Origin of the sequence: Paenilisteria riparia FSL S10-1204, from assembly GCF_000525995.1 — a bacterium.
Lineage (GTDB): Bacteria > Bacillota > Bacilli > Lactobacillales > Listeriaceae > Listeria_A > Listeria_A riparia.
In genome coordinates, this window is sequence record NZ_AODL01000006.1 from 1 (window position 1) to 115,343 (window position 115,343).

Annotated in this window: 100 protein-coding genes and 11 pseudogenes (1 of these 111 running past the window's edge); 16 read left to right on the forward strand and 95 right to left on the reverse strand. The window is 40.9% G+C overall.

The annotated features are described in order from the left end of the window. Positions 1-26: 26 nt before the first annotated feature. From PRIP_RS03760 to PRIP_RS03785, 6 genes are all read left to right on the forward strand, one after another. Complete coding sequence (locus tag PRIP_RS03760; protein WP_036099595.1) at positions 27-1,139, forward strand: GntR family transcriptional regulator; 1,113 nt, start codon at positions 27-29, stop codon at positions 1,137-1,139. A gap of 156 nt (positions 1,140-1,295) precedes the next feature. After that, positions 1,296-2,594 carry a glycoside hydrolase family 125 protein gene (locus PRIP_RS03765; protein ID WP_036099596.1) on the forward strand — a complete coding sequence of 433 codons (1,299 nt, stop codon included), beginning with the start codon at positions 1,296-1,298 and terminating at the stop codon, positions 2,592-2,594. Positions 2,595-2,610: 16 nt separating this feature from the next. Beyond that, positions 2,611-3,501, forward strand: a complete 891-nt coding sequence (locus PRIP_RS03770; RefSeq protein WP_036099598.1) for a carbohydrate ABC transporter permease — start codon at positions 2,611-2,613, stop codon at positions 3,499-3,501. Positions 3,502-3,512: 11 nt separating this feature from the next. Next, complete coding sequence (locus tag PRIP_RS03775) at positions 3,513-4,388, forward strand: carbohydrate ABC transporter permease (protein WP_036099599.1); 876 nt, start codon at positions 3,513-3,515, stop codon at positions 4,386-4,388. 21 nt (positions 4,389-4,409) lie between these two features. Continuing rightward, positions 4,410-5,678: an ABC transporter substrate-binding protein gene (locus PRIP_RS03780; RefSeq protein ID WP_036099600.1), complete on the forward strand. Its 1,269-nt coding sequence runs from the start codon at positions 4,410-4,412 to the stop codon at positions 5,676-5,678. Further along, positions 5,678-6,706, forward strand: a complete 1,029-nt coding sequence (locus PRIP_RS03785; RefSeq protein ID WP_036099801.1) for a glycoside hydrolase family 76 protein — start codon at positions 5,678-5,680, stop codon at positions 6,704-6,706. Before PRIP_RS03780 ends, PRIP_RS03785 begins: the two co-directional genes overlap by 1 nt. An 82-nt stretch (positions 6,707-6,788) precedes the next feature. On the opposite strand, the gene PRIP_RS03790 is transcribed toward PRIP_RS03785, so the two are convergent. The 20 genes from PRIP_RS03790 to PRIP_RS03875 all read right to left on the reverse strand — a co-directional run bounded on the left by PRIP_RS03790 (position 6,789) and on the right by PRIP_RS03875 (position 26,810). Further along, positions 6,789-6,974, reverse strand: a complete 186-nt coding sequence (locus PRIP_RS03790; protein ID WP_036099602.1) for a hypothetical protein — start codon at positions 6,972-6,974, stop codon at positions 6,789-6,791. Positions 6,975-7,010: 36 nt separating this feature from the next. Next, positions 7,011-8,207: an MFS transporter gene (locus PRIP_RS03795; RefSeq protein WP_036099604.1), complete on the reverse strand. Its 1,197-nt coding sequence runs from the start codon at positions 8,205-8,207 to the stop codon at positions 7,011-7,013. Positions 8,208-8,359: 152 nt separating this feature from the next. Continuing rightward, positions 8,360-9,316: a thioredoxin-disulfide reductase gene (trxB, locus tag PRIP_RS03800; RefSeq protein WP_036099606.1), complete on the reverse strand. Its 957-nt coding sequence runs from the start codon at positions 9,314-9,316 to the stop codon at positions 8,360-8,362. Positions 9,317-9,375: 59 nt separating this feature from the next. Further along, a complete protein-coding gene (locus tag PRIP_RS03805; RefSeq protein WP_052008705.1) occupies positions 9,376-10,698 on the reverse strand; it encodes a hypothetical protein in 1,323 nt (440 codons plus the stop codon). Between the two features lie 19 nt (positions 10,699-10,717). After that, entirely contained in the window at positions 10,718-10,861 is a 144-nt protein-coding gene (locus PRIP_RS17095) for a hypothetical protein (RefSeq protein ID WP_159101512.1), read from the reverse strand. Positions 10,862-10,971: 110 nt separating this feature from the next. Continuing rightward, complete coding sequence (locus tag PRIP_RS03810) at positions 10,972-11,457, reverse strand: acyltransferase (RefSeq protein ID WP_036099608.1); 486 nt, start codon at positions 11,455-11,457, stop codon at positions 10,972-10,974. Continuing rightward, complete coding sequence (ppaX, locus tag PRIP_RS03815) at positions 11,457-12,107, reverse strand: pyrophosphatase PpaX (RefSeq protein WP_036099610.1); 651 nt, start codon at positions 12,105-12,107, stop codon at positions 11,457-11,459. Before ppaX ends, PRIP_RS03810 begins: the two co-directional genes overlap by 1 nt. A gap of 24 nt (positions 12,108-12,131) precedes the next feature. Next, a complete protein-coding gene (gene lgt / locus PRIP_RS03820) occupies positions 12,132-12,965 on the reverse strand; it encodes a prolipoprotein diacylglyceryl transferase (protein WP_036099612.1) in 834 nt (277 codons plus the stop codon). Positions 12,966-13,004: 39 nt separating this feature from the next. Continuing rightward, the gene (gene hprK, locus PRIP_RS03825; protein ID WP_036099615.1) at positions 13,005-13,943 is read right to left on the reverse strand and encodes an HPr(Ser) kinase/phosphatase; all 939 of its coding nucleotides are present in this window, start codon (positions 13,941-13,943) and stop codon (positions 13,005-13,007) included. 193 nt (positions 13,944-14,136) lie between these two features. Continuing rightward, positions 14,137-14,490 (reverse strand): phage holin family protein, encoded by a 354-nt coding sequence (locus PRIP_RS03830; protein ID WP_036087388.1) that lies wholly within the window; start codon positions 14,488-14,490, stop codon positions 14,137-14,139. 9 nt (positions 14,491-14,499) lie between these two features. Then, positions 14,500-14,688, reverse strand: a complete 189-nt coding sequence (locus tag PRIP_RS03835; protein WP_036099616.1) for a PspC domain-containing protein — start codon at positions 14,686-14,688, stop codon at positions 14,500-14,502. A gap of 11 nt (positions 14,689-14,699) precedes the next feature. Next, a complete protein-coding gene (locus tag PRIP_RS03840) occupies positions 14,700-15,971 on the reverse strand; it encodes a PspC domain-containing protein (RefSeq protein ID WP_036099617.1) in 1,272 nt (423 codons plus the stop codon). A gap of 80 nt (positions 15,972-16,051) precedes the next feature. Next, positions 16,052-17,275, reverse strand: coding sequence for a DUF4097 family beta strand repeat-containing protein (locus tag PRIP_RS03845; RefSeq protein WP_036099618.1), 1,224 nt, complete (start codon positions 17,273-17,275; stop codon positions 16,052-16,054). Between the two features lie 504 nt (positions 17,276-17,779). After that, positions 17,780-20,647, reverse strand: coding sequence for an excinuclease ABC subunit UvrA (gene uvrA, locus PRIP_RS03850; RefSeq protein ID WP_036099619.1), 2,868 nt, complete (start codon positions 20,645-20,647; stop codon positions 17,780-17,782). Positions 20,648-20,653: 6 nt separating this feature from the next. Next, entirely contained in the window at positions 20,654-22,630 is a 1,977-nt protein-coding gene (gene uvrB / locus PRIP_RS03855; protein WP_036099620.1) for an excinuclease ABC subunit UvrB, read from the reverse strand. 318 nt (positions 22,631-22,948) lie between these two features. After that, entirely contained in the window at positions 22,949-23,191 is a 243-nt protein-coding gene (locus PRIP_RS16615; protein ID WP_077912894.1) for a CsbA family protein, read from the reverse strand. A gap of 18 nt (positions 23,192-23,209) precedes the next feature. Further along, a complete protein-coding gene (locus tag PRIP_RS03860; protein ID WP_036087377.1) occupies positions 23,210-23,860 on the reverse strand; it encodes an HD domain-containing protein in 651 nt (216 codons plus the stop codon). A gap of 16 nt (positions 23,861-23,876) precedes the next feature. Further along, positions 23,877-24,257 carry a hypothetical protein gene (locus PRIP_RS03865; protein WP_036099621.1) on the reverse strand — a complete coding sequence of 127 codons (381 nt, stop codon included), beginning with the start codon at positions 24,255-24,257 and terminating at the stop codon, positions 23,877-23,879. 132 nt (positions 24,258-24,389) lie between these two features. Further along, complete coding sequence (locus PRIP_RS03870) at positions 24,390-26,483, reverse strand: heavy metal translocating P-type ATPase (RefSeq protein WP_036099623.1); 2,094 nt, start codon at positions 26,481-26,483, stop codon at positions 24,390-24,392. A gap of 21 nt (positions 26,484-26,504) precedes the next feature. Further along, positions 26,505-26,810 (reverse strand): ArsR/SmtB family transcription factor, encoded by a 306-nt coding sequence (locus tag PRIP_RS03875; RefSeq protein WP_036099625.1) that lies wholly within the window; start codon positions 26,808-26,810, stop codon positions 26,505-26,507. 245 nt (positions 26,811-27,055) lie between these two features. Here PRIP_RS03875 and PRIP_RS03880 point away from each other — a divergent pair, with 245 nt between their 5' ends. Next, entirely contained in the window at positions 27,056-27,451 is a 396-nt protein-coding gene (locus PRIP_RS03880; protein ID WP_036099626.1) for a helix-turn-helix domain-containing protein, read from the forward strand. A gap of 49 nt (positions 27,452-27,500) precedes the next feature. Here PRIP_RS03880 and phoU read toward each other — a convergent pair whose 3' ends face one another. The 22 genes and pseudogenes from phoU to PRIP_RS03990 all read right to left on the reverse strand — a co-directional run bounded on the left by phoU (position 27,501) and on the right by PRIP_RS03990 (position 52,888). Then, positions 27,501-28,160: a phosphate signaling complex protein PhoU gene (gene phoU, locus PRIP_RS03885; RefSeq protein WP_036099628.1), complete on the reverse strand. Its 660-nt coding sequence runs from the start codon at positions 28,158-28,160 to the stop codon at positions 27,501-27,503. A gap of 12 nt (positions 28,161-28,172) precedes the next feature. Then, positions 28,173-28,943 (reverse strand): phosphate ABC transporter ATP-binding protein PstB, encoded by a 771-nt coding sequence (gene pstB, locus PRIP_RS03890; protein WP_036099629.1) that lies wholly within the window; start codon positions 28,941-28,943, stop codon positions 28,173-28,175. 29 nt (positions 28,944-28,972) lie between these two features. Further along, positions 28,973-29,770, reverse strand: a complete 798-nt coding sequence (gene pstB, locus PRIP_RS03895) for a phosphate ABC transporter ATP-binding protein PstB (protein WP_036087566.1) — start codon at positions 29,768-29,770, stop codon at positions 28,973-28,975. A 46-nt stretch (positions 29,771-29,816) separates the two neighbouring features. Further along, complete coding sequence (gene pstA / locus PRIP_RS03900; RefSeq protein WP_036099631.1) at positions 29,817-30,701, reverse strand: phosphate ABC transporter permease PstA; 885 nt, start codon at positions 30,699-30,701, stop codon at positions 29,817-29,819. Beyond that, positions 30,698-31,618 (reverse strand): phosphate ABC transporter permease subunit PstC, encoded by a 921-nt coding sequence (pstC, locus tag PRIP_RS03905; protein WP_036099632.1) that lies wholly within the window; start codon positions 31,616-31,618, stop codon positions 30,698-30,700. Before pstC ends, pstA begins: the two co-directional genes overlap by 4 nt. Before the next feature lie 94 nt (positions 31,619-31,712). Continuing rightward, on the reverse strand, positions 31,713-32,624 hold the full coding sequence (locus PRIP_RS03910; RefSeq protein ID WP_036099633.1) for a phosphate ABC transporter substrate-binding protein: 912 nt from the start codon (positions 32,622-32,624) through the stop codon (positions 31,713-31,715). Positions 32,625-32,844: 220 nt separating this feature from the next. Further along, a pseudogene (gene pnpS, locus PRIP_RS03915) lies at positions 32,845-34,618 on the reverse strand (two-component system histidine kinase PnpS). Then, the gene (locus tag PRIP_RS03920) at positions 34,615-35,328 is read right to left on the reverse strand and encodes a response regulator transcription factor (protein ID WP_149023750.1); all 714 of its coding nucleotides are present in this window, start codon (positions 35,326-35,328) and stop codon (positions 34,615-34,617) included. The pseudogene pnpS and the gene PRIP_RS03920 overlap by 4 nt, the downstream one beginning before the upstream one ends. A gap of 137 nt (positions 35,329-35,465) precedes the next feature. Next, entirely contained in the window at positions 35,466-36,641 is a 1,176-nt protein-coding gene (locus PRIP_RS03925) for a PDZ domain-containing protein (RefSeq protein ID WP_036099637.1), read from the reverse strand. Between the two features lie 15 nt (positions 36,642-36,656). After that, the gene (gene cls / locus PRIP_RS03930) at positions 36,657-38,108 is read right to left on the reverse strand and encodes a cardiolipin synthase (RefSeq protein ID WP_036099638.1); all 1,452 of its coding nucleotides are present in this window, start codon (positions 38,106-38,108) and stop codon (positions 36,657-36,659) included. Between the two features lie 183 nt (positions 38,109-38,291). After that, positions 38,292-39,656 carry a murein hydrolase activator EnvC family protein gene (locus PRIP_RS03935; protein WP_036099640.1) on the reverse strand — a complete coding sequence of 455 codons (1,365 nt, stop codon included), beginning with the start codon at positions 39,654-39,656 and terminating at the stop codon, positions 38,292-38,294. Between the two features lie 119 nt (positions 39,657-39,775). Then, the gene (locus PRIP_RS03940; RefSeq protein ID WP_036099642.1) at positions 39,776-41,098 is read right to left on the reverse strand and encodes a C40 family peptidase; all 1,323 of its coding nucleotides are present in this window, start codon (positions 41,096-41,098) and stop codon (positions 39,776-39,778) included. A 104-nt stretch (positions 41,099-41,202) separates the two neighbouring features. Then, positions 41,203-42,090, reverse strand: a complete 888-nt coding sequence (ftsX, locus tag PRIP_RS03945; RefSeq protein WP_036087353.1) for a permease-like cell division protein FtsX — start codon at positions 42,088-42,090, stop codon at positions 41,203-41,205. Then, on the reverse strand, positions 42,080-42,766 hold the full coding sequence (ftsE, locus tag PRIP_RS03950) for a cell division ATP-binding protein FtsE (protein WP_036099643.1): 687 nt from the start codon (positions 42,764-42,766) through the stop codon (positions 42,080-42,082). Before ftsE ends, ftsX begins: the two co-directional genes overlap by 11 nt. A gap of 579 nt (positions 42,767-43,345) precedes the next feature. After that, positions 43,346-44,216 (reverse strand): annotated as a pseudogene (locus tag PRIP_RS03955) (YitT family protein). Positions 44,217-44,226: 10 nt separating this feature from the next. After that, positions 44,227-45,330, reverse strand: a pseudogene (gene prfB / locus PRIP_RS03960) (peptide chain release factor 2). 132 nt (positions 45,331-45,462) lie between these two features. Beyond that, a complete protein-coding gene (secA, locus tag PRIP_RS03965) occupies positions 45,463-47,976 on the reverse strand; it encodes a preprotein translocase subunit SecA (protein ID WP_036099646.1) in 2,514 nt (837 codons plus the stop codon). Between the two features lie 333 nt (positions 47,977-48,309). Then, a complete protein-coding gene (hpf, locus tag PRIP_RS03970; protein ID WP_036099648.1) occupies positions 48,310-48,873 on the reverse strand; it encodes a ribosome hibernation-promoting factor, HPF/YfiA family in 564 nt (187 codons plus the stop codon). Between the two features lie 212 nt (positions 48,874-49,085). Beyond that, entirely contained in the window at positions 49,086-49,766 is a 681-nt protein-coding gene (locus PRIP_RS03975; protein WP_036099649.1) for a ComF family protein, read from the reverse strand. Continuing rightward, positions 49,759-51,036: an ATP-dependent helicase ComFA gene (locus PRIP_RS03980; RefSeq protein ID WP_052008716.1), complete on the reverse strand. Its 1,278-nt coding sequence runs from the start codon at positions 51,034-51,036 to the stop codon at positions 49,759-49,761. The genes PRIP_RS03975 and PRIP_RS03980 overlap by 8 nt, the downstream gene beginning before the upstream one ends. Before the next feature lie 293 nt (positions 51,037-51,329). Further along, complete coding sequence (locus tag PRIP_RS03985; RefSeq protein ID WP_036099651.1) at positions 51,330-52,181, reverse strand: DegV family protein; 852 nt, start codon at positions 52,179-52,181, stop codon at positions 51,330-51,332. A 20-nt stretch (positions 52,182-52,201) separates the two neighbouring features. Then, on the reverse strand, positions 52,202-52,888 hold the full coding sequence (locus PRIP_RS03990; protein WP_036099652.1) for a response regulator transcription factor: 687 nt from the start codon (positions 52,886-52,888) through the stop codon (positions 52,202-52,204). Between the two features lie 383 nt (positions 52,889-53,271). Between PRIP_RS03990 and PRIP_RS03995 the strand changes: the two genes are divergently transcribed. From PRIP_RS03995 to PRIP_RS04005, 3 genes are all read left to right on the forward strand, one after another. After that, positions 53,272-53,907, forward strand: coding sequence for a YigZ family protein (locus PRIP_RS03995; protein WP_036099653.1), 636 nt, complete (start codon positions 53,272-53,274; stop codon positions 53,905-53,907). After that, the gene (locus PRIP_RS04000) at positions 53,908-54,450 is read left to right on the forward strand and encodes a GNAT family N-acetyltransferase (RefSeq protein WP_036099655.1); all 543 of its coding nucleotides are present in this window, start codon (positions 53,908-53,910) and stop codon (positions 54,448-54,450) included. A gap of 256 nt (positions 54,451-54,706) precedes the next feature. Continuing rightward, positions 54,707-55,756, forward strand: a complete 1,050-nt coding sequence (locus PRIP_RS04005; RefSeq protein WP_036099656.1) for an LCP family protein — start codon at positions 54,707-54,709, stop codon at positions 55,754-55,756. Positions 55,757-55,811: 55 nt separating this feature from the next. Here the strand turns inward: PRIP_RS04005 and PRIP_RS04010 are convergent, their stop codons facing one another. The 29 genes and pseudogenes from PRIP_RS04010 to PRIP_RS04150 all read right to left on the reverse strand — a co-directional run bounded on the left by PRIP_RS04010 (position 55,812) and on the right by PRIP_RS04150 (position 83,522). Continuing rightward, complete coding sequence (locus tag PRIP_RS04010; RefSeq protein ID WP_420912108.1) at positions 55,812-56,846, reverse strand: glycosyltransferase family 4 protein; 1,035 nt, start codon at positions 56,844-56,846, stop codon at positions 55,812-55,814. Positions 56,847-56,868: 22 nt separating this feature from the next. Continuing rightward, positions 56,869-57,994 (reverse strand): annotated as a pseudogene (menC, locus tag PRIP_RS04015) (o-succinylbenzoate synthase). Positions 57,995-58,003: 9 nt separating this feature from the next. After that, positions 58,004-58,736 (reverse strand): annotated as a pseudogene (locus tag PRIP_RS04020) (WecB/TagA/CpsF family glycosyltransferase). A gap of 150 nt (positions 58,737-58,886) precedes the next feature. Next, the gene (locus PRIP_RS04025) at positions 58,887-59,720 is read right to left on the reverse strand and encodes a LysM peptidoglycan-binding and 3D domain-containing protein (RefSeq protein ID WP_036099661.1); all 834 of its coding nucleotides are present in this window, start codon (positions 59,718-59,720) and stop codon (positions 58,887-58,889) included. Positions 59,721-60,122: 402 nt separating this feature from the next. After that, a complete protein-coding gene (locus PRIP_RS04030; protein WP_036099662.1) occupies positions 60,123-60,491 on the reverse strand; it encodes a single-stranded DNA-binding protein in 369 nt (122 codons plus the stop codon). Between the two features lie 283 nt (positions 60,492-60,774). Beyond that, positions 60,775-61,208 (reverse strand): annotated as a pseudogene (gene fabZ, locus PRIP_RS04035) (3-hydroxyacyl-ACP dehydratase FabZ). A gap of 37 nt (positions 61,209-61,245) precedes the next feature. Further along, on the reverse strand, positions 61,246-62,238 hold the full coding sequence (gene mreB, locus PRIP_RS04040) for a rod shape-determining protein MreB (protein ID WP_036099663.1): 993 nt from the start codon (positions 62,236-62,238) through the stop codon (positions 61,246-61,248). A gap of 112 nt (positions 62,239-62,350) precedes the next feature. Continuing rightward, positions 62,351-63,676, reverse strand: coding sequence for a UDP-N-acetylglucosamine 1-carboxyvinyltransferase (gene murA, locus PRIP_RS04045; protein WP_052008706.1), 1,326 nt, complete (start codon positions 63,674-63,676; stop codon positions 62,351-62,353). Between the two features lie 182 nt (positions 63,677-63,858). Then, the gene (locus PRIP_RS04050; RefSeq protein WP_036099665.1) at positions 63,859-64,098 is read right to left on the reverse strand and encodes a DUF1146 family protein; all 240 of its coding nucleotides are present in this window, start codon (positions 64,096-64,098) and stop codon (positions 63,859-63,861) included. 161 nt (positions 64,099-64,259) lie between these two features. Next, a complete protein-coding gene (locus PRIP_RS04055; protein ID WP_036099666.1) occupies positions 64,260-64,664 on the reverse strand; it encodes a F0F1 ATP synthase subunit epsilon in 405 nt (134 codons plus the stop codon). Positions 64,665-64,685: 21 nt separating this feature from the next. Further along, complete coding sequence (gene atpD, locus PRIP_RS04060) at positions 64,686-66,104, reverse strand: F0F1 ATP synthase subunit beta (RefSeq protein ID WP_036099669.1); 1,419 nt, start codon at positions 66,102-66,104, stop codon at positions 64,686-64,688. A 70-nt stretch (positions 66,105-66,174) separates the two neighbouring features. After that, on the reverse strand, positions 66,175-67,038 hold the full coding sequence (locus tag PRIP_RS04065) for a F0F1 ATP synthase subunit gamma (RefSeq protein WP_036087324.1): 864 nt from the start codon (positions 67,036-67,038) through the stop codon (positions 66,175-66,177). Positions 67,039-67,081: 43 nt separating this feature from the next. Beyond that, positions 67,082-68,593 carry a F0F1 ATP synthase subunit alpha gene (atpA, locus tag PRIP_RS04070; protein ID WP_036099671.1) on the reverse strand — a complete coding sequence of 504 codons (1,512 nt, stop codon included), beginning with the start codon at positions 68,591-68,593 and terminating at the stop codon, positions 67,082-67,084. Between the two features lie 29 nt (positions 68,594-68,622). Beyond that, positions 68,623-69,163: pseudogene (locus PRIP_RS04075) on the reverse strand (F0F1 ATP synthase subunit delta). Then, positions 69,160-69,696, reverse strand: coding sequence for a F0F1 ATP synthase subunit B (gene atpF / locus PRIP_RS04080; protein ID WP_420912106.1), 537 nt, complete (start codon positions 69,694-69,696; stop codon positions 69,160-69,162). The pseudogene PRIP_RS04075 and the gene atpF overlap by 4 nt, the downstream one beginning before the upstream one ends. Positions 69,697-69,767: 71 nt before the next feature. Further along, positions 69,768-69,986, reverse strand: coding sequence for a F0F1 ATP synthase subunit C (gene atpE / locus PRIP_RS04085; RefSeq protein WP_036065649.1), 219 nt, complete (start codon positions 69,984-69,986; stop codon positions 69,768-69,770). A 102-nt stretch (positions 69,987-70,088) separates the two neighbouring features. Continuing rightward, the gene (gene atpB, locus PRIP_RS04090; RefSeq protein WP_036099674.1) at positions 70,089-70,805 is read right to left on the reverse strand and encodes a F0F1 ATP synthase subunit A; all 717 of its coding nucleotides are present in this window, start codon (positions 70,803-70,805) and stop codon (positions 70,089-70,091) included. Positions 70,806-70,826: 21 nt separating this feature from the next. Beyond that, positions 70,827-71,210, reverse strand: a complete 384-nt coding sequence (locus tag PRIP_RS04095) for an ATP synthase subunit I (protein WP_036065646.1) — start codon at positions 71,208-71,210, stop codon at positions 70,827-70,829. 808 nt (positions 71,211-72,018) lie between these two features. Continuing rightward, positions 72,019-73,149 carry a non-hydrolyzing UDP-N-acetylglucosamine 2-epimerase gene (wecB, locus tag PRIP_RS04100; protein WP_052008707.1) on the reverse strand — a complete coding sequence of 377 codons (1,131 nt, stop codon included), beginning with the start codon at positions 73,147-73,149 and terminating at the stop codon, positions 72,019-72,021. A 59-nt stretch (positions 73,150-73,208) separates the two neighbouring features. Then, a complete protein-coding gene (gene upp, locus PRIP_RS04105; RefSeq protein WP_036099675.1) occupies positions 73,209-73,838 on the reverse strand; it encodes a uracil phosphoribosyltransferase in 630 nt (209 codons plus the stop codon). Positions 73,839-73,978: 140 nt separating this feature from the next. Further along, positions 73,979-75,220 carry a serine hydroxymethyltransferase gene (gene glyA, locus PRIP_RS04110; RefSeq protein WP_036099677.1) on the reverse strand — a complete coding sequence of 414 codons (1,242 nt, stop codon included), beginning with the start codon at positions 75,218-75,220 and terminating at the stop codon, positions 73,979-73,981. 388 nt (positions 75,221-75,608) lie between these two features. Continuing rightward, complete coding sequence (locus PRIP_RS04115; RefSeq protein ID WP_036099679.1) at positions 75,609-76,010, reverse strand: low molecular weight protein arginine phosphatase; 402 nt, start codon at positions 76,008-76,010, stop codon at positions 75,609-75,611. A gap of 2 nt (positions 76,011-76,012) precedes the next feature. Then, complete coding sequence (locus tag PRIP_RS04120) at positions 76,013-77,059, reverse strand: L-threonylcarbamoyladenylate synthase (RefSeq protein ID WP_036099680.1); 1,047 nt, start codon at positions 77,057-77,059, stop codon at positions 76,013-76,015. A gap of 304 nt (positions 77,060-77,363) precedes the next feature. Next, the gene (gene prmC, locus PRIP_RS04125; protein ID WP_036099681.1) at positions 77,364-78,218 is read right to left on the reverse strand and encodes a peptide chain release factor N(5)-glutamine methyltransferase; all 855 of its coding nucleotides are present in this window, start codon (positions 78,216-78,218) and stop codon (positions 77,364-77,366) included. Position 78,219: 1 nt separating this feature from the next. Further along, positions 78,220-79,296 (reverse strand): peptide chain release factor 1, encoded by a 1,077-nt coding sequence (gene prfA, locus PRIP_RS04130; protein WP_036099684.1) that lies wholly within the window; start codon positions 79,294-79,296, stop codon positions 78,220-78,222. Positions 79,297-79,316: 20 nt separating this feature from the next. After that, complete coding sequence (locus PRIP_RS04135; RefSeq protein WP_036099686.1) at positions 79,317-79,889, reverse strand: thymidine kinase; 573 nt, start codon at positions 79,887-79,889, stop codon at positions 79,317-79,319. A 418-nt stretch (positions 79,890-80,307) separates the two neighbouring features. Continuing rightward, positions 80,308-81,173: pseudogene (thrB, locus tag PRIP_RS04140) on the reverse strand (homoserine kinase). Next, positions 81,173-82,232: pseudogene (gene thrC, locus PRIP_RS04145) on the reverse strand (threonine synthase). Before thrC ends, thrB begins: the two co-directional pseudogenes overlap by 1 nt. Positions 82,233-82,235: 3 nt before the next feature. Beyond that, entirely contained in the window at positions 82,236-83,522 is a 1,287-nt protein-coding gene (locus PRIP_RS04150; RefSeq protein WP_036099687.1) for a homoserine dehydrogenase, read from the reverse strand. 227 nt (positions 83,523-83,749) lie between these two features. On the opposite strand from PRIP_RS04150, the gene PRIP_RS04155 reads away from it, so the two are divergent. Both PRIP_RS04155 and PRIP_RS04160 read left to right on the forward strand, forming a co-directional pair. Next, entirely contained in the window at positions 83,750-84,181 is a 432-nt protein-coding gene (locus PRIP_RS04155; protein ID WP_036099689.1) for a MarR family winged helix-turn-helix transcriptional regulator, read from the forward strand. A 15-nt stretch (positions 84,182-84,196) separates the two neighbouring features. Next, positions 84,197-85,571: pseudogene (locus PRIP_RS04160) on the forward strand (MATE family efflux transporter). A 23-nt stretch (positions 85,572-85,594) separates the two neighbouring features. On the opposite strand, the gene gorA reads toward PRIP_RS04160, so the two are convergent. The 7 genes from gorA to PRIP_RS04195 form a co-directional block, all read right to left on the reverse strand. Then, positions 85,595-86,947 carry a glutathione-disulfide reductase gene (gorA, locus tag PRIP_RS04165; protein ID WP_036099691.1) on the reverse strand — a complete coding sequence of 451 codons (1,353 nt, stop codon included), beginning with the start codon at positions 86,945-86,947 and terminating at the stop codon, positions 85,595-85,597. A 126-nt stretch (positions 86,948-87,073) separates the two neighbouring features. Continuing rightward, complete coding sequence (locus PRIP_RS04170) at positions 87,074-87,775, reverse strand: N-acetylmannosamine-6-phosphate 2-epimerase (RefSeq protein WP_036099693.1); 702 nt, start codon at positions 87,773-87,775, stop codon at positions 87,074-87,076. A 119-nt stretch (positions 87,776-87,894) separates the two neighbouring features. Then, positions 87,895-88,140: a type B 50S ribosomal protein L31 gene (locus tag PRIP_RS04175; RefSeq protein WP_036065627.1), complete on the reverse strand. Its 246-nt coding sequence runs from the start codon at positions 88,138-88,140 to the stop codon at positions 87,895-87,897. A 102-nt stretch (positions 88,141-88,242) separates the two neighbouring features. Then, entirely contained in the window at positions 88,243-89,514 is a 1,272-nt protein-coding gene (gene rho / locus PRIP_RS04180) for a transcription termination factor Rho (RefSeq protein WP_036099695.1), read from the reverse strand. 109 nt (positions 89,515-89,623) lie between these two features. Then, positions 89,624-90,895 carry a UDP-N-acetylglucosamine 1-carboxyvinyltransferase gene (locus tag PRIP_RS04185; RefSeq protein ID WP_036099697.1) on the reverse strand — a complete coding sequence of 424 codons (1,272 nt, stop codon included), beginning with the start codon at positions 90,893-90,895 and terminating at the stop codon, positions 89,624-89,626. A 602-nt stretch (positions 90,896-91,497) separates the two neighbouring features. Then, positions 91,498-92,352 carry a class II fructose-1,6-bisphosphate aldolase gene (gene fba / locus PRIP_RS04190; protein ID WP_036099700.1) on the reverse strand — a complete coding sequence of 285 codons (855 nt, stop codon included), beginning with the start codon at positions 92,350-92,352 and terminating at the stop codon, positions 91,498-91,500. 283 nt (positions 92,353-92,635) lie between these two features. Next, positions 92,636-93,553: a diacylglycerol kinase gene (locus tag PRIP_RS04195; protein WP_036099702.1), complete on the reverse strand. Its 918-nt coding sequence runs from the start codon at positions 93,551-93,553 to the stop codon at positions 92,636-92,638. 407 nt (positions 93,554-93,960) lie between these two features. Here PRIP_RS04195 and PRIP_RS04200 point away from each other — a divergent pair, with 407 nt between their 5' ends. Beyond that, complete coding sequence (locus tag PRIP_RS04200) at positions 93,961-96,261, forward strand: GW domain-containing glycosaminoglycan-binding protein (protein ID WP_036099704.1); 2,301 nt, start codon at positions 93,961-93,963, stop codon at positions 96,259-96,261. Positions 96,262-96,311: 50 nt separating this feature from the next. On the opposite strand, the gene PRIP_RS04205 is transcribed toward PRIP_RS04200, so the two are convergent. The 9 genes and pseudogenes from PRIP_RS04205 to PRIP_RS04245 all read right to left on the reverse strand — a co-directional run bounded on the left by PRIP_RS04205 (position 96,312) and on the right by PRIP_RS04245 (position 105,017). Next, a complete protein-coding gene (locus tag PRIP_RS04205; RefSeq protein ID WP_036099705.1) occupies positions 96,312-97,136 on the reverse strand; it encodes an aldo/keto reductase in 825 nt (274 codons plus the stop codon). A 278-nt stretch (positions 97,137-97,414) separates the two neighbouring features. After that, positions 97,415-98,218 carry an ABC transporter permease subunit gene (locus PRIP_RS04210; RefSeq protein WP_036099707.1) on the reverse strand — a complete coding sequence of 268 codons (804 nt, stop codon included), beginning with the start codon at positions 98,216-98,218 and terminating at the stop codon, positions 97,415-97,417. Then, positions 98,215-99,129, reverse strand: coding sequence for an ABC transporter ATP-binding protein (locus tag PRIP_RS04215; protein ID WP_241434082.1), 915 nt, complete (start codon positions 99,127-99,129; stop codon positions 98,215-98,217). The genes PRIP_RS04210 and PRIP_RS04215 overlap by 4 nt, the downstream gene beginning before the upstream one ends. After that, a complete protein-coding gene (locus PRIP_RS04220) occupies positions 99,126-99,317 on the reverse strand; it encodes a PLDc N-terminal domain-containing protein (RefSeq protein WP_036099709.1) in 192 nt (63 codons plus the stop codon). Before PRIP_RS04220 ends, PRIP_RS04215 begins: the two co-directional genes overlap by 4 nt. A gap of 118 nt (positions 99,318-99,435) precedes the next feature. After that, entirely contained in the window at positions 99,436-101,031 is a 1,596-nt protein-coding gene (locus PRIP_RS04225; RefSeq protein WP_036099807.1) for a CTP synthase, read from the reverse strand. Between the two features lie 334 nt (positions 101,032-101,365). Beyond that, positions 101,366-101,899, reverse strand: a complete 534-nt coding sequence (gene rpoE, locus PRIP_RS04230) for a DNA-directed RNA polymerase subunit delta (RefSeq protein ID WP_036099710.1) — start codon at positions 101,897-101,899, stop codon at positions 101,366-101,368. Positions 101,900-102,212: 313 nt separating this feature from the next. Continuing rightward, the gene (gene argS / locus PRIP_RS04235) at positions 102,213-103,883 is read right to left on the reverse strand and encodes an arginine--tRNA ligase (protein WP_036099712.1); all 1,671 of its coding nucleotides are present in this window, start codon (positions 103,881-103,883) and stop codon (positions 102,213-102,215) included. Further along, positions 103,880-104,335 carry a YwiB family protein gene (locus PRIP_RS04240; RefSeq protein ID WP_420912107.1) on the reverse strand — a complete coding sequence of 152 codons (456 nt, stop codon included), beginning with the start codon at positions 104,333-104,335 and terminating at the stop codon, positions 103,880-103,882. The genes argS and PRIP_RS04240 overlap by 4 nt, the downstream gene beginning before the upstream one ends. 27 nt (positions 104,336-104,362) lie before the next feature. Then, positions 104,363-105,017, reverse strand: a pseudogene (locus PRIP_RS04245) (site-2 protease family protein). Positions 105,018-105,062: 45 nt separating this feature from the next. On the opposite strand from PRIP_RS04245, the gene PRIP_RS04250 reads away from it, so the two are divergent. Beyond that, on the forward strand, positions 105,063-105,284 hold the full coding sequence (locus PRIP_RS04250; protein ID WP_241434084.1) for a 2-hydroxymuconate tautomerase: 222 nt from the start codon (positions 105,063-105,065) through the stop codon (positions 105,282-105,284). A 17-nt stretch (positions 105,285-105,301) separates the two neighbouring features. Here the strand turns inward: PRIP_RS04250 and PRIP_RS04255 are convergent, their stop codons facing one another. The 4 genes from PRIP_RS04255 to PRIP_RS17100 all read right to left on the reverse strand — a co-directional run bounded on the left by PRIP_RS04255 (position 105,302) and on the right by PRIP_RS17100 (position 108,387). Continuing rightward, on the reverse strand, positions 105,302-106,684 hold the full coding sequence (locus tag PRIP_RS04255; RefSeq protein WP_077912896.1) for an HD domain-containing protein: 1,383 nt from the start codon (positions 106,682-106,684) through the stop codon (positions 105,302-105,304). A gap of 26 nt (positions 106,685-106,710) precedes the next feature. Then, complete coding sequence (lipL, locus tag PRIP_RS04260; RefSeq protein ID WP_036099718.1) at positions 106,711-107,550, reverse strand: lipoyl-[GcvH]:protein N-lipoyltransferase; 840 nt, start codon at positions 107,548-107,550, stop codon at positions 106,711-106,713. A 391-nt stretch (positions 107,551-107,941) separates the two neighbouring features. After that, positions 107,942-108,145 (reverse strand): hypothetical protein, encoded by a 204-nt coding sequence (locus PRIP_RS04265; RefSeq protein WP_036099719.1) that lies wholly within the window; start codon positions 108,143-108,145, stop codon positions 107,942-107,944. An 83-nt stretch (positions 108,146-108,228) separates the two neighbouring features. Next, entirely contained in the window at positions 108,229-108,387 is a 159-nt protein-coding gene (locus tag PRIP_RS17100; protein WP_159101513.1) for a hypothetical protein, read from the reverse strand. 170 nt (positions 108,388-108,557) lie between these two features. Here PRIP_RS17100 and PRIP_RS16110 point away from each other — a divergent pair, with 170 nt between their 5' ends. After that, positions 108,558-109,241, forward strand: a complete 684-nt coding sequence (locus PRIP_RS16110) for a CPBP family intramembrane glutamic endopeptidase (protein WP_052008708.1) — start codon at positions 108,558-108,560, stop codon at positions 109,239-109,241. 232 nt (positions 109,242-109,473) lie between these two features. Here the strand turns inward: PRIP_RS16110 and PRIP_RS04275 are convergent, their stop codons facing one another. After that, positions 109,474-110,430, reverse strand: a complete 957-nt coding sequence (locus PRIP_RS04275) for an AraC family transcriptional regulator (RefSeq protein ID WP_052008709.1) — start codon at positions 110,428-110,430, stop codon at positions 109,474-109,476. Between the two features lie 87 nt (positions 110,431-110,517). On the opposite strand from PRIP_RS04275, the gene PRIP_RS04280 reads away from it, so the two are divergent. Further along, positions 110,518-111,897 (forward strand): sugar porter family MFS transporter, encoded by a 1,380-nt coding sequence (locus PRIP_RS04280; protein WP_036099721.1) that lies wholly within the window; start codon positions 110,518-110,520, stop codon positions 111,895-111,897. Positions 111,898-111,934: 37 nt separating this feature from the next. On the opposite strand, the gene PRIP_RS04285 is transcribed toward PRIP_RS04280, so the two are convergent. The 3 genes from PRIP_RS04285 to PRIP_RS04295 form a co-directional block, all read right to left on the reverse strand. Then, a complete protein-coding gene (locus PRIP_RS04285) occupies positions 111,935-113,842 on the reverse strand; it encodes a beta-glucoside-specific PTS transporter subunit IIABC (RefSeq protein WP_036099723.1) in 1,908 nt (635 codons plus the stop codon). Positions 113,843-114,024: 182 nt separating this feature from the next. After that, positions 114,025-114,762, reverse strand: a complete 738-nt coding sequence (locus tag PRIP_RS04290) for a hypothetical protein (RefSeq protein ID WP_036099724.1) — start codon at positions 114,760-114,762, stop codon at positions 114,025-114,027. A gap of 86 nt (positions 114,763-114,848) precedes the next feature. Then, positions 114,849-115,343, reverse strand: the 3' portion of a protein-coding gene (locus PRIP_RS04295; protein WP_036099726.1) for a right-handed parallel beta-helix repeat-containing protein. Its footprint extends 450 nt past the window's final position; 495 of the gene's 945 nt are visible here — the last part of the coding sequence; its start codon lies off the right edge, out of view — the gene reads right to left on this strand; the stop codon is at positions 114,849-114,851.

Sequence of the window (115,343 nt, forward strand, 5' to 3'; positions counted from 1 at the left end):
ATAAAATATATTTAATGGGTGAGTAAATGAAAAAACTATTATATCAAAAAGTCTACGATCAACTTAAATTATCCATTCAAGACGGTACATTCTCGGTTGGAGAAAAGCTTCCCACCGAAAAAGAACTTATGGAGCAATTCGACGTTAGTAGCATTACACTAAAAAAAGCGCTAGAACTATTAAAAGAAGACGGTTTTATTTCGAGACGCCCACGGGTCGGTACTTTTGTTATTAATAATTCACCGAGTGACGAGAAAGCCGAAACACGTATGTTTGACAAACCGCTTATTGGTTGTGTTATGACAAATTTCGACGATACATTTGGTACTAAATTATTGTCTGGCATGTTAGAATACAGCGATACTAAAGCACATATCATCGTCAAAAAATCTCTTGGTGATACCCAGCAGGAAGAAAAAATTTTACAAGAATTTATAGAGATGAATGTCGCTGGGATTCTTATTCTTCCTGCCAGTTCCAAGTTTGTGTCACCACTATTATTAGAACTCGCCTCACAAAAATTCCCGTTAGTTGTTCTTGACCGCACTTTAGAAGGCTTACCGATTTCATCTATCAGCACAGACAATACTGAAGCAGGACGCATTATTACCGAAAAATTGTTTGAGCTAGGCCATAAACACATTGGGATAATTACCTCAGCAAGTTCCGTCTCAACATTGGATAGTCGCGTCAATGGTTTTATTCGCGGGCATGCATCCTTTCACACAGCCTTTCATTCCGACTACGTTTTTCGGGAAATCGAATCTGTTGTGCCCAATTCTAGTGTTTCCATCCAAACAGACATTGATAAAATCGCAAAGTTCCTTGCAACACACCCAGAAATCACTGCACTTGTTGCAACAGAATACAATATTGCACTTTTAATTAAACAAGCTTGTCTAAAACTTGGCAAAAATATACCCACTGATTTATCGGTAGTTTGCTTCGATCATCCTGATCATTTTTTCGACGCATCTGCTTTCCAATTCACACACATCAAACAGCCTCAATATAAAATTGGTTCGAAAGCTGTCGATATGTTACTTACGCAAATCACTAGTCCTGAGGATATAAAAAAACAAACATTACCACCATTACTCATTGATGGTAACTCTGTGCAATCAAAATTTTTTAGATAACATGTTAGAAATCGCCTTATGACAACTGTCGTAAGGTGCTTTTTTTGCGTCTAAAGAAAACGATTTCATTTTTATGTTGACATTCATTAAATATATATAGTATCATTTAAACATGTTAATTAACTATTAAATATAATTATTTGAGGAGTGACTAATTTGGTTATAACAAATCGCACTTTTATCAAAACAAGCGCCGAACGAATTAAAAATGAAACAAACAATAGCAAGCTAACCGAAATGTACAAGCGATGTATGGAAAATACGTTAGACACAACTATCAAAATTCGCGAAAACGGATTTACATTCATTTTAACAGGCGATATTCCAGCGATGTGGTTGCGAGATTCCGTCTGTCAAGTGCGTCCGTTCCTATTTTTCGCACCAGAGAATGTAGAAATTCAATCGATGTTAATTGGACTTAGCAAAGAGCAAGTTAAATTAGTAAACATCGACCCTTATGCGAATGCTTTCAATGAAACAGCAAATTGTGCAGGACATCAAGCAGACATGACAGAGATGCATCCTCAAGTGTGGGAACGTAAATATGAAATAGACTCCTTGTGTTACCCAATCCAACTCGCCTACCTTATTTGGAAAATCACTTCCAGAACAGAACAATTCGATGCGGCATTTATGACGATGCTCCAATCTATTTTTTCCCTTTGGCAAGTAGAACAGCATCACGAAACAAAATCTCCTTATCGTTTTGAACGAAAAGATTGTGTCCAATCCGATACATTAAAACGCGAAGGACGAGGTAGCGAAACGGCATATACAGGAATGCTTTGGTCCGGATTTAGACCTAGCGATGACGCATGTGAATACGGCTATCTCATCCCTTCCAACATGTTTGCAGTTGTCGTACTAGACTATGCAAAAGAAATTATGGAAACGTTTTATCCTGACGAGAAACAAACATTAGAACTAGCTATTGCATTACGCAATGACATTCAAGCTGGCATCGAAAAATTCGGTACATACACCCATCCAACTTTTGGTGAACTCTATGTATTTGAAGCAGACGGTCTTGGAAATCAATTATTAATGGATGACGCCAATGTTCCAAGTCTGCTCTCTATTCCACTCATCCACTACAACAAAAAAGAAAATAACCTCTATCAAAGTACAAGAAATTTTATATTAAGCAAAGCTAACCCTTACTACTTCGAGGGGAAGTTCGCTAAAGGTATTGGTAGCCCGCATACACCACACGGTTATATTTGGCCAATCGGATTAGCCATTCAAGGCCTAACTGCCACTGACATTACTGAAAAAAAAGCTATTGTCGACATGCTACTCCAAACAGATGCTAGTACAGGCCTCATGCATGAATCATTTCACCCTGACCACCCGGAAGACTTCACACGCGAATGGTTCTCCTGGGCCAACATGATGTTTTGCGAACTAGTACTCGATGTAGCAGGCTTCCAAATGGCTAACATTTTAGCAAAATAACGAAAGGAGAGATATCATGTTCCGTTTAAAAAATCCATCTGTCCTCATTCATCAACAAAGAATGGCATACCTTTTTATCGCGCTACCAGTTTTGCTTTTAGCTATATTTATGATTTTGCCTATCGGTATGGCGCTGATAGTTAGTTTTACAAATTACGATGTTATCAATCCGCCCAACTGGATTGGTTTTCATAACTACGTCAAAATGTTCCACGATCCGTATTTCTTTACTTCACTTAAAAACACCGTCATTTATACAGCACTTTTCGTTCCACTTGGTCTTGTTGTATCACTAGCTACGGCAATTCTAATTAATATGAACAAAAAAGGGGCAGGCCTATTTCGGACCTTTTTCTATGTCCCTGTACTTTGTTCAACCGTCGCTACCGCAACAATTTGGTACTGGTTACTCAATCCACAATATGGCCTAATCAATCAGATATTAGGTTGGTTTGGGATTAATGGTCCTGCTTGGCTCTACGATTCCAATTGGGCAATGTTAGCCATTGTTTTAATGAGTGTCTGGATGACCTTTGGAACGAATATGATGATTTTCCTTGCAGGACTTCAAGGCATTCCAGCCAATCTGTATGAAGCATCCAAAATCGAAGGAGCATCTAAGTGGAAAACTTTCCGCTACGTCACGTGGCCATCTCTTTCCAAGACGACTTTTTTAGTCACAACAATGCTAATCATTAACGCTTTTCAAGTATTTGATCAAGCCTACGTATTAACGAAAGGCGGACCTGGGAATTCAACCATTACACTTGTTTATTACATTTATAATGAAGGGTTTGGAGGATTGAAAATGGGCTACGCCTCTGCCATCTCATTCGTCTTATTTTTAATCATTCTTATCTTTTCAATTATTAATATGCGCCTAAACAAAGAAGACCGAACAGCTTAAGGAGGGCTAAAATGGATGCCATCAAATTAAAGAAACTAAGTAAATCTGTACTTTGGTATATCGCCGTACTTCTTATCAGTTTGATTACAGTATTCCCGCTTATCTGGACATTGTCTACATCCTTCAAGCCCGCAAGTGAAATTTTGAGTAATAGTATGAATCTAATTCCGAAAATGTTCACATGGGAAAACTACAAAGATGTTTTTAATACAACACCATTTGCCCGCTACTTATTTAATTCGCTCGTACTTGCAGTTGGTGGAGTGCTCACTAACCTATTCTTTGGCTCGCTCGCCGGATATGCCTTTGCTAAACTGCCCTTCAAAGGAAAAAAAGGACTTTTCATGATATTCCTAGGAAGTATGATGATTCCTGCTATCGTAACAATGATCCCATCTTTTCTTGTACTAAAAAACTTTCCCTTAGTTGGCGGAAACGATATTTTCGGTCACGGAGGGATGGGTTTTATTAATACGTACTGGGCCATTCTAATTCCAGGTGCAGCCGGGGCCTTCTCAATCTTTTTCATGAAACAATTTTTTGAAACACTTCCAGATGAGCTCTCTGAAGCAGCAAGAATAGATGGATGCTCCGAATTCAAGATTTTCTGGAGAATTTACATGCCACTTGCAAAAACAGCACTGGCAACATTAGGAATCATGACCTTCCAAGCCGGTTGGAATCAATTCATGTGGCCACTAATCGTCCTTAATTCCCAAAAAATGATGACCGTTCAAGTCGGACTCGCCTCATTTCAATACAACGAAAGTGCAAACTATGGTGCATTAATGGCAGGAACAATCATTTCCACAATCCCTGTACTACTCGTCTTCATCTTCGCACAAAAATATTTCGTCGAAGGGATTGCGCACAATGGCGGTAAATAAAATAAAAAAGGAGTGTTTACAATGAAAAAAGCAATTTTATCAATTCTTAGTATGGTGTTATTATTCAGCTTAGCAGCTTGCGGTGGGAGCAATAGTTCCGCATCTGACAGCAAGGGCAATGATGGCAAACAAGAAATTACCATGTGGGGATCATGGTCAGGCGATCAAATTAAACAACTAAACAAACAAATCGCCAGCTATAACAAGTCTCAAGACAAGTACAAAGTAAAATATGTCATGCAAGAAAACGTAGAAGAGAAATTACTAACTGGTATTGCAGGCGGGGAACTCCCAGATATCATCATGTGGGATCGCTATCAAACCGCACTTTACGCACCAAAAGGTGTCTTGGAGCCATTAGACAGCCTTGTAAAAAAAGACAAAGTAAACTTAGACAATTTTTATGAAGAATCCGTAAAAGAAATGACCTATAGCGACAAACTATATGGTTTACCACTACTCAACGACAATAGAGTCCTTTTCTACAATAAAAAATTATTACAAGAAGCCGGCGTAACGCCCCCCACAACATGGGACGAACTTGCAACAGTAGCACAAAAAACGACAAAATGGGATGGCAATAAATTAACACAAGCAGGTATGTCCCTACAAGATGTCGGCTTATTCAACCTTTATCTCATGCAAGCTGGTGGCGATTTATTAACCCCAGATAACAAAAAAACTGCCTTTAATTCCAAACAAGGTCTTGAAGTACTTAACTATTGGGATAAAATGCAAAATGATTTAAAAGTCTATCAACGAGGTTTTGACGATGGTTCGGACGCTTTTGCAGCTGGAAAAGAAGCTATGACGTATAACGGACCGTGGGCATTAGCAGACTATAACAAAATAGACACGCTTGATTATGGCGTTGTCGAGCCACCTAAAGGACCGAATGGCGATAACGGGGCTATTATGGGTGGATTCGGCTTAGTTATGCCTAAACAAACAAAACATAAAGATGGCGCATGGGACTTCATGAAATGGTGGACAACCAAACCAGAAAATGGAGTAGAGTTTGCCAAAATTAGCGGTTGGCTACCTGCAAACAAAGTAGCCGCAGCAAACGAATATTTCACTAAAGATCCGAATTATTCCGTATTCGTAAACACAATGAAATACGCCAAAATTCGTCCAACAGTAGCCGGTTACGCTGATGTGGAAGGCTTAGCCATGAAACCACAACTCGAGAAATTTATGAATGGCAATATCAGCGCCCAAAAAGCCTTGTCTCAAGCAGAAAAAGAAGGCAATAATATTCTAAAAGAAGAAAGAGAGAATAATAAATGATGAAATGGTCAGAATATGCAACTATAGCGCAACAAAGTTTGGAGAAATTTTACCGAGCAGAAACAAAAGAACAGTTCTTAAATAACTTTTACCCAAGCGAAGACATAGAGAAGGACAATGAAATATTTAACTATTGGTGGTTAGCACATCTCGTTGAAGTAAGACTAGATGCCTATTTAAGAACTAAAAAGCAAGAAGATTTGCAGATTGCCGAAGAGACCTACTCACATAATAAAAATCGCAACGGCGGGACCTTAATCCACGATTTTTATGATGACATGCTTTGGAATGCACTTGCTGCTTTCAGACTATACAAAACAACAGAAAAGCCAATCTATGCAGCAGACGCTATGTTAGTTTGGCAAGACTTAGTTGATACTGGCTGGAATGACACGATGGGAGGCGGATTTGCGTGGAGGCGCCCACAAATGGATTACAAAAACACTCCCGTAAACGCCCCATTTATTATTTTATCATGTTGGCTTTACAACGAATACAACGAACAAAAATACCTCGATTGGGCGCTTAAAACATACGAGTGGCAAACAAAAGTACTCGTTCGCGAAGACGGTTTTGTAGAAGATGGCATCAATCGTTTGGGAGATGGCAAGATTGATTTAGAATGGCAATTCACGTATAACCAAGGCGTGTACATCGGTGCAAGTTTGGAATTGTATCGCATCACAAAAGATGACAACTACCTGCGCGCTGCAAATCAAACCGCTAAAATATCTTTGCAGGAACTAACAACAAACGGCGTGTTCAAAGAAGAAGGTAACGGCGGCGATGAAGGACTTTTTAAAGGAATCTTCTATCGATATTTTACTGATTTAATTGAAGAAACAGCAAACGATTCCTTCCTCGATTTCGTTATAAAAAGTTGTCAAATCTTAGTGAAGAATGCTATGGTTGATAACCACTTATTAATGGGCATGAATTGGGCTGAGAAACCTTACGGAAAAATCCCTTACTCCGCAGAATTAAGTGGTATGATTGCACTTGAAATGGCTGCAAGACTAAACAACTGAATGTATCAGACTATTTAGCCGCACGCAAAAAAACTGTGTAAGAACGAGTCTATAATTCGCTACTTACACAGTTTTTTAGTATTTAATTGCTCTTGCTTTTTATTCTAAACCTAGCATACCTTCCAACAATAATGGCCAAGAAAAGCACCAACAAATAAGCCCTGCCGTTATAAAGCACATTCCCTATTGGAACAAAATACGAAAGCACGATACAAATCAAAAACATCATGCCAAATATAACAAACGCATCGTCAACAATTTTCCTCATAGTTACACCCCCGCTGATATATCATTAACTTTCCAGTTACTCTTCACTCAACTCAAAATGAAATACTTTTTTATTGAACATATAAAGTAATGCTATCGCTATGTAAATAACTCCGAAAAGGATTAAAAACCAAAAAGCATTTAAATTCCCAGCAATAGCTCCAAAAAATAGTGCTCCAATAGGAAGTGTTCCGACGCTAACACTAAATAATGCACTAAACACTTTCCCTAAATCTTCTTTAGGTAACAGTACCTGAAAATAAGGTTTTTGCAAAACATGTGTAACTCCTAGGAATATATTAGCTATTCCAAAAATCACTGTTACTAGTACTGAAGATACCACTGTTGCACATATTACGATTCCTACACCAAAAAGCAACGTACACAAAACTAACGCTTTTCCATGTGGTAATACTTTCAAAATAAATGTCGCCCCCAGAGTAGATCCTATTAGTGCCCCTACCGCCATTGAAGCAGTCATTAATCCCAATATAACAGGACTGTTCTGCGCATCGGCAATCAATACAATATACACATTTAGTCCACCAAATAGGAAATTAGCAATGCTGCCACCCACTGCTATACATAGTATTGCCCTCTCTTTTAGAATCAAAGAAAACCCTTTAAAAATATTCTCCTTAAAACTACTATCTTTTTCAGAAACGACAGCCTCTTTCTCCATCTTTATACGCGAAAAAGAACCAATTGAAATGATAAACGTTATGCAATTAACAAGCAAGAGTGAAAACGTACTCATAATATTAATTAAAAACCCTGTTATTGCATTGAAAAAATACTCTGTTCCGTTATAAGCAAATGACATATACGACTGGGCTCTAGTAAGATCTTTTTTAGGCACAATTTTTGGCATCATCGTATCTTGAATGGTATACGTATTCATACCAAACAAAGCAGCGAAAAATACGATTATACAGGTAAGTAATGGATTGGTAGCTTCGAAATAGACAGTACACGCCAATATCGAAATGGCAATCAATTGGCCTAGTTCACAAAATATTAACGTTTTTTTATTATCATGCGAATCAATAAAGTGCCCAAATAAAAATGAAAAGATGTTAGGAATAAATATAGCAAAATTCAATATCCCTACCCAAAATGAAGAATTGGTAGTTTGGAGAATATACCATGATAATACAATATAATAAATACTGTCTCCCGCATTACTGGACAATCGTCCAAACCATAAATACTTAAAGTTCTGATTTTTTAACATTTTATCTCCTTTAGTAATCTTGATAGTAATAATACCACGTGCCTACAAATACATTTAAGAACTCTGCGACTTACTTATTATCCCATAAGCTATTAAATAAATCCACAAAAAAACAGCCAGCGTGACAAAACCACACTGACTGCCAATCCTTATTAAATTTGCGATTCTTCAACCAATTTCTCTTTCAACTCTTCCACAAATTTCTGCGCATTTTGTCCCGCTAAACCACCGTCGCCAGTTGCCGTAACAACTTGGCGAAGCGATTTCACACGAACATCTCCTGCCGCAAAAATCCCTGGGATCGTTGTTTCCATTTCTTCATTTGTAATCACATAACCTTCAGCGTCCAGAATGCCAAGATCCTTAAACGCCGCGGAAAGTGGTACAAGGCCAACGTAAATGAAAGCCCCGTCCGCGTTAATTTCTGATGTGGAACCATCAATTGTTGAAACTAAACGCGCGCCAGTCACTTTCATGTCATCGCCAAGAATCTCTTCTACCGTGCTGTTCCAAACGAATTCGATTTTCTCGTTTTTAAAAGCACGATCTTGCAAGATTTGTTGGGCACGAAGCTTGTCGCGACGGTGAATGATGGTTACTTTGCTAGCGTAGCGCGTTAAATACGCACCTTCTTCTACTGCTGAATCTCCGCCACCTACAACGATTAATTCGCGGTTTTTAAAGAATGCGCCGTCACATACCGCACAATAAGAAACGCCACGGCCACTATACGCATCTTCACCTTCTACACCTAATTTGCGATGTTCTGCGCCAGTTGCGATGATAATCGAACGCGCCTTGTATGTTTTCGAACCAGCAACGACGGTTTTATATTCTTCGCCATTTTCGACGGATTTAATATCGCCATACGCGTATGCCGCTCCGAATTGTTTCGCGCCAGAGAACATTTTTTCCGACAAATCCGGGCCTAAAATACTGTCAAAACCAGGATAGTTCTCAATATCCGCCGTGTTCACCATTTGACCTCCAGGCACACCACGTTCAATCATTAAAGTATCTAAATCAGCGCGAGAAGTGTAAAGCGCCGCAGTCATTCCTGCAGGTCCAGCACCGATAATAATAACATCATAAATCTTTTCTTCACTCACTGCTATTCCTCCTATCTCGTCCTAAAACAATGGTAAACCCAAAGCCGTTTTCCGTCCATCTATCTGCTCAAAACAACATCCAATTCCTGTAAAAACTTCCGTAACGTCGCAACTGATAATCCAAACAGCTCTGCTATCTGCTTTTGCGTCCCAAACTTATGGCGATACAACATCGCAGCCGCCACGCCATCCAAATTCTTCGTACGCAAATCATATTTCCGCTCAATCGCCAGTTGCATAAAATCAAATGCCTCTACATAAAGCTTTGTCGTCTCAACAGTCGCTGGAAAACCAAGCTCTTCCATTCGTCCCAAGATTGCAACGACCCCATTACAATTCGCCGCATCCAAACTATCAGGCAAAAATTCGAATTCCGAGAAAATCAAATGCGCAAAAAAGTCCCAGCCTGTCATATCAAAATAATCATTAAACATAATCAATGCCGGTTGCTTATCCGAAATCGTCATCAAATAAACACCTAACAAATGCTTCGCCGTATCGCGACTTTTCAATTTTGCAAGCACCGCAAACTCATCATTGGCCACCAATTCAGGCGCATCCCAAGGAAACGCCAAAGATTCCCCGTCAATCTGCTGAAGCTGCTCCCAAAAAGCCTCTGCTTCGTCCATCCGCTCTAAGAAATAAGCCGTTTCCGCACGATAATAATAATATGCATAACGATCCATAATCTCTAACTGATTCACTTTAAAAAATAGCTGATCCGCACGTTTATAATCCCCAGCCATCGCACAAATCCGCGCTAACTTCTCACGCTGAAAAGATATAAATGGCTCTACACTGCGAATTTCCTTGAAAATTTTGTCCGCCTGTTCCCATTCTGCTTGATAGTACGCATACAAATACAATTCGCATAACGCCAACAAGTTCCCTGGATCACGATCCAATAAATCCTCCAAAATCGCTAAGCCTTCCGGAAAACGCTCTTCCTTAAAGCGAATTCCCGCCAATTCCAGATATGCTTGCCAAAAAGTCGGTTCTGTTTCAATTTTTGCCACAAGAAATTGGTTGGCCTCAGCCATCTTATCCTCAGAAATAAGCTCCTCCACATTCTCCTTGAATGCAAAAAAGTCCTTCTCCATATCCGAAATTTCACTCACACCAAAGCTTGCTAGTGGCGCTTCTTCCATGATTAGCTGAATCAAATCCTTCGCTTCTTCCACGTACTCGCCCTCAGCAACGACCACCAAATACTTATTCGCATGCTGCAACGCACTTTTAAAGTCCTTCATGTACGCATAATTATTCGCCATAAAATAATAGCAATAATGAATATCATCCGCCTCATCCAGCACTCGACGCAAAATCTGATTCGATTTCTCAAATTGTCCCAATTCCGTATAACAAATCGCAAGCTGACACATAATCACCGGCTCATCTGGCTCAAAAAAAAGCTGCCCGCTCCAAATAACGCAGTGCTTCTGGCATTTCCTGATTACGAAAAGCCTCAATACCACGCTGAAAATAAAATTCACCATTCGGCCGAAACGGGTAAATCTTGTTGCCTTCTTGTTTACTATTCTTCAAATTCATTAACCTCCGCGCATTTATCCAGTAAGAAGAGTATACCACAAAATCCACCATAAAAACGAAAAAGAAATGACTTTGTAGACAAGTTAGCCTTTACAAAATCATTTCTACTCTATTTCGCTAATTACTATCGGATTTCCACGTGCAAAACACCGTGCTGGCACATCCTTCGTCACGACCGTCCCAGCACCAATCACGGCACCGTCCCCAATCACAACACCAGGCAAAATCGTCACATTTGCGCCAATCAAGACCTCATCGCCAATCACAACATTCCCAATCCGATATTCCTTAATCAAATACTCATGCGTCAAAATCGTCGTATTAAAACCAATCACCGAATTACGCCCAATCGTAATTTTCTCCGGATAAAAAAGGTCCACAGTCACCTTATAAGCAATCGATGTCTGCTCACCAATCTTCATACCGAGTCCGTGTCGATACAACCAACGCTTTCCAGCCATAAAAGGAAAAACACGCCCGAATTCAATGACGAGCGTATTTTTTAATGTACGTAAAAACGAAACTGTTTGGTAAACTTTCCATAGCGGGTTCGCGCCATCTTTAGCTTCAAAGCGTTCCGTTTGCCGCATTAGTCTTCCCTCACGATGTCCAATAAATCACCCATCGATTCTAAAATATACGTTGGATTGTAGTTACGTAAATAATCCGCACCACGAATCGCCCATGCCACACCAGCACTTTTCACATGTGCATTATGAGCCGCTTCAATATCATGATAATTATCACCAACCATAATCGCCTCATCCGCCGTCGAATTAAGCAATTTTAACGCCATATTAATCCCTTCCGGATCAGGTTTTGGAGCACCGACTTGATCTAGCCCAATCACCACTTGGAAATACTTGTCCAGCCCAGTCGTTTGTAGCCCTTTTAAGATCATGTCATACATTTTAGTAGAAACAATCGCCAGCTTGTAATCTTCCTCATACAAAGCCCGAATCGCCTCATACACGCCATCATACTCCAAAATCAGCTCATCATGATGCTCCTTATTAAACGCCCGATAATGCGCCACCATTTCCTCCGCCTTCTCAGAATCAAGCGACGTAAACGTATCAATCAGCGAAGGACCAATAAACGGTAAAATATCCTCACGCGCAAAAGTCCGATTTGGAAAATAAGCCTTCAATGTGTGCTGGAATGTATCAATAATCAATTCATTCGTATTTATCAAAGTCCCGTCTAAGTCAAACAACAATGTCGTAATTTTCTTAGTCATGTTCCCGTCCTCTCTAAATTCGCATTATTTCTTTCTTGAAATCCCATACTTGTCTTCCAAATAATAAGGTCGATTTCCCTTCACGCGGAAGTACGCAATTAAGCCCACCGCAATGACAATCAATACAATCGAAATCATTTGCGCCATACGCAACGTATCCGTTAGCATCAAACTATCCGTCCGCATACCTTCAATAAAGTAACGACCTATCGAATACCAAATTACATACGACAAGAACAACTCACCACGCAAAATTCGCGTCCGTCGCAACACAAGTAATACAATAAAGCCAAGCACATTCCAAAGCGACTCATATAAGAAAGTCGGCTGATAATACACACCATTAATATACATTTGATTCACAATAAAGTCCGGCAAATGCAAACTCTCTAAAAATGCTCGTGTCGTAGGTCCACCGTGCGCCTCTTGGTTCATAAAGTTACCCCAACGCCCGATTGCCTGCGCAATAATCAAACTCGGCGCCACAATATCTGCCAACTGCCAAAACGATACTTTCTTGATTCGCGCAAAGATAATCGCCGTAAGTACAGAGCCAATTAAAGCCCCGTGAATCGCAATTCCACCATGCCAAATTTTGATAATCTCGTTTAAGTGATCTTTATAGTAACTCCATTCAAACAATACATAGTAAATCCGCGCGCTAATAATTGCAATCGGAATCGCCCAAATCAGCAAATCGACTAATAATTCGCGATCCACATTGCGCTTCTTTGCCTCCTGCATCGCAATTAACAATGCAACAACGACTGCCGTTGCAATAATAACTCCGTACCAACGTATTGAAATACCGCCTAATTGTATGGCAACTGGATCCAGTGCCCCTAAATTCAATTCCATTTTGCCCCTACTTTCTAAAACAGTGAAGCGTTAGCCGCCTCAATCTGTCATACTACTATTTTGGCCAATAAGATTATTCAAATCTTGTGTAAAACGCTCTGCTGCATTGTAACCCATGTTTTTCAAGCGGAAGTTCATTGCTGCCACTTCAATAATGACCGCCAAATTTCGACCTGGACGAACTGGTACTGTAATTTTCGGTACATCCATATCAAAAATACGGATTTTCTCTTCATCCAATCCAACCCGATCATAATGCTTGTCTGGGTCCCAATTCTCTAAATGTACAACAATGGTTAGCTTTTTGCTAGAACGCACGGCTCCAGCGCCAAACAATGTCATTACATTAATAATACCAAGCCCGCGAATCTCCAGCAAATGCTCAATAATCGCCGGAGACTGCCCAATTAGCGTTAATTCATCTTCCTGTCTAATCTCCACGTTATCATCTGCAACAAGGCGATGCCCGCGTTTCACAAGCTCAAGTGCCGTTTCACTCTTACCAACACCACTCGACCCCATAATCAGCACGCCAAGCCCGTAAATATCAACAAGAACCCCATGCATCGAAATAACAGGTGCCAGTTGGCTTTCCAAATAGTTCGTTACATAAACCGATAAACGCGTCGTCTTTAACTTCGAACGCAAAACTGGTATTTTCGCTTCTGTTGCTGCCTGTACCAATTCTTTGGGCGCTTCCAAATGACGCGATACCACGAATGCTGGCGTCCGATCCGTACACATTTGACGAAATCGTTTTAAACACTCATCGCTCGACATCCCTTCTGAAAACGAAATCTCTGTCATCCCAAAAAGTTGCACACGATCTTCTGGATAATAAGAAAAGAATCCCGTTAATTCTAGCCCTGGACGTGACAAATCACTTGTTGAAATTGGACGTTCCAAGCCCTCTTCACCGCAAATCAATTCTAAATTAAGACGTTCTTTTAAATCTTTGACCGTTACCGACTTTGTCATAAAAGTACCTCCATTACGACAACAGGCTCCAAACTTCAATAAACCAGCCCATCCCGCTAATCCTTTTTCTGAAATCTCTCTTTCATTTTAGCACTTTCTAATTTTTAAGGCTAGCTTTTTTAAGTTCAAGAAAAAAAGCCCCGAAATACGAGGGCTCATAACTACAAGACCTAAGATTTCAAGGCTTCTTTTATCAATTCGGATCTTTGTTCCACAATACGGAATTGATGACCATATTAGCAAGCGACATCAGTAATGCGATAAGTAGCGCTGTGCCAAATCCATCAATTTGAATGTAGCTTTCTAAGAAGAATGAAGTGAGCTCAAGCATCAACGCATTCAACACGAAAGTAAACAATCCTAAAGTAAGAAAGTTAATCGGCAATGTCAAAATGAATAAGATTGGTCTTACCAACATATTCAAAATCGCCAGTACAAAACTTGCTATAATCGCTCCTGTAAACCCGTCAACGTGAAAACTAGTAAAGAATCCCGATAAGGCTACAAAAAGCACTGCATTAATTAAAACACCTATTATCCAACGCATGGACTATAATCACTCCCAACTTGTATTAGCCGGCATAACAATTGCTAATATGATGTATAGAATGATACCTGTTCCGAAAAATAATGTCAATGCTGCGTATGCGATACGAACCCAAGTTGCGTCCCAGCCGAAGTATTCGGCAATACCACTACAGACACCTGCTAGCATCTTATCGGATGATTTTGTTAATTTTCTCATGTTAGTTCCTCCTAATTTTGGTTTTCTTCTAGTTCTGTAATTTTTATAATTCCGTTTTCTACCGCGGCTTGCAAAGTAGCAACGCTCATTTCTTCTGGATTTTGCGTAAATACAAGTGACTTGTTAGATTCATCCCATACTTTCGCATTTTTTAGGTCGAAATAGATTTTCTCGCGTTTCGTGCCCAATGTTCCGTCTACTTTCCATGTCGCTGGAATCTGAATACGAATATCTCCATGTGGTGCTTTCAAATCGGCTGCTGTCGCTTGATCGTTTTGCAGAATGTAGGCTACATCGCCTTGTTCTGCAACGGCAACGGTTGTTTGGAAATCACCTGCGACAGAAACATCGCCTTTTGTTGTACGTAGTTCTATGTTTTCAACCTGGCCGCTCTTGAATAGGATTTCGCCGTCATCCGTGCTGGCAACTAGGAATTTACCTGCTGTTCCTGTAGAACGAATATCGCCGTGGCGTACTTTCAGTGTGCTGTCGTCTACTGTAATATCGTCATATTTCAATGTTCCATTTAATAAATGGATTTTTACCTGCTCATAGGCACGTTTTGGAATCGTTAGAACGATGTCTGTTTTCAAAGCATCATTCTTCGATTCAAATACAAAACGGTCATTAGACATGTCTAGCGTCGTTTGTGTGAAGAAGTAGTCCCAAAGTTTCTCTTCGCTCAATTGTTGAATGGCACGTGCTTTATTATGAACAGCCAATACTGCGCGCATTTTCACGTCTTCTTTATCCCATGTACGGATGATGATGTCACCTGTTGCTACTTTTAAACTTATTGTACGGAAAGTGGTATTGTTAAATTCGAATTCACGAACAGGTCTTGGTCTAGCCGTTTTTTGTGTAGGATGAACTGGTCGATTATGCGGTTTTCTGCAGTTGTGATTTTGGTGGCGTTCACGTGTTGCTTGTGCACGTTCGCGGTGACGTTGCTGCATTTCTTTCGCGCGTTCTGTGTGCATTGCTTGTGCTCGTTGAATACGTTCGCTTTTTGACTGCATCCGTCTTTCGTGGCGGTCATATTTATCCTTCATTTTCTGATTATGGCGATCAATGACATCATCGTAACTCGCATCCTCGGAAGGTATGATAAACAAGGCAATAATATAAGCAATAACCCCGATCATCGTTTTCCAAGAAATAATGATGAGAATAATATAGATAACACGTAAAACGGTTGCGTCAATACCTAGATAATCCGACAAACCGCCGAATACCCCACCAATTTTACGATCTGATCTGGATCTCCTTAATTTTTTGTCCATCGTTATTCCTTCCTTTCAGTTTCAAAATATGTAGCGAAATCGCGAATGCTGCATGTAGAAACAACATTCGCGATGCCTCTTTATTTGACGTCTTTTACTCGGACGTTACCTGTCGTTGCTTCTGCTTCAATTTTCAATACGGCTTCACTAGCTTTTGGTAGTTTTGTGAAAAGAATTGTTTTGTTAACAGAATCAGATGTTTCGTCAAGTACGTCTGCATCTCTGATTCCTAGTTGGATTTTACCAAGATTCGTGTGTAGTTTGCCATCGACGCCTAATTCGTTCGGTACTAACACTTCAATGTTCCCAACACCTGTTTTTGTTTTTAGGAAGCTAGAATCATGGTTTGTTAATGTGAATGAGATGTTTCCTGTTTTTGTTTGCAGGTTTGTTGAATCGAATGCACCTTTTGCAGCTACGTTACCGTGGAATGTTTTTAGTGACAAATCACGAACTGTTCCGTTGTTTACGCGGACATTGCCGTTAATCGATTCGATTTCTGTAAGCGTTGTGTTCAATGTACCCACGCTAATGTTACCATTCGTTGTTTTGGCGAACATATCGCGTCCTGTCAAGTTCTCCACATGGAAGTTACCATTCAAAATTTTCACCGATACATAGTCATATTCGCGTTCCGGCAAGTAAACCGTCAAGTTCGTTACCACTTGTTTCGATGGCGATTGGAAACGCAATGTTTCCTCATCCACACGTAATGTTGTTTTGTCAAAGAAGATTTGTAGTGCTTCATCTTCTGGGTATTCTTTGAACAACTTGATGTTCGCATGTACTTTCACGTCATTGTTATCAGATGGCTTGAATTCAACGTTACCGTTAGCAATCTCAAACTCTAGGATAGACAATGTTGTGTCGTGATATACAAAATCGCGTTCTAATTTCGTAGAAGTCAAGAATGGAATCGGCATATCCTTCACTTGCTCAAAAGCACTATTTAAAAATTTTCCAAACTTCTCACCAGCTTGTGACAGCTCATCCATGATTTGGCGTCCAGTATCTTGCGCTTTTTCACGATTCGCATCGCTGTCTTTCTTTGGTTCTGGGCGTTTCTTGTAAGTTGCACCGCCACGGTAAGGATTTTCTTTCGTGTTCCACCCTTGCGAATAGTCGTACGTTGTTTCCTCTTGCACGTCTTCTTCGGCCGTTGTTTCTTCCGATGTGCGGAAGTTCTCAGCAGTAGCACTCTTGCCTTCTTTTTTTGAAATATTTTCAAGTAATGTTAGGGCCTCTTCCGTGGAAATAATACCTTGTTTTACTAATTCTAAAATACGTTTGCGTTCGTTTTCCATTATTTTTTCCTCCTCGTGGAAATAAAGCGATATCCTGAAATAATTAAGTATTTTCAAATTCATGTTTCCTAACTGATAACTCTATTATGAAGGACAACACGATTTCTGTCATACAACCAGAGTATGATTATTTGTTTGGACTTTTGGACAAAAATCGGGCATAACCCAAATAAATCGGCGACAAGCGCTCGCATTCAGGGGATTTGGTGGACTTCCGGTTCTACTTCGCATATGCTACGCATAACTTCTCGCATGGTTGGGGATACGACTCCCTCCTGCTTTCAGTCATCACATACACGAGTATGCTCCGCTTTGTTGGGACTCAGTTACAGTCCCAATATAAGCGTGAACAACGTGAACGGTTATTCCTTTCCAAATCCCCTGAGTACAAACGCTTTCGCTCGATTTGTGTAAAGCAGAATTCACATCCTACCCGAAAAAAGCGGGCTTGTGGTTCCTGCTTATTTTGTATGAAAATAGTTTTATCTTGGATTCTTCTCCTAATTACTTGGCTTTACTCGCAATTTTGCTTTTCATTCTTTCTTTATCGCGCTCTAAAATTGGTTTTAAATACTTACCTGTGTAGGACTTCTTGACTTTGGCGACTTGTTCTGGTGTACCCTTGGCGATGATTTGACCGCCACCGTCTCCGCCTTCTGGTCCCAAGTCAATAATATGGTCGGCTTGCTTGATTACGTCTAAGTTATGCTCGATAACTAGTACCGTATCGCCGTTTTCATCCACAAGGCGTTGCAATACTTTCAGAAGCCTTGCGATATCATCCGCATGAAGACCCGTTGTCGGTTCATCTAAAATGTAAAACGATTTTCCGTTACTGCGTTTGTGCAATTCAGAGGCTAGCTTCACGCGTTGAGCCTCCCCACCAGATAATGTTGTCGCCGGCTGGCCTAAGCGAATATAACCAAGTCCAACGTCCACAATCGTTTGGAGTTTGCGACTAATACGCGGTAAGTTCTTGAAAAAATCTAAGCCCTCTTCTACCGTCATATTCAGCACTTCTGCAATGTTTTTGCCCTTATAACGAATGTCTAGCGTTTCACTGTTATAACGTTTCCCGTGACAGATTTCGCACGGTACATACACGTCCGGCAAGAAATGCATCTCAATTTTGATAATGCCATCGCCTTTACATGCCTCACAACGACCACCTTTCACGTTAAAACTGAAGCGCCCTTTTTTGTAGCCGCGGATTTTGGCTTCGTTTGTAGATGCGAATAAATCGCGAATGTCATCGAAAACACCCGTATAAGTTGCCGGATTCGAACGTGGTGTACGACCGATTGGAGACTGGTCAATATCGATAATTTTCTCCAAGTTCTCCATACCTTTAATCTCTTTGTGCTCACCTGGTTTTGCATGTGCTCGATTCAAATGACGCGATAATGCTTTGCGCAGCACTTCATTAACTAGCGAACTCTTTCCTGATCCTGAAACCCCTGTAACACAAGTGAATGTGCCAAGTGGGAATGTAGCACTGACGTTTTTGAGATTATTAGCCTTGGCTCCAACGACTTCCAAGGAATTACCGTTGCCTTTTCGACGCTCAGATGGAATCGGAATGAATTTCTTCCCAGACAAATAATCACCTGTAATGGAGTTCTTGTTATTTCGGACTTCTTCTGGTGTCCCAGCAGCAACAACTTGGCCACCGTGTTCCCCCGCACCAGGACCGATATCTATTAAATAATCCGCCGCAAGCATGGTATCTTCATCATGCTCCACGACAATCAGTGTATTACCAATGTCTCGCATGCTTTGTAACGTGTGAACAAGGCGGTCATTATCACGCTGATGCAAGCCAATCGATGGCTCATCCAGAATATAAAGCACACCTGTCAGACGCGAACCAATCTGCGTTGCCAATCGAATTCGCTGCGCCTCCCCACCAGAAAGCGTTCCAGCTGCACGACTAAGCGTTAAGTAATCCAGCCCGACGTTCTTCAAGAAGCCTAAACGCTGCCGAACCTCTTTTAGAATCGGTTTCGCAATCTGCGTCTCTTTCTCCGACAACGTCACTCCATCAAAGAAATTCAGTGCTTCGATAATGGAAAAATTGCTGACTTCACCGAGGTGTGTATTATTAATTTTGACGGCAAGCGCTTCTTCTTTTAAGCGGTAGCCTTTACAAGAAGGGCATGGCAAATCCGTCATATATTGCGCCATTTGTTCTCTGGTAAAATCAGAACTTGTTTCGCGGTAACGACGCTCGACATTTGGGATAATACCCTCAAATGGAATATTCGTCTCGCGAGTCATCCCGAAATCATTCTTATACTCAAAATAAAATTCTTTACCATTCGAGCCGTGCAAAATAATATCTAAATGTTCTTTCGGCAAGTCTTGTAACGGTGTATCCATATCAATCTTGAACTCTGCGCAAGCACATGCTAACATCTTCGGATAATACTGCGAGCTAATCGGTTTCCACGGAACAATCGCACCTTCATTAAGCGTTAAACTCATGTCTGGAATAACCGTATCAATATCCACCTCAAGTTTCGTTCCCAAGCCATCACATGTCGGACATGCTCCGAACGGGCTGTTGAAAGAGAACATTCTTGGCTCTAATTCCCCTACGGAGAAACCACAATAAGGACACGCGTAATGTTCGCTGAATAATAATTCTTTCTCACCCATAACATCCACAACCGCATAACCATCCGCAAGTCGTAATGCAGACTCAATCGAATCGAACAGACGAGACGTAATACCTTCTTTGACAACGATACGATCAATAACGATGTCGATGGAATGCTTCTTATTCTTCTCCAAATCAATTTCGTCACCAATATCGTACATTTCGCCGTCAATGCGAACACGCACATAGCCTTCTTTTTTGATGCCTTCTAGTGTCTTTTTGTGGGCACCTTTTTTTCCGGAAACAATTGGGGCTAGAATTTGGATGCGTGTTTTATCGGGTAACTCCAGCACACGGTCTACCATTTGTTCAATGGTTTGCGATGTGATTTCGATGCCGTGATTCGGGCAAATTGGATGACCAACACGCGCATACATTAAACGCAAATAATCATGAATTTCCGTAACGGTACCAACTGTGGAACGCGGATTACGACTCGTTGTTTTCTGATCAATAGAGATGGCTGGTGATAATCCTTCTATTAAATCAACATCCGGTTTATCCATTTGTCCTAAAAATTGACGCGCGTAAGAAGACAAAGATTCCACGTAGCGGCGTTGGCCTTCTGCGTAAATTGTATCAAAAGCAAGCGATGACTTACCCGAGCCAGATAAACCTGTCATCACGACAAGCTTATCCCGCGGAATTTCAACGTTTATATTTTTTAAATTATTGGCTCTAGCGCCTTGTATTACTATCTTATCTTTTTCCAACTACAATCATCCTTCCGCTTTTAGCTCGAGTAACGTATCACGAAGTTGTGCGGCACGTTCGAAATCAAGTGCTTTCGCCGCGTCTTTCATTTCGTGTTCTAATTCTTCAATGAAGGCTTCACGCTCTTTCTTATTCATCTTGCTAAGATCCTTCAGATGGTCTGCTTCGCGTTGTTCTGCGGCTGTTGTTGCAGCGATAACGCCACGTACATCTTTAATAATCGTCTTCGGTGTGATGCCATGTTTCTCATTATATGCTTCTTGAATCTCACGGCGACGCGCAGTTTCGCTAATTGCATATTTCATAGAATCCGTCATCTTGTCGGCATACATAATAACGCGGCCTTCTTGGTTACGCGCAGCACGACCAATAGTTTGTACAAGCGAACGCTCGGAACGCAAAAATCCTTCTTTATCCGCATCAAGAATCGCAACAAGCGACACTTCCGGAATATCTATCCCTTCACGAAGCAAGTTAATGCCGACAAGTACGTCGTATACGCCAAGTCGCAAGTCGCGAATAATCTCAATCCGTTCTAACGTCTTAATTTCAGAGTGCAAATACTGCACCTTAATCCCAGATTCCTTCAAATAATCCGTTAAATCTTCAGACATTTTCTTCGTAAGCGTCGTTACTAAGACACGTTCGTTCTTCTTAATTCGGTCATTAATCTCATCAATTAAGTCATCAATCTGTCCTTCAATCGGACGCACATCAATAATCGGATCTAACAAGCCAGTTGGACGAATAATTTGCTGAATAACATCTGGATTATGCTCCAATTCATAGGGTCCTGGCGTTGCAGAAATATACATAATTTGATTCACATGTTTCTCGAATTCTTCCAATCGCAATGGACGATTATCCAGAGCAGATGGCAAACGAAAACCATGGTCAACCAGCATCTGTTTACGCGCTTGGTCACCGTTATACATACCACGAATCTGTGGCATCGTTACATGGGATTCATCAATGACAATTTGGAAATCATCAGGGAAAAAGTCGAGCAATGTGTACGGTGTCGAACCAGGTTCACGAAGCGCTAAGTGACGCGAATAGTTCTCAACTCCTGAGCAGTAACCCATTTCCTCCATCATTTCGATATCATAATTCGTCCGTTGTTCTAAGCGCTGTGCCTCAAGTAATTTATTATCATCACGCAAAACTTTCAAACGATCTTCCAGTTCTGCTTTAATGTTCACGATAGCTTTCTTCATAATATCAGGACGCGTCACAAAGTGGGAAGCCGGAAAAATCGAGACATGTTCTCGTTCGCCAATAATCTCACCAGTAAGTGCATCTACTTCACGAATCCGCTCAATTTCATCCCCGAAAAACTCGATTCGCATACAATGCTCATCACGAGAAGCTGGGAAAATTTCAACAACGTCCCCACGAACTCGAAAACGTCCGCGTTGAAAATCAATGTCATTGCGGTCATATTGAATTTCTACTAAATCGCGCAGTAACTGATCGCGACTAATTTCCATGCCAGGTCTTAAAGAAACGAGCATTGCCCCGTACTCTTCTGGAGAACCCAAACCATAAATGCAGGAAACACTGGCGATAATGATAACATCGCGTCGCTCAAATAAAGAAGCAGTTGCTGAATGTCGCAGTTTATCGATTTCATCATTGACGCTAGAATCTTTCTCAATAAATGTATCTGTTTGTGGCACATAGGCCTCTGGTTGATAATAATCGTAGTAACTTACAAAGTATTCTACAGCATTATTCGGAAAAAATTCCTTAAACTCACTATATAATTGCCCCGCTAATGTCTTGTTATGCGCAATGACAAGCGTCGGTCTATTTACTTCTTGAATTACGTTGGACACTGTGAATGTCTTACCTGTCCCAGTGGCTCCAAGTAAGGTCTGATGCTTGATACCACTATTTAATCCCGCGACCAACTTCTCAATCGCTTTTGGTTGATCTCCTTGTGGTTTATACTTCGAAACTAGTTGAAATGTATCCTTCACCTTTTCTCCTCCTTTTGCAAAGACGAAAGTGAGCCTAGGTAATCCCCAGACTCATTACTTGTATTTATTTTACCATAATTAGTTGTAAAGATACAGCAAAAAGCGAACATATTTTCGGTTCGAGCGACGAGAAGCATTCATCTGCGGCGTTGGAAGCTGTGCTCCGATGCTCATGTACGGGAGTACACTCCGCTTCGGTGCTCGCTTCCGCCTTGCATCTAAATGCTTCTCGTCGCTCGAAAGCTTGCTGGCTACGTTCTTGTATCGATAGCAAACAATGTTTTGTTCATTTAAGGAACGAGATCAACAACACTTTTTTTACCATTCTCTTCCGGATTGGCGGAGGCGGGTTAGCATGTGGGTGGCTAGAATGAAGCCTGTAGTCATGGAGATGGCGTCTAGGATGATGAGGTACCAAGTGTTGGTGAATCCTAGGCGGGCGGAGACGGCGATTAAGATGATTGTGAGAGCTAGGCCAACGAAGCGGTTGTAGCTAATTCGAGATAGGATGATGACTAGTAGTCCTGGAAATAGTAATGCGGAAATTAGTTGGTCCCACATGGGCTCGCTCTCCTTTTCTTAGTTATCGCTTGTTAAGACGCGTGCTTGAATTTTGTTTGTTAAGGATGGTAACTCGGTTTTCTCAATGCCTTTTTCGGCGAGTAGGTCGGGTAGGATTTCACGTATGAGGTATTTGACGCAGGCCATTTCGCGGAACTCGTAAATCGTTTCTAGGGCCTCACTGTAAATTTTGATGAAGGTCGGTTCTGGGTTGCCTTTTTGAATTTCGCCGAAGGATTCGTAAAGTAGGTCTACTTTGTCTGCTACAGCTAAGATGCGGCCTTCTAATGTGTCGTCTTTGCCTTCTTTTAGCAGGACATGGTAAATCGCTTGGAATTCTTCTGGGATTTCGTTGTCAATGAAGTTGCGGGTCATCGTCTCTTCTACTTCGGAAAGCATTTCGCGAAGCTCGGGTGTGGCGTATTTCACGGGTGTTTTGATGTCGCCGATGAATAGTTCTGGGTAGTCATGATTGAGTGCCTTTTCGTAGAGTGCGCGCCAGTTGACTTCTTGGCCGGCTTGTTCTTCGACGTTGCCTAGAAATTGGGCGACTTGTGTGACTTTGAAAGAATGCTCTGCTACGGAATGCTCTTGGTATTTGAACTTTCCTGGGCAACGGTAAATGTTTTCTAAATCGGATAAACTACGAAAATATTGATGGATTCCCATTTTGTTTTCACTCCTCTTATTGTTCTTGTTTTTTATTGTCGGGATGCGTGTTTTCGACTTCACGCATAATTAGCGCGGAACTAAAGCCTAATAAAGCAATAATCGCCGCGGAATATTGTCTGAAATTGTCTGCTGCAAAAATATAAATAAGGCCCATAAAAATAAGTGTTGTAATAATGCCCCATGTGAATAGTTTATGTCCTCGTGCACTGCCAACTTTCATCTCGGAGTAAATGCCAACATAGCAAACGGCTTGGATTAAAATAAATTGGATAACAGATATGGTAATGACTGCTGTCAAATTATCATTTAGCCATATTGTTGAAATAGAAATCGCTATTAATGCGATAATGCCTAATATAACGATAATTTTTTTGCCACTAGATAATTGCTTCATTGCTTTGCCCCCAAATGGTTTTCTTTTTTTCTAGTATAACGAGGATGGCTAGTGATAGCAACATATAGCACTTTATCAATGATAGATAGCAAAAAACAAGGAGGTGGCGCTATCCTTGTTTTTTTGCGTTGCTTATTGAAGTTCTTTTTCTGCTTTGGTTCGGAAGAGGATGGAGAGGCCGAAAATGGTGACGATGATTGTTGCGCCCATGTCTGCCATGATTGCCATCCATAGTGTTAGGTAACCGGTTAAGGCTAGTAGTAGTGCCAAGATTTTGAGTCCTAGAGCGAAGGCGATATTGAAACCTACGACGAAGCGGACTTTTTTTGCGATTTTGACTGTGAGTGGTAGTTTGCCTAGGTGGTCTTGCATGAGAACGATGTCTGCTACTTCGATGGCGCTGTCGGTTCCTTTGCCCATCGCGATGCCGAGATCTGCGGTTGCTAGGGCTGGGGAGTCGTTGATGCCATCGCCGACCATTGCGATGTTGCCGTTTTGGTCGTGGAGTTGTTGGATTTTGGTTAGTTTATCTCCTGGTAGCAAGCCTGCGTAGTAGTTGTCAATGCCGATTTGTTTGGCCACTTTTTCAGCGGTTTTCTCGTGGTCTCCGGTGAGCATGATGATGTTGGTGATGCCTTCGTGGTGGAGTTGTTGCACGAGTTGCTTACTTTCTTTGCGTAAGGCGTCTTGGATGCCGAACATGCCGAGAATCGTGTTTTCAGAAGCAGTAATAACGACGGTGTAGCCATCTTGTTTTAATTGGGCCACGTCTTCGCGCGCTTGTTCTGTCCAGCTCGCCTCGGGAATTTGTTGTTCATTTCCTAAGAAATATTGCTTGCCTTCAAAAGTTCCGCCCAATCCTTTACCGCCAACTGTTGTTAACTGCTCCATTTCAGTGAGTTTCGTGTCGCCGATGTGGTCCATGATGGCTTTTGCGATTGGGTGGCTAGAGCTTTGTTCCATCATGCCGGAAATTTGGAAAAAGTTTGCGTCGTCGTATGTGATTTCTTTTGCTACGACTGGTTTTCCTTCTGTTAATGTACCGGTTTTGTCGAACGCGATTTGTTTTGTTTTGGCAAGTTGTTCTAGGAACACGCCGCCTTTGATGAGGACACCATTTTTGGCGCTGCGGGTAATTCCTGAAACGATGGCGACTGGTGATGATAAAATGAGCGCGCATGGGCAACCGATGATAAGTACAGCTAATCCTTCATAAACCCAGTGGCTCCAAGCGCCTCCGAATAATAATGGTGGAACGATGGTTACTAATACGGCGAATAACATAATGATTGGTGTGTAGTATCTCGCGAATTTATCAATAAATAGTTCCGTTGGCGTTTTCGTTTCCTGCGCTTCTTCTACAAGGTGCAAAATTTTTGCTAAGGAAGAATCGGCGTATATGGCGGTGATTTCAGCTTTCAGTGTACCCTCGTTGTTTACAGAACCACCGAATAAGGCATCGCCAACTTGTTTTTCAACAGGCATCGATTCACCTGTGATTGCTGCTTCGTTTACTGAGCTGCGTCCGTCGACGATTGTTGCGTCTGATGGAACCTTGTCTCCTGCTCGAATTAAAACGGTGTCGCCTAAACGTAATTGATCGATTGGCACTTCACTCGTTACGCCATCTTTTAATAGGTTCGCTGTTTTAGGTACGACTTTCAAAAGTGCAGCCATCGATTTGCGGGCTTGACGCATGCCAAAACCCTCTAAATATTCATTCACACCAAAAAGTATGGCTACGACCGTTCCTTCGCCCCAGTCTCCGATGATGAAGGCACCGACTAAAGCTACGGTCATCAATGTATCGATATTGAATTTCAAACGGAACAGATTTTTAAGCCCTTTAAAGAAGGTTTGATAGCCGCTGAGTGCTGCTGCCACGAAATAAATACTGAATGTGCCCCACGTTGGCAAGTATTTATCAGTAAACATCGCTACAAAAAAGAGTATGGTTGAAATGACGATTTGAACAATTAACGATGAGTTGCCATGATCGTGATTGTGGTCGTGATCTTCATGTCCACCAGCCATTAGCGATGCTGCAACACCTTCCTGTTGTAGAATTTTTTCTACGTCCGCCATTGCCATTTTGTCCGAAATAACCATTTTTCCGGAGTTATACATGATTTTGGCGTCTTCTCCGTGTTTTAACTTCCTCATCTGCGTCTCCATTTCTTGCGCGCAATGGGCACAGGAGAGGCCACTTAATTTAAACTCAGCCATTGCTATTCCTTCCTTTCCGCATTATTGGTGTTCCACGTGCCTAATCGCTTGTGACAACAACTCTAACACGTGATTATCGTCTTGCGTGTAGTAAATCGTTGTCCCTTCGCGGCGTGATTTCACCAACCGTAAATTTTTTAAAAAGCGTAATTGATGGGAAACCGTCGTTTGGTTAAAGCCAAGTGTTCGTGCAATCTCGTTCACGGAGTATTCTCGGTCTTGCACTAAGTTCAAAATCTGAACTCGTGTCGGATCTGCCAATGCTTTAAAAATTTGCGTGACACCAAATAACGTTTCTTCACCTAGCACTTGTTTACTCTGTTCCATCTTCAACAACTCCAATTCTTATATATGTTCATATACACATATAATAGAATTAAAAATAGGAACAAAACAAGTATTTGACATTCATTATCGAATATATGCTTATATATACACATATTAATATATTATTGTCCAATTTGCAAGTCCTATCCAGTCTAATTCCCATTATATACAAAATTACTGTATTTATGTAAAAAATGAGCCCTTTGAACAAAATCATGATATAATTTACACAAAGGAGTGATAACATGCCAGATTTAAGCAAACGTTTGACTATTTTAAGGGAAAAGCAAGGTTGGTCAAAAGCTGAGACAGCAAGGCGGCTTGGACTAAAAGCACCTTCTACATACGGCAACTGGGAGTATGGTATCCGGGAGCCTGATTTGGATACCGTTCGCCATATTGCGACATTGTTTGATGTATCTGTAGACTATTTAATTGGTCAGAATAGCGAACCCTCTTATAAACCAGTTACAGCCAAAGAAAAGAACGATATTGCAAAACGATTGGAGAAAGTAGTAGAAGACCTACGCTACGAGGAACATCAACATTTAAGTGGTGAGTATTTACAAGAAGAAACGACCGAGTACATTATTGACTCACTAGAATTCACATTGAAACAAGCGAAAAAAATGAACAATTAAAATAAGGCGCTACATCAATATTTTCAACTGGTGTAGCGCCTTACTCTATTTAATTATTCAACTCTTCAATCTCACCACTCTTCAAGTAAACAATCCATTCACAAACATTTGTTACATAGTCGCCAATTCGTTCTAAGTATTGCGCAACTAGCAATAAATATGAAATTTCTTCTAAATGGTCTGGATCTTCTTGCATGAAGTGAATACATTTTGTGTAAATAACGCGTTGTAGTTTGTCGACTTGCGTATCACGAGAAGCGATTTCACGCGCAGCTTCCTCATCTTCTGCCAAATAGGCCTTCAAAACATCATGGACCATAATTTTAACGATGTCTCCCATTTCTTGAATTTCAGGGATTGGTTTTACGACTTTGCTACGGCCTACTAAAATCGTTGTTTTAGCGATACTCACCGCGTGGTCACCGATTCGCTCCAAGTCAGAGCTTGCTTTAAGAACAGTCACAATTTTGCGAAGATCAATACCCACTGGTTGTTGCAAGGCAATGAGTTCGAATGAGCGCTGTTCTAAGGCTAATTCCATATTATTAATGGCACGGTCACCAGCAATAACGTTCTCCGCTAGCTCTTGATCACGGTTTACAAGCGATTTCACTGCTTTGTAAATCGCCTCATTGACCAACATTCCCATTTCCAATAAGTGTTGATGTAACTCATCTAATTGTTCTGTAAAAATTTTTCTAACTGGCATATGCTTCGCTCCTTATCCAAATCGTCCTGAAATATAATCTTGCGTTTTTTGTTGCCCTGGATTTGTAAAAATGGTTGTTGTATCGGCAAACTCAATGATTTCACCGTTTAAGAAAAAGGCTGTTTCATCGGAAATACGTGACGCTTGTTGCATGTTATGCGTGACAATAACGATTGTGTAGTCTTTTTTTAGTTCCAAAATCAGATTTTCCATCTTTGCTGTGGAAATCGGGTCTAAAGCAGACGTCGGTTCATCCATCAAAATGACTTCTGGTTGAACTGCTAAAACACGAGCAATACAAAGGCGCTGTTGTTGCCCTCCGGACATTCCAAGCGCTGATTTATGCAAGCGATCATGTACTTCATCCCAAAGCGCTGCTTGACGTAAACTGCGCTCAACGATTTCATCTAATTGCTTCTTGCTTTTCACACCATGCGTTCTTGGGCCGTACGCGACATTATCATAAATCGAAAATGGGAACGGATTTGGCTGTTGAAACACCATGCCGACTTTTTTGCGTAGATTTACTGTGTCGATTTTAGCGCTTTGGATGTTTTCATCAGCAACATTGATTTCACCTTTAATTGTCACATTGGGAATCAGGTCATTCATGCGGTTCAAGGTGCGAAGGAATGTTGATTTACCGCATCCAGACGGGCCTATAAGCGCTGTGACACGATTTTTTTTGAAGTTGAGGGTTATCTTATTTAATGCTTGTTTTTGACCGTAAAATAGGTCTACATCTTTTGTTTCGATGACGTATTCGGTTGCGGTTGCTGGCATTGGGGCGCCTCCTTCATTCGATAATTTAATTAACCAAAATTACCTGAAATATAATCTTGCGTTTGTTTATTGGATGGATTCGTGAACAATGTCGATGTATCTGTAACTTCCACGACTTTTCCAAGGTAGAAAAATGCAGTGTAATCAGAGACACGAGCGGCTTGTTGCATGTTGTGCGTAACGATGATGATTGTATATTTCTTCTTGAGTTCATGAATTAAATCTTCAATTTTACTCGTGGAAATCGGGTCCAATGCCGAAGCTGGTTCGTCTAGGAGTAATACTTCAGGTTGCATCGCAATGGCACGGGCGATACAGAGGCGTTGTTGTTGACCGCCAGATAAGGATAGCGCGCTTTTGCCTAAATCGTCTTTTACTTCATCCCAAAGTGCTGCGCTGCGTAAGCTTTGTTCTACGCGTTCGGCTAGCTCGGCTTTATTTTTCATGCCATGACGTTTCAAGCTAAAAGCGATATTTTCAAAAATTGATTTCGTGAACGGGTTTGGCTTTTGAAACACCATACCGATTTCTTTGCGAACGTTATACAAGTCCACTTCTTTGCGGTTAATATTGATGCCGTTATATAAGATTTCGCCTTCCATACGGCAGCCATCAATTTCGTCGTTCATACGGTTCAATGCGCGAAGATAGGTTGATTTACCGCATCCAGACGGGCCGATTAGGGCTGTTACTTGGTTTTCGTGGAATTCTAAGTTCACACCTTGAATGGCGTGATTGTCTCCATAATATACATGCAAATCGTTTGTTGCCATTGCGGGCGCGCCAGTCATTACGATTTCTTTCGGTTCGTTAATCGCGAATGACATATTAGTCGTTGCCATCATTGTCAAAAACTCCTTTTTGTCCGCCAAATTAGGAAGACGTCATTTTTTTGAATACGAATTTTCCTAGAATGCGGGCTAAAATATTGAAAAGTAAGACGGAAAGAATGAGTACGGCAGATGCTCCCGCGGACACGGCTACTGCATCAGGCATGATTCCTTCGCCATTAATTTTCCAAATGTGAACTGCTAATGTTTCTGCTGGACGGAATAAGTTAAGCGGTGATGTCGGATTCATCGGGTTCCAATCGCCAAAGTTAAGTGTCGGCGTGCTTTGTCCTGCCGTGTAGATTAATGCCGCGGCTTCACCGAATACACGGCCTGCTGCTAATATAACGCCTGTTACGATAGCTGGAAGTGCTGCTGGAATTAAAACGCGAGTAATCGTTTCCCAACGTGATAAACCAAGTGCTAGTCCTGCTTCTCGTTGCGTGCTCGGAATGGCGTTTAAAGCCTCTTCGATAACACGAATAAGTAGCGGTAGATTAAAGATGGTTAGCGTTAGAGCCCCTGAAATAACGGAGAAACTCCAACCCATTTGTAATACGAAAACTAGGAAGCCAAACAAACCGACAACGATAGATGGTAAGGAAGAAAGAACTTCGATAGTTGTGCGAATAAAGTCGGTCAACCAATTTTTGCGGGCGTATTCGGCCATGTAGATGCCTGCTCCAAGTGCGATTGGAATCGAAATGAGCATCGTAATGAACAACATGTAGAACGAATTCCAAATTTCGGGGCCAATCCCGCCGCCTGCTTTAAACGATTCGGGTGGTGAAGTTAGGAAGTGCCAGCTTAGATGCGGAACGCCACGAACCAAAATGTAGCCGAGTAATCCAGCCAAAATCACGACAATGAGTACAGCGATGAGATAGAAAACCGTGGTGGCAATTTTATCTTTTGTTTTTACGTTCATTTGACCTTCCTCCTACGACCGATAAAGCGGATCATTATGATAAAGAATAGGGACATGGCAAGTAGTACCATTGCTAGTGACCATAATACGTTGTTTTCTAGCGTTCCCATGACGGTATTTCCCATTCCCATTGTTAAAATACTAGTTAACGTGGAAGCCGGTTCGAATAACGAAGTCGGAATAACCACGGAGTTTCCGATAACCATTTGTACTGCTAGTGCTTCACCAAACGCCCGAGCCATCCCAAAAACGACAGCTGTTAAAATACCAGGACGCGCACTACGCAAAATCACTTTCCAAATCGTCTGCCAGCGTGTTGCACCTAGGGCAAGCGAAGCCTCACGATAATGACGTGGTACCGAATGAATCGCATCCACTGTCAAACTTGTTACAGTCGGCAAAATCATCACGGTAAGTACTGCCGTTGCTGCTGCAATCCCGAAACCACTTCCGGAAATATGTTCGCGAATAAACGGAACGATAACACTAAGACCAATAAAGCCATAAACGACCGACGGAATCCCAACAAGCAATTCCATAACAGGCTGCAATATTTTCTTCCCAAATTTAGGCGAGATTTCTACCATAAAAATAGCTGCCCCAATCGCAAGTGGTGCTGCAATACATGCTGCGAGTAAAGTAACACCGAAAGAACCTATAATCATCGGCAAGGCACCAACAAGTGGATTTCCGGCCGCATCTGTTTTCGAAGGGGTCCAGTCTGTTCCTGTTATAAAATCAACAAAGGAAACATGATTTACAAAAAACGTAGCCAAACCTTTCGAAATAACAAAGAAAAGTATGGATGCTGCTGCAATCACCATTATGCTGATGCAGATAAATGTGATGATTTTCCCCCTTTTTTCAAGACGGGCTTTTTTGGAAGTTTGTGTTAATGCTTTTTCTCTTGCCTCCACAGTCCTAACTCCTTTCCGAGCGTTGGTTTTTATCCCCAACACACGGGTATACGCCTACCTCGTTTTTGAAGTAGACGCTTCCCCATATTTACTTTTATTTAACGTCTGTTACTTTACCATCAGCGGAACGTTCTACTTTCATCGAGTGAATCGATTGGTAACCTAATTGTGGTACTAGGTCGTTTTGAACGTCTTCGCTAGTGATATATTCCAAGAATGATTTAGTTAATCCTTTTGGCTCACCGTTTGTGTACATATGCTCGTAAGCCCAGATTTTCCAATCGTTTGTTGCCACGTTTTCTTCTTTTGGTTCTACGTTATCAAGTGAAAGTCCTTGGATTGAATCGTCAATGTAAGAGAACGCTAGGTAGCTGATTGCTCCTGGAGTTTCACTTACGATTTTACGAACAGTACCTGAGGAATCTTGTTCTTGTGCTTTGATTGGCGTCGCACCATCTAAGCCCCATTTTTCAAAAGTAGCGCGTGTTCCGCTTCCTTCTGCACGGTTGATAACTGTGATTTTTTCGTCTTTACCGCCAACTTCTTTCCAGTTTGTCACTTTACCAGTGAAGATATCGATTAATTGTTGTTTCGAAATGTTTTTAACGCCAACTTCTTTGTTTACTACTGGAGCCATGCCGACTACTGCTACTTTATGATCGACAAGTTTAGAAGCATCAACGCCTTCTTTTTCTTCAGCGAAAACGTCAGAGTTCCCGATATCCACTGCACCTTGTTGTACTTGTGTCAAACCAGTGCCTGATCCGCCACCTTGTACGTTGATTTGTGCTTTTGGATTTTCAGCTGTATATTGTTTCGAAGCTGCCTCGACAAGTGGTTGCAATGCTGTTGAACCAACTGCTGTAATCGAGCCTTCGGTTGTTGCCATATCTTTTGTGCTATTCCCGTTTGCTTTATCTGATGATGAACTTGAATTTCCACATCCTGCAATGATAAGTGTGAATGCTGCTAACACAGCTACTAGTCCTAATAATCTCTTTTTCATGAAATGTAAACCACCTTTTTTTCGATTTAACTTACATGCTTACTATACCTTTCCACAGTTAAGGTCGTATGTAGCTAATGTTAAGAGAATGTTAAGATTGGTTTTTTTTGTAAATTTATTTAAAAGAAAAATGACAAAAAGACCGCAGAATGGGCGATTTCAGTTTGGTTTTATGTAAAGAAAAACGCAGACCATTTTGAAGGCCTGCGCTCTTTTCTATTTATCGGGGAAGTATAACTGTAAAAGTCGTGCCTTCTCCTTCTATGCTTTCGACATGAATTTGACCACCGCAGCTTTCTACGATATGCTTCACGATGGAAAGCCCTAGACCTGTTCCACCTGAATGTCGGCTACGCGCGCGATCTACACGATAAAAACGTTCAAAAATACGATCGATGTCTTTGGCCGGAATTCCAATACCATTGTCCGTTACAGTGAATATTACTGTTCCATTAGACATATTTTCCGTCACGCCCACGGATACTTCTCCATTTTGCGGCGTATACACGATAGCATTGGAAATTAAATTGATTAAGATTTGCTGCAAACGATCGCGCTCTGCTTGAATCATGATTGGCGACGCTAAGTTTGGTGGAATTAGTTGGATTCCTTTTTCTACGGCTAGCGCACGGACAGTGTCCATCGTCGCAATGACCGCATCTTCTACGTCAACTTCTTCGAGATTCATCGACACATGTTTCTGCTCGATTCGCGATAACTCTAGGATATCCATGATTAAGCGGTGTAATCGGTCGCTCTCTTCTTTAATAATCGTCAAAAATTTCTTAAGTAATGCTTCGTCATACATTGCACCATCGAGTAACGTTTCTGCAAAGCCTTTCAATGCAGTGACAGGTGTTTTCAGTTCATGCGATACATTGGCTACAAATTCAGAACGCACATTTTCTAAACGGCGAATTTCCGTAATATCATGAAGCAACACAATCACACCAGTAATACTGCCCGTCCGCGATAAAATTGGCGACACATTAGCGTCCAAAATTTGTTCCCGTGGAAAATAAATCGTAATTTCTTCTTGCTGAAATGTTTTTTGGCCCATACATTGATCAACAAGCTGGGTCAACGCGAAACTTTTTAGAACTTCGTAATAGGCTTTTCCAGTCATGTCTTTCTCGCCAATAATTTGTTCCATCATCGGGTTAGTCATCACGATTTGCTTGCGTTGGTTGATAAGCATGACGCCGCTCACCAAATTCTGCACAATGCCGCTTAGCCGTTGCTGATTTAGCTCGATTTCTTGCATTTGTTTTTCGAGACTTTGCGCCAACTGGTTGACACTGAGCGACAAATCATGCAATTCGCCGGTTGTTTTGCCTGTAATTCTACTATAGTAGCGATTGTTCGCCAAATCCATGGACACATCAATAATTTCATTGACTGGCCGCGTGATTCGACGAGAAATAAAGAAGCTAATAAAACCAATAAACACAAGCGCCAAGCCAAAAATCAATGCCAAGCTAAGCCATAATTGATGTACCGCGTTTTCTACTGATTCTAATGAAATTGAAACCCGCAAAACTCCGTCCGTTACACCGTTATGCGTGATTGGAACGGCCACGTAAAGCATGCTATAGCCAAGCGTCGAGCTTTTGCGTGTTGCGATGCCTACATCTTTTCCATCTTTTAGCACTTCTTGAACTTCTGGTCGATCCATATGATTCGGCAAGCTGTGTGGATCTTCTTTCGTATCCGCCACAACGCGACCACTCTGATCAATGACCGTAATCCGCGCTCCGATTTTATCTTCTAACGGTTTTAAATCCGCTTGAATTTGATCAGCATTTTTGTCCAAATCAATGTCTTCAAGCTTTGTCGTCGTCAGTAAAATCTTCGCATCATCCTGCAATTGGCTCTCCTTCATGTGCAAGTACACGCCTCGCATCAATTCCCCTGAGAAGAATCCAACAACCACCATGACCACAAAAAATAAGATAAAAAAAAGACAGTCCTATTCTTAGCCACAGTTTTTTCATGATTTCACATTCTCCATCTTGTAACCAAAGCCACGAATCGTCTTAATATACTGCGGTTTCTTCGTGTCCGCTTCAATCTTGTCACGCAAATGGCTCACATGCACGTCGACAATCCGCGTCTCACCAATATAATCATAATTCCATACCGCATCCAACAACTGGTCTCGCGAAAAAACTTTCCCGCGATGATTCGCCAAATACAACAATAACTCGAATTCCTTCGGGGTCAAATCAAGCAACTCATCCTGTAAATACACTTCATAGCTCTCCGTCAAAATTTTCAAATCACCAACATGCAATGCTTTTTCTTTCGGCGCCACTTCTGACTCAACATCCGCTGATTTCCCAGAACTCCGTCGCAAAATCGCCTTAATCCGAGCCACAACCTCACGAGGGCTAAACGGCTTCGTCAAATAATCATCCGCGCCAAGCTCCAAACCGATAATTTTATCCAGTTCATCATCTTTAGCCGTCAACATCAAAATCGGCGTCTCCACCTTATCTTGACGTAACTGTTTGCAAACCTCAATCCCGTCCATTTCTGGCAACATTAAATCAAGCACAATTAAATCTGGTTTTTCCGCTAGAGCAAGTTCATATCCCGTCCTACCATCTTCCGCCGTCACCACATCAAATCCCGCTTTTTCAATGTTAAATTGTAGTAAAGTTACAATAGAAGACTCATCATCCACTACTAAAATCTTTGTCAACGCCTTTTCCTCCCCGTTCATAACGCGCGGCTTTTACAAACTTGCCACAACTTGTTATGTACTCTTCATCTAAAATATAGCACGAATTTACCATCATCGGGTAGAAAATACATCAGATTAACACAATCTTAAAAAATCTATCTCGCTTCTACCATGAAGAGTCCCAATTCAAAAGAGTCTCCTTCATATAAAGCAGTCTGTACAATGCGCGGTTCGCCATTATTATCCTGAACTTTCAGCTTACAATACGCACGATTCTCATTTAATGCCTCATACAAATCCTCACGATTCCGAACTAATCGCCCATTCACTTCCAAAATTTTCTCGCCAGGCAAAAGCGACATTCGGCTAGCCGGCGTATTGTCACGAGCACCCAAAATCATAATCCCATCTGGCTGGGGCGTGAACTTAAATGCAGATTTACGCTCATCCGCACGATGTCGATACGAAACCCATAGCCTTCCAATAATTGCAACAACAAATCCTAACAATGTCAGAATGGGCACCACAATGCCTATCACACCAATGAGTGCCACGAGAATAGCAAGGCTCGTTATCCGAACCGCTAATTTACGAGCGGCTTGCGCTGGCAACTGTGACTGCACCTGCTGTTGAAAACCAATTACAAGAGGCAACACCATGAGCGCGAACGACTGATTTCCAATTTGAAAAACTGGCCACCAATCAAATAACATCGCAAATCCATGTCCTGGAATAAAACAAACAAGCGGCACAAACCAAAGCTGTCTCAACTGAAACGCACCAACTAATTTTCCGCGCCCACTTTTCCGAAGCATTGGAGACGCATGATTGGCTCCCGAAAACTGAATCAAAAATGCCTCTACAGCTAGCAATAATGCCAACAATAATACAAGTACAATCATGAAATTATCGACATACAAATCCCGCAATGGTAACATTTGATCTACAAATGGCGACAAGTCCATATTAAAATAATAAACAGCATAATAAGCCAAGCTTGTAATCCCTATCGTATACGCCGCCGAAGCCATACGAAACAGCCCAACAAGCAATAGTACAATCATCACGACATTAAAAATCGCAATCCACGTAATCGTCAATGTAAGCCCAATAAAAAACGTCACAATCGACAACGTCAAGCCAAACAGCAGCCCAATACCAAAGAAGCCCTTTAGTTCCTGCCAAGGCGAATGAATACTAACATGAAATGCTTTTCGCTCCCACTTGATTCGACTAAATCCCGCGACAATAACGAGAAGTATTGCCACATATAGCGCTGGTTGAATAAATAAACTCCCAATTCCTTTTGCAATTTCGCCCAGTATGTCCAATATCACTCACCTCTTTTATAGTATAGGAGAAAGTAGGCGCGATACTCCTTCCTTCACCTTCATCCAAATCGATCGCTCCGCATATAATTCCGCAGTTAGCTGATACGACTTTAAAATATCTTGCAAGAAAATGTCTTCTAATTTCTGCGCGATTTTTTTCTCATATAAAAATGCATTCACTTCAAAATTCAAACGAAAACTACGGAAATCCATGTTCGCCGTTCCAACTGAAGCTATTTCACCATCGACAACCAATGTTTTTGCATGGATAAAGCCATTGTCATAAATATAAATTTTAGCACCATTCTCAATCAATTCACCGCAATAACTCGTTGTCGCCCGATACACAAACGCGTGATCTGGTTTATTCGGAATCATTAAGCGCACATCAACACCAGATAAAGAAGCAATTTTTAAAGCCTCGAGCAAACTAGCATCGGGAATAATGTACGGCGACTGCAAATAAATCGATTTCTTCGCTGAATTTATCATTTTGATATAACCATTCTTGATTTGTTGCCATTCTGAATCAGGGCCACTTGAGACGATTTGCATACTTGTTTGCCCTTTTCCATGAAATGACGGAAAGTAACGCGTTTGATAATCTAGTTTTTGACTAGCAGATGATGCCGAATTCCAATCCATGATGTAACGCGTTTGCATCGCAAATACTGCTTTCCCGCGAACTCGAAGATGCGTATCACGCCAATATCCGAAACTTTTGTCCAAGCCTAAATACTCATCCCCTACGTTAAAGCCACCAATATAACCAATCTTACCATCAATAATCGCCAACTTACGATGATTTCGATAGTTTAACCGAAAATTAATCAACGGCAACTTTGAAGGAAAGAACGGCCAGACTTTTACGCCATGACTTTTTAAATCGTTCCAAAAAGACTTTTTTGTGGTTCGGCATCCCATTGCATCGTAGATAACACGCACATCTAGCCCTTCTTCTGCCTTTCGACTAAGAGCTTTTTTCAGACGTTTTCCTAGTGTATCTGAATGAATAATGTAATAAATTAAATGAATATGATCCGTCGCCATCTCAATATCTCGCAACAGCGCATCAAATTTCTCATGTCCATCCGTAAACAGCGTCACTTCGTTATCTTGTGTCAAAATCGCGCCATCGTTCACTAGCAATAAATAAATCAAATCACGATGTTTCGCTACATTTCGATCACTAAACGGAAATTCCTGCTGCCTAATCATACTAATTTGGTTATCAGTCGACTCGCGCAATCCGATTTTCTCCTGTCCCTTCCAGTCGAAAATTTTCCGGTGCGATAACTTGCGTCCAAAAATTAAATATATAATAAATCCAATAACTGGTATAAACGTAAGAACTAAAAGCCATGCCCATGTTGCCGAAGTATCGCGGCGTTCCAAAAATACCATTACGGCAGCAAATAATACGTTGATAAGCAACAATACAATCAACAAAACTACCCAAATCCCCATAATGAACCTCCCAAATATATTGCTACTATTTTATCATATCATAAATAGGCGTATATTTATATTTATACATATATGTGTGCTATCAAGAACGATTCAAGAAATTGAGTCAAGGCACAAAGAAAAGCCGAAAGCAGCCACTCATCATAGTAGGTAGCTATCTTTCGGCTTTCTGTAAATTATGCTTTAAATATACGGCGCTGGATTTACTGGTACACCATTTTTATGAATTTCAAAGTGTAAATGTTGCCCTGTGGACTGGCCTGTTGAACCCATAATACCGATTCCTTGGCCTTGTGCAACGCTTTGGCCTGCAACAACTTGTAAGCTTCCTGCGCGCATGTGCCCGTACAATGTTTGGTATCCATTTCCGTGATCAATTTCTACAACATATCCGTAACCGCCGTAGCCACTTCCTGGTGCTCCAAATCCTGAGAATACGACAGTTCCTCCTGCTGCAGCATAGACAGGAATGGTTCCTCCTGCTGCTATATCTTGCCCTTTGTGAGATTCATGTTGGCCAGTCACTGGATTTATTCGATCGCTAAATCCTGAGGTTAAAATGCCTGCTGCTGGTTTGATGAACATCCCTGTGGAAGATCCGCTACTAACCGAGGGAATAGATACTGTTTCTGCTGGATGCTCTGCTGGTGTTTCCGTTCTAGTAATTGTTTTCGAGCTCGCTTTTACCGCAGCGGCCTTTGCTGCTTCTTCTTTTGCCGCGCGTTCAGCACTTGCTTTTCTAGCTGCCGCTAACTCCAATGCCGCTTGGCGATCTTTTTCTGCTTGAATATTACCTGCTACTCTTTGCTCGTTCGCTGATAATACGCCTTGTTTAGATAACAAATCATTCTTCTGTTGCTGTGTTAAGTCTTTTTCAGCCGCAATTGCTAGAATTAGCTCGTCTTTTTGGCTTTTTTGACTTTCAAGATTATTTTTCGAAAGCGCGATTTCGGTGGCGAGTTGTTTAAGGCTTGCTAGTTTTGTTTCCGTTTCTTTTTGCTTGGAGCTCAGTTTATTTTCGTCTTTCTTTTGCTCTGCCATGATATCTTTATCAGCACTTACTAATGTCGTTACCATCGTGGCACGGTCAATGAAGTCACTGAAGTTGTCTGACGCCAATATAACGTTGACATAGGCTTGGCTGTTGCCATTAACTTGAATAGCACGAGCTCGATCTTTCAATAAGTCAAAACGTTCTTGAATATTATTCTGTAATTCTTTAATTTCGCCTTTAAGTTTCGTTACTTCGCCATTGGTTACAGCTACTTCCTGTTGTTGTTTTTGTAACTTGGCATTGGTTTCAGTAATACTTTTTACTAAAGCCTCTAGTTCTGCTGCAGCACTCACTTGTCTGCTCTCCAAAACAGATACTTCATGTTCTTTTTCTTGAATACTTTCATCGATATTTGCTTTCTGTTGTTGTAGCTCTTGCTGTTGTTTTTGTAGCTCGTTTAAATCGGCGGCCCAAACATTGACTGGCGCTCCACTAAAGAGTACAACTGCTACAGTTGCAACGATGCTAGTGCCGATTAATTTCTTATATGTCATTCACAGTTTCCTCCTGATTCACTTAAATAATACTAATTTTACCAGATTGGTGGCTATAAAAAAAGTACCTCGGGCAACATTTCGCTCAAAGGTACTTTTCTCTTTTCAAAAAATCTTATTTAGAAGTTAGCTACACGGCCAAAACCTACTAGAGATTGCGCCCAGAAGCTACTTGATAGACTATCAATACTAACGCCATTGTTTTGCGCGTTAATCATTTTGCCGCCGCCGATGTAGATACCAACGTGAGCGATTCCGCTACCATAGCTAAAGAATACTAAGTCACCTGGTTTTGCTTGGCTAGAGCTGATTTTTGTAGATGCAGCATATTGTGCACCTGATGTTCTCGGCAATGAAATTCCTGCCGAACGGAAAGCGTAAGAAGTGAAACCAGAGCAGTCAAATGAACCTGGTCCAGTTGCCCCTAGTGAATATGGCTTGCCTAATTGTGCGTATGCAGTTGAAATCATTGCATCGTATCCTGAACCAGTTGGTGCTGGAATATTACTACTGCTATTCGAGTTATTGCTTGTCGCATTGCTGCTCGATGAACTTGAATTCGAAGATGTTGAACTCTTAGATGAAGTTGATGAAGAGCTATTTGAACTTGTAGTATTCGAGCTCGATTCAGAGTTATTTGGGCTTGAGTCATTAGAGCTTGATGTGGTGTTATTGTCAGAAGATGCTGTTGATGAAGCAGTTTGTGTAGCTGCTACTGGTTGAACAGTAGTTGCTTCTTTTGCTGCTGCTGCACGAGCCGCTGCTGCTGCTGCTTCTCTGTCACGTTGTGCAACTAAAGAAGATTTTTCTTTCTCAGTAGTTGCTTGTTGTGCTGCTAATTGTGCCACTACAGCTTCTTTCTCAGCTTTTTGAGCTTCGATTTGATTTTGTTGTTGCTCATAGCTTGCGATTGCTTTTTGTTGCTTCTCTTGCTCTTTCTTCACTGCTGTCGATTTTTCTTTTAGAGCGTCTTCGTCTTTTTGTTGTTCGTCAAGAATTGCTTTATCAGAGTCAACGATTGTGTTAACTGCAGATACACGATCAACTAAATCGCTGAAGTTATTCGCACCTAAAACAACATCCACATAGACATTTGAATTAGAGTTCACTTGCATCGAACGAGCGCGCTCTTTCAATACAACTTCACGTTCTTTAATACGTTGGTTAATTGACGCAATATCAGCGTTCAATTTCTTTAATTGCTCAGCAGAATCATTGAAGCTAGCTTGTAGTTCTTTTGATTTCGCTTGAGCAGATTCTAATTTGCTCACTAAAGATGAAAGGTCTGCTTGTAAATCAGCTTTCTTAGATTTAAGATCGTTCAACTTAGCATCTTTCTGTTGGATGTCCGTGTTAACATCTGCAAATGCGTTTGTTGTAAAAACTGGTGATAAACTGATTACAGCTGCCATTGACGCAGCGATTAGTGTATTTTTCTTCAAAAGATTTTACCTCCTAAAAAGCTCCCTAGGCTTTTCTTTCATTTAATTTTTTTTGTTTCATTATTTTTTAAAATGCGTTCGTTTCTCTAATCCACATTTAATTTTTATACTTTCAAGAATCTACGGATGGATATTGCACTTCCCCAAATACCAATTAATACACCGATTGCGATTATTAAACCAGCAATCTCGTACATGAATGGTGTTGGTGTTAGTAAGGAAAGATTCGTTCCCTCACCCAGTCTTGGATTTATTAAATTGTATGTGTTAATGTAGCCAACAAATGTTAGTATTACTGGTACGATTGAGCCTAAGAGACCTAACCATGCTCCTTCTAATACGAACGGCCACCGGATAAACCAGTTTGTCGCTCCCACAAGTTTCATAATCTCGATTTCAGTTCTACGCGAATAAATCGCTATTTTTATTGTGTTTGAGATTAAGAACATCGCAGTTAGTAAAAGACCAGCACTTAATATGATACCAGCATATCTTCCCCATTTCAAGACATCAAACAATTTATCTACAGTTTTTTCACCGTAGTTCACTTTTGCGACATATTTCATTTTCTCAATCTGGCTTGCAACTTTTGCCGTGTCACTCGGCTCCTTCGCTTGAACAATGAACACATCGTAAAGTGGATTATCTTGCTTGAAAAGCTCGAAATCTTTACCATATGTAGAGACTAATTTCTCCATTTGTTCATCTTTGGAAGAGAATGTAACGCTATCGACACCATTTAGTTGCTCAATATTATTCTGTAGCTCATCCTGTTGTGCTTTCGTCGCTGTCAACTGAATATGCACATTAATTTCAACGTCATTCTCAACGTCATCTGCGAGCTTGTTCATGTTCATCATGATTGCAAAAAACACGCTGACCAGAATCAATGTTACAGTCACAGCACTAGCCGCTGCAAACGTCATCCAACCATTACGATAGAGGCTCTTAAAACTCTCTCGAAAATGTCTACCTACTGTTCTAAATTTCATAGCCATAATCTCCTTGCTGTTCGTCACGAACGATTCTTCCGTTTTCAATAGCGATTACACGATGTTTGAGAGTATTAACGATCTCTTTATTGTGTGTCGCCATAACGATTGTCGTTCCGCGATTACTTATTTCCTCAAGGATGTTCATGATTTCCCACGAAGTATCAGGGTCGAGGTTTCCAGTTGGTTCATCTGCAATCAAAACCTTAGGCATGTTTGCTATCGAGCGAGCAATCGAAATCCTTTGTTGCTCCCCGCCAGACAGTTCGTCCGGTAACATTCTTACTTTGTGTTTCAAGTTTACCAAGTCTAGCACTTCCATGACGCGGTCTTTAATGACTTTCGGATCTTCTTCTACTACTTCCATCGCGTACGCAATATTCTCATACACAGTCTTACTCGGCAGTAACTTAAAATCTTGAAAGACAACCCCAACATGTCTTCTTAAAAATGGTACATCTTTGTTTTTCATGTGGAGAAGATCAAATTTATCGACGTTAATTGTTCCTTTCGTCGCTCGCTCTTCTCTATAAATCATCTTAATAAAAGTTGATTTACCAGCACCACTAGGACCTACAACATAAACGAATTCACCTTGCTCAATACGAATATTTAATCCATTGGCAGCAGTTATGCCATTTGGATATTTCTTGTAGACATCTTCCATTATTATCATTTTATCACCTAACTATGCCTTTCTTAAATCAAGTTCGAATGATATAACATGTAAGATAACCTTAGAAGTAGGCAACGGCTGTCGCACAATCTACCATTTGTTTATTGAAACACTTGAAGTCACAGTGCATGACTCAATTATAACATCTCAATCTTTCAGGTTTAGGTTATTTGCGTTACAGTTATATTTCAACCAATGACAAGTTTTATTTTATTCGCAACATACTTATTTACATTCTCAAATTATACGAATTATCATCTATTATTCTTTTTAAAAAAAATTCCATAAAAAAACGTGCCTTAAAAATACGCACTGTTTTTATTACTCTCTTATTGTACCGTGTTTTACAAGGAAATAACATTACAGGGAGATTAAAAATAGTTACAGTGTAATCAATTGGAATAGACCGCTTTTGACACATAAATACCGAACTATTTACTAGGATTTAATTTCTTGTTACATAACTGTTATACAAAATGTACAGAGCTTTACTTTTTAAACTACAAAACAGAATGTACAGAGCTTTACTTTTTAAACTACAAAACAGTATGAACTTAAGCCGCTCATACTGTTTTTCTGTCATATATTGAAACCCTCACCCATTACTTCACTCGCACTCATGACCACTACAAATGCATTTGGATCGATTTCTTTAATGACTTCTTTTAATCTGGAAAATTCTGATTGAGCAATAACGCATAGCAGAATTTGTCTTTCGTCATCTGTGTAGCCACCCTTTGCCGAGAGCCTTGTAATGCCACGATCGATTTTAAAAAAGTATGGCTTGGCGAATTTCATCTTGTTTCTCAGAAATAATTAGCGCTGTCTTCGATTGGTTTAGACCAACCTGGACAAGATCAATTGTTTTACTTGTTGCGAAAAGACCGATTAATGCGTACAGCCCCGACTCGATGTCGAAAACGAACATGGCTGCAATAACAACAAAACCATCAATAAGTGCCACACAAATACCAAGTGATAAATGCGTAAACTTGTGTAAAATTTGAGCAATGACGTCCGTCCCCCCTGTTGACGCCTTGCCACGAAACACGATTCCTAGCCCCATTCCAACGAGCACACCACCAAATAGCGCTGCAACTAGCGGCTGATTGGTCCAAACCGTCCAGTCCGCCGTTATATAAACGAACAAAGGCATAATCATCGTTCCAACAAAAGTTTTTATGCCAAACTGATAGCCTAAGAAAAGCACACCTGCAAAAAACAACGGAATATTAAATGCCCATTGGATATAGGCAGGGGTCCAACCAGTTAAGTAATTAATAATTGTACTAATACCGCTGACTCCACCTGATGCTATATGGTTTGGTAAAAGCAGGACATTAAAGGCTACAGCAATAATGAAGGCTCCAATAATAACGTATACATATTCCATCGCCTTTGCTAATTTCGGATGGATTTTGCGACGCTTGATTGCTTTTATTTCTGTCATTTTGTCACCCTTAATCAATCCGTGAACGTAGATAGCCATTGATAAATTCATCAATATCGCCATCCATCACGGCTTGTGTATTTCCTGTTTCTACGTTTGTGCGATGATCTTTAACCATCGAATAGGGATGGAAAACGTACGAACGAATTTGACTTCCCCAACCGATTTCTTTTTGTTCACCACGAAGTTCTGCCAGTTCTTTTTTCTTTTTTCTTCTTGTTCTTTTTGGTATAGTTTTGCTTTTAGCATCCGCATTGCTTGGTCACGATTTTTCAACTGGGATCTTTCAGATTGACATGTAACAACGATTCCTGATGGGATATGTGTCATCCTAACCGCAGAATCGGTCGTATTTATATGTTGTCCACCAGCACCAGTTGCGCGGTATGTGTCGATTTTCAAGTCTTCTGGACGCACTTCAATCTCAATATCGTCATCCATTTCTGGCATTACATCACATGAAACGAAAGATGTATGGCGACGACCTGAGGAATCGAATGGCGAAATCCGAACAAGTCTGTGTACGCCTTTCTCTGCCTTGAGGTAACCGTAAGCATTGTGCCCTTTAATAAGCAATGTCACGCTCTTAATACCAGCCTCGTCTCCTGCTTGATAATCCAACATCTCAACTTTGAAGTCCTTCTTATCCGCCCAGCGCTGATACATCCGTAAAAGCATAGAACCCCAATCCTGAGACTCTGTTCCGCCTGCTCCTGGATGAAGTTCAAGAATGGCATTATTTTTATCGTAAGGGCCACTTAACATCAATTTCAATTCAAAATCCGTTAATTTAGCCACAAAATCTGTCAAATCAGTTTCTAATTCTGCTTGTAACTCCTCGTCTGCTTCTTCACGCAAAAGTTCCAAACTCAATTCAAGATTTTCTTGTTCTTCTTCCAACTCATGGAACGCGTTATACGTTTCTTTATAGCCGTTTGCTTCGTTGATTACTTTTTGAGCGGCTTGTTGATCGTTCCAAAAATCTGGGTCTAACATTTGATCCTCTAACTCAGCAATTCGAACTTCGATACTGTCTAAGTCAAAGAGACCCCCTAAAGTCTTTAATTTGTTGCGTTGTTTTTTCTAATTCATTACGAATTTCAGCTAATTCCATTTTCAACACCTCTTTTTAGTTTTTCAAAGACACGGTAATAGCGCCTTTATTAATATAGCATATTTGCGAACAAACTGCGACGGGGAAAATTCACATAGAAAAACCAGAGAACAACGTCCCTGGTTTTGGATTCTATTTCTCTTTACCGTGGCAGTTCTTGTATTTCTCGCCGCTACCACATGGGCAAGGGTCATTACGTCCGATATGCTGATCTTTAAGAACAGGCTGTTTCTTAGCAACTGGTTTGCCTTCGTTTGGATCAACAGCATCACCTTTTGCAACTTGCTCCCGTTCAAGATTTTGACGAATTTCGGATTTCATGATGTAACGTGCAACATCTTCATCGATAGAGTTAATCATCGCCTCAAACATTTCAAAGCCTTCTGATTGGTACTCACGAAGCGGATCTATTTGACCATAAGCACGCAAATGAATACCGTCACGTAGATGATCCATTGCATCGATGTGGTCTACCCATTTCGTGTCTACAACACGAAGTAGGACAACTTTTTGGAACTCATTAAATTCTTCTTCTGGAAGCAAAGTCTCTTTTTCATTATAAGCTTCTTCTACTTCTTTCAGGATGAAGTCTTGAATTTCTTTTGTTTCCATGTTTTTGATGTCATCCACGCTAATTGCACCTTCTGGCAAAAGATTCGCTTCAACATAATCAACAATTCCCTGCAAATTCCATTCTTCGCGATCTTCTTGTCTCGGCGCATTAGATTGGACAACATAGTTTACGACGTTTTGAATCATTGGATCAATCACCGAGCGCAGGTTGTTCTCAGCTGTGATAACTTCGTAACGTTGTTTATAAATAACTTCACGTTGTTGACGCAATACATCATCATACTGCAACACTTGTTTACGTGAGTCGAAGTTATTTCCTTCCACACGTTTTTGTGCAGATTCAACAGCGCGACTCACCATCTTACTTTGAATTGCTTCATCGTCCATACCAAAACGTTCCATCATTGATTTCATATTGTCTGAACCAAAGCGCTTCATTAGCTCATCTTCCATCGAAAGATAGAACTGCGTAACACCTGGGTCTCCTTGGCGTCCAGCACGACCACGTAGCTGATTATCGATACGTCTTGATTCATGACGTTCCGTACCAATAACGGCTAATCCACCAGCTTCAATAGCGCCCTCACCAAGCTTGATATCTGTACCACGACCAGCCATATTGGTCGCGATTGTTACAGCACCTTTTTCACCGGCAAATTGGATGATTTCGGCTTCTCTTTCGTGCTGTTTCGCATTCAAGACGTTATGTGGAATACCACGACGTTTTAATTTATGTGAGATAACCTCGGATGTTTCAATCGCGACAGTACCGACAAGAACAGGTTGCCCATTGCCATGGCGTTCTGCGATATCATCAGCTACTGCACTAAACTTCGCTTCGATGGAAGTATAAATCAAATCAGCACGGTCATCACGAATAATTGGTTTATTCGTCGGAATTTCAATAACGCGCATGTTGTAAATATCGCGGAATTCTTCTTCCTCGGTTTTGGCAGTACCGGTCATACCAGATAATTTCTTGTACATACGGAAATAGTTCTGGAATGTGATAGTCGCCATTGTTTGAGATTCGTTTTGAATAGTAACGCCTTCTTTAGCTTCTAGTGCTTGGTGTAAACCTTCGCTGAAACGGCGACCTTTCATAATACGACCAGTAAATTGGTCAACAATTAGCACTTCATCATCTTGGACAACATAGTCTACATCGAGATGCATCGTATAGTTCGCCTTTAGCGCTTGTGCAATATGGTGTAGCAATGTCGCATTTTCTAAATCAAATAAGTTCTCGACATCGAAATACTTCTCACCTTTTGTCATACCCTCTTCTGTCATATTTACTGATTTCGTCTTGATATCCACTGTATAATCTTTCTCTACAGTCAAAGTCTCTACAAATGAATTTGCACGAACATACAGAATCGTGGATTTCTCAGCTTGTCCAGAAATAATTAATGGTGTCCTAGCTTCATCGACCAAGATGGAATCGACTTCATCAATAACCGCAAAAGAAAGAGGGCGCTGCACCATTTGTTCTTTGTAAACTACCATGTTATCACGTAAATAGTCGAAACCTAATTCGTTATTCGTACTATATGTGATATCAGCAGCATATGCTTCTCGTTTCTCTTCACTGGAAAGAGCATTTAGATTTAGTCCAACTGATAAGCCCAGGAAATTATATAGAATACCCATCTCTTCAGCATCACGTTGCGACAAGTACTCATTGACTGTAACAACATGGACGCCAGTACCAGATAGCGCATTTAAATAAACCGGTAGCGTCGCTGTTAAAGTTTTACCTTCACCAGTTCTCATTTCTGCGATATTACCTTCGTGTAGTACGATACCACCCATTAATTGAACGCGGAACGGGAACATGCCTAATGCACGCTTAGCTCCTTCACGTGCTACGGCAAAAGCCTCTACCAAAAGTGAATCCAGTGTCTCACCATTTTGGAAACGCTCCTTGAATTCTTCTGTTTTTGCACGTAACGCATCATCAGAAAGCTTCGCTGTTTCATCAGCCAACGCCTCAATCTGATCTGCTTTCTTTTCTAGATATTTAACGTCTTTTTTACCAGATTCAAATATCTTTTTCAATAAACCTGCCATGATCTTATTCTCCTCTACTGTTTCTATACTTTCCCTGAAGTTGAAAATCGTCGCGCTCTCTTCCCATTTTCTGACGCAACTGCCCTATACAGGCACACTAGACAATTCTATCATCTTTCACCCTTGTTTTACAACCTGTTTTCCTGTGAACATTTCGACGCATTTCCATTCAGCACTACAGAAAAGCCGATAAAATATAATAATCCCTATTAAAAAAATATATGTTTCCGAGCCTTTTAGTCATTCACTTGTAAAAAAAACCAAATTACCTATTGACAACAAAAACCGAGATCCCCTTGTTGTTGGATCCCGGCTTTTAGAGGAAATTCTAAGTTAATTTGTCTCAATCAAACCGTATTTACCATCTTTTCGACGATACACAATATTCGTACCATCAGACTCCGCATCTGTATATACAAAGAAACTGTGCCCTAATAAATTCATTTGAAGTACAGCTTCTTCACTATCCATCGGTTTCAATGAAAACTCTTTCGTACGAACAATTTCTAGGTCACTATCGTTTTCAAAATCCTCTACATCAGGATTGCTATTAATATCTGCAAAAGCAAAGTAATCTTGCTCAGCACCTTTATCACGGAATTTACGATTCACTTTTGTTTTGTGTTTACGAATCTGTCTTTCTAGCTTATCTACAATCAAATCAATGCTTGCATATAAATCCCCGCTAGTCTCTTCAGCGCGTAGTACTAAGTTAGGGAGAGGAATGGTAACTTCAACTTTTGCGTTCTTATCAGAATACACTTTAAGATTTACATGAACATTGGCATCAGGTGCCTCACTGAAATAACGTTCTAATTTATCGATTTTCTTCTCAACATAATCTCTAATTGGCTCCGTTACTTCAATGTTTTCGCCACGAATGTTGTACTTTAGCATAGCAATTCCTCCTTTGAAATAAAACAAATCATACTCTACAAGAAGTGAATGACTTCTTATATACAGTCTACGTTATAATGTAGCTTTTTGCAAACATTTGCAAAGAGTATAGCTACATTATTCTTCGCCTCTAATCGTAGTCTGTTATATGATGCTACTCTATTGATTCCACAAATATTCAGATGCAAACCTAAAATGATTGAAAATTTAGGCTATCTAAAAATCGTGATGGAGGAAACGCTCTTTGCACCTGATTCTATAAGGGCTTCCGCGGCTAAGTGTAAAGTAGCTCCCGTAGTGTAAATATCATCTATTAGGAGGACTTCTTTCGATGCAACAGTATCTTGCTCCTCCACAAAGAAGTACTGTTCTTGGTCTATCCGCTCTCTACGAGTCTTCTTGGATTGCTTCTCCGTGTGTTCCCTTTTTAATTGTGTAGTAAATGGAATATTCGCTAGTTTAAGCAAACCTTCTGTTTGATTAAATCCTCTTTCAGTTCTGCGTTCTTCACTTATAGGGAGAGGGATAGTCACCTCTCTTGTTGCACAAGACCAACGTTTGATTAACTCTTTCGAAAATACAGCAGCTATCGCATAATCTCCACGATATTTATAAAGCGCCATCAAGTCCTTAGCAAAATTATTATAGGCAAAACAAGCAACATTTTCAGCTAAATAATTTGCTCCGCTCTTTACCCACTTCTCACAGTCCGAGCACAGTCCATCCCCTATTTCTTGAGGCCTTCCGCATTTCCTACATACATCTTCTCCTATCACTTCCAGCTTACGTCTACAAGAAGCGCATATATTTTGTTGCTGTGATTTAGCAAATAAACTTCGCCATGAAATACTGGTATTCAGCTGATTCCCGCATATTAAGCAATAATTACTCATCTAATAATTTTTGACGCCTCCCTAGTTGGTTCATCAGTTTTATTTGTGATATAGCTAATGCCATACTCTTAGATACACCAAAATGAAAAAACTTCACATCTCCTGTCGGAAAATCAAATTTTCGACCTGCACGACCAGCTATTTGAACTAAAGCTGATTCGGTGAAAATTCGCCCTTCACTACCAAATACACCAACTTGTACGTTTGTAAAAGTTACGCCTCGTTCTAAAATTGTAGTAGTGCAAAGTAGTTTGATTGTGCCATCACGCATTTGTTGTACTTTCTCTTTTCGTTCTGAATCCGCAGAATGGACTGTCAGTAAAGGACCGAATCCCAGCTTTTCTAGGATAGGCGCAACTTGATGCATGACCTTGATTTCAGGGAAGAATAACAACACTGGGCATCCTTCATCTAACTTTGCCCGAACCCAAGTTAGAATAATTGGTGATATCTTTTGCTTTTCGAGCGAACGTTTCCAATCCCCGATCCAGACTCTTTCTGGCACTGGTAGTGGTTGCCGATGGTATCTAGCAGGGACTTTAATATAGTTTCGTTTACCATTTTTGCATTCCAACTGCCATTTACGTTCTGGAGTTGCGGTTATGAAAATAGAGCATCCGCTGTCCAGCAAGGCTTTACGAACCGCATATTCTAAAAAAGGATCTTTCGCATAAGGAAAAGCATCTACTTCGTCAATAAAAATGACATCAAATGCCTGATAAAAACGAATAAGTTGGTGTGTTGTTGCGACGACAAAACGTTCTCCACCATAGACATCATCGGAATCACCATATAGGCAAACAAGTTCAATGTTAGGAAATACTTCTTGCAGTCGTGGATATAGTTCCAGACAAACATCCACTCGAGGGGAAGCGACACAAACTCGCCCTCCATTTGTTATAACCTCATCCATCCCTCGAAACATCATTTCTGTCTTTCCTGACCCAGCAACGGCCCAAAGCAACAATGATTCTCTATTGATTACTGCTTTTAAAACAGCATCTGATGCACCTTGTTGTCCAGGGGAAAGCTGACCTTTCCATGCTAAACATCGATTTTGGTACGGAGCTATTAAAGGTTGGCTTGGTTCGAAATAAAGATACTGGCATTCTGTCATTTTCCCCATAATAATACAGTTGCGACAATACAAGCATTCTTCTTGGTTACAGTAACTACAAGGTGAGCGGAAAAATAGTTTCTCTTTATTATTACCACACCTGAAACATGATTTTTTAGAACCCGCCACTTGTATTGCTTTAACTTGTTGCATTCCTTCTGTACTCGTGATTTCGTTAGCTAAGTATAGTCTTCCTTCTGTTCTGCTACACACTGTAATCACCTCGTACACTAGTTATACACGAAATAAATATTTTTGGCGAACTGCTAATTTTCTATTTCTCTTCCATTTTCTGTTTCAAAATAATGTTTTAAAAGAAATCAGCTGTTTTTTGTCCATATTTCAAACATTATGCAGCGTTTTTGAACTTTTTTAGGTATTTTGACTTTTTTATTTTTTTGAAGTACACTAAAAGCCTCCTAAACGTGTTAGAAGGCTTTCAATTTTTATTTAATTGTCCAGACAAGAGCTAATGCGCCCTCGCCTAAGTGCGTTGCAATGACTGGTCCAAAATAACTGATTTTGAAGCTCACGGTAGGATATTGTTTCTGTAGCTCGTTTTTCCAGGCTTCTGCTTTTTCGTAGCAATTACCTTGAACAATGTAGGCCTGTTGTGCTGTTTTATTAGCTACTGCGTCACCTAATAAAGCTTCGATTCTTCGTAATGATTTTTTCTGCGTACGGATTTTTTCAAAAAGAACGATTTTCGTGTCTTCAAAATGAAGAATCGGTTTAATTTGCAGTAAGCTTCCGATAATCGCTTGAGCATTGGAAAGCCTTCCACCTCTAGCTAAGTGATTCAAGTCGTCTACAATAAAGTAGGCATCTAGCGCTTGCTTCATCGCGTCTAAGCTGGACAGTATTGCAACTGACGTTTCTCCTTCTTTCGCTAGATGTGCAGCTTTTTCAACCATCATTCCCATTGCCATACAAGCGATTTCTGAGTCATATGCAATGACATTAACACCTGGAACTAATTCCCTGGCAGATATTGCATTTTGATAAGTTCCACTTATTCCACTGCTTAGGTGTATACTAATAATCGTATCAAAACCTTTATCGCGTAAGTTCTCGTACAAAGAAACAAACTCGCCTGGAGCTGGTTGCGATGTTGTCGGGAAGGCTTTCGCATTCTTCACCAAATCGTAAAAAGAATGTTCTTCAATGTCCTTGTCTTCTAGGTAGGACTTTCCATCAATCGTGACAGAAAGAGACACACTATAAATTTCAAGCTCTTCTGTCGCTGCTTGGGGTAGATAAGCAGTGCTGTCTGTCACAATGGCAATTTTTTCCCCCATAATGTCACCTCAATTTGATACTATCTAATAAACACCCAGCCGTTTTTGATTGCAGTAACAACAGCTTGTGTTCGGTCGTTTACTTTCATTTTTTGCAAGATGCTACTCACATGGTTTTTAACTGTTTTTTCACTGATAAATAACGTTTCACCAATGCCACGGTTACTCTTTCCATCTGTTAATAATTGCAGTACTTCACATTCTCTATGTGTGAGAATATGTAGTGGCATTTTCACTTCGGGCTGTTGATAGCCATAGGTGCCCTGCGCATTGTTAGTACTGGCCAAATGGCGATATTCGCGTACTAATTTAATAGCAGCTTTCGGATGAATATAAGCACCGCCATCTTCTACAGTCTTGATTGCATCCACAAGGTCTTTAGCATCCATTTCTTTCAGCAGGTAGCCGACTGCACCTGCGCGCAAGGCTTCTGTCACAAATTCATCTGTATCATGGATTGTCAGAACTACTACTTTGATGCTTGGAAACTGTCGTACTAACATTTCTGTAGCATCCAATCCATTTACTGTTGGCATGTTTATATCCATTAACACGATATCAGGTCGATATTCGCGTACTTTCGCAACAATATTTTTTCCATTCTCAGCTTCTGCAACCACTTCAAATGAGTCCTCTAGCTCTAGTATGCGTTTTATACCTTCACGAAATAATTGATGGTCGTCTACAATCATTATTTTTACAGTCATAATGAGAAATCCTCCTTCAAATTGATATTTCCATATTCGTTCCCATTTTATCCCCTTATCAGTCCTAAAGCCTGATTTAAATAAGTCGCTGATTATATTTCTATAGCTTATCTTTCTATCATTTCATGCTTTTCTAGAAGCCATTGTTATTCGTTGCCAAACTACTTTTTCTGAACACGCTAGATAGACATTTGAATTTCTACAAAAATGCCTATATGAACAGAAGTTTATCTATCAAAAGTAACAATGGATTTTATTATACCATGAATTTGCTACCACTTCATCTTTCAAATATCCACCAAACACATTTTATAACTATACATGTCCTCATTTTTCCGTTAAAATGTGAAATAGAGTAATTAAATTAGCCACTGGGGGATTATATGATGGAGAATTATTTGACGATTAAAGCAACTGGTCAACATGAAATCATCATTGAAAAATCTAGATTTATTTGCTCTGTAACCAGGGCCGAAGATGAAAAAATGGCGCTGGACTTCATTCAAAGCATAAAGAAAGCACATTGGAACGCAAGCCACAATTGTTCAGCATATATTATTGGTGAACGCGATCAATTTCAGAAAGCAAACGATGATGGAGAGCCTAGTGGAACGGCCGGTGTCCCTATGCTAGAAGTCTTGAAGAAAAAACAGTTGAAAAATGTTGCAGTTGTGGTTACTAGATATTTTGGTGGTATTAAGTTGGGTGCTGGAGGGCTGGTTCGTGCATACGGAAATTCGGTTAGTGAAACTTGCAATGTCGTCGGTATCGTCGAACGTTCACTTGCCACTATTATATCTTGCACACTTGATTATTCTGCTCATGCAAAATTCGAGCATGCTTTAGAACAACACGATTATCAAATAGCTAATATGACATTTACAGATAAAGTTACCATAGATGTGTACGTGGACAGACCCAATGTTTTTAATTTTCACGAATGGGCTGTTAACCTAACGAATGGTCAAATTAAAATGCAAGAATCTGGCGAAAAATATCGTGAAAAGGATGTTATTTAAATGTTAGTAGAAGTACTGAGAACTCTTCCTAGTGAGTTTATGAGCGATAATTGGCGTATTCGGCACATGACTTTAAGGGATGCAGAACAGCTTTTCGAAATATGGTCAGATATGCAAGTTACAGAATATATGAATATCGAAACATTTGATACTCTAACCCAAGCGAAAGAAATTATTGATGCTATTAATCAGACAGAGACAGCTTGCCGCTATGTCATAGAAAGCATTGTATCGCAAGAACTCATTGGATCTTTTGGTATAAATGAACTTTATTTAGGGACAATGACTGCTGAAATTGGCTATGAATTGAAGCGTGCCTATTGGAGAAAAGGGATTATGTCTACCATTCTTAGTACTTTTATCCATGTGATAAACAGTACGACACCTATCAAAATATTAACAGCAAAAGTTGCTCAAAAGAACATTCCATCTAGCAACCTGCTTATAAAACTAGGTTTTCAATTTGATGAACTGGTCTCCGAATTTGACATGAAAAGTAAAAATCTTGAAAAAGTTAGGCAATACAAACTTGTTTTAGAATGATTTACCAGCTATTACATACGACTTATTTTATGATCTTCCTGATAATAATGATGTTCATTTAGAAGCGACTTATGTATAATAGAAAAAAGTGCTGATGTTTACAGTATCATTTATTGTATCTTTAAAACGGGCGTAATTTCGCTGTAACAAATACGTTCTTTTAATGTGGTACAATGACAACTATCTGATAAACAGATACTTACTTCGGGGTAATAACGGAACTCTTAGAATTTAATTTATAAGGAGCAAACAATTCATGCCTATAAACAAAAGCCCTGCACCAAGAAGCGCAAAATATAAACGACGTCGCTTGGTACTTTTTCTAGTTTTAATCCCCTTGATGCTAATTGTACTTGCTGGTGCTGGATACGCCACATTTTTATTCAGTTCCGCTAAACTTGCAGTAGATAACTCTTACGATAACGTTCGTAGCGGGGAAGCTTCCTCCTTACGAGATAAAGATGTGGATCCTATAAAAGATAGCTTTTCTTTTTTGATTATTGGTGTTGATGACAGCGCTAAACGCCAAGCTGATAATGATGGCAATCCTAGGAGTGATGCTCTTATTTTAGCGACACTCAATGTGGAAGATAATAAATTAGAAATGACAAGCATCCCTCGTGATTCTTACGTCCATATTCAAAGCGATGACAATACAACAAATAGATATACAAAAATAAACGCGGCTCATGCTTTTGGCGGGCCTGAATTAACAATGAAAACAGTGGAAGACTTATTCAAAGTACCTGTCGATTACTACATTCGCTTTAACTTTGATGCTTTTCTAGAAATCGTGGATGCCCTGAATGGTGTGGATGTTGATGTACCAGTTGATTTCACAGAGCAAGATTCTAATGACAAAGCTGGTGCCATAACATTGAAGAAGGGGAAGCAAACGTTAAATGGCGAACAAGCACTTGCACTTTCTAGAACGCGCCACATTGATAACGATATCGAACGCGGTAAAAGACAACAACTTGTCATGAAAGCTATTATTGACAAGGCAACTTCTATCGGTTCTATCAACAAGTATTCCGATGTAATCAAAGCTGTTGGCGATAATATGAAAACAAACATGACTTTCTCACAAATGCTTTCAATCGCCAAGTACGGTATGACAAACGACATTGACATGAAATCGTTAGCTTTAAAAGGGGAAGATGCCCCACAAGATGGTGTCTATTACTACCAACTAGATGAGAATTCTGTAGAAAGTGTTGCTAATGAGTTTGCTAGTCAATTAAAAGGCGTCAATAAGCCTTTCCCAAACGCAATGCCGTATAGCGAAGAAAATACTAGTCAATAAAATAGCAAAAAGCGCTAAACCAGTGATTTCACTCATTGATTTAGCGCCTTTTTGATTATCGTTTTCTTCGTACTTTTGACAAGATGTTCAGAATAGGACGGTAATTTTCGCCTATAAGACCTATAAATTCCACGATTATCTCAATGCAAAATGCGAGTAGCAACAGTAAGATAACGGCTCCCCATGTTGTTGAGAAGGAAAATACAAAACCCGTGATTGAAAAAAGAATTGCCATGCAGTAAATAAGTAGTACGGTTTGCCGTTCAGAGAAGCCAAGTGCCAGTAATCGGTGATGAATATGTGATCTATCTGCCATCGAAATTGGCGTTCTAGCCTTCAATCTCCTAATAATCGCAAAAAACGTATCGGAAAGTGGCACACCTAAAATGATTAACGGAACTAGTATCGAGATAAATGTTACGTTTTTAAAGCCCATCAATGATAAAACTGCTATCATATAGCCTAAAAATAATGATCCTGTGTCCCCCATAAATATCGTAGCTGGCGGAAAATTGTAAACTAGGAACGCAAAAATACACGCGATTAGCATAAATGCCACCGGTGCCACGAAAACATCTTGTAGTAATAGCGCCATTCCCGCAATCGTTAGCAAAGCAATAATCGCTACCCCCCCTGCAAGACCATCCAAACCATCAATAAGATTTAGCGCATTAACAATAGCAACAATCCAAATAATTGTAATCGGAATTGCCCAACCGCCAAAGTACAATGGACCCACGAACGGAATATTGATGAATTCAATCGTAATTTGCCCCCATAGCACCACACACAATGCCGCAACGATTTGACCAACAAGCTTCCAGCGAGGCGATAATTCGATAATATCATCAATGAATCCAGTCATAACAATAATCAGCGCACCTATGTATACTGGTAAAAATTCCGCTTTATCGACAGCTAGCAAAATCATCCCTACTGTAAAAGAAAGAAAAATAGCAAGCCCGCCTAGCGTTGGGGTGATTTTTTTGTGAGTATGCCTTTCCCGTGGCTCGTCCACAGCATTTATAAAAAAAGCAAATTTGCGAACTAACGGAATAAGTAAAATCCCGATTAGAAAACAAATAATCATAATCCATATTTGCAACTTAATTTCAGCTCCATCCTTCAGTCTAACACAATGACTTCTCGTTTCGTGCAGTAGCCCTCCAAGACTGGCTGATCTACCGTAACACCTATTCCTATATTAGCAGGCGTTGCTATTTTTCCATTATCAATTATAATTTCATTTTGAATAATATCTTGATGAAAGTAACGATTCGATGCAGATATATCCCCAGGAAATGTAAACTCCGCACGCGACGCCAAGGCGATATTATGAGCTCGGCCAATACCAGCCTCATACATCCCGCCACACCATACCAGAATATTGTTTTCAGCACAGAATTCTGCAATTTTTATTGCTTCAGCTAAACCACCGACTCTCGCTATTTTCAGATTAATTGCCTTTGCACTTTTTAGCTCGAAAGCTTGTTTGGCATCTTCTAAAGAACGAATATTTTCATCCAAACATATTGGTGTAGCAATTTGTCGTTGAAGCCATGCATGATTTACAAAATCTGTCGGGCCAAAAGGCTGTTCTATCATTGCCAAATCATACTTATCGAGTTGCTTTAGCGTTTCAATATCTGCTCTTGTATACGCAGAATTAGCATCTACCATTAAGTTCAGCTTCGGAAAAGCTGCTCTGACTTGCTTCACCCATTCAACATCGAATCCTGGTTTTATCTTCAGTTTCACACGTGAGTAGCCTTCTGAAACATATTTCCGAACGATACTAACTAAAATTGTCGGGCTTTCTTGAATACCGATACTAACACCTACGTCAATATTGCTGATAGAGCCCCCTACAAACGTTGCTAGCGGTTGATTAGCTACTTGAGCAAACATATCCCAAACAGCTGTTTCAACTGCCGCTTTGGCCATCTCATTTCCTCGAAAAACCTTGAACAATGTATTCACTTGATTCGGATTTTGTAAATCTACGCCTTTTAACAAAGGTAATAAATAATCTTTAATGATTAAGCCAGCCGTTTCTGTCGTTTCTTCTGTATACCAAGGGAACTCAAACGCATCTAACTCTCCGTAGCCCTCTATACCGTCTTCTGAGGCAAGTTTCACGATGCATAAGTGTTTTATATCCATTTCGCCGTAACTAGTCTTAAACGGAGCTAAAAGCGGCATTTTCAAGTGGAATATTTTCGCCCTCTTAATCAGCATAAATATGAATCACCCTTGCTTTCTTTGTCGTTGTATAGCTACCATGAATCGAGGAATTGCCATTGCCCTCCTCCATCTACTTGGCTGTGATAGAATTCGGTACAGCCATTCTAAATTGAGCTTAACCCAAATCTCTGGTGCTCTTTTCGTGCACCCTGAAAAGACGTCAAAACTTCCACCAACGCCTATAAAAATTCCCTTTTTAAAAATTTTCTAAATTAGCTGCGATCCATTTCTCTTGTTTAGGAAAACCTAGCGCTAGAAAAACAAAATCCGCCTCACTCGCAGTAATTTCCGATGCAATTAGGGCTGAATCCTCCGCAGAAAAGTACCCATCACGTGCACCAACAACTTCAATATTTTGATAATTCAACTGAACTTGCTCAACCACTTTTTCTATGACATTTGGCTTTGCACCAAGAAAGTATACTCGCATTTTCATTTCATTTGCCCTTTTTAAAAGCCCTAACATGGTATCATAACCAGTTACTCGACCTTGCAACGGCTTCCCAATACTGCTCGCTGCTTTCACAACACCGATACCATCTGCGACAATATAGTCCGCATTTAGAACTGCTTGGTTAAAAGCAATATCTTGTTGTGCATGCATTACAATTTCCGGATTAGCGGTCACAACAAATCTACGTTCATTGTTCGCTGCTGCCCCCATCAACTCTTCTATAAAAGCATTTTGAGAAACATTATAAAACGGAATACCTAAAATCTCTACAGTCTGCTCCATATGCTCACTCCTATATTTCTCCTAGTTATTAGTTTATCATAAATATTCAATTCTTCCTATGTTAAAATTAGATAATATTATATGATTTATGTAGGAAAACATAAAAAATCGTGGCTAATTGGAATTAGCCACGACTCTATAAGACTATTTTTAGTTAAGTATTTGTACTTTAACTGTTTTAACGCCCCAATTATAGCATGCTTGTACTGTAGTCATGTGCACATCAATTTTGTTTCCCTTGATAGCACCGCCAGTATCAGCAGCAATAGCTTCACCATATCCTTCAACATAGACTTTCGTGCCTAGTGGGATAACAGATGGGTCAACAGCAATTACTCGTGGGTTGTCATTCAAATCAATACCTGAAGCTGTTATATGTCCCATGCCTGGTTCCGCCTTACTATACGCAGTAGCTGTTACTGTGATTTCTTTAGCAACGCTTTTTGATGAGCTTTTGCTAGAGCTTTGAGCTTGGCTACTTTGTTGGCTACTACTTGATTTTTGTTGAGTCTGTTGTTCTTTAGTTGGTTGTTTCTCTTGGACACTTGAATTAGAAGGTGTACTTGCTTGTACTTCTTGTTTTGGTGCTACAGCTTCTTGAGAGTCACCAATAATCTTCAAGGTATCTCCTGCAATAATTAAGTCAGATGACAACTCGTTCCATTTCTTCAATTCAGCTACTGTAACACTGTGTTCCAAAGCGATTTTGCTAAGGGTATCTCCTGATACGATTGTATAGACCTTTGCTGTAGTAGTTGCTTCTGGTGCAACAGTGCCTACTTCTAATTTTTGATCCGGGAAAATTAGATTCGACGTTAATTTGTTAGCCACTTTTATTTGATTTATAGAGACATTATTTTCATTAGAAATTTTCCAAAGGGAATCCCCTGGCTTAACCGTATATTCTGCGGCACTTGCTTGCGTCGATCCAACTCCACCAGCTAGAACCAGCCCAGCTGCGATAGTTACTACTGTTTTTTTCATGTAACAATTACCTCCTTGATAACTTCGAGAACAATCGTATCACATGCATAATGGATTTTGGTTACTAAACTATTAAAGCTACGTGACATGAAACCATAATCGCTATCTTTATACGTAACATTTGTTAATCAACTATATTGATATAATTTTCTGTTTTATATACTAAACTGATTTTAGATATTAGGAATGACTATACAGCTTACTATATCAGTGTTCTTTATTCAAAGTACATTTACAATTGTAGTTCACAAAAATAATATTTTTATATCAAGATAATTTTAAATACCCTATGTTTTATTTCAAAAAAAACTAAGAATTTACTCAGATTTTTTTTTTTAATAATAGGGTTTGCGCTTTGTTCAGCTTGAAATATGACAAGAGATTACAAATATTATCACTATCTCAAATCTCTAATTCTCGTTCTTCCCCTGTTTCAACTTCCTTACTTTCCCTTTTTTTATTCAAAAAGCGTATCTTATCCACTAAGACTTCCGTTACATAAATTTTTTTCTCCTCTCTATTCGTATAACTTCGAGTCTGTAACTCACCAATAATTCCTACTAACGTCCCTTTTTGACAATACTCTACTGTATTCTCTGCTTGCCTTCCCCAAATAACGCATGGTATAAAATCGGCCGCATAATCAACTCTTCTGCCCTTTCCAAAACGATTTAAAGCTAAGGTTACATTGACAACAGCCTTATCATCCGACGTAAATCTTATTTCAGGGTCTTCAGTCAGCCTTCCTACAATTGTCACCTGGTTAATCATTTGTGCATCCACTCCTATTTTCAAGTTGAATACAGCATAGTACTTCTCTTATCTTTTGTAAAATCGCTAAAAAATTTTTTCATGCGTTTAATAGTCTTAAAAAACATATTTTTCCTAATAGAAAACGATATTATGTACCAAATACACCTTCTTAAAATTAAATTTTCACCTTTTAGAAATTTTTTTTATTCGCTTTATTTTTGAATTTAAGTGTGTTACTCTCGAACTCTAAATCCAAATCAAAATAAAATAAGTCACGAACGAATCGCAACTTATTCTTTAATTATTTTTTCACATCAGTTAAGGCAAACATTATTTCTGCTTCACAAACAATATCTCCATCGACAGTGGCCTTTACTTTAGCCTTCGCTATAGAGCCTCTGAGCCTAAGTATCTCAGCTTCGAGACGTAATTGATCACCAGGTATAACTTGTCTTTTAAATCTACAATTATCAATTCCAGCGAATAAACCTAACTTCCCTTCATTTCCTTCTGCTTGCATCATTGCGATACCACTAGTTTGAGCTAGTGCTTCTACAATTAATACACCAGGCATAACTGGGTACTCTGGAAAGTGTCCGTTGAAAAACTCTTCGTTCGCAGTTACATTTTTTTATTGCGATTACTTTTTTATCTTCTAGTTCAATAACCCTGTCTACTAAAAGAAACGGGTACCTATGTGGTAATATTTTTTTTTATCTCACTTATATCTAACATACTAAACCTCCGTACAGTTATTAACTAAATCAATGGATTAACGCCAGCTTTTCTTAGTTCTTGTATTCTCTAATAGAATCCCAGTACCTATAGCCACAGCATCTAATGGATTTTCAGCTAGAAGAACTGGTACTTTAAGTTCCTCAGCCAATAATTCGTCCAAACCATGCAGAAGTGCACCGCCACCAGTAATTATAATACCTCGATCAATGATATCCGCCGATAGTTCTGGTGGAGTCTGCTCTAGTACTTGTTTTGCTGCCTGAACAATAATATTAACAGATTCCCTTAGTGCCAATTCAATTTCATCACTCGTTACGGTGACTGTCTTAGGTAATCCAGTTACTAAATCTCTACCACGAATATCCATAGATTCTTGTCTTGCTCCCGGAGACGCTGTAGCTACACTGATTTTCAGTTCTTCAGATGTTCGTTCACCAATTAAAAGGTTATAAGTTCTCTTAATGTAGTGTAGAATGTCGCCATCTAACTGATTACCTGCAAGTTTCACAGATTTACTTGTTACGATATCACCCATTGAGAGTACCGCAATATCAGTCGTTCCTCCACCAATATCAATAACCATATTACCACTTGGCTGAAAAATATCCATGCCTGCACCAATCGCAGCTACTTTAGGCTCTTCCTCCATAAAAACTTGTTTGCCGCCACTTCTTTCAGCTGCTTCTCGAATTGCTTTTTGCTCAACTGAAGTAATGTTTGTTGGACAACAAATTAATATTCTTGGTTTAGAGAACAAGCTTTTCAAATCAAGCTTCTGTAAGAAAAAACGTAACATTTCTTGAACAATATCAAAGTCGGCTATTACACCGTCTTTCATTGGTTTAATCGCCGTAATATTACCCGGAGTTCTTCCTACCATATTTCTGGCTTCAGTTCCTACCGCTAATACTTCATTTGTCACATTGTTAATTGCTACGACTGATGGCTCGTTTAGTACAATCCCTTTTCCTTTTACATGAATTAGAACGTTTGCTGTTCCTAAATCAATCCCCACATCTTTTGCCATAGTTTATAATGACCCCTTTCTGAGTTGTTTCGTATGTAATACTTCGTACTATCTCATTTGCATTATAGCATATTTCTTATAACTTATATATATTTTCATTAAAGTTCATAGTTCAGAAAAGAACTAGGCCTGCATGACCTAGTCCTTTAATTATTAAATAGTATCTGCTTTTAATTTTTTTAGTGTCACTTGTACGTTCAATATCTGCACCTAATGCTTGAAGCTTTTTATGAAAATCATAGTAACCACGATCTAAATACTTAAGTTCAGTTACTTGTGTATAACCTTCGGCCACAAGACCGGCTAAAATTAATGCTGCTGCTGCACGTAAATCTGTCGCTGCAACTTCAGCACCTTGAAGCTTTGCAGGACCAGATATTATAACAGAATGACCTTCGATTTTCATGTCAGCATTCATACGGCGCATTTCTTCTACATGCATGAAACGATTTTCAAATACTGTTTCTGTCATTACGCTTGTGCCTTCGCTTAACATTTGAATAACCATCATTTGTGATTGCATATCCGTGGGAAAACCAGGGTGTGGCAATGTTTTAACATCTACTGCGCGTAAATGTTTTGGCCCGATAACTCTTACACCGTTTTCTTCTTCTACAATTGTAACTCCCATTTCTTCAAGCTTAGCAATAAGCGAGCTAATATGTTCTGGCACCATATCTTCAATAAGTACATTACCACCCGTAATAGCAGCGGCAATCATGAATGTTCCTGCTTCGATACGATCAGGGATGATAGAATGATCCGTTGCCGTCAATTCCTTAACGCCTTCGATACGAATAACTTCTGTTCCTGCACCAATAACACGTGCACCCATTTGATTAAGGAAGTTGGCCAAATCAACAATTTCTGGCTCACGAGCAACGTTTTCGATTACTGTAGTGCCGTCCGCTAATGTAGCTGCCATCATAATATTTTGTGTAGCGCCTACACTCGGAAAATCTAAGTATATTTTAGCACCAGATAATTTGTCTGCAGTTGCTTCTATATAGCCATTTTCAATTTTCACATTGGCGCCCATTGCTTCAAAGCCTTTTAGATGAAGATCAACTGGGCGAGATCCGATTGCACAACCTCCTGGAAGAGCAACTTTTGCCGAACCAGTACGTGCTAATAGAGGCCCCATTACAACAATTGATGCACGCATTTTGCGAACATACTCAAATGGAGTATCAGAAAGAATATCACCTGTAGCATCCACAGTTACTGTATTTTCTTCAAATGAAACGTCAGCTTTCAAATATTTTAGTACTTCATTAATTGTGTAGACATCCGATAAACGTGGAACATTTCTTAGTGTACTTGTTCCTTTACTTGCCAATAATGTAGCGGCGATAACAGGTAGAACAGCATTTTTTGCCCCTTCAACTTTCACTGTTCCTTGTAACTGTTTTCCTCCACGGACTATAATTTTTTCCAAAACGAACCCCTCCGCGTATTAATTACTCTATTCATGAACTGGTATATATCACTTAAAATTAATATTGAAATGAAATTATGCGAATTTAAGCGCACTATGACATTCTAACATTAATGACTGCCTAATTTCAACACTAATTTTAAGAGAGGTATACCAATTATAACCTCTTATAATGTTAAAAATTAGTTGCTAAAAAGATTTCCGAGTTGTTTAGCTGAGATAAAATAGTCTAAAAAGAAATTACTTATGGTAACTCCTAAAGCTACAGCGATAATTAAATATAAGACTCGTGCTTGAATAATATGATTTCGGCGTATTAATTTCTCGAAGTTAAGTGCCTGTAAGGCCCAAAATGTAATGACGATAAAAAGGAGATGTGAAATCATTACGATAATTGCTTGTTGCCCAATAACTGTATACATCTGTGGCCTCCATTATTTTTTACCAACCTATCTTATTTTAACAGGAATGTTACAGAATAACAATTTTATATGCTTTATATTGTGTTTTTTTACAAAATGTAATAAACAAGTTTGGAGCTAGACTCCTTGTACGAGTAAATAGCCCCAAAACTTGCGAAAAATTATTTTTTATTATAGGCGTGAATACGATTGATTGCTTTTTGAAGTGCGACTTCTGCTTTTAGTTCATCTACTTTTTTGTCTTTCGCATCTTTCAATGCATCTTCTGCTCGTTGTTTAGCTGCTTCAGCACGAACAATGTCGATTTCTTCTTCACGTTCTGCAGTATCAGCCAAAATATTCACTTCTTCACCATTTACTTCCATAAAGCCGCCATTTACTGCAACCCATTCTTCTGTGCCATCGTGCTTTAAGCGGACGACATCAATTTTTAGAGGGGCTACTAAAGGAACGTGACCAGGCAGAATACCTAGTTCGCCAGCTTTTGTTCTTGCGATGACCATATTTGCTTCACCGCTGAAAACAGGACCATCTGGAGTAACAATACTTACATTTAAAATGCCCATGTATATCTCCTCCTGTTTTTATTAAACTTCGACACCCATGCCTTTGGCTTTTTCGATAACTTCCTCAATACGTCCAAGTGAACGGAACGCATCCTCTGGAAGGTGATCATATTTACCAGCGAGAATATCTTGGAAACCTCTAACAGTCTCTTTGACTGGGACATACGAGCCTTTTTGACCAGTGAATTGTTCTGCCACATGGAAGTTTTGACTTAGGAAGAATTGAACACGACGTGCACGTCCAACTGCTTGTTTGTCTTCATCAGATAACTCATCCATCCCTAGAATAGCGATGATATCTTGAAGTTCTTTATAGCGTTGTAATAGTTGTTGTACTTGTGTCGCAACTTCATAATGATCTTCTCCCACGATATCAGGAGCAAGTGCACGAGAAGTGGAGGCAAGTGGATCTACCGCTGGGTAAATACCTTGTTCGGTTAATTTACGCTCCAAGTTAGTTGTTGCATCTAAATGGGCGAAAGTTGTTGCTGGGGCTGGATCGGTATAATCATCGGCAGGAACGTAAATGGCCTGAATAGATGTAACAGATCCTACGTTCGTAGATGTGATACGTTCTTGTAATTGACCCATCTCTGTCGCCAATGTCGGTTGATAACCTACAGCAGATGGCATACGTCCTAACAATGCTGATACTTCTGAACCAGCTTGCGTGAAACGGAAAATGTTATCAATGAAAAGCAAAACGTCTTGGTGTTCTACATCACGGAAATATTCGGCAATAGTTAGACCTGTCAAGGCTACACGCATACGCGCACCTGGTGGCTCATTCATTTGGCCAAATACCATAGCTGTTTTTTCAATAACGCCTGAGTCTTTCATTTCAAAGTAAAGGTCATTACCTTCACGAGTACGTTCACCTACACCAGCGAACACGGAAATACCGCCGTGTTCTTGGGCAATGTTATGAATCAACTCTTGGATAAGTACCGTTTTACCTACCCCGGCACCACCGAACAGACCAATTTTACCACCTTTTACGTATGGCGCTAACAAGTCTACAACTTTGATTCCTGTTTCAAGAATTTCAGTTGTTGTCGATAGTTCGTCAAATGTTGGTGCTAAGCGGTGAATCTTATTGCGTTGAACGTCACTTGCGATTGGTTCATCTAAATCAATTGTATTTCCAAGTACGTTGAATACACGTCCTAGAGTCACGTTTCCAACAGGAACAGTGATTGGGCTTTCAGTATCGATTACTGGCATACCTCTTTGAACACCATCAGTAGAGGCCATCGCGATTGTACGAACAACATCGTCACCTAAATGGATTGCTACTTCTAGTGTTAATTCTACACTTTTTTCCTCTTCAGATTGTGCTTTGTACTCAACTTTAAGCGCATTGTAGATTTCTGGTAAGTGGTTATCAAACTGAACGTCTACAACAGGACCCATAACTTGGATTATTCGTCCTTCAGTCATGCGATTTTCCTCCTCACTTGCTCTCCCTTAACTAGGGAACTTTAAACGGCTGGCTTACAACTCTCAAATATTATTCGAGAGCTGCTACACCACCAATAATTTCGGTAATCTCTTGTGTAATCGCAGCTTGGCGAGCACGGTTATATTGTAATGACAAATCATCAATAATATCGGTCGCATTATCAGTCGCGCTTCTCATCGCTGTCATTCGGGCAGCGTGTTCTGCGGCTTTGGCATCCAGAACAGCACCGAAAATCAGACTTTCAACATATTGCGGTAATAATACTTCCAAGATTTCGCCTTCGGATGGTTCGAATTCGTATGTTGTCAAATCATGTTCCACTTCTGTTTCATGGAACTCTGTTAATGGCAATAATTTCTCAGTTCGTAATGTCTGGGAAATTGAATTCACGTGGTGATTGTAGAAGATAAATACTTCGTCAAACACACCATCTTCAAACATTTGGACAGTATTGCGCGCAACATCTTTAATCTCAGCAAAAATCGGATGGTCTGAAATACTTGGTACTTCCAAGACAACATTCATTTGACGAGCTTTAAAGAAGTCTGCACCTGCTCTTCCTAAAGCGATAATGGCATATTCTTCGCTTGAAGTATGCTTTTCTTGAATTTGTTTATATACTTCTTTAATAACGCTACTATTGTAGGCACCAGCTAGACCTTTATGGGAAGTGATAACGATATAGCCCGTTCTATGGACCGCACGTGTCACTAACATTGGATGGTCAGCGCTGTTTCCTGACGCAACATGGGTTACTACATCACGAATTTTCTCCACATATGGTGCAAATGCTCTTGCTTTTTCTTCTGCACGTCCAAGTTTGGATGCAGACACCATTTGCATTGCTTTTGTAATCTGGCTTGTTTTCTTTGTGGACGTGATGCGTTGCTTAATATCTATTAAAGATGCCAAAGATTTTCACCACCTTTGTTTCGTTTGTCAGTCAAAAACTTGATTACGCTTCTGACGGAACAAATGTATTTTTGAACTCTTTAATGGCACTGTCTAGCTCTGCTTCATCTGGTAACTTCTTCGTTGTGCGAATTGTTTCCAGTAATTCTGGACGATTATGGTCAAACCATGTGTTCATTTCGCTTTCGAAACGTAGCACGTCTACCACTGGGACATCGTCAAGGAATGAATGAACTAGTGTATAAAGAATTAGGATTTGTTTTTCAACTTTTAGTGGTTTATGCAAATCTTGTTTTAGAACTTCTACAGTACGTTTACCACGTTCTAATTTTGCACGAGTGGCTGCGTCTAGGTCTGAACCAAATTGTGAGAAGGATTCCAACTCACGATATGAGGCAAGGTCTAAACGAAGTGTACCGGCAACGCTCTTCATCGCTTTAATTTGTGCGGAACCACCAACACGTGATACGGACAAACCTGCGTTGATAGCAGGACGTACGCCTGAGAAGAACAAATCAGATTGCAGGAATATTTGACCATCAGTTATTGAGATAACATTGGTAGGGATATATGCAGAGATATCACCTGCTTGTGTTTCAACGAATGGTAGTGCTGTAATTGAGCCTCCACCTAATGAGTCATTCAGTTTCGCTGCACGTTCTAATAGACGTGAATGCAAGTAGAATACATCCCCTGGATATGCTTCACGACCTGGAGGGCGACGCAGTAGCAAGGAAAGTTCACGATATGCGGCTGCTTGTTTCGACAAATCATCATAGATAATCAAAACGTGTTTGCCGTTATACATGAATTCCTCACCCATCGCAACACCAGCATATGGAGCTAAGTATAGTAGTGGTGCTGGTTGAGACGCAGATGCTGTTACAACGATTGTGTAATCAAGTGCACCATGTTTGCGCAAAGTTTCAACGGCTGTACGAACTGTTGATTCTTTTTGACCGATGGCAACGTAAATACAAATCATGTCTTGGTCTGCTTGGTTTAAGATTGTATCGATAGCCACGGTTGTTTTACCAGTTTGGCGGTCACCAATTATTAACTCACGTTGACCACGACCGATTGGAACTAGGGCATCAATAGCTTTAATCCCTGTTTGCAACGGTTCGTTAACGGATTGACGTTGCATAACGCCTGGCGCTACTGCTTCGACTGGACGTGTACTTGATGATTCAATTGGGCCTAAACCATCGACTGGTTGTCCCAGCGCATTAACTACACGACCGATTAGGCCTTCACCAACTGGAACTTCCATGATTTTTCCTGTACGACGAACTTCATCGCCTTCACGAATTTCAGTATAAGGTCCCAAAATAATGATACCAACATCATTGGTTTCTAAGTTCTGAGCCATACCCATAACACCATTGGAGAACTCTAACAATTCTCCAGCCATTGCGTTATCTAATCCGTGAGCACGTGCGATACCATCACCAATATAGGTAACTGTTCCGACATCGCTAACTTTTAGCTCAGATTGATAATTTTCAATTTGCTGCTTTATAAGAGCGCTGATCTCTTCAGCTTTAATGCTCATCAAATTCACCCCTTGGTTACACCGGAAACTTACAATTTAATTTGTCGTTCCAGGTCTCTTAGTTTTGATTTTAAACTACCGTCATAAATACGGTTGCCAATAACTACCCGCACACCTCCAAGAAGGCTTGGGTCGATATGATTATGAATATTAAGCTCGTTTTTGGACATTTTTGCTGCAAAGGCTTTGGACAACTCGGCTTCTTCAGCTTCGGAAAGCGGAACAACGGAGTAAACTTCTGCATCTGCAATGCCACGGGCGTCTTTCACTTTCTTCAAGTACTGATTGATGATAGTCACTAAATAGTCTTCGCGACCACGGTCAACAAGAAGAAACATGAAATCTTGTAATACTGGTGTTATTCCGCCAAAAACGGTAGCCAGCATTTTGTTTCTTTGCTTCGATAGTAATGGTTGGGTTCTCGATTAGTGAGCGGAAATCGTCACTTTGATCAAGAGATTCCTTCACAATTGCTAGCTCAGCGTCGAACTGATTAATCATTTGTTTATCTTTTGCAACTTCAAAAAGTGCTAGGGCGTAACGATTTGCAACTTCTAAATCTTTGCTCATTTGTCATCGCCTAGCCTTTCGATATACTCTCGTACAAGCGCGGATTGTGCTTCTTCGTCCAAATTCTTCTCAATAACTTTGGATGCGATTAAGACAGACAAGGAACCGACTTGTTCACGAAGCGCTTTGATAGCATCTTCTTTTTCGCGAGTAATGTCGCTTTTGGCTTCTTCTTTAATGCGTTCACTTTCAGCGCGCGCAACTTTGATAATTTCTTCGCGTTCTTTTTCGCCAAGTTGTTTCGCGTTTTCAATCATTGTTTGTGATTCCACACGAGCTTGTTGCAATACTTCTTTTTGCTCAGCTAAAAGGGCTTCTGCTTGTACACGACTTTCTTCTGCCGAGTCGATTTCCGATGCGATATGCTCTTCGCGGGCTTTCATGATATTCATTAATGGCTTCCACGCAAAGATTCGGATTAAGACTAACAAAATACAGAATGATACGACGGTAAAAATAGAATCGCCTGCTGTAAACACGGCTGAACCTAGTGCAATATTAAATCCTAGCACGTTCGATTCACTCCTTTCCATACATTCGCTTTAGTATCGTTTCATGCCTTTACACAAAGGAATGGCGAGTATGTTCCCGCCAAAATTGTCGATTACTTATTCATTACCATGAAGGCGATAACAACAGCGATGATTGGAAGGGCCTCAACCAAACCAACACCAATGAACATGATTGTTTGTAGCATAGAACGTGCTTCTGGTTGACGAGCAACACCTTCAACTGTTTTTGATACGATAAGACCGTTACCAATACCTGCTCCTAGAGCTCCTAAACCTACTGCGATAGCGGCTGCAATTGCACCTAATGACATAATAATATCCTCCTCGAATTATCTTCTAAATTTTTTTGTTTATTACAAGATTATGGGTTTTGTCCCATACGTCTGACTTCTCCTTGATGTGGCGAGTGTTACTTAGTGTTCGTCACTTACTTTGTGAGACATGTAAACCATTGTCAACACAGTGAATAGGTATGCTTGGATAGCTCCAATGAAGATAGAGAACCCTTGCCATACAACTGCTGGAATAATAGCGAATACGCCAACAACTGGGTTGATATGTGCTAATTGCAACGCGATGATGCTTAACAATACTTCCCCTGCAAAAATGTTACCGTATAGACGCAAACCGAGAGTCAATGTGTTTGCGAATTCTTCTACCAGCTTCAGCGGGAATAAAAATTTCATTGGGCTGAAGTAGGTTCCAACAACGTAATGTTTCGTGCCTCTAAGCTTAATCCCGTAATAGTGAGTCAATCCGATAATTAGTACCGCCAGTGTTAGCGTTACAATTGGATCAGCCGTAGGTGAACGCCACCATACTTCGCCGCCAACCGCAATCTGCATTGGCAATCCTAACATATTGGCTACGAAGATAAAGAATATCAACGTAATCCCTAATACGTGGAACCGTCCACCAGTTTTCCAGTCCATATTGCTGTTAATGATTCCTTTAACAAAATCCATTACCCATTCAATAAAGTTCTGTTTGCCTGTTGGGCGCATTTGGAGCTTACGAGTACAAAAGATTGCAATAAACAGTACGATGATACACGTAATTGTAATCATCAGGACATTAGACAAGTTAAATGCTAATTTCCCTAAGTACCATATTGGAAATTCCTCTTCCAATTTGGTTCACCCCTCTCTCTTTTAAGCGTTTTTCTTCCGGTAGATGGAATAGATAACAAAATCTAAGAAAACCACGGAATAAACAATGCCCAAACCAATCACCATACTATAAACGTGAAAAAAATCTGGCACTTGTGTCGCAATGATTGTTGCAAGTAGAACGCTTCCCATTCTTGCAGTTGTTCCCATACCATAGAAAGTCCGCTTTTCAGCAATCGCTTTCGTCATGGCTTGCGTGCGTCGCATTAGAAGCCAGTAGTTAAACCAACCTACAATAATCCCTAGCTTTAGCCCCAAAAAAATATGTACATGTGGGGTTAGCAACCATCCAGCTACGCATATACCAACAAACGCAATGATGTACTTCTGATGACGATGATACATTCCTATCAGTGATTCTAACATTCCGGCAGATGTCCTTTCTTTAATGTTATTGGCCAATTTTGTTTCCCGTCCATAAAACGTGACTAAGATTTTATGACAGAAGCAAGTTTAGACTTTGTGAATTTTTACACATTACCTGTATGCTAACAAAAAGCCGAACACGCTTGTAAGCCTTATCAGCGTGCTAGTTTTTAGCATACAATAGGCAAAAGTAAAAAGTCAATATCTTTTCACAAATTCCGTACCTACTTGCTTACAATTTTACCACACTTCCACTACCGCTTGGAAATAATGCGAATTAATTTTTAACATTTTTTTTGAAAAGTTACATATATCGCGTAGACTTTGACTTTGTCGTACGCATTTCCACACGCCACACCTCCGTAAGTCACTGGAAAAACAAAAAAATCCTTCCTGTTTGCTAAGAAAAGATTCTGGCAGATAACGTGACTGCATAAGCATCTTTTCCAGTGAAAAAGAACGAAAAAAGTACAACACGTATTCTTATTTGAGTATAAAGTTATAATTGCCCGGCACATCTGGGTCAATTCGGTCTACGCCGCAAATTAGGCGTCGGCGGGATTGAGACAGTGCCGTATGACCAGCAATTATCCCCTACGCATTGAATAGAACAGTTACTTTTGAGTTCTTTCGATAATAACATTGTTCATCTTAACACAAACTATTGCAAAGCTCTAGCGAAAACTGAAGCCGTAATATATCTGTAACAATGAGGCGCTTCCATTGGGATTTCTTACTTTTTCACTGTACTAAAAAAACCATAGCTCGCAAAGAAAGGAACTATGGCTTCGACTCTCAAACTGTATAGTCAGACGGACGTTCGGACGTTTTTTTTGAAGTGATATTTAATGGCTTCCAGAATACGCGCAGATGCTTCACCGTCACCATATGGATTGTTGGCATTGGTCATTTTGGCGTAAGATGATTCGTTGTCTAGTAAATCAAATGCTTCTTTCTTCAAGTCTTCTTTGGCTGTGCCGATAAGCTTCAATGTGCCTGCTTCTACACCCTCTGGACGTTCGGTTGTGTCGCGCAGGACTAATACTGGAACACCCATACCTGGCGCTTCTTCTTGTACGCCTCCTGAATCCGTGAATACAAGATAGGATTTCTTCAAAAAATTGTGGAAATCAATGGCATCCAATGGTTCGATTAAATGAACACGCGGATGGCCACCTAGGATAGCTGTTGCTTTTTCGCGGACAGCTGGGTTCATGTGCATTGGATAAACGATTTCAACGTCCTCGCGAGCCTCTGCTATTTCGCGAACGGCTTCAAAAATCCCTTGCATCGGTGCACCCAGATTCTCACGTCTGTGCGCTGTCATCAAGATTAATCGGTGATCACCTAATCCTTCCAAAATCGGATGGCGATAGTCGTCTTGTACAGTTGTTTTCAATGCATCAATCGCCGTATTACCTGTAACAAAAATCGCATCTTCGTTCTTGCCTTCGCTCAGCAGATTTTGCTTCGATTGTGCCGTGGGTGAGAAGTGTAGGTCTGCCATAACGCCTGTTAATTGGCGGTTCATTTCTTCTGGGAACGGTGAATATTTATTCCATGTACGCAAGCCTGCTTCTACGTGACCAATTGCTGTTTGATTATAAAATGCTGCCAAAGCTGCGGCAAAACTTGTCGTCGTGTCTCCGTGGACAAGAACGATGTCTGGTTTTTCTGTTGCGATGACCTCGTTTAATCCCTGCATTGCGCGGGTTGTAATATCTGTTAATGTTTGTTGCTTTTGCATAATATTTAAATCGACGTCTGGTTGTACATTGAAAATATCCAGAACTTGGTCCAACATTTCGCGATGTTGCGCCGTAATAACGACGCGCGATTCAAAAGCTTCAGGCTGCCCTTCTAAGGCTAATACAAGCGGAGCCATTTTAATTGCTTCCGGACGCGTTCCAAATACACTCATTACTTTGATTTTACTCATGATTCATTTTCCCTTCTGAAAAAACGAGGAAACCGCTTCGCTTCCCCGTCTTCATTTATTTATTTTGTACCGAATAGTCGATCGCCAGCATCTCCAAGACCTGGTAAGATATAGCCGTTTTCGTCTAATTTTTCATCCAGGCCAGCTACATAAATATCGACATCTGGATGTGCTTCTTGTAATGCTTTAATTCCCTCTGGAGCGGCAACTAAACACATAAATTTCATATTCTTGGCACCACGTTTTTTCAGACAGTCGATTGCCATGATAGCAGAACCACCTGTTGCCAACATCGGGTCAACAACGATGAATAGGCGTTCTTCTACATCTGATGGCAATTTCACGAAATATTCGACTGGCTCCAATGTGTCGTGATCTCGGTAAAGTCCTACGTGCCCTACTTTTGCAGCTGGGATTAGTGTCAGGATTCCGTCCGCCATTCCAAGACCAGCGCGAAGAATAGGGACAACACCTAACTTTTTACCAGCAATCGTTTTGGCGGGCGTTCGCTGCAAAGGTGTTTCAACAAATGTATCTTCTAGCTCTACATCGCGAGTAATTTCGTAAGCCATTAATGTTGCGACCTCGTTTACTAATTCTCGGAATGCTTTTGTTCCAGTATCTTTATCACGGATAATCGTTAGCTTGTGTTGCACTAACGGGTGATCAATTACGTGTACTTTTGCCATTGTATTCGCTCCTTTTAGGTAAATTTCCTTCTCTTATTGTATCAAAGAATCCCGCTTGTGCAAGTAAAATATTGATTATGTAAAATCTACTACAACAAAAAATCGCGCCAAATTTGGATTTTAGCGCGATTCTCTATTATTTATAGTGATGGATATAATGGATATTCCGCCGTGATTTTCGCCACTTCGGCTTTTACTTCGGCTAATACTGCTTCGTCTTCTAAATTGTGCAATACTTTAGCAATTAGCTTGCCGACTTTTTCGATAGCCACTTCGTCAAAACCACGAGTTGTAACTGCTGCAACGCCTACGCGAATACCACTTGTTACAAACGGGCTTTCTGTTTCGAATGGAATCGTGTTTTTGTTAACAGTAATTCCGACATCATCTAAAACAGCTTCTACAGCTTTACCAGTCAAGCCAAGTGGTTTCAAATCAATTAGTAGTAAATGATTATCAGAACCACCTGTTAACACCGCTACGTCGTTTTCTTGCAATGTTTTAGCTAGTTGTTTAGAGTTCTTTAAAATATTTTCACTATATGTTGTGAATTCTGGTTGTAATGCTTCGCCAAATGCTACGGCTTTCGCAGCGATAACGTGCATTAAAGGACCGCCTTGAATTCCTGGGAAAATCGCTTTGTTTAGTTTCGCTTCCCATTCTGCTTTTGCTAAAATCATACCGCCACGTGGCCCTCGCAAAGTTTTGTGGGTAGTGGTTGTAACGAAATCAGCATACGGTACTGGGTTTTGGTGGTGACCTGTAGCTACAAGACCTGCGATATGCGCCATGTCAACCATTAAGTACGCGCCAACTTCATCCGCAATTTCACGGAATTTAGAAAAGTCGATCGCACGCGGATAAGCACTTGCTCCGGCTACAATCATTTTTGGTTTATGTTCTAAAGCGATTTCACGAACTTTGTCATAATCAATTTGCTTGGTTTCTTCGTCTACACCGTAAGCTACGAAATGATACAACTCGCCACTAAAATTCGCTGGGCTACCATGTGTTAAGTGACCACCATGCGATAAATTCATGCCGAGTACCGTGTCACCTGGTTTAAGCGTTGCATGATAAACCGCCATGTTCGCTTGGGCACCAGAGTGCGGTTGAACATTTACATATTCTGCGCCAAATAATTGTTTGGCACGATCACGGGCTAAGTTTTCTACAATATCAACATATTCACAACCGCCATAATAGCGTTTGCCAGGGTAACCTTCTGCATATTTGTTTGTTAAAACAGATCCCATTGCTTCCATGACTTGCTCCGTCACGAAATTCTCCGATGCGATTAACTCAATATTATTCCGTTGTCTGCCTAACTCTAACTCAATTGCGTCAAAAACTGCCTTGTCGTGCTTTTGTAGATAAACCATGTGTGGATCCCCATCCTTTTCTCAAATGATTATTTAAAGCTTTTCGTACATGTCTTTATAATCTCTCATTACATCATAAAAAGCAAGCGTTTTAGCGCAAAATTCAGAAAGTTTAGGGGTTCACAATCTGAAAAGCGGAACGGGCTCGTTCAGCCCTGACAGAAACTGGAGCGGCCGCAATAAAAATCCTCTCTTGATTTTTGTGGAGGGCGTGAAGTTTCCGAAGGGCTAGCCCATGGAGCTGGATCCGGAGGCGCCACACACGACGCAATACACTTCGAAAACCCCAGCAAGATTACAAAACACTAATAAATCTCCCAAATCAATCGCAAAACTTTTTCTCGAAACCACTCAAGCAAAACGGTTCATGTCCAAAGTACATTTAGTCTCACAAAAACCTCCGCCCAATCATCTCCTCCAACTCCGCAAACGTGTACTCATAATCCGCCAAATCACCGCCATACGGATCCCCCACATCAAAACCATTAGGCGATAATAACTCCGTCTTCTGATTAGGGAACTGACTTAAGAGCGCCTGTCGATGCTGCTCAGTCATCACAAAAATCTTATCCGCAGTTTCTACAAGCTCTGCCGTGACCTGCTTTGCTACATGATATGTCGGTAACCCATGTTCCTGCAAAACCGCTTTGGAGTTCATCGACATTGATGCACCAGCCTGCGCTGACAAGCCTGCCGAAGCTATATCCCAATCAGGTTTGAGCCATTGCAACATTTTTTCTGCCATAGGGCTCCGGCACGTATTTCCAGTACATATAAATAGGATTTTCATAGTTAACTTTCCTCGCTTTGTCTCATATAATGACCACCTGCAGCCTTGTCTAAACGATTCATGATAGCTGTCCCAATTCCTTTTTTTGTAAAAGCTTCGGCATAAATAATCGTGACATCTGTATGGTCAAAAATACGAAGCTGTTGATAAAGCTGATAGGCAATCTCTTCTGGATGTTCACGACTTCCAAGGGCTAACTTATGTGTCAAATCGCCTAATTCTTTACTCAACTCATCCGAAACTAAAACACCTACCTCTTCCCCACGAGCTTTGGCGTTATCAATTTGTTGTTGAAAAAACATTGCATCACCTTCAATGATAATAACCGGTGCTTTCGGAGCATAGTGCGTGTATTTCATGCCCGGTGCTTTAGGTGTTTCTTTATACTTAAGCGGCTGAACTTCGGAAATTACTGGTCCAATAACTGCCTCGATTGCAGCTTGAGAAACACCACCAGGCCTTAAAATGACTGGTGTTTCTAATGTACAGTCAATGACAGTCGATTCCAAACCAACGCCTGTTTTTCCAGCAGAAATAATTCCCGCGATTCTGCCGTTCAAATCTTCTTCCACATGTTCTCCAGACGTCGGACTTGGCTTGCCTGAACGGTTCGCACTTGGCGCTGCCACAGGAATTCCAGCCACTGCCAAAAGTCCCAATGCAACAGGATGCTCCGGCATACGCACACCAACACTATCCAATCCTGCTGTTACATTGAGCGCCAACTGATTAGCTTGCAACGGTAAGATAATCGTTAACGATCCTGGCCAAAATTTGTTCATCAACTTCTTCGCATTCAGCGGTATTTCCTTCACAAAACTGTGTACTTGCGCTTGATCCGCGATATGGACGATAAGTGGGTTATCAGATGGTCGTCCTTTTGCCTCATAGATTTTTGCTACTGCAGCTTCATTTGTAGCATCTGCACCAATCCCATATACAGTCTCTGTTGGAAATGCCACTATTTCTCCAGCTTGGAGCAATTTTGCAGCTTCTAAATATATTTGAATTTCGCTTTCTTTCTTTATCTGCCAGATCTTTGTTTTCATTAGGAAAGACTCCTTTACATCACTTTAATCTTATTTTAACGGTTTTATGGTTGCTTTTACAACTTAATTCGCGATTATTTTAAAAATAGCCATTCATCCACAAAGTTATCCCCATTCTGTGGATAATAACTTTGTCAATGTGGATAACTAATTGTGAATCTGTGGATAATGTGTATAAGTGTGTTGATAACTGGTTTTTAATTATTAAGATTTGATTAAAAAAAATTTTTTTGCACAAACTATTATCCCCATCGCTGTGGATAATCACGGGGAATGAAAAAACACCTCCACGTGAGAGATGCTTTTATATCAATGTATTATGGCAGATTACCATGCGATCTTTGCCATTTATATCTTGTTGGATTTTCACCTTAGCCTGTGGAAAACTTTTTTCGAATAATAATTTTATGGCTTCTCCTTGTGTATAACCTATTTCAACGCCAATCCAGAATTGTTTATCCACAAGTTGAGGCAAGTCGACGATAAGCCTTTCGTAGATAGCTAAACCATTGTTTGGCGCAAATAACGCGAGTTCTGGTTCGTTTTTTAAGACGTAATCAGACATTCCAGCGCGTTCTTTTTCCGCGATATATGGTGGATTTGCCATAATCATATCGAATTTCTCGCCGTTTTCTAGGAATGCTTTCACAAGATCAGTGTGGATAAAACGGACATTTGTTTTTTGACGAATATTGTTATCCACAGCTATTTCGAGTGCTTCGGTGGATATGTCAGAGCCAGTAAGCGCGAGTTCTGGGAATTCGGCTTGTAAGGTAATCGGGATGATGCCGCTACCGGTACAAACATCGAGCACACGCTGAATCCTGCCTGGATGCTGCTTTATCCACTGTTCCGCCGCATAAACAAGTTCCTCGGTTTCTGGACGTGGGATTAATACGCTTGGTGTTACTTTAAAATCACGACCGTAAAATGGGGCGACGCCTAAAATGTATTGCACTGGTTCGCCAGCAAGATAACGCGCGAAATCAGCATCAAATTGGGCTTTTTCAGTTGGGGTTAGTTCACGCTCAATCGTTGTCCACAGTTGCGAACGCGTCAAAAAAAGCCGAGTCTCTAAAATGATTTCGGCAATATTTTGATCGAGTTCGCGTTCTATTAAAACAGCTTTTGCTTGTTGTAAAACTTCGGCTATTGTCATCTTACAAACCGTCGTTGATATGTTCTAGTTTACTTGTTTGGTCTTCCATGATTAGCGCGTCAATGACTTCATCGAGCTTGCCTTCCATGATTTGATCCAGTTTTTGAATCGTTAGGCCGATTCGGTGATCTGTTACGCGGTTTTGCGGATAATTATACGTCCGAATTCGCTCCGAACGATCCCCTGTTCCAACGGCAGATTTACGCGTTGTATCATATTCTTCACGCGCTTCACGCTCAAACTTATCAAAAATCCGTGCACGCAAAATTTTCATCGCTTTTTCTTTGTTTTTAATTTGGGAACGTTCGTCTTGCATCGACACAACGATTCCCGTTGGCATATGCGTCAAACGAACCGCGGACATTGTTGTATTGACACTTTGTCCACCGGCACCACTTGATGCGAATGTATCCGTCCGAATATCGCTATCTTTAATATCGATTTCCACATCTTCAGCTTCTGGCAAAATCGCAACAGTCGCCGTCGACGTATGAATACGCCCGCCAGATTCCGTCTCAGGAACGCGTTGCACACGATGCGCGCCGTTCTCATATTTCAAGCGAGAATACGCACCATTTCCGTTAATCATCACGATAACTTCCTTATAACCACCGATTCCCGTCGCGTTTGCCTCCATAACCTCAGCTTTCCAACCACGAGACTCTGCATAGCGCGAATACATCCGGAATAAGTCGCCAGCAAATAAAGCTGCCTCGTCGCCACCAGCAGCACCGCGAATTTCCATAATAACGTTTTTATCATCGTTCGGGTCTTTTGGTACGAGTAATAGCTTCAACTTTTCTTCCAAATCGGCTTTTTCTTGCGTTAATTCATTGAATTCTTCCTTGACCATTTCTTTCATGTCGTCATCTAGCTTCTCGTTCAGCATGTCGCGTGTGTCCGCAAGCGCTCCGGTCACTTTTTTGTAATGGCGATACACCTCTACTGTTTCCGCGATTCCCGATTGTTCTTTCGAATAGTCGCGCAATTTCTTTGCATCACTAACCACATTCGGGTCGCTAAGAAGCTCATTTAATTCATCATAACGATCCTCAACGGCCTGTAATCGATCATACATCTACTTTCACCTCATTCATTTTATATCGACGGATTCGCATGGCATTTACGACAAACAGGATAATAACGATCATTTCCACCAATCAAAATTTGGTCGCCTTTATACATCGGCTTCCCATCTTCATCGACGCGTAGAACCATCGTCGCCTTCTTCGTGCAGAACCAGCAAACCGTCTTCATTTCTTCGATTTTATCCGCATATAATAATAAATATTTCGAGCCTTCGAAAAGCTCATTTTGAAAATCATTTTTTAGACCGTACGCAATGACCGGAATGTTTAGTTCATCGGCAATACGCGCCAATTGTAAAATATGTTTCTTCTCCAAAAACTGCGATTCATCCAACAAAACACAATATGGTTTCGTTTCCAATTGCGCCACTTCGTCATACACATTTGTCGTTGAAAACACAGGAATCGCCTCACGTTTCAAGCCAATACGACTCGAAATCATGCCAACCTGATCGCGATTATCAATACCTGACGTAAAAATCACAACCGGTTTATTTTGTTCCTCATAATTATGCGCTACTTTTAAAATTTCAATCGTTTTGCCGCTATTCATCGAGCCGTACCTAAAGAAAAGCTGTGCCATCTTCCCATAACCTCACATTCACATGTTAAAAACTCTTTTTCATTCTATCATAGCGGACAATTATGAACAACAGGAAGCCACACTTCTTATTTTCATTATGAAAAGAGGTTAAAACTCAAGATAAAGCAAAACCGCCGAGCCATTTACTTTGGGTAGGATGAAAAGTTTGGCTTTACACAAATCGAGCGAAAGCGTTTGTATTCAGGGAGTTTGGTGGAAGCCGGAAGCGGAGCATACTGGTGTATGTGATGACTGAAAGCAGGGAGGGAGTCGTATCCCCGACCATGCGAGAAGTTAAGCGTAGCGTAAGCGAAGTAGAACCGGAAGTCCGCCAAACTCCCTGAATGCGAGCGCTTGTCGCCGATTCATTCGGGGTATGAGACTTATTTCCATTCTGAAAAACACGCCGACATAAGAGTCAGCGTGTTGTCATAGAACCATCGTTTTCAACTTTTAAAGAAAGAACGCTTGCTGTGGCATCGAAATCTTGCATCACAGCCAGCAATTCATCTGCTTTTTCTTGAGGTGCAAAAATGAGAATGGTAGGACCAGCCCCACTTAGGCAAGCCGCATACGCGCCATGTTCTTTCGTCAAGGCTCGAAGCGGTGCAAGATGTGGTACCAATCTGGCACGGTAGTTCTCATGCCATAAATCGCGTTCCATCATTTTCCCTGCGAGCTCCAAATCATTTTGCAAAAGTGCCGCGATCATGACATTGGCGATGCTACTCGCTTTGACTGCTTCTTTATAGCTAGTTCGTTCGGAAGTACGCCGCGACTTTCGCTTGTCAGCAATGATTCTTGCGGAATAAAGGCTAATAAAGCGCAATCTGGGAACAAATGACGCACGTAAAAATCTTCTCCATCCAATTTCGCACCAACAACAAAATTACCAAGCACAGCTGGCGCGACGTTATCTGGGTGGCCTTCAATTTCTGCTGCGATTTCCACTTTCCGTTCCGGTGTTAACTCCAAATTGGCCAGCGCATTGGCTAGTTCAATCCCTGCAACAACAGCCGCAGAGCTACTTCCAAGTCCGCGCGCCGCAGGGATATCGCATGCCATTTGTAAACGATGTGGCGTTAAATCAGGCGCGATGCTAAGCGCAGTTTCAACGATAACATTCGTTGCATCCGTTGGAATCCCACCACCTAAATCATGCGCAACATACCACTCGGTTGCTTCTTCCAAAACATCTAGCGTCAAATAAAGCGATAACGCCAAGCCACACGAATCAAAACCAGGTCCAAGATTCGCTGTTGTAGCCGGAACTTGGATGCGAATCATTTCGTCACGCCCCCGCGTAAGTATTCACGCATTGCATCCACACCTTCTACATGCGAAATCGGAACCTCATGCACACTCATCGCGGTATCTGGATCTTTCAAGCCGTTTCCAGTAAACACACAAACGACCGTCTCACCTTGCTTAATCGCGCCACTTTTCACGTGTTGAATCACGCCTGCAAGCGATGCCGCCGAGCCCGGTTCAATAAATACACCGTCTTGCGCCGCAACTTTTTTATACGCATTGACAATCTCGTCGTCTGTTACCGAATGGATATAACCGCCTGACTCATCGCGAGCCGCTTCCGCTAAGCCCCAACTTGCAGGATTTCCAATACGAATCGCCGTCGCAATTGTTTCCGGATTCTTAATTGGCGCACCTTGCACAATTGCCGCCGCACCTTCCGCTTCAAAACCGTGCATGCGTGGCAAACCAACACCAAAATTACCGTCCCATTCTTTAAAACCTTTCCAGTACGCCGAAATGTTTCCCGCATTACCGACCGGAATCGCAAGCACGTCTGGCGCTTTGCCTCCCAGTTGCTCACAGATTTCAAAGGCTGCCGTCTTCTGTCCTTCTAAACGATACGGATTCACCGAGTTCACTAACGCCACAGCTTCCGTTTCCGCCAATTTACGTACCGCGTCCAAAGCCTCATCAAAATTCCCTTGAATCGCAATAATATCCGCACCATACATCACGGCTTGCGCTAACTTACCAAGCGCCACTTTACCGTCCGGAATAACCACATACGCCTTCATGCCCGCGCGAGTCGCATAGGCCGCAGCCGCAGCAGACGTGTTTCCCGTCGACGCACAAATAACAGCTTCCGCGCCTTCTTCCTTCGCCTTCGCAACCGCCATCACCATACCGCGATCCTTGAACGATCCCGTCGGATTCAAGCCCTCATACTTGCCATATAACGTCACGCCAAGCTCTTTTGACAAATTTGGCAATGGAACTAACGGTGTATTTCCTTCCGCCAAGCCAATCATCGGTTGTTTTTTCAGTAATCGGTAAATAATCCTTATATCTTTTCAATAAACCTTCGTACATTTGTTATCCCTCCACAACTTGATATTTCGCTTGCATTTGCATCTGTGGCTCCAGTTCCACACGGCTAATCGCCTGCTCCAACTGCGCCTTACTCGTTACGTGCGTGACAACAACAACCGTCGCCGTATAATCGTCCAGCGGTTCTTGCAAAATTTTATCAAAACCGACACCCGACTCCGCAAAAATCTGTGTTAACTTAAGGAAAGTCCCAGTTTTATCGTCCATTACAATTCGCATATAATACTTTGAAAAAATTTCATCTGGTGGCGTCTGCTTCGTGTCATGCTGGTAACTATTGAACGCATTCCCATTCGTGCCTAGTTTACTGTTTTTGGCAACCGTAATAATGTCACTAACAACACTCGTCGCCGTCGGAAGTTCCCCAGCACCAGGACCGTAATACATCGTCTCACCAGCCGCAGCACCCGTTACAAACACCGCATTATTCTCGTTGTTCACACCTGCCATCGGGTGGTACTTCGGTAACAACACTGGCCCAACATTCACAGCCACCGAGCCGTTCTTCTCTTCAGCCGTTCCTACCAATTTAATCACGTATTTCAACTGCTCCGCAACTTCCATATCACGCGGCGCAATCCCACGAATACCAACCGTATCGACATCTGACAAGTCAACGTTCATCCCAAAAGCAAGACGCGTTAAAATGACCATTTTGCGAGCCGCATCAATACCGTCCACATCACTCGTCGGATCAGCCTCTGCAAAGCCCAAATCCTGCGCTTCCTTCAAAACATCCTCGTATGTGCGTTTCTCAGTTTTCATTTTTGTTAACATAAAGTTCGTCGTGCCATTCACGATTCCCATAACCTTCTGAATCTTGTCCGCCGCAAGTCCGTTCACAATCGTCCGCAAAATCGGAATCCCGCCGGCTACACTTGCCTCATAGAATAAATCACATTTATTCGCTTGCGCCACAGCAATCAACTCATCACCATGTAACGCAATCAAATCCTTATTCGCCGTCACGACATGTTTTCCAGCCTGAAGCGCCTGCAAAATATATTCCCGCGCTGGCTCAATGCTTCCCATAACTTCAACGACGACCGAAATTTCTGGATCAGTTAAAATATCAGTTGGCTCTGTGGTCAAGCTGAATCCTTTCGTTTCGTACCGACGATTTTTCTCTAAGTCACGTACAAGTACTTTTTTAACGCTTACTTGGTAGCCCGTAATTTGACTAATTTTCTCCGCATGCTCTTCTAAAATGTGAATAACACCACTACCAACCGTTCCAAATCCTAAAATTCCAACTTTTAATTTCGCTTCCACTTGCCAACCTCCTCAGTTCTAAAACAATGTAATTATTGCTTATTATACGCAATTTCATTCCATAAAGCAAAGGGTTATTTGATATATCTGAATATTCGTTTACAAAAATGTTCACAAAAGACACAATTATGGCCTTCAAAAACATAGATGCTTGACAGTTAGAATTCTATGTATTATACTCAACATATCGAAAGTTAGAAATCTAACTATAAGGAGTCGAATTAAAAATGAAACCAGAAAGCACCAACACCCCCTATTCCGATTTATTCCGTGAAATTGGTATGAAATTAAAATTTAGCGCGGACCGCAAACTTGCTGATGTCGAACTCAACGGACAACAAGGCCGTATGATTGGCTACATCTACGAAAATCAAGACCGCGGCGTCATACAAAAAGACCTTGCGACCCAATTCAACCGCAAAGGTGCCAGCATCACTAGCATGCTCCAAGGCCTCGAGAAGAAAGGCTACATTAAACGCATTGTCCCAGAAAATAACGAGCGCCAGAAAAACATCTATGTTCTTGAAAAAGGTATCGCACTTATCGAAGAATTCCAAGACGTTTTTGCTGAAATTGAAGGCAATATTACAAAAGGTCTCACAAAAAACGAAGCCGAACAACTCAAAACCTTATTAACAAAAGTAAGTCATAACTTATAAGAAAGAAGGATTCACATGTCTAAGAAATTTTCAGATCAATATTATTTAGAAGAAGCGCCAATTAAGAAAACTATTGCCCATCTTTCCATTCCAATGATGATCGGAATGTCCGTCGGAACGATTTACAATGTCATCAATGCTTATTTTATAGGGCTGTTGCATAACACTAGTATGCTCTCAGCGATTACACTTGGCTTGCCGATTTTCACAGTTTTAATGGCTATTGGAAACATATTTGGTGTTGGGGGAGGAACATTCATTACCCGACTCATTGGACAAAAAGATACTGAAAAAGCCCGTCGTGTCGCGGGATACACATTCTACGGAAGTATCATCGCCGGAATTCTTATCTCCCTTCTCGCCATGCTTTTCGTCAATCCAATTTCCCAATTACTCGGCGCTGACGTAGCAACATTCGCTTATACGAAGGCATATACCATGACCCTTTTTGCAGGTGGCTTTATCGTTGTTCTCAATTTCGCATTGGAGCAGTTAGTTCGCTCTGGTGGCGCATCCAAAGAATCTATGTATGGCATTTTTATCAGCACAGGCTTAAGCCTGATTCTTGATCCACTGCTTATCCTTGGACTTGGCTGGCACGTTTTAGGCGCAGCACTTGCAATGATTCTAGCACAACTTGGTTCAGCTGTTTACTATCTCTATTTCCTAGAAAAGCGTAGCGAACATCTTCAAGGCTTCCTGAAGCATATTAAAATTTCCATCAAAGACCAACTCGAAGTCTATAAAATAGGTATCTCTGAACTGCTCCAGTCCGCGTTTCTTATCGTTAGCACACTGCTTCTAAATAATTTCGCAATCCAATACGGAGACAACGTTGTCGCGGGATTCGGTATCGCGCTTCGTATCGTACAAATTCCAGAATTTTTAGCAATGGGTCTGTTTTTCGGACTTATTCCGTTCTTCGCTTTTAACTTTGCGAGTTAAAAATTATGCACGATTCAAAGCAGGACTTTCACAAGCAGCGTGGTATATCGGCGGTATCGCTATTCTGTTTGTGGGCATCGTCTACTTGTTCCGAACACCCATTATTCATTTGTTCTCTAGTGACCCAAGCGTACTTATCGTTGGCACTTATATCTTAGTTGCCATGTTAGTATCCGCATTATTCAACGGCTTCACTGGTTTATTCATCAGCATTTTCCAAGCCGCGGGACAAGGAACCGCAACGATGGTTATGTCTATCACACAAGGCGTTCTATATATTCCGATGATTCTGATTTTACATGCTACTTTTGGTTTGCATGGCATTATTTGGTCCATGACCGTGACTGAAATCATTACCGTTGTGATGGGTCTCCTATTCTTCCTCGCATTCCAACGCAAAATAAAAACACCCGACCTATCTGGCGCAAAAGTAAGTACGCCATGATAAGTCGCATGTTTCTCTAACTGTTAACGCATCGTTACGAATTCTTCGGCTCCCGTCGGATGAATCGCAACCGTGTTATCAAAATCAGCCTTTGTCGCACCCATTTTCATTGCAACGGCAAAGCCTTGAATCATTTCATCGACTCCCGTGCCGATTCCGTGTAGTCCAACAACTTTTTCATTCGCGCCTACACAAACTAGCTTCATTCGGCACGGTTCGCGATGTGCTGTAATCGCAGTGTACATAGACGTAAAAGAAGACGTGTAAACTTTGACTTGCGTTTCCCCATATTTTTCAATCGCTTGTGGCTCCGTCAAACCAATCGTCCCAATTGCTGGATGACTAAATACAACCGTCGGAATCAAGTCATAATCCAAATGTTCATCCAGTTTACCATTAAATAATCGCTCCGATAAACGCCGACCCGCGGCTATTGCAACTGGCGTCAGCTCAACATGCCCCGTAATATCCCCAACCGCATAAATGCCAGAAACCGTTGTATTTTGGTATTTGTCCACTTTGATATAGCCTTTTGCATCAAGTTCTACCGCCGTCGCTGCCAAATTCAAACTCTCCGTCTCAGGCCTTCTACCAATCGCCCAAATCAGCGTGTCCACCGTTTCCGAACGTCCATCCTCCAAATGAAGTGTCACTGAACCGTCTTCATTTTTCGTCACTTCCTTAGGCACAGCTTCCGTATGTAGCGTCAGTCCCTGCTCCTCCATAACTTCCACCAGTGTATCTACAAGTAGCGGATCAAATTTCCGAAGCGGCGCATACTTTCGTACAAATAAATGTGTCTGTGCACCAAACCCACGCAAAACACCAGCCAGCTCCACCGCAATGTACCCCGCACCAACAACAGCCACACGTTTCGGCAACTCTGTCAAAGCAAAGAATCCGTTCGAATCAATGCCATATTCTGCGCCAGGAACATCAGGCCATGCTGGTTTTCCACCCGTCGCAATCAAAATATGGTCTGCCGTGTACCGCGTCCCATTCACTTCAATCGTGTGCTCATCTACAAACGACGCGTACCCTTTCAAAATATTGACCTTATTACTATCCAACCCGCGCTGATAAGAACCATGAATCCGCTCAATATAAGCCTCCCTATTCTCCACCAACTTCGCAAAATCAAAACGCTCCTGCTTCACTTCAAATCCATAATCTGGCGCATATTTATGCATCGCCTCCGAAATTTGAGCACCATACCACATGACTTTTTTCGGTACACAGCCAACATTGACACACGTCCCGCCAAGATGTTTCGGCTCTACAAGCGCACATTTCATACCATAACTTGCCGCCCGATTCACTGAAGAAATCCCGCCGCTTCCGCCACCAATCGCTATATAATCATAATGTTCAACCATTCGATAACCTCCTAAAATCAGTACTTCTATCACTAATTCTAACGCAACCCTCGCCTAAATAAAAATTTTTGGTTTGTGAACTTGCACTTTTTGCGTCTATACGAGACAGTAACAGTTCTTAATATTTCAATTGGATTTTGTATTTAGTTTGGATATAAAACGCGCTGTGATTTCCTGTGGCCGAGTGATTGCCCCGCCGACAACAACGGAAGTTCCACCAAGTTCTAAGGCTACTTTTGCTTTTTCCGGCGTATCGATTTTCCCTTCCACAATAACTGGAAGCGCCGTAGCTTGCAATACTTCTTTTAAAAATTGAAAATCTGCTTCAGCGATGTTGCGACCCTTGGTTTGTTCCGTGTAGCCATGTAATGTCGTGGCGACGATATCAAAACCTAGGTGCGCTGCCACCGCGGCTTCTTCAGTAGTTGCTATATCCGCCATAAACAGTGTGTTGGGAAACTTGCTTTTGGCTTGTTGCAAAATTGTAGCCAAGCTCTCTCCGTTCGGACGTTTGCGATTCGTGCCATCCATCGCGACAACTTCGGCTCCAGTTTCACATGCCGCGATGACTTCTTTTATTGTAGGTGTAATAAAAACAGGTGAATTAGGATAGTCTTGCTTGATTATTCCGATAACTGGAACAGATACAACTTCTCGTATCGCTTGAATGTCCGCTATAGAATTAGACCTTATACCTGCAGCTCCTCCTTCAACGGCCGCTATTGCCATTTTGGACATGATGAATGAACTATGCAGAGGCTCTTCCGGTAGTGCTTGGCATGAGACAATAAGTTTGCCGCGCACCTTCTCTAAGAACAAATTTGCCATCTTTTTCCTCCTTCTGAAAATAAAAAGTATCCGTTTTCAAGTATACTATAACATGCATTTCCCAGAAACTTTTCAAATCAAAAAAAAAAGAGGATCTCCCGATGGGAAACCCTGACTTTTTATTTGATACCATATTTTTTGTTGAAACGGTCGACACGTCCATCGGCAGTCGCATGTTTTTGTTTACCAGTATAGAATGGGTGTGAATCAGAACTGATTTCGACACGTAGTAACGGATACTCGTTGCCGTCTTCCCATTGAATAGTTTCGTTAGAGCCCTTAGTAGAACCAGAAAGAAACTTGAAATCTGTACTAGTATCAAGAAATACCACTTGACGGTATTCCGGGTGAATTCCAGCTTTCATTGTTTTCAACTCCTTCGCCCTGAATCATCTGAAACAGAGTAATTTCTGCACAATTGCACACAGTAAATTTATTATAACAATGCTTTTCACTTTTAGCAAGGCTTATTTTTTAAACATTTCGGTTTGAATGACCTCGAAAAACTCATCGTTTGTTTTCGTCTTTTTCAAATAGCGAATGAAGCGCTCGGAAATGTCCAGTGCGTCGCCTTGAATCGGCATCACTTTGCGGATTTTCCAGAGGTGCTCGAGCTTGTCTTTTGATAGTAAAAGCTCTTCTTTCCGGGTTCCTGAACGGCGGATATCGATGGCTGGGAAAACGCGGCGTTCGGCAAGTGCGCGATCGAGATGCAGCTCCATGTTTCCGGTTCCTTTAAATTCTTCATAAATCACGTCGTCCATACGGGAACCTGTGTCTACAAGGGCTGTCGCCAGGATCGTCAAGCTACCGCCTTCTTCAATGTTTCTGGCTGCTCCAAAAAAGCGTTTCGGCCGGTGGAATGCCGCTGGGTCAATACCACCTGAGAGCGTACGACCACTCGGCGGGATGACCAAGTTATAAGCACGAGCCAAGCGCGTAATGCTATCCATCAAAATAATGACATCACGCTTCTGTTCTACAAGCCGCATTGCTCGTTCTAGCACTAATTCAGCAACCTTAATATGGTTCTCCGGAACTTCATCAAACGTCGAACTAACAACCTCTGCCTTCACAGAACGCTCAATATCCGTTACTTCTTCTGGTCTTTCATCAATCAAAAGAACAATGAGTTCTGCCTCCGGACTATTTGCCGTAATCGCATTAGCAATTTCTTTTAGCAAAATTGTTTTTCCTGCTTTTGGCGGAGCAACAATCAGCCCACGCTGTCCAAAACCTATCGGCGCAATCATGTCAATCATACGTGTTGAAAGCGGATTTTGACCGATTTCCATATGAATTTGGCGATCTGGATAAAGTGGCGTCAAACCGGGGAAATGAACGCGTTCCTTGGCAACTTCTGGATTTTCGCCATTTACCGCCTCCACATGAAGCAAGCCGAAATAACGCTCATTTTCTTTCGGTGGGCGTACTTTCCCGGAAACTTTATCACCAGTTCTTAAGTCGAAACGTCTGATTTGAGAGGCAGAAATGTAGATATCTTCAGAACTCGCAGAATAATTGATGGGGCGAAGGAAACCAAACCCTTCTGAGGCAATAATATCCAGAACTCCTTCCATGAAAAAGAAGCCTTGTTTTTCGGCACTCGCTTTTAGTAATGCAAAGCTCAATTCTCGCTTTGTTAGTTTGCTATAATACGGAATTTTATGTTCTTTTGCAAGCGCATAAATTTCTTTGATTGTTAACTTTTCAAGATAAGATATAGAAATATCCGGCATATGATTGACCACCTTTTTGGATTTTTGTATTGAGGATTGGGGAGAGAGCTGAGGAGCAAAACTAAGAAGCTCCGTAAAACGGTTGGGGTGTTCGACGGAGCCTATAAAATTAGACGACTTCTTCCACGTGTGTTACTTTGCAGATATCGGCGCCAATACCTTCTAATTTCTCAATAATACGGCCGTAACCTCGTTCAATATGTTCGACACCATGAATCTCGGTAATGCCATCTGCGGCAAGGCCAGCAATGACAAGCGATGCTCCAGCACGAAGATCAGAGGCCGTTACGGTAGCGCCAATGAGTTGCGCTGGACCTGTAACAATTGCTGCACGGCTCTGTAATTTAAATTTGCCACCCATGCGCTTTAGTTCATCGATATGCTTAAAACGGCTTGGATAAATAGTATCCGTCACGACACTACTTCCTGTAGCACCAGCGAGTAATGTTGTCATCGGTTGTTGCAAATCGGTCGGGAAACCTGGATAAGCGTATGTTTTTATATCTACTTTTTTGAGTGCCGGGCTTTTACCAATATAGGCAGAGTCTTCATCCATTTTGATGTCCACTCCAGCTTCGACAAGTTTTGCTTTTACGGCTTCCATGTGGGCTGGAATAATATTCTCGACTTTAATACCAGAACCTGCAGCTGCGGCTAAAATCATGAATGTGCCAGCTTCAATGCGGTCTGGAATAATTGTATGGCGACAACCGTGAAGCTGCTCAACACCATCAATACGAATCGTATCTGTCCCAGCGCCTTTGATCTTGGCACCCATGCTTGAAAGCAATGTTGCGACATCAATAATCTCTGGTTCTTTTGCGGCATTTTCAATAACCGTTTGGCCTTTCGCCTTAACAGCAGCAAGCATAATGTTTATTGTCGCACCAACACTGACCACGTCAAGATAAATACGTGCACCTTTTAGTTCATCCGCACGCAAATAAATCGCACCTTGTTCGTTCGTCACCGTAGCACCAAGCGCCTCGAAGCCCTTAATGTGCTGATCGATTGGCCGTGGCCCTAAATAACATCCACCAGGAAGTCCAATAACCGCCTTTTTAAAACGACCAAGCATCGCGCCCATCAAATAATAAGAAGCGCGCAGTTTTTTCACATTTCCGTTTGGTAGCGGCATATCTACTAAGTTCGAAGGATCAATCGTGACCGCATCAGGATTCGCGTGAACCTTCCCACCGAGCTCTTCTAAAATTGCGTATAGCGTGTGTACATCCGAAATATCTGGCAAACCTTCAATTGTAACATCAGAATCAGCGAGAATTGTAGCGGGAATAAGCGCCACTGCACTATTTTTTGCCCCGTCAACACGCAACGTCCCTGATAACTCTTTTCCACCTTTAATTACTAATTTCTCAACCATGCCGTTCCTTCTTTCTTAATCTTTCTCTTTTTAAAAAGATTTCACTTGTTGTTAATTATCCATGATAAAGAGGAATTTTGCAAATATTGAAGAGCTGAAACGGCCCGTTCAGCTCCGACAAAAACTGGAGCGGTCATAGGAAAAAGCCGCTCCTGCTTTTTACGGAGAGCGTGAAGTTTTCGAGGAGTTGGCTCTTGAGGCTGGATCGGAGACGCTATGTCAGATGCCTTACATTGCGTAACGCTAAATTCTATTCAAAAAATTTTATGATAGCTCCACCCCGCTAGCCGCGATCGAGAGTTCCCAAAGCACGACACAGCGTATGTATAAAAAAAAAACTTTCAAATCCAAGACTCCTTCCAATTCAGGCTAAAACCACACCTGTGAGGCTAACTGATGGATTACATCCTCGCTTCGCTCACATGCATATTGGGGGCCTAATTCAGCTCAATTCGCTTCATAAAACCCACTGGTGGATTACATCCTCGCTTCGCTCACATGCATATTGGGGGCCTAATTCAGCTCAATTCGCTTCATAAGGCCCCCAACAAAAACAACGAGCCCGATCTCTGGGCTCGTTGTCCTTATAAAAATAGGTATTATTATGCTTTGCCGTTAGAACCAAATTCTTGGATTTTAGCAACAACTGTTTTCACAATTGCATCTTTACCAGGTCCGATAACTTTACGTGGATCGTAAACTTTATCATCTGTAGCTAATTTTTCGCGAACAGCAGCTGTCCAAACGATTTGGCATTCTGTGTTTACGTTGATTTTGCTGTGTCCTAATTGGATTGCTTTTTTGATTTGGTGTTCAGGAATTCCAGAACCGCCGTGTAATACTAGAGGAGCTCCAGTTAACTCAGAGATTTCTTTCATTTCGTCAAAACCAAGTACTGGCTCACCGTGGTAAGGTCCGTGTACAGAACCTAATGCTGCAGCAAGTGCATCAATGTTAGCTTCTTTAACAACACGTAGACATTCAGCAGGATCAGCATAGTTGATTCCGCCTGTTACGCCGTCTTCTTCGCCACCAACAGTGCCAACTTCCGCTTCAACAGAAACACCTTTTGGATGCGCGTAGTCAACAACTTGTTTAGTCATTTCAACGTTTTCATCGATTGGATGGTGAGAACCGTCAATCATAACAGAAGAGAATCCTGCGTCGATTGCAGCTTTACAAGAATCAAAAGATGAACCGTGATCCAAGTGAATGGCAACTGGTACAGTGATTTTTAGGTCATGCATAAGTCCTTCAGTCATTTTAACTACTGTTGTAAATCCGCCCATGTATTTGGCAGCTCCTTCAGAAACACCAAGGATTACAGGAGATTTTTCTTGTTCTGCAGCTTCTAAAATAGCACGAGTCCATTCAAGGTTGTTGATGTTGAATTGTCCTACTGCATATTTACCAGCTAAAGCTTTTTTCAACATTTCAGTCATACTAACGATAGGCATAATACAATTTCCTCCTCAGGAATATAAAAGATAGATCATACGCCGAGTAAATCGGCGGCAAGCGCTCGATTTGTATAAAGCCTTATGTACGTCTTACCTATTTCTAAAAAATTCTTAAACAGGCTTGGCGGTTTTTGGCTTGACTCGAGCTATGTCCTAACTTTTACAAAATTTAATTTTCTGCTGTGAAAAATAGGGAAACTATTTTTCCTAACACAGCTATGATACCAGATTTGTGAGCATTTTACCATAGTGAAGGTCGATTATTTTTGATGTAATCGTTTTAATTGTGCAAACGGTGTTGGATTCGTTTTGCATCTGCTAAAACTTGTATTTTTTCGGGTAACACTTCTAGTTCGTATGGTGTTTCGCCGCCGTATACGCCGTCGTAGCTAATATTCAAGCTGGTTTCGCAGGTTATTTGTACTTTTTTCGTGCGTACGTAGACGACATCTTCGCTTTCTAAGTGTGCGCCTGATTTCATAGAAGCAAGTAGTTTCAATAGCTTGGCTGGTGAGACTTTTTTCAGTAGTAGTAAATCCATCTTGCCATCATTGAAAACTGCTGGTGGACATAGCTGTTCCATACCACCGACACTGTTTGTTAAAGAGCCGAATAGTAGCAAAATTTCACCTTCAAAAACGCCCTCATCATGCGTTACAGTCACTTTTTTAGGCGCTAGTTTCGGAAGCATTGAAATGCCGCTGAATAAATACGCCAGCCGTCCTATTTTATTTTTCAATGATTCTTTGACTGCGTAGGTGATTTCGGTGATTTTTCCGCCAGCCGCATTGTTTATAAAGTAATCGTTATTTGCTTTGCCGACATCAACAGCCACTGTGTTTCGGGCTGCCATTATGTTTAGTGCGTCAATCGGATTTTTCGCCATTTGAAGTGCTCGCGCGAAATCGTTTGTCGTTCCAACTGGCAATACGCCGAAAACTGGTGATACATCTGCTTGCATCATGCCGTTAACAACATCATTCACCGTACCGTCGCCACCTGCAGCAACAATAACTTCAAAACCATCTTTTGCACCTTGTTTCGCAATTTTTGTTGCACTTTTTGCTTCTTCCGTCGTTGGAATTAACGCCACATCATAGCCCGCATCTCCCAATATTTGTTCTGCTACCGGCATTAGTTTTTGAAACTTGCGCTGTCCAGCCACCGGGTTATAAATAATTAACATTCGTTTTAACAACAGAATTCCCCTTTTCTCATGCAGTGATAATTTTAGTGTCTTATTTCCTTTACTTTTTGTCAAATTAGGAGTCTTATAACCAAATTTTCACGCTATCTATTAAAGAGCGCTTAAATCCAACAGAAAACGTTTGCTCTCAGCTGTATGTTGTTATTTCGACACTAAATTGTAGGTAAATTGTCAAATTTAATATGTTATCGCTTAAAACAACTGGTATTGCTATGGTTTTTTTTGAAAAACAACACTGTAACCGTTATCAATAAAGGGAAACTCTATTGACTCTATTCTTCATTTTCTCCATAATGGAAGGTGAGTTATTTTACAACTAAGTCAAAGCGGACGTAGTTTCTCTTTTTCTACGTGTAAATTTTTGCTAAAAAGAGAGTTTGAAGAATGGAGATGGAAAATTGAAAACTTTATTAAAATCAGTTATTGTAACAGTCGGGCTTTCAACCGTGATTTTGCCAATTACTGTTCTGGCTGATGAACAATCTACTACGGACACTGGTTCTGTTACTGCAAAAGATGGTTCACAGACGATTCAAGACGACTCAATTTACGTACCCAAAGCAGAACGTGAAGGTACATTCACCGGTGATTTGCATGCTGAAGACGATAATGAGGCACCCATTCCCGATCGTAGGCGTCTTTTAAATGCGAAAGCAGCTTATCCGAATGTAAACAATTACATTAAATCAAACAATTTCAAAACATCTGCACTTAGTAGCCAAATCCAGACACAATTTACGAAGTTCAATTACCGCAATGGTTACGGTAAACCAGAAGGTGTTGTTTTGCATGAAACAGCCAATCCTAATTCTACTATTCAAAACGAAATTGACTACATGAGCCGCAACTGGGAAAATGCGTTTGTGCATAGTTTTGTAGATAAAGGAAATATCATTCAAATTCACCCGACAGATTATGGCGTATGGGGCGCAGGACGTTTTGCCAATGCCCGCTTTGTTCAATATGAATTAGTAGAACATAAAACTTTCGACGAATTTGCCCGTTCTATCAATAACTACGCTTACTACACGGCCTATATTTTGGATAAATACAAGCTACCGATTGATAGCGCCGAAACAGATGGTGTCGGCACGGTTTGGACCCATAACGCAGTCAGCAAATACCTCGGTGGCACATCTCACACAGATCCAATTGGTTATTTTAACAAGTGGGGATACAGCTACGACGAGTTCCTGACACTTGTAACAGAGAAATACAAAACGTTAAGTAATGATACGATTCTTTCCAATGTAGCTTTTACAACAACGACTTACGCAAATGTCAAAACTGCTTCTGGAAACACCGTTTGGTCAGCTCCATTTAACACAGCTGGCTCTAAAGAAGTAAATCCACTTTCCAGCTACACCGGTAAAAATATGAAATTACTCCGCACAGCAAAAACACAAAGCGGCACATGGTATCAATTCGCGATTGACGGTAGAACAATTGGTTGGGTTGAAGATAAAGCAGTTAACATTTTCTACACGCCTAGCATGGAGCAAACAGCAAACTTAACACGCTATGTCAGTGTTCCGACTGAATCTACTTACTACTTCCCAATCATTGATTCCTCTGTTCGTAAAGGAAATTTGTCCGCGTATACAAACAAGCCATTAACTGTTCATAAACAAATCACACTTAACGGTACACTTTGGTATCGCGTATTAAATGGTTCCGAAGCAGTCGGCTGGGTTCGCGCTTCAAGCTTAACAACAACAGCTTACGATCAAATTCTATACGACAAAGCAATGGCAGCAACCACTTACGCCAATGTCAAAACTGCTACTGGAAACAATGTTTGGACTGTTCCAAACGGCACGCTTGGCGCCAAAGTAGTAAACCCACTTTCTAGCTATACTGGCAAGAATTTAAAACTACTACGTGAAATGAAAACGACAAAAGGTATCTGGTACCAATTCGCGATTGATGGTAAAACAATTGGCTGGGTAGAAAGTAAAGCAGTTAACATTTTCTACACGCCTAGCATGGAAAAGACCGCCAATCTACCTCGTTATGTTGCACTTCCAAAAGATTCCGTTTACTATTTCCCAGTTGCTGATACTTCCACACGAAAAGGCGACCTACAAAAATATCTAAATATCAAATTAACAGTCCACAAACAAATCACACTTAACGGTACACTTTGGTATCGTGTAATAAACGGTCCTGAATCTATCGGTTGGGTCCGTGCAGTCGCTGTAACACCAACTAATTACGACCAACCTGTATACAACAAAACTGTCACAGCCTACGGACGAACTAAAACAACAGCGAACCAATACATCTGGAGCATTGTACCAAATACGTATGGCGCCAACACAAAGGTTGCACCACTTTCTAATTACAGTGGCAAGAAGCTCCGCATCCTTCGTGAAGCCAAAACAACAGGTGGGCTATACTACCAAATTAGCTCAAATGGTAAAGCTCTTGGTTGGGTAAATGCTAACTCGCTAACGAAATTCTACGACAACCTAATCGCCGAAAGAAGCGTCAACCTAAATAAAAAAGTTGCCAACACTTCGGGAGTACTTTATTCCTTCCCAGTTGATGATCCACCAATCAAGCTTGGAACACTCTCTAAGTTCGCTAACATAAACTTAACGGCAGATCGTCAAGCAAACATTGAAGGAAAAGTCTGGTATCGCTTAAAAAACGGCAACACTGTTATTGGTTGGACACTTTTAGCTAATTTAAAATAACGACAAAAAGCAGTAAACCCACGAAAATGGATTTACTGCTTTTTCATCGTTTAAAAATTAAAATTATCTGGATCTGGGCCTGTACGCTCATTCTTATTCAGGCTATCAATTAATGCCATTTCCGAATCCTTCAATTCAAAATCGAAAATATTCGCATTCTCGATAATCCGGTTTTGGTGGACAGATTTAGGAATTGTCACTAAACCGTGTTGTAAATCCCAACGTAGAATAACTTGCGCCACAGATTTTTCGTAAATTTTGGCGATAGAGTTAATAATACTGTTATCCAAAATTTTTCCACTGCCAAGCGGGCTCCAAGCCTCCACCACGATATTTTTATCGGCGCAATACTTACGCAATGGCTCTTGTGAAAGTAGCGGATGAAGTTCCACTTGGTTCACCATCGGTACGATTTTTGCTTCCTTCAGTAACGTATCTAAATGATGCTCGTGGAAATTACAAACACCGATAGCGCGCACTTTTTTATCAGCGTATAGTTTTTCAAAGGCACGCCATGTATCCACGAATTTGCCTTCCACAGGCCAATGAATTAAATATAAATCTACATAATCCAAACCTAATTTTTCAAGGCTCGTATCAAAAGCTGCCAATGTTGACTCGTACCCTTGATCCGCGTTCCATAATTTCGTCGTTATAAAAAGTTCTTCGCGCGCGATTCTTGATTCTTTAATTGCTTGACCAACGCCTTCTTCGTTTTTGTAAGCAGCCGCTGTATCAATGCTCTTATAGCCCGTTTCAATCGCCCATTTTACGGAATTAACTGCTTCTTCGCCATCTTCTACACGCCATACCCCGAAACCAAGTCGCGGCATTTCCACACCATTTGCCAGTGTTATTGTATCATTAATGTTCATTTTCCAGCCTCCCGATTTTCTATTTTACCTCTCTACTATACACCTAATGCCCCAGGTCAATGCAAACCTTATGCTTTTTCTGTGCACCGATAGACATAAAAAGACCACCGCGGAAAAAAGGGGGAAACCGCGATGGTCCAAAAAGGGAGTATATTAGGATGAACAACTACTAAAAAGGGGGAAAAAGTAATTGCTCTCCTCTTTACATTCTCTATAATACAGGTCGAACATGATAATTTTTCAAGATTCAGATGAGAAATTCATTAATTTTCGCCTATCTATTCATGTGAACTGCCAATATGGAAATGTTTCTTCGATAGTAACCAAACCGATAACAGTACAGCCGCAACAATCATCAGTAACGAAATACATAGATTGGCTACAAAATAATCTTTTACATTATTAGTCATAAGCATTTCTACTGCATTCCTACTTAAATATGCTGGGTTAAACATTTGTCCCCATCCTTTAGCACCGCTCACTAGCTCTAGGATAATCGCTCCACCCGCCGCTAACATCGCAACAACTGCTGTACTTTTAAAAAGAATGCCTAGTAACAATAGAATGGAGATAATGAACAATAGCCAAATAAAATAAATGATAAACGCTAGTAAAATACTTGATACTTCGATGCTACCATATAGTAAAAACACATAGTAATAGGCTCCAAAATAGCCTAGAAGTAGCGCAGCAAAAGCTAATAAACTGTGAGACAACCATTTTGCAATGACATATTGCCATGCTTCGACAGGCCTTGTTAATATGAAGGCCAGCATCCCATTGTTCTTCTCAGAAATGATAGCACCCATTAAAGCGACAATTAAAATAATAATGCCTAATTGGTCAAATTGGGATGATAACGTACCTGCCATTACTTCTCTTTCGCTGACAGCGCCCATTAACTTGGCAATGGCATCACCATCTCCACCAGCACCAGCTGCTCCCATTATTTCTGGTAAATAATACATCATCAATGGTTGCATGATACCGATAATTGCAAATACGACGGGGAGCCAAATGAATTTTAAACTACGCCATTGTTCCATTTGTTCTTTTTGAAAAAGCGTTGTGATGTTTTTCATTTGCTCACCATCCTTAAGAAAACTTCCTCTAGCGATTCTTCGGCTTGACTGACGCTCGTCCAATGTAGTCCTGAGGCTAACAAAGCTTTCATAATCGCTTCACGCGCTGCTGTGGCATCGTTTTTATAATACACGTAAATCGCTCCGTTTTTATGCGTAATTTCGCGAATCTCCGTGTTTCCTGCGAGCTGCTGCTCAAACGATGCTTTATCCCCTTCAGCTTTTAAAATAAAGACCGATTCTGCATTTATCTGCACTAAATTCGCAATTTTATCATCAGCTACAATCTCACCTTCACGAATAATACATACACGCTCGCAAATTTCTTCGACATCCGCCAAAATATGCGTGGAAAACAATAATGTTGTTTCTGCTTTCAACGATTGAATTAGCTCGATGACCTCGCGGCGTCCAATCGGGTCAAGCGCAGAAACAGGTTCATCCATAATTAAAACTGCTGGTCGATGCAAAATCGCTTGAGCAATTCCTAATCGTTGTCGCATCCCACCAGAGTATGTGGCAATTTTCTTTTTGGATTTCGGATCAAGCCCAACCTGCTCCAGAACCTCAGGAATTCGCGACTCTAAAGTTGCTTTATCCACTCCTGATAATTTCCCCATAAAATGCAAAGCGTCGATGCCGGTCATCCATCCGTAAAAGTTCGGATATTGTGGTAAATAGCCAATCTTTTGCTTCATTTTGATATTTTTCTGCCCACAAATATTGATTTCGCCTTGGTCTGGATTTATCATATCTACAATCATTTTCAAAATCGTTGTTTTCCCAGCGCCATTCGGACCTAATAGTGCCACACATTCGCCTGTTTCTAACGCAAAGCTGGCATTTTTGACTGCTTGATAATTCTCGAAACGCTTGGACACACCGCTGACTTCCAACGCGCGCTCCATCATTGATAGTCCTTTCTACCAAAAATAAAGTAAATAATCGGGCCAATCGTACTTACAAAAATAATCACGATTAACCAAATAACAGGAACTTTGCGAGTACTCCAATGACGAATTAAATCAACCAACGCCGTCACTAATAAAATAAGATATAAAATAATAAATGGTACTAAAAGAGCAATTGTGTTCATCATGCCCATCCTCTCTGTTTTGAAATAGCCAACTGTTATATATATAGTATAACAAGCAAAAGTTAAAGTCAAGAAAAAATCCGAACTCGCGATAATTCACACAAGTTCGGACTTTTAATTTTTAGTTATTTAAAGATGCTGCAACAAAAGCGTTGAACAAGCTTTGCGGACGATTTGGACGCGAAATAAATTCTGGGTGATATTGACACGCAACAAACCATGGATGATCCGTAATTTCCACAACTTCAACCAAACGACCATCTGGACTTGTAGCAGAAATAGTCATTCCCTCATTTTCCAACTGTTCGCGATATTCATTGTTAAACTCATAGCGGTGACGATGGCGTTCTTCTACTAAAGTACTGCCATAAGCTTCCGCCGCTCTTGTTCCTTCTTTAATTCTTGCTGGATAAAGGCCTAGGCGCAATGTGCCACCCATATCTTCAATATTTTTTTGTTCTGGTAATAAGTCAATGATAGCGTGTGGTGTTTTTGGCTCGATTTCCGCAGAGTTCGCGCCTTCTAAGCCCATGACATTACGAGCATACTCAATCGTTGCCAACTGCATACCTAAACAAATACCGAAATAAGGTACTTTGTTTTCACGTGCAAATTTAATCGCTGTAATTTTGCCTTCAATACCGCGATCGCCAAAACCACCAGGGACTAGAATTCCATCAGCTTCGCCAAGTTTTTCATTCACATTTTCAGATGTAATTTCTTCTGAATCTACCCAATCGATTTGCAGCTCTGCATCGTTCGCATAACCCGCATGACGCAATGCTTCTGCTACTGAAAGATACGCATCTGGTAACGAAACATATTTTCCGACTAAAGCAATACGTACTTTTTTCGTCAAATTCTTCACTTTATGCACAAGTTCTTGCCATTCGGACATATCCGCAGCTGGAGCCTCCAACTGCAAGTGATCCAACACGATTTGGTCCATTTTTTGTGCTTGTAAGGAAAGCGGCACGTTGTATAGCGTTTCCTCATCACGAGCCTCAATAACTTCCGAAGCTCTCACATCACAAAACAGCGCGATCTTCTCTTTCATCTCTTGAGAAACTGGTTGTTCCGTACGCACAACGATAATGTTCGGTTGAATTCCATAACTACGAAGTTCTTTCACGCTATGTTGTGTCGGTTTCGTCTTCATTTCACCAGCAGCTTTGATGTAAGGAATAAGCGTTGTGTGAATGTAAAGCACGTTTTCAGCGCCGACATCGCTCTTGATTTGGCGAATGGCTTCGATAAACGGTAATGACTCAATATCCCCAACCGTTCCACCGATTTCGGTAATGATAATATCCGAATCCGTCATGCGCGCAGCACGGAAAACCCGGTCTTTCAGTTCGTTCGTGATATGCGGAATAACTTGGACTGTACCACCAAGATAGTCACCACGACGCTCTTTCTTAATAACCTCGGAATACACTTTCCCCGTAGTTACATTGCTGTACTTATTCAAATTAATATCGATAAAACGCTCATAGTGACCCAAATCCAAATCCGTCTCTGCACCATCATCTGTTACAAAAACTTCACCATGTTGATATGGGCTCATTGTCCCCGGATCGACGTTAATGTAAGGATCAAATTTTTGAATCGTTACACTAAGACCTCGGTTTTTCAGTAGTCTTCCCAGTGAAGCAGCCGTAATCCCTTTACCAATCGATGAAACGACGCCACCTGTCACAAAAATATACTTTGTCATTGTTCTAAATTCTACTCCTTTCGCCTTATCGAAATTATTTTTTTCGGGGTGGAGAACCTTTACTTGCAAAAAAACATTGCTAAAAAAGAAAATCACCAAAACCACATTCATGCTTTGGCTACACAAAAAGAAAACGCCCCTCTTACTCATCTTTCAAAGTAAGGGAGCGCAATATTTATATCCGTCCTTATAAAAAGGAGCCCAAATAAAATATTACATAGATAGCGCGAATAAGTCAACCCTTTATTTTGTGAAACCGTCCTCAGCGCCTGCAAACAAAGGATAAAATTATTTTATAAAAAACCTGCCACAAATCGTAGCAGGCATCTGAAAATTATTTGTCATCCTCGAATTCATCAGCAAACTCGTCGTCCTCAACCGTCGTCAAGTCGCCTTCGATTCCGTCTGGCAAATGGTCTTCTACTGGATCTTCATCGTCATCAACAAGACCGTCCGTTAGAATAACTTCTTCTTCCCCAAGTTCTTCTACACCATCGTCTTCTTCATACTCAATATCATCATCAAGAATGTCCTCATCGATATCTTCGTCGTCTTCATCGTCCGATTTACGTTTCTTCGTTTTCGTCTGCGTTTGAACTTCTTCATCAATCGCATCAATCGGGTACCACGCGCGCAATCCCCACGTATTGTTACCAAGAGAAATGAAGTTCCCCTCAATATTCATATCCGTGTAAAATTGAACAAGTCTATCTCTCATTTCATCGTCGCTTAACCCTAGAAACTTCGTAATCTCATCCACAATCGATTGGAATGGCATTACTTCTCTTTTCGTTTCAAGAACATAGTGCGCCACTTCAATCAAAGATAACTCGTCACGCTCTTCTTTCGTCAATTGGCTTAAATCCAAAGCTGGCACGCCCCTTCTATAATAAAAAATGATTTCCACTACAATTTTTCTGACTCTATCTATTCTACATGTAAATCACGCCAAACACAATAAAATTATCACATCGAAACGAATAAAGCCATATTTACAACTTCCTCAACACACAATACGCAAGATAAAAAAGGAAAATCGCAAGCAATAAAATCGGGATAGAGCCCAGCTGCATGTTGTATAAAACCGCAGTAGCAATAACCAAGAAGACAAAAATAATGCTTATGAAAATGATATATCGCATAATTGGCAAAACCCCGATCTATATTTTTTCATCCATGTTCTACATTTTTTCTGGCGCCGAAACACCTAGTAACGTAAGTCCATTGCGCAACGTAATCTGTGTTGCCTTAATCAAAGCCAAACGAGCTTCTGATACTTCTTTATTCTCACTATCCAGCACCTTATTCGCATTGTAAAAACGATGGAATGCCGCTGCTAAATCATTCAAGAAACGCACAATCCGGTGTGGAATTCTTTTTTCAGCAGCCTCAGCTACTACATCTGGAAATTCACCTAACACTTTCAGCAAATCATAATCCGCTTCTGAGTTCAACAAAGCTAAGTTCGCATCCTTGCTAAGCGCAAAACCTTGCTCCACACCAGAACGTAAAATACTCGAAATCCGTGCATGCGCATATTGCACATAATACACTGGATTCTCCGCAGAAGTCGATTTCGCCAAGCCCATATCAAAATTCATATGTGTATCTGAGCTTCGCATCGCAAAGAAATAACGCGTCGCATCAAGGCCTACCTCTTCAATTAAATCACGCATTGTCACTGATTTACCTGTACGCTTACTCATTTTTATTTGTTCCCCGTTCTCATATAAATGAACGAGCTGAATAATTTCAACTTCCAGATGATCCGGACTGTAGCCCAAACTCTGAATTGCTGCACGCATTCTTGGAATATAACCGTGGTGATCCGCGCCCCAAACATCGATAAGCACATCAAAGCCACGCTCCAGCTTATCCAAATGATACGCGATATCCGGCAAGAAATACGTATACGTGCCATCTGATTTAATCAAAACACGGTCCTTATCATCGCCAAATTCCGTTGTCCGCAACCAAGTCGCGCCTTCTTCTTCAAAAATATATCCATTCGCGCGCAACTTCTCGAGCGCAGGCATAATTTTACCGTTCTCATAAAGTGTGGTCTCCGAGAACCAGTTGTCAAAATGCACACGGAACTCCGCTAAATCATCACGTAATTTCGCCGTTTCAAATGCCAAAGCCTCTTTACGGAAAACATCACGTCGCGCGTCTATGTCCGCATTCACGAACTCATCGCCGTATTTCTCTGCCAATTGCTTCCCTAAATTGATAATATCCGCACCGCGATACCCATCCTCAGGAAATTCTGCGTCTACACCAAGCGCCTCCAAATAACGCGCCTCCGTTGATAAAACCAAGTTTTGAATCTGATTTCCCGCATCATTAATATAATATTCTCGCGACACATTATAACCCGCCATCGCCAAAATATTTGCCAAAGAGTCTCCGATTGCCGCACCACGCGCATGCCCTAAATGGAGATCTCCCGTCGGATTCGCCGATACAAACTCAATTTGAAACTTCTTACCTTGTCCCGTATTACTCTCGCCATACGCCATATCCGCATCCATAATCACAGGCACCAGCGCCGTCAAATAAGCATTATTCAAATAGAAATTAATAAAACCAGGGCCAGCAATTTCCACCTTATTAATAATCGTATGATTCTCACCAATCGCGCCTACAATCGCTTCTGCAATCACTTTTGGGGCCTTCTTCGCAACACGAGCCAGCTGCATCGCCACATTCGTCGAATAATCCCCATGTTGCTTATCCTTTGGAACCTCTAATAAAATCGCAGGTACGTCCGCCGCTCCCAAACCAAGCGCACCAACTACCGCATTCTTAATGATTGCAATTAAATCTTGTTGACTCTTTTGACTGACATTCATTCCTTATCCTCCTCCAAAATCATCGAGACATCAAACAGCCCAATATTCACGCCATTATCTAATAACTCATATTGAAAATCAATTTTCCCAGCAAAAAGTTCGCCGTCCTCATAAACCTCTTCTATATTCAAAAGTTCCGATTCCATCACCAGCTTGCCAACACCATAGTCCACACTTACCGTGCTTCGCTTTCGCTCCTTAAAAAAGTGCATCCGCATACTCACAGCGCCACTGCGCATCAACAGAACTTCCTTATCCGTAATCTTAAGCACCGTTCGAATAACGCCAGCCTCTTGTTCCTCCTCATAATGAAGGTACCGACTCCCTGTCGCATGATCCAAATAAAACACACCCGACACGTTCAATTCCGAACGCTCTTCCACCGTCTCCTGCTTAGAAATCGTTCGCAAACGCAATCTAACAGCCGTCTTTTCCTTACTACTCACGCGCAAAAGTCCCTCCATATAAATTCACAAACATCATATTTGAAAAACAAAATAATAAAAACTCGCCATTTCATTCGTTATCCAAGGAATCAATGTATTAAAAATCGGCGTAATCGTATATCTCGAAAGCGGCGTAATCACTAAAATTAAAAAAGAAAAGTAGTGCATAATTCTCATACGCCTGCACCTTCAAGCGCCATTTCAGTGGCAAGAACTCCGCTACAATATGATAGCCATCCAAAGGCGGCAATGGCAACAAATTAAAAATAAACAAAATCACATTCAACGATACAAATAAATCAAAGAAATGCAGGACAATCTGCGAATACGAAACATCCATCTGCAGAAATAAAAAGTAAAGTCCCATTCCAATAAACGCAAGCAATAAATTACTCACCGGACCAGCCAAACTAACGACCACACTACCAACTCGGCGGTGCTTCATTTTATATGTGTTAACAGGCGTTGGCCTAGCCCAACCAAACCCAGCAATAATAACAAAAATAAAGCCAATCGGGTCAATATGTTTCATCGGATTAAACGTAATTCGTCCCTCATTCTTCGCCGTATCATCACCAAACAATAGCGCTACCCAAGCATGTGCCAACTCGTGAATCGTAAAAGCAATCAACAGCGTCACGATAACATACGGCAAATCCTGCAACGAGTAAGCTAAAAAATTCTCCATGTAAAATCTCCTTCATCATCATATTACTCTACTAATTATGTTATAATACACTCATTAAATCAATACTTAGGAGTGAATTACATGCCTTTCGTAACAATTAAATTTTTAGAAGGTCGTACAGACGAACAAAAGAAAGCCGTCGTACAGGACGTCACAGATGCTGTCTCCAAAAATCTCGGAGCTTCGAAAGAAAACATCCACGTCATCCTAGAAGAAATGAAGAAAACAGACTACGGTGTTGGCGGCGTGCGCAAATCCGACATCTAAAAATCCTCAATTTTGTTTCAAATATAATTCTCTATAGACTGAGCACAGCCGCTACTTCGGTGTGCTTTTTTTATTTTTTTGTAGTCCTTCAGTGAATGTGCATGTATTAAGCCAATGATATCTTCCGCAATTGGGGCGCTAATCCGTCCACTTTCGATAAAATCTAGTGGGTAGTATAGTTTAATATCTACTCGGCGCTTGCCACCGATAGCTTCTACAATTGGGGATTCCGTCGATAGCTCGTGCAATTCACCATTTGGCATCAATAACTGAATTGGAGACCTCCCACCAACATCCTCTGGCTCGTACAAATCGTATGGCAAATCGGACGTCGAATCTATCACTAAATAATACTCGGGATCAATTTCAGCCTTCTCAAGCAAGCCTTTTAATTTCGCATAAAGCTCTGCGTCCTCTTTCGAATCGTACGTGATATATTGCAATAACCGGCGATTCAAAAAGCGGCTACACAAATCACTCAAAATCAAATCCTGCTCGTACTGCCACACAGAAAAGAAATACATCAATACCGTATCATCCAGTGCAATATACTCATCTAACGAAACATCACGCTTTAAAAACGGCAATAACTGTACTGGCGTCTGTTCAAAATGATAACCTTGTTCATATAATTGTTGCGCACGCTCAAGAATTTTCCACAAAAGCACCTCAGCACTCCGACTCACCGGATGAAAATAAACCTGCTGATACATCTGGTAACGACTCACAATATAGTCTTCCACTGCATGCATCCCCGACTGCTTAATAATCACGCCATTTCCATCTGGACTTGGCCGCATCACTCGCATAATTCGCTCCATATCAAAATTCCCATAGCTGACGCCAGTATAATACGCATCCCGCAACAAATAATCCATCCGGTCCGCGTCAATTTGGCTTGAAATCAATTTGACCAGCGTCTGATTTTGGTATGTTTTATTAATAACCGCCGCGACCTTCTCTGGAAACAAAGCTCCCGCACGTTCTAACACCATCCGAACCTCCGTATTTCCCGTCACGATCGCCATCGTATAATGTTCGTGATTCGTGCTAAACACCTTCTCAAACGCATGCGAAAACGGTCCATGCCCTAAATCATGCAACAGCGCAGCACACAACGCTACCAAGCGCTCCTCATTATCCCACTGAATCTCTTTAGCAAACGTCCCCTCCACAATTCGGCGCGTAATCTCATAAACACCTAACGAATGATTAAACCGGCTATGCTCTGCCCCGTGAAAAGTCAAAGAAGTCGTTCCTAACTGATGAATTCGGCGCAACCGCTGAAACTCCTTCGTTGCAATCAAATCCCACACAATCTGATCCGACACATGCACATACCGATGCACCGGGTCTTTAAAAACTTTCACTTCAGGTAATCTCGTCTCTAAATAAGTCACAAGCCATCTACCCTTTCTCTAGTCCTTCATGTGTTCAAGACCTTATCATTTCTCAAAATAAGCCGTTCATAATACTCTGGGTACCAAACCAACTCATCGCCCATCAAACGACTAGACTCCAAATGCTCCGCAAAATGATACAATGCATTCAATAACTTCACCATCACATCATTCACCGATAATTTCTCACCAAAAAGCTCCGACAAAGTCGTCATCACTTCTGGCACCACATCTGGAAATGTATATTTATCTTGCTTATCTTTCCCGCTAATTCGGTAAAATTCGCGAATCAACTCCGCACGTTGCCGCTGATCACCGTTCACCGCTAAATAAATCTGCACCGCGACCCCTTTTGCCATTCGGCGTTGTGAAATCCCGGCAAACTTCTTCCCATCAATGCTCAAATCATAGCTTCCTGGGCAATAGGAGCCGACAATTTCCCGCGCTTCCATCTTGTGTGAATACTGCGGAAACATATGCTTAATCAGCGCAAACATCGTCTCATAGCCCCGATCAATCGCAATACCCTTATCCACATCAGGAAAAACAAGCGACAAATTCAACACTCCCGGATCAAGCACAACCGCTAAACCACCAGAGTTCCGTACAACAGCACGGTATCCTTGCTCCTTAAAATAAGCTATTCCTTTCTGTATATCGGGCAATTTCGAATCCTGAATTCCCATCGAAATCGTATTATAATGCACCCAAGCTCGTGTCGTCGGCGGAGACATATGACTCCCAACCGAGCGACACAGCGTATCATCCGTCGCAAATGACTGCAACGCGTCAAACGCCACCTGTACTGTTGTTTGGTCAATAAAACGCCATCGTTCTTGCTTCAATAAATCCAGTCCGTCTCTCATCTCATTACTCCATTTCTAGTAATCGTTGTTGTTATTATAGCATAGACCCATAGCGATTTGGAGCGCTTTTTCTAAATTCGCAATATAAATGAATCGCTGTATTTCCAACCCCTTATTTGTGCTATTTCACCCGTCGTCTTTTCGATGTTAAGACCAATTTTGCTACTAATGCGACAACTGTCAATTTTCCTAACCGACTCCACGTTTTCTTACTCACATTAATCGCCTCCTCATTACTTAGTTTATGGCTTTTCTCGACGCATTACAACGGATACAACTCCACACAAAAAAGAGGATGAGCCCTCCATTGACTTTTACATCAACTGAAAATCTCATCCTTAAAATTTAAAACCTAGGGAGTTTTAAATGAGTATATAAATTTACATCCGAATTACCAATCGTAACGATCTGTTTTGCTCGTGTTGCGACGGCAGTTACGCGGGTTGCCCCAAATGCGATATAGCAGGTAAGCAACAATGGCGATACCGATTAATGGGAATAAGAAGTGAAGCGTAATACCAATAACCTTGAATAGAATATTAAGTCCGATAATGACTAAGATAATTGTAAATAAGTACTTGAAAAAGTTGTTCATTGTAATAACCTCCAAATTTTTTATATCAACGTTTTTAAAGTTAGCATGATTAAAATCTATATGAAATCGCCTTATCGAGCCGATTAGTTTTTAACGTCTAAGATTTGAGCTGTTGCCGGCTCTTTTTGCTGATTGATATGTAGCAGTGTTGTGTTTGTTGGTACTGCTGTTTGCTGCGCTTGTAAGCCAACTAGCAACATAATTAGCAGTGCCGATACTAGACCGAAAATCCCTTTTTTCATGTCGTTCACGCCCTTTTGTTTAGTTGATAGATTCATTATAACGAGCATTCATTTTTTTAACGATAGGCTACGGACTGAAAATTGCTACATCCGAAGTCGCATTTGTATTTGGAGCTCAGGGGGTGTTAATGATATGATACATTATAATATCTCTATGGGAGGGTGTAACTATGCAAGAATTCAATATTCCCACCGAACAAGGGCAACCTAAAATATGGACAATCATTTGGGTTTTCTTGGTGTATATGGGGCTGTCACTTATTTTCCAACTCGTTAGCATTCTCTGGGACGTGCTAGCTGGGAGCGATTTTCTTAGCATGTCAGTCAGTTGGCATAGCGAACTACTAGGGCTTGCGGCAATGTTGCTAACACTTATCATCGCAAAATTCCAAAACATTCAGTTTTTCAAATGGACAAAAATCAGTTGGAAAGGCTTCGTCTTCGCTGCAGTAGTGATGGGTATTGCAATCGCTCTTAGTTCACTCATTGACTATATTGGGCAAAGCTACACTTCCTATACAACGACACAAAACGAAATGCTATTAGAAGATGTTTATAAGAACGCTTCATGGTTGCTAAGTTTTCTTTCTATCGTTATCATAGCGCCATTTGTGGAAGAGATTATTTTCCGAGGATTCTTGATGCAGCAACTTTTTCGGAGTCGTTTGTGGCTTGGCTGGATTGTGAGTAGTTTGCTATTTTGCGCAGCCCACGTACCTACAGATTGGGTTAGTTTTCTGCTTTATTTGATTCCAGGTATTGCGCTTGGTGGAATTTTGTACAAAACAAAGCGGCTGGAGCTAACTATTTTCGCACATTTCTTGAATAATTTCGTTGCCTTTATTTGGTCTTAAGAAAACAGGATTTCTCTATCATTATCAAGGGGAATCCTGTTTTCTTGCCTATATGCCTCACTAATTTTCAGTCGCATCATTATTCCAGACAGCAAGATAGTCTGTTCCTGAAAACAAAATCCTGTGTGAAAACTAAAAATAAAAATGATAAGATACACTTATACAGCAGTTGTAAGCGCTAACCTGAAAGAGTTAAAAGGGGGAATGAAGAAATAATTAAAGCAACCGCAACTTAGTAGTTTTCATAAGTGCTAAGTAGTGGCTGGAGTAATTGGTTGATTTTCTCAAGGCTTTGATTTTTTGAAAAAATATATTGTTTATTTATGATTTCTTGTTCTGCGGCAGTCACTTGATTGATGCAGCTTTGTTGCTGGGTTCGAAACAGCTTGGGGCTTACTCCATAAAAACGTGTGAAGGAGCTATTTAAATAACGAACATCCGAAAAACCACAAGCTTCGCAAATGGCTAAAAGTGTACTTTCCGTATGAATCAACATATACTGTGCCTTTTCACATCGGATGAGATTTAAATATTCTTGGAACGTTACACCAAAATTTTCATGAAAAAAATGAGATAAATAAGTGCTGGATAACGCTTCTTTTTTGGCAATATCAGAAAGTAGTAGTTTTTGTTGGTAGTTTTTTGAAATGTAATCGCTTATTCGCTTGATTCTTTCCAGCTTTAAAAGCAGTTGACTTTTTGTTTCTTCCTTCATTTGTTTGTGAGGAATGAGTTTCATTAAATCGAACATGATAATAGCGGAAAAGCCATGACACAGTAGCGGAAAATGCTCTTCTTCTTGAAAATAGGCTTGGCTAGCTGCTAAAAGATTGGCTAATAAATGGTTCCCAATTTCAGAATCCTTTAAAGCTATAGGCTTTGTGTCAAAATACACCTCATTAATTTTCGGAAAAAAAGATTCAAAGATTTTTGGAGAAAACTGAAAAATCAATAATAATGCAGCATTTTTCGAATGTAACTCATGTAATTGGCAGGAATTTAAAACAATGAAGTCGCCTTGCCTCAATTTGATTTTTTTGTTATTTGTCGTAATGTTTAGCGAACCACTTAGTAGATAGACCATTTCGATGTCCATATGTAAGTGCGTGCTACGATAATGCATCTCAATTAGAAAAACATAAATATCTTGGACTTTATTATGCGCAATCAATTCGAATTCATTTGTCATATTCTTCCCTCCTCGTTATTTCACTATAAACGAAATGGAAAGCGGAAGCAATATTGATTTTTTAACATTAAAGGAGGAAATGAGTACATGAGACTATCAAAGAATTTAATTTATTTTTTCGGTGCGTTAGGAGGACTATTATTTGGTTATGATACCGGGGTCATTGCTGGGGCACAGATTCTTATTCAAGAAGAACTTCACTTAAGTAATGCGGAAATAGGATTTGTCGTAAGCTGTATTTTGATTGGCGCGGTTGTTGGGGCCGTATTGATTTCACCGTTATCTGATAGATATGGCCGTAAGAAAATGGTTATTCTGACAGCACTTATTTTTCTAGTTGGGGCTTTGGGTAGTGCGTTATCTCCTAATGTTTCGTTCTTGATTATTTCTCGTATGTTTTTAGGAATTGCCGTTGGTGGAGCTAGCGCACTTGTTCCGATGTATCTTGCCGAATTGGCACCTGCGAATCAAAGAGGAAGCTTATCTTCACTGAATCAGTTAATGATTATGATTGGGATGCTGCTTGCTTATATCGCGAACTATGTTTGGCGCCTATCTCCTATCGGATGGGAATTAATGTTAGGTTTTGCAGCAGTACCGGCACTTGTTCTTTTTATCGGTGGAGTTTTATTGCCAGAATCACCGCGATACTTAGTGAAAGTTGGGAAACGAGAAGAAGCTGAAAATATCTTGTTAAACATTCGAACTAAGTCAGAAGCGGAAGCTGAAATTTTAGAGATTGAAGAACAGAGTCATCAAGAAAAAGGTCGATTGAAAGATGTCTTTTCAAAATGGGTTCGTCCAGCAGTTGTTGCGGCATTTGGTTTGGCTATTTTGCAACAATGGATGGGCTGTAATACGGTATTTTATTATGCGCCACGTATTTTAATGAGCGGTGGTACGGATGCTGCTTCTGCGATACGCACGCAAATCTTTTTAGGTATCTTTTATGTTATTGTAACAGCAGTCGCGGTGTCGTTGATGGATCGTTTTGATCGGAGAAAAGTTTTGATATTCGGCGCTATTGGTATGGGGCTTTCGTTCTTTGCTCTGTCTGCGGCGTTTCATTTAGAAGGAGATAAAGCAGGATTCCATCTCTTCACATTTATTTTCTTGGCTACGTATATTTCTAGTTTCTGCGCCACTTGGGGACCTGTCATGTGGGTGATGATTGGCGAGATTTTCCCATTAAAAATTCGTGGGTTAGCAGTTGGTATCGCTTCACTAGTGAACTGGGTTGCCAACTGGACTGTATCCGTCAGCTTCCCTGTTTTAGAAGCAAAGATTGGTGATGTAACATTATTTATCAGCTTTGGGTTGGTTTGTATAGCTGCAGCCTTCTTCGTCAAGAGCTTTGTGTTCGAAACACGAGGTTACACATTAGAGCAGATTGAAGAAGCATTGCTAAAAGATGAAACTAAGAAATTGAATGATAAAAAACGTGCGTCTATTGCTAAGGTTTTTTAGAAAAAAGGAGTTCCCGTTGATGGGAACTCCTTTTTGATTAGATAACTAATGTTATAACGCGGTCGCCTGGTTTTACTTCTGCTTCATCGACAACCATTACGTCCAGATATTGATTTGTGTTTGTTACGATAATTGGTGTGGTAATGTCGTAGCCTTCGCTCCTAATTCCTTCAACATCGAATTCTGTAAGCAGTTGGCCTTGTGTGATTTTATCGCCTTGTTTTACGTGTACTTTGAAATATTTACCTTCCAGTTGTACTGTGTCCATGCCGACATGCATTAGAATTTCTGCGCCAGAATCTGTTGTAATGCCTAGTGCGTGGCCTGTTGGGAACACCATTGTGACTGTTCCGCTTGCTGGAGCGAATAGTTTACCTTCTGTTGGCACAATTCCTAAGCCTTTACCTAGTGCGCCTGATGAGAATGCTTCGTCTTTAACGTTTACAAGTGGAATAAGTTCGCCTTGTAATGGTGATACTAGTACTTCATGTTCGATTAATGTTTCGCCTTCTGTAATGACTGGAGCAGTTGCAGCACTCGCTTCTACTGGATCTTTGAAGCCAAATACGTATGTTAAAATTAGCCCTAGAACAAAGCTGACTACGATTGCGATAATTACCCACCAGAATGCGCTGTCAATTGGGCTACCTGGTTTAATAAAGTTTGGAAGACCGAAGATTCCTAGTCCACCCATGATGTAACCTTGTGCGCCTGCATAGCCAATGATACCGCCACCGACCGCGCCACCGATACAGCTCATGATAAATGGTTTTTTAAGTGGTAATGTAATCCCATAAATCGCAGGCTCTGTTACACCGAAGATTCCCGAGATGAATGCTGGATAGCCCAATGTTTTGAGTTTTTGATTTTTTGTTTTTAACATAACAGCTAGAACGGCACCGATTTGGGCAAATGATGCCCCGAATGTCATCGCTAAAATTGGATCTGCGTGAAGTGTTGTCAAGTTGTTGATAGCGACCGGGATAAGACCCCAGTGAAGTCCGAAGATAACGAATACTTGCCAGAAACCACCAAGCAATAGACCTGCAATGACAGGGCTAAGATTGTAAACCCATAGTGTTCCGTGTCCAAGTAGGTCACCAGCCCACACTGCGATTGGCCCGATAACGATGAATGTTACTGGAACAACAATTAATAATGTAAAGAATGGCACTAAGAATGTTTTTACTACGTCTGGAATAATATTTTTAAGACCTTTTTCTACTTTTGCGGCAAAGAATGTTGCCAGGATAATTGGAATAACGGATGATGCGTAACTCATTAGAATTACTGGAATGCCTAGGAATGTGATGTGAATTGGTGATTCAAACATCGTTCCTGCAAATAGTGTGTACATCGGTTTGCCTGCTGTTAAACCTGCTAATGCTGGATAAACGAGTGCTCCCCCGATTGCCATCCCGACGAATATGTTGCCGCCGAATTTTTTGATGGCTGTGTAACCTAGGAAGATTGGGAAGAAGTAGAATAACGCATCCCCAATAGCATATAGAATTTGATATGTTCCAGAGGTTTGTGTGACCCATCCGAACGCTAAGAACATCGATGCAAAACCTTTAATCATACCTGTTGCGGCTAATACGCCTAGAACTGGTGTAAATACGCCTGAAATCATGTCGATGAATCGGTTGAAAAGATTACCTCCGCTGTCATTTCCTGAATTTTCTGCACCTTCAGCCGAAATGCCACCGACTTCTAGTACTGCTTTATATACATCTGGTACATGGTTACCAATAACTACTTGGTATTGTCCGCCACTTCGAAGTACGGAAATAACGCCGTCCATTTTTTCAAGTTCTTCTGTTTTCGCAATACTCTCATCTTTCAGTTTAAAACGCAATCTTGTAATACAATGAAATACACTATTGATATTTTCGGTTCCACCAACTTTGTCCAGAATATCTTTCGCTAGTTGTTCATATTTCATTTGATAAACCTTCCTTCTTAACCTTATTTTTGCACAAAGAAAAACCCAAACCGTTTCATGGAAGAATACATGTGTATCCCACGAATCAGCTTAGGTAATGCCCGAAGATTGGTAACAATCCTTTGCGATGTGTTTACTATATCATATCCTGAAAACGATTACAAGAGCTTTTTAAAATTTTTTTATGGAACTTTGAAAAATACGGTGCTAGCGTTGGTGTAGTTGCCTTTCACCTCGGATATTTGGATTTTGATAAGATTTCCACGTGGGAGTTTTGTCTTGAAAGTGATGGTTGGGCTTTTGGTTTTAGTGAGTGCTATTTCGGATGTGATTGCTTTTCCCGATAGGTTCGTGACGCGGATGTATTTTGTTTTGGTTTCGTCGGCGTTCCAGATGATGGGAATTTGTAATGCGTTGTTTTTGTAGGATGGGGCTTTTAATGTTGTGCCAATGTAATTTCGGGATATTTGATAGGTTTTGCCGTTTAATGTGTTATTGTTTAGGAACAGGAGTTTTAGTGTGTCTTTTTTACTGATGGATGCTCCTGTGACTAGGGTGCCTATGCTTTTACTTTGGATTTTGTTGTTTGTTACGGAGAGCAAATCGGTGGTGTAGTAGCTTGTTTTGCCATTGAAGATTATTGGGACTTCGCGGACTTCTATGAGGGTGCGGTAATAATTGTTGATGCTGCCTAGGATTTGAATAGTGTTGGTGGATATTGTGATGCCGTTTGTTGTATTTGAATCGCTAATTCCTGCAAAAACACGGAATGGATAGTCAATATTTCGTGATGTGAAGCGGTTGCCGATGACAGTGATGCCTTTTGGTCGTGTTAAGGTATTGTTTTTACGCATATTGGTACTAAAAAAAGCGAATGTGTTGGGGCTGTCGATATTCACTGTGTTTCCTTGGTAGATCATGTATTGGGCGCCGCTTGCTCGGAAAGCTGTGTAGCGTGTGTAGTTTTGGGATTGTTTTTAGATGCCATTTTTTTGCGATTAGCGGGTTATTGGGGTTGACTTTGCCGGCTGCTGTGGACAGATTGATTTGGTTGTTTGTGATTGTTGTAGTTTGGTTGGCTGGGCCGTAGCTGTCGATTGCTGCGTCTTGCATACTGTCTAGTGTTTGGCCACTTTTTTTTGACGGCATCGTAATGATAGCTACCGTAACGTTGCATCCAGTCTATGACTTTATTGCCAGCAACCAAGGAATTGGTGTTACCGTAATATTGAACAATACCTGCTCTGCCGATGTTTTTGACGGTATTGTTGGTGATTTTGACATTAGATGTGTAAGTCATTGTAATGCCACTTTGCAATCCAGAATTGAGGACTTGGGTTTTGTTGATTGTGATGTTTTCGGCTTTCGCTATGTTGACAACTGCTAGTCCTACTTGATTGGCGTTTAGAATCATATTGTTGATTTTAATATTCGTTTTTAAGGCCTTTTTGTGGGCTGGCTTATAGCCTGTGTTGCTTTCAGAAGGCGTTATTTGTCCTAT

Bases quoted from the DNA above. Each gene is read 5' to 3' on its own strand.
- PRIP_RS04005 (WP_036099656.1), top strand. From the start codon at position 54,707: ATGCCTATAAACAAAAGCCCTGCACCAAGAAGCGCAAAATATAAACGA.
- argS (WP_036099712.1), bottom strand. From the start codon at position 103,883: ATGAATGTCAGTCAAAAGAGTCAACAAGATTTAATTGCAATCATTAAG.
- upp (WP_036099675.1), bottom strand. From the start codon at position 73,838: ATGGCAAAAGTACACGTAATTGATCACCCGTTAGTGCAACACAAGCTA.
- PRIP_RS03935 (WP_036099640.1), bottom strand. From the start codon at position 39,656: ATGACATATAAGAAATTAATCGGCACTAGCATCGTTGCAACTGTAGCA.
- ppaX (WP_036099610.1), bottom strand. From the start codon at position 12,107: ATGACTAAGAAAATTACGACATTGTTGTTTGACTTAGACGGGACTTTG.
- PRIP_RS03870 (WP_036099623.1), bottom strand. From the start codon at position 26,483: ATGGCTGAGTTTAAATTAAGTGGCCTCTCCTGTGCCCATTGCGCGCAA.
- glyA (WP_036099677.1), bottom strand. From the start codon at position 75,220: ATGGTTTATCTACAAAAGCACGACAAGGCAGTTTTTGACGCAATTGAG.
- atpA (WP_036099671.1), bottom strand. From the start codon at position 68,593: ATGAGCATTAAAGCTGAAGAGATCAGCGCTCTTATAAAGCAGCAAATT.
- PRIP_RS03840 (WP_036099617.1), bottom strand. From the start codon at position 15,971: ATGGACAAAAAATTAAGGAGATCCAGATCAGATCGTAAAATTGGTGGG.
- PRIP_RS03985 (WP_036099651.1), bottom strand. From the start codon at position 52,181: ATGGGGGAAAAAATTGCCATTGTGACAGACAGCACTGCTTATCTACCC.
- PRIP_RS04050 (WP_036099665.1), bottom strand. From the start codon at position 64,098: ATGTATACAGTTATTGGGCAACAAGCAATTATCGTAATGATTTCACAT.
- atpD (WP_036099669.1), bottom strand. From the start codon at position 66,104: ATGACTGAAGGACGAATAATCCAAGTTATGGGTCCTGTTGTAGACGTT.
- ftsE (WP_036099643.1), bottom strand. From the start codon at position 42,766: ATGATAATAATGGAAGATGTCTACAAGAAATATCCAAATGGCATAACT.
- PRIP_RS04135 (WP_036099686.1), bottom strand. From the start codon at position 79,889: ATGGCACAGCTTTTCTTTAGGTACGGCTCGATGAATAGCGGCAAAACG.
- prfA (WP_036099684.1), bottom strand. From the start codon at position 79,296: ATGTATGATCGATTACAGGCCGTTGAGGATCGTTATGATGAATTAAAT.
- PRIP_RS04275 (WP_052008709.1), bottom strand. From the start codon at position 110,430: ATGACAAATGAATTCGAATTGATTGCGCATAATAAAGTCCAAGATATT.
- ftsX (WP_036087353.1), bottom strand. From the start codon at position 42,090: ATGAAATTTAGAACAGTAGGTAGACATTTTCGAGAGAGTTTTAAGAGC.
- PRIP_RS03835 (WP_036099616.1), bottom strand. From the start codon at position 14,688: ATGAGAAAATTAACAAAATCATCCGATAAGATGCTAGCAGGTGTCTGT.
- PRIP_RS03775 (WP_036099599.1), top strand. From the start codon at position 3,513: ATGGATGCCATCAAATTAAAGAAACTAAGTAAATCTGTACTTTGGTAT.
- secA (WP_036099646.1), bottom strand. From the start codon at position 47,976: ATGGCAGGTTTATTGAAAAAGATATTTGAATCTGGTAAAAAAGACGTT.
- PRIP_RS03990 (WP_036099652.1), bottom strand. From the start codon at position 52,888: ATGACTGTAAAAATAATGATTGTAGACGACCATCAATTATTTCGTGAA.
- rho (WP_036099695.1), bottom strand. From the start codon at position 89,514: ATGCCGGATATTTCTATATCTTATCTTGAAAAGTTAACAATCAAAGAA.
- cls (WP_036099638.1), bottom strand. From the start codon at position 38,108: ATGGGGATTTGGGTAGTTTTGTTGATTGTATTGTTGCTTATCAACGTA.
- hpf (WP_036099648.1), bottom strand. From the start codon at position 48,873: ATGCTAAAGTACAACATTCGTGGCGAAAACATTGAAGTAACGGAGCCA.
- PRIP_RS03875 (WP_036099625.1), bottom strand. From the start codon at position 26,810: ATGGAACAGAGTAAACAAGTGCTAGGTGAAGAAACGTTATTTGGTGTC.
- PRIP_RS03760 (WP_036099595.1), top strand. From the start codon at position 27: ATGAAAAAACTATTATATCAAAAAGTCTACGATCAACTTAAATTATCC.
- PRIP_RS03785 (WP_036099801.1), top strand. From the start codon at position 5,678: ATGAAATGGTCAGAATATGCAACTATAGCGCAACAAAGTTTGGAGAAA.
- pstB (WP_036099629.1), bottom strand. From the start codon at position 28,943: ATGCCAGCAACCGCAACCGAATACGTCATCGAAACAAAAGATGTAGAC.
- PRIP_RS03805 (WP_052008705.1), bottom strand. From the start codon at position 10,698: ATGTGTCAGCTTGCGATTTGTTATACGGAATTGGGACAATTTGAGAAA.
- gorA (WP_036099691.1), bottom strand. From the start codon at position 86,947: ATGGTTGAACATTATGATTATATAGCGATTGGTGGCGGAAGCGGCGGG.
- mreB (WP_036099663.1), bottom strand. From the start codon at position 62,238: ATGGCAAAAGATGTGGGGATTGATTTAGGAACAGCAAACGTTCTAATT.
- PRIP_RS04025 (WP_036099661.1), bottom strand. From the start codon at position 59,720: ATGAAAAAAACAGTAGTAACTATCGCAGCTGGGCTGGTTCTAGCTGGT.
- prmC (WP_036099681.1), bottom strand. From the start codon at position 78,218: ATGACAATAGCCGAAGTTTTACAACAAGCAAAAGCTGTTTTAATAGAA.
- PRIP_RS04265 (WP_036099719.1), bottom strand. From the start codon at position 108,145: ATGAACAACTTTTTCAAGTACTTATTTACAATTATCTTAGTCATTATC.
- pstB (WP_036087566.1), bottom strand. From the start codon at position 29,770: ATGTCATTCGCGATTAACGAACCGAAAGAAATCGTAATGACTGGCGCG.
- pstA (WP_036099631.1), bottom strand. From the start codon at position 30,701: ATGAACGTAAAAACAAAAGATAAAATTGCCACCACGGTTTTCTATCTC.
- PRIP_RS16615 (WP_077912894.1), bottom strand. From the start codon at position 23,191: ATGTGGGACCAACTAATTTCCGCATTACTATTTCCAGGACTACTAGTC.
- PRIP_RS03995 (WP_036099653.1), top strand. From the start codon at position 53,272: ATGATGGAGAATTATTTGACGATTAAAGCAACTGGTCAACATGAAATC.
- PRIP_RS03980 (WP_052008716.1), bottom strand. From the start codon at position 51,036: ATGCAACAAGTTAAAGCAATACAAGTGGCGGGTTCTAAAAAATCATGT.
- PRIP_RS03880 (WP_036099626.1), top strand. From the start codon at position 27,056: ATGCCAGATTTAAGCAAACGTTTGACTATTTTAAGGGAAAAGCAAGGT.
- PRIP_RS04055 (WP_036099666.1), bottom strand. From the start codon at position 64,664: ATGGGCATTTTAAATGTAAGTATTGTTACTCCAGATGGTCCTGTTTTC.
- PRIP_RS03770 (WP_036099598.1), top strand. From the start codon at position 2,611: ATGTTCCGTTTAAAAAATCCATCTGTCCTCATTCATCAACAAAGAATG.
- PRIP_RS03845 (WP_036099618.1), bottom strand. From the start codon at position 17,275: ATGGAAAACGAACGCAAACGTATTTTAGAATTAGTAAAACAAGGTATT.
- PRIP_RS04205 (WP_036099705.1), bottom strand. From the start codon at position 97,136: ATGAACATTAATGATACAATAACACTGGCAAATGGTGTGGAAATGCCG.
- PRIP_RS03810 (WP_036099608.1), bottom strand. From the start codon at position 11,457: ATGCGGCAAACGGAACGCTTTGAAGCTAAAGATGGCGCGAACCCGCTA.
- PRIP_RS04010 (WP_420912108.1), bottom strand. From the start codon at position 56,846: ATGATTATTTGTTTTCTAATCGGGATTTTACTTATTCCGTTAGTTCGC.
- PRIP_RS03860 (WP_036087377.1), bottom strand. From the start codon at position 23,860: ATGGGAATCCATCAATATTTTCGTAGTTTATCCGATTTAGAAAACATT.
- PRIP_RS04175 (WP_036065627.1), bottom strand. From the start codon at position 88,140: ATGAAAGCTGGAATTCACCCGGAATACCGTCAAGTGGTATTTCTTGAT.
- PRIP_RS03910 (WP_036099633.1), bottom strand. From the start codon at position 32,624: ATGAAAAAGAGATTATTAGGACTAGTAGCTGTGTTAGCAGCATTCACA.
- PRIP_RS04285 (WP_036099723.1), bottom strand. From the start codon at position 113,842: ATGAAATATGAACAACTAGCGAAAGATATTCTGGACAAAGTTGGTGGA.
- PRIP_RS16110 (WP_052008708.1), top strand. From the start codon at position 108,558: ATGCAAGAATTCAATATTCCCACCGAACAAGGGCAACCTAAAATATGG.
- PRIP_RS17100 (WP_159101513.1), bottom strand. From the start codon at position 108,387: ATGAAAAAAGGGATTTTCGGTCTAGTATCGGCACTGCTAATTATGTTG.
- PRIP_RS04290 (WP_036099724.1), bottom strand. From the start codon at position 114,762: ATGATCTACCAAGGAAACACAGTGAATATCGACAGCCCCAACACATTC.
- PRIP_RS04280 (WP_036099721.1), top strand. From the start codon at position 110,518: ATGAGACTATCAAAGAATTTAATTTATTTTTTCGGTGCGTTAGGAGGA.
- fba (WP_036099700.1), bottom strand. From the start codon at position 92,352: ATGCCTATCGTTAGTATGACTGAAATGTTGAAAAAAGCTTTAGCTGGT.
- PRIP_RS03865 (WP_036099621.1), bottom strand. From the start codon at position 24,257: ATGAAGCAATTATCTAGTGGCAAAAAAATTATCGTTATATTAGGCATT.
- PRIP_RS04115 (WP_036099679.1), bottom strand. From the start codon at position 76,010: ATGAAAATCCTATTTATATGTACTGGAAATACGTGCCGGAGCCCTATG.
- atpE (WP_036065649.1), bottom strand. From the start codon at position 69,986: ATGTCATTAGGTGCAATTGCAGCCGCTATCGCAGTAGGTTTAGGAGCT.
- PRIP_RS04000 (WP_036099655.1), top strand. From the start codon at position 53,908: ATGTTAGTAGAAGTACTGAGAACTCTTCCTAGTGAGTTTATGAGCGAT.
- PRIP_RS04170 (WP_036099693.1), bottom strand. From the start codon at position 87,775: ATGGCAAATTTGTTCTTAGAGAAGGTGCGCGGCAAACTTATTGTCTCA.
- lipL (WP_036099718.1), bottom strand. From the start codon at position 107,550: ATGAGAGACGGACTGGATTTATTGAAGCAAGAACGATGGCGTTTTATT.
- PRIP_RS04030 (WP_036099662.1), bottom strand. From the start codon at position 60,491: ATGATTAACCAGGTGACAATTGTAGGAAGGCTGACTGAAGACCCTGAA.
- wecB (WP_052008707.1), bottom strand. From the start codon at position 73,149: ATGAGTAAAATCAAAGTAATGAGTGTATTTGGAACGCGTCCGGAAGCA.
- PRIP_RS04155 (WP_036099689.1), top strand. From the start codon at position 83,750: ATGAAACCAGAAAGCACCAACACCCCCTATTCCGATTTATTCCGTGAA.
- lgt (WP_036099612.1), bottom strand. From the start codon at position 12,965: ATGGAATTGAATTTAGGGGCACTGGATCCAGTTGCCATACAATTAGGC.
- PRIP_RS04095 (WP_036065646.1), bottom strand. From the start codon at position 71,210: ATGTTAGAATCACTGATAGGAATGTATCATCGTCATCAGAAGTACATC.
- PRIP_RS04120 (WP_036099680.1), bottom strand. From the start codon at position 77,059: ATGAAAACAAAGATCTGGCAGATAAAGAAAGAAAGCGAAATTCAAATA.
- PRIP_RS03975 (WP_036099649.1), bottom strand. From the start codon at position 49,766: ATGAGTAATTATTGCTTAATATGCGGGAATCAGCTGAATACCAGTATT.
- PRIP_RS04220 (WP_036099709.1), bottom strand. From the start codon at position 99,317: ATGATGAACACAATTGCTCTTTTAGTACCATTTATTATTTTATATCTT.
- PRIP_RS04210 (WP_036099707.1), bottom strand. From the start codon at position 98,218: ATGAAAAACATCACAACGCTTTTTCAAAAAGAACAAATGGAACAATGG.
- hprK (WP_036099615.1), bottom strand. From the start codon at position 13,943: ATGACAAAGTCGGTAACGGTCAAAGATTTAAAAGAACGTCTTAATTTA.
- PRIP_RS03790 (WP_036099602.1), bottom strand. From the start codon at position 6,974: ATGAGGAAAATTGTTGACGATGCGTTTGTTATATTTGGCATGATGTTT.
- PRIP_RS03780 (WP_036099600.1), top strand. From the start codon at position 4,410: ATGAAAAAAGCAATTTTATCAATTCTTAGTATGGTGTTATTATTCAGC.
- atpF (WP_420912106.1), bottom strand. From the start codon at position 69,696: ATGGAAAGGAGTGAATCGAACGTGCTAGGATTTAATATTGCACTAGGT.
- PRIP_RS03830 (WP_036087388.1), bottom strand. From the start codon at position 14,490: ATGCGTTGGATAATAGGTGTTTTAATTAATGCAGTGCTTTTTGTAGCC.
- PRIP_RS04215 (WP_241434082.1), bottom strand. From the start codon at position 99,129: ATGATGGAGCGCGCGTTGGAAGTCAGCGGTGTGTCCAAGCGTTTCGAG.
- PRIP_RS04225 (WP_036099807.1), bottom strand. From the start codon at position 101,031: ATGACAAAGTATATTTTTGTGACAGGTGGCGTCGTTTCATCGATTGGT.
- phoU (WP_036099628.1), bottom strand. From the start codon at position 28,160: ATGCCAGTTAGAAAAATTTTTACAGAACAATTAGATGAGTTACATCAA.
- PRIP_RS03795 (WP_036099604.1), bottom strand. From the start codon at position 8,207: ATGTTAAAAAATCAGAACTTTAAGTATTTATGGTTTGGACGATTGTCC.
- PRIP_RS04185 (WP_036099697.1), bottom strand. From the start codon at position 90,895: ATGGTTGAGAAATTAGTAATTAAAGGTGGAAAAGAGTTATCAGGGACG.